This window comes from Salinicola sp. CPA57 (assembly GCF_003206035.1).
GTDB lineage: Bacteria > Pseudomonadota > Gammaproteobacteria > Pseudomonadales > Halomonadaceae > Salinicola > Salinicola socius.
In genome coordinates this window covers 1-115,343 of the sequence record NZ_PZJR01000017.1, presented here as the reverse complement: position 1 = coordinate 115,343, position 115,343 = coordinate 1, and the positions used below count along the sequence as shown (strand labels likewise).

At 62.0% G+C, this 115,343-nt stretch carries 100 protein-coding genes, 1 pseudogene and 1 CRISPR repeat array (1 of these 102 running past the window's edge); of the genes and pseudogenes, 52 read left to right on the top strand and 49 right to left on the bottom strand.

The window, feature by feature from the left end; all coding sequences use genetic code 11:
• From DOM36_RS18110 to glnA, 6 genes are all read right to left on the bottom strand, one after another.
• Positions 1–1,448, bottom strand: the 5' portion of a protein-coding gene (locus tag DOM36_RS18110) for an alpha-amylase family glycosyl hydrolase (protein WP_075569800.1). Its footprint begins 295 nt before the window's first position; 1,448 of the gene's 1,743 nt are visible here — the first part of the coding sequence; it begins with the start codon at positions 1,446–1,448; its stop codon lies off the left edge, out of view.
• A 165-nt stretch (positions 1,449–1,613) separates the two neighbouring features.
• Positions 1,614–3,023 (bottom strand): nitrogen regulation protein NR(I), encoded by a 1,410-nt coding sequence (gene glnG, locus DOM36_RS18105; protein WP_110643942.1) that lies wholly within the window; start codon positions 3,021–3,023, stop codon positions 1,614–1,616.
• Positions 3,020–3,247: a hypothetical protein gene (locus DOM36_RS18100; RefSeq protein ID WP_110643941.1), complete on the bottom strand. Its 228-nt coding sequence runs from the start codon at positions 3,245–3,247 to the stop codon at positions 3,020–3,022. The genes glnG and DOM36_RS18100 overlap by 4 nt, the downstream gene beginning before the upstream one ends.
• A 1-nt stretch (position 3,248) precedes the next feature.
• The gene (glnL, locus tag DOM36_RS18095) at positions 3,249–4,292 is read right to left on the bottom strand and encodes a nitrogen regulation protein NR(II) (RefSeq protein ID WP_110643940.1); all 1,044 of its coding nucleotides are present in this window, start codon (positions 4,290–4,292) and stop codon (positions 3,249–3,251) included.
• 177 nt (positions 4,293–4,469) lie between these two features.
• Positions 4,470–5,036 (bottom strand): DUF4124 domain-containing protein, encoded by a 567-nt coding sequence (locus DOM36_RS18090; protein ID WP_232823921.1) that lies wholly within the window; start codon positions 5,034–5,036, stop codon positions 4,470–4,472.
• 118 nt (positions 5,037–5,154) lie between these two features.
• Positions 5,155–6,561 (bottom strand): glutamate--ammonia ligase, encoded by a 1,407-nt coding sequence (gene glnA / locus DOM36_RS18085; protein ID WP_075569805.1) that lies wholly within the window; start codon positions 6,559–6,561, stop codon positions 5,155–5,157.
• Between the two features lie 557 nt (positions 6,562–7,118).
• Between glnA and DOM36_RS18080 the strand changes: the two genes are divergently transcribed.
• Complete coding sequence (locus tag DOM36_RS18080; RefSeq protein ID WP_110643939.1) at positions 7,119–8,108, top strand: polysaccharide deacetylase family protein; 990 nt, start codon at positions 7,119–7,121, stop codon at positions 8,106–8,108.
• A gap of 165 nt (positions 8,109–8,273) precedes the next feature.
• Positions 8,274–8,363, top strand: a pseudogene (locus DOM36_RS18075) (IS5/IS1182 family transposase); the annotation flags it as partial.
• Positions 8,364–8,639: 276 nt separating this feature from the next.
• On the opposite strand, the gene iolB reads toward DOM36_RS18075, so the two are convergent.
• On the bottom strand, positions 8,640–9,443 hold the full coding sequence (iolB, locus tag DOM36_RS18070) for a 5-deoxy-glucuronate isomerase (protein ID WP_110643938.1): 804 nt from the start codon (positions 9,441–9,443) through the stop codon (positions 8,640–8,642).
• Between the two features lie 67 nt (positions 9,444–9,510).
• Entirely contained in the window at positions 9,511–10,506 is a 996-nt protein-coding gene (gene iolG, locus DOM36_RS18065; RefSeq protein WP_110643937.1) for an inositol 2-dehydrogenase, read from the bottom strand.
• Positions 10,507–11,011: 505 nt separating this feature from the next.
• On the opposite strand from iolG, the gene DOM36_RS18060 reads away from it, so the two are divergent.
• The 3 genes from DOM36_RS18060 to DOM36_RS18050 all read left to right on the top strand — a co-directional run bounded on the left by DOM36_RS18060 (position 11,012) and on the right by DOM36_RS18050 (position 14,096).
• Positions 11,012–12,139, top strand: a complete 1,128-nt coding sequence (locus DOM36_RS18060) for an ABC transporter permease (RefSeq protein WP_110643936.1) — start codon at positions 11,012–11,014, stop codon at positions 12,137–12,139.
• A complete protein-coding gene (locus DOM36_RS18055; RefSeq protein WP_110643935.1) occupies positions 12,139–13,023 on the top strand; it encodes an ATP-binding cassette domain-containing protein in 885 nt (294 codons plus the stop codon). The genes DOM36_RS18060 and DOM36_RS18055 overlap by 1 nt, the downstream gene beginning before the upstream one ends.
• A gap of 104 nt (positions 13,024–13,127) precedes the next feature.
• A complete protein-coding gene (locus tag DOM36_RS18050; RefSeq protein WP_110643934.1) occupies positions 13,128–14,096 on the top strand; it encodes a sugar ABC transporter substrate-binding protein in 969 nt (322 codons plus the stop codon).
• A 215-nt stretch (positions 14,097–14,311) separates the two neighbouring features.
• On the opposite strand, the gene DOM36_RS18045 is transcribed toward DOM36_RS18050, so the two are convergent.
• Positions 14,312–15,157, bottom strand: a complete 846-nt coding sequence (locus DOM36_RS18045; RefSeq protein WP_110643933.1) for a MurR/RpiR family transcriptional regulator — start codon at positions 15,155–15,157, stop codon at positions 14,312–14,314.
• Between the two features lie 365 nt (positions 15,158–15,522).
• On the opposite strand from DOM36_RS18045, the gene iolC reads away from it, so the two are divergent.
• From iolC to DOM36_RS18025, 4 genes are all read left to right on the top strand, one after another.
• Complete coding sequence (gene iolC, locus DOM36_RS18040; protein ID WP_110643932.1) at positions 15,523–17,463, top strand: 5-dehydro-2-deoxygluconokinase; 1,941 nt, start codon at positions 15,523–15,525, stop codon at positions 17,461–17,463.
• Positions 17,460–19,310 carry a 3D-(3,5/4)-trihydroxycyclohexane-1,2-dione acylhydrolase (decyclizing) gene (gene iolD / locus DOM36_RS18035; protein WP_110643931.1) on the top strand — a complete coding sequence of 617 codons (1,851 nt, stop codon included), beginning with the start codon at positions 17,460–17,462 and terminating at the stop codon, positions 19,308–19,310. Before iolC ends, iolD begins: the two co-directional genes overlap by 4 nt.
• A gap of 67 nt (positions 19,311–19,377) precedes the next feature.
• A complete protein-coding gene (gene iolE / locus DOM36_RS18030; RefSeq protein ID WP_110643930.1) occupies positions 19,378–20,277 on the top strand; it encodes a myo-inosose-2 dehydratase in 900 nt (299 codons plus the stop codon).
• A gap of 72 nt (positions 20,278–20,349) precedes the next feature.
• Positions 20,350–21,852 carry a CoA-acylating methylmalonate-semialdehyde dehydrogenase gene (locus DOM36_RS18025; protein ID WP_110643929.1) on the top strand — a complete coding sequence of 501 codons (1,503 nt, stop codon included), beginning with the start codon at positions 20,350–20,352 and terminating at the stop codon, positions 21,850–21,852.
• A 239-nt stretch (positions 21,853–22,091) separates the two neighbouring features.
• On the opposite strand, the gene DOM36_RS18020 is transcribed toward DOM36_RS18025, so the two are convergent.
• From DOM36_RS18020 to DOM36_RS18005, 4 genes are all read right to left on the bottom strand, one after another.
• The gene (locus tag DOM36_RS18020) at positions 22,092–23,105 is read right to left on the bottom strand and encodes a Gfo/Idh/MocA family oxidoreductase (RefSeq protein ID WP_110643928.1); all 1,014 of its coding nucleotides are present in this window, start codon (positions 23,103–23,105) and stop codon (positions 22,092–22,094) included.
• 117 nt (positions 23,106–23,222) lie between these two features.
• A complete protein-coding gene (locus DOM36_RS18015; RefSeq protein WP_232823920.1) occupies positions 23,223–24,947 on the bottom strand; it encodes a hypothetical protein in 1,725 nt (574 codons plus the stop codon).
• A gap of 554 nt (positions 24,948–25,501) precedes the next feature.
• Positions 25,502–26,464, bottom strand: a complete 963-nt coding sequence (locus DOM36_RS18010; protein WP_110643927.1) for a sugar phosphate isomerase/epimerase family protein — start codon at positions 26,462–26,464, stop codon at positions 25,502–25,504.
• Positions 26,465–26,832: 368 nt separating this feature from the next.
• Entirely contained in the window at positions 26,833–27,459 is a 627-nt protein-coding gene (locus tag DOM36_RS18005) for a nucleotidyltransferase family protein (RefSeq protein WP_232823919.1), read from the bottom strand.
• A 278-nt stretch (positions 27,460–27,737) separates the two neighbouring features.
• Here DOM36_RS18005 and typA point away from each other — a divergent pair, with 278 nt between their 5' ends.
• The 7 genes from typA to DOM36_RS17970 all read left to right on the top strand — a co-directional run bounded on the left by typA (position 27,738) and on the right by DOM36_RS17970 (position 35,414).
• Complete coding sequence (gene typA, locus DOM36_RS18000; RefSeq protein ID WP_075569808.1) at positions 27,738–29,591, top strand: translational GTPase TypA; 1,854 nt, start codon at positions 27,738–27,740, stop codon at positions 29,589–29,591.
• A 198-nt stretch (positions 29,592–29,789) separates the two neighbouring features.
• Complete coding sequence (locus tag DOM36_RS17995) at positions 29,790–30,560, top strand: ABC transporter ATP-binding protein (RefSeq protein ID WP_075569809.1); 771 nt, start codon at positions 29,790–29,792, stop codon at positions 30,558–30,560.
• A 98-nt stretch (positions 30,561–30,658) separates the two neighbouring features.
• On the top strand, positions 30,659–31,363 hold the full coding sequence (locus DOM36_RS17990; RefSeq protein ID WP_110643925.1) for an ABC transporter ATP-binding protein: 705 nt from the start codon (positions 30,659–30,661) through the stop codon (positions 31,361–31,363).
• Between the two features lie 85 nt (positions 31,364–31,448).
• Positions 31,449–32,447, top strand: coding sequence for a branched-chain amino acid ABC transporter permease (locus DOM36_RS17985; protein WP_075569811.1), 999 nt, complete (start codon positions 31,449–31,451; stop codon positions 32,445–32,447).
• Positions 32,447–33,790: a branched-chain amino acid ABC transporter permease gene (locus DOM36_RS17980; RefSeq protein ID WP_075569812.1), complete on the top strand. Its 1,344-nt coding sequence runs from the start codon at positions 32,447–32,449 to the stop codon at positions 33,788–33,790. Before DOM36_RS17985 ends, DOM36_RS17980 begins: the two co-directional genes overlap by 1 nt.
• A 118-nt stretch (positions 33,791–33,908) precedes the next feature.
• Complete coding sequence (locus DOM36_RS17975) at positions 33,909–34,493, top strand: hypothetical protein (protein WP_232823918.1); 585 nt, start codon at positions 33,909–33,911, stop codon at positions 34,491–34,493.
• Positions 34,494–34,754: 261 nt separating this feature from the next.
• Positions 34,755–35,414 (top strand): hypothetical protein, encoded by a 660-nt coding sequence (locus tag DOM36_RS17970; protein WP_110643923.1) that lies wholly within the window; start codon positions 34,755–34,757, stop codon positions 35,412–35,414.
• Positions 35,415–35,492: 78 nt separating this feature from the next.
• Here DOM36_RS17970 and DOM36_RS17965 read toward each other — a convergent pair whose 3' ends face one another.
• Entirely contained in the window at positions 35,493–36,701 is a 1,209-nt protein-coding gene (locus DOM36_RS17965) for an ABC transporter substrate-binding protein (protein ID WP_110643922.1), read from the bottom strand.
• Positions 36,702–37,011: 310 nt separating this feature from the next.
• On the opposite strand from DOM36_RS17965, the gene DOM36_RS17960 reads away from it, so the two are divergent.
• The 3 genes from DOM36_RS17960 to DOM36_RS17950 all read left to right on the top strand — a co-directional run bounded on the left by DOM36_RS17960 (position 37,012) and on the right by DOM36_RS17950 (position 39,867).
• Entirely contained in the window at positions 37,012–37,314 is a 303-nt protein-coding gene (locus DOM36_RS17960; RefSeq protein WP_075569814.1) for a hypothetical protein, read from the top strand.
• 126 nt (positions 37,315–37,440) lie between these two features.
• A complete protein-coding gene (otsB, locus tag DOM36_RS17955) occupies positions 37,441–38,223 on the top strand; it encodes a trehalose-phosphatase (RefSeq protein WP_157958677.1) in 783 nt (260 codons plus the stop codon).
• A gap of 261 nt (positions 38,224–38,484) precedes the next feature.
• Positions 38,485–39,867, top strand: coding sequence for a trehalose-6-phosphate synthase (locus tag DOM36_RS17950; protein ID WP_110643920.1), 1,383 nt, complete (start codon positions 38,485–38,487; stop codon positions 39,865–39,867).
• A gap of 210 nt (positions 39,868–40,077) precedes the next feature.
• Here the strand turns inward: DOM36_RS17950 and DOM36_RS17945 are convergent, their stop codons facing one another.
• Positions 40,078–40,452: a hypothetical protein gene (locus DOM36_RS17945; RefSeq protein WP_075569817.1), complete on the bottom strand. Its 375-nt coding sequence runs from the start codon at positions 40,450–40,452 to the stop codon at positions 40,078–40,080.
• Positions 40,453–40,694: 242 nt separating this feature from the next.
• On the opposite strand from DOM36_RS17945, the gene DOM36_RS17940 reads away from it, so the two are divergent.
• From DOM36_RS17940 to DOM36_RS17900, 9 genes are all read left to right on the top strand, one after another.
• Positions 40,695–41,402 carry an SIMPL domain-containing protein gene (locus DOM36_RS17940; RefSeq protein WP_110643959.1) on the top strand — a complete coding sequence of 236 codons (708 nt, stop codon included), beginning with the start codon at positions 40,695–40,697 and terminating at the stop codon, positions 41,400–41,402.
• 27 nt (positions 41,403–41,429) lie between these two features.
• Positions 41,430–41,824: a CRISPR direct-repeat array (repeat unit 29 nt; unit sequence CGGTTGATCCCCGCGCCTGCGGGGAACGG).
• Between the two features lie 460 nt (positions 41,825–42,284).
• Entirely contained in the window at positions 42,285–42,983 is a 699-nt protein-coding gene (locus tag DOM36_RS17935) for a metal ABC transporter ATP-binding protein (protein ID WP_110643919.1), read from the top strand.
• Complete coding sequence (locus tag DOM36_RS17930; RefSeq protein ID WP_075569819.1) at positions 42,980–43,864, top strand: metal ABC transporter permease; 885 nt, start codon at positions 42,980–42,982, stop codon at positions 43,862–43,864. Before DOM36_RS17935 ends, DOM36_RS17930 begins: the two co-directional genes overlap by 4 nt.
• Before the next feature lie 64 nt (positions 43,865–43,928).
• The gene (locus DOM36_RS17925) at positions 43,929–44,945 is read left to right on the top strand and encodes a zinc ABC transporter substrate-binding protein (RefSeq protein ID WP_232823917.1); all 1,017 of its coding nucleotides are present in this window, start codon (positions 43,929–43,931) and stop codon (positions 44,943–44,945) included.
• A 120-nt stretch (positions 44,946–45,065) separates the two neighbouring features.
• Positions 45,066–46,325 (top strand): winged helix-turn-helix domain-containing protein, encoded by a 1,260-nt coding sequence (locus DOM36_RS17920; RefSeq protein WP_110643918.1) that lies wholly within the window; start codon positions 45,066–45,068, stop codon positions 46,323–46,325.
• Between the two features lie 154 nt (positions 46,326–46,479).
• The gene (locus DOM36_RS17915; protein WP_110643917.1) at positions 46,480–47,163 is read left to right on the top strand and encodes an OmpW family outer membrane protein; all 684 of its coding nucleotides are present in this window, start codon (positions 46,480–46,482) and stop codon (positions 47,161–47,163) included.
• 230 nt (positions 47,164–47,393) lie between these two features.
• Entirely contained in the window at positions 47,394–49,493 is a 2,100-nt protein-coding gene (locus DOM36_RS17910; protein ID WP_110643916.1) for an FUSC family protein, read from the top strand.
• Positions 49,483–49,698 (top strand): DUF1656 domain-containing protein, encoded by a 216-nt coding sequence (locus DOM36_RS17905; RefSeq protein WP_075569823.1) that lies wholly within the window; start codon positions 49,483–49,485, stop codon positions 49,696–49,698. Before DOM36_RS17910 ends, DOM36_RS17905 begins: the two co-directional genes overlap by 11 nt.
• 13 nt (positions 49,699–49,711) lie before the next feature.
• Complete coding sequence (locus DOM36_RS17900; protein ID WP_075569824.1) at positions 49,712–50,656, top strand: efflux RND transporter periplasmic adaptor subunit; 945 nt, start codon at positions 49,712–49,714, stop codon at positions 50,654–50,656.
• 118 nt (positions 50,657–50,774) lie between these two features.
• Here DOM36_RS17900 and DOM36_RS17895 read toward each other — a convergent pair whose 3' ends face one another.
• Together DOM36_RS17895 and DOM36_RS17890 are read right to left on the bottom strand one after the other, a co-directional pair.
• Positions 50,775–51,977, bottom strand: coding sequence for a pyridoxal phosphate-dependent aminotransferase (locus DOM36_RS17895; RefSeq protein ID WP_110643915.1), 1,203 nt, complete (start codon positions 51,975–51,977; stop codon positions 50,775–50,777).
• Positions 51,974–52,765, bottom strand: coding sequence for a 5-oxoprolinase subunit PxpA (locus DOM36_RS17890; protein WP_232823916.1), 792 nt, complete (start codon positions 52,763–52,765; stop codon positions 51,974–51,976). Before DOM36_RS17890 ends, DOM36_RS17895 begins: the two co-directional genes overlap by 4 nt.
• Before the next feature lie 196 nt (positions 52,766–52,961).
• Between DOM36_RS17890 and DOM36_RS17885 the strand changes: the two genes are divergently transcribed.
• Together DOM36_RS17885 and DOM36_RS17880 are read left to right on the top strand one after the other, a co-directional pair.
• Entirely contained in the window at positions 52,962–53,945 is a 984-nt protein-coding gene (locus DOM36_RS17885; protein WP_110643913.1) for a hydroxyacid dehydrogenase, read from the top strand.
• 49 nt (positions 53,946–53,994) lie between these two features.
• Positions 53,995–55,263, top strand: coding sequence for a Zn-dependent hydrolase (locus DOM36_RS17880; protein WP_110643912.1), 1,269 nt, complete (start codon positions 53,995–53,997; stop codon positions 55,261–55,263).
• Between the two features lie 43 nt (positions 55,264–55,306).
• Here the strand turns inward: DOM36_RS17880 and DOM36_RS17875 are convergent, their stop codons facing one another.
• From DOM36_RS17875 to DOM36_RS17845, 7 genes are all read right to left on the bottom strand, one after another.
• On the bottom strand, positions 55,307–55,984 hold the full coding sequence (locus DOM36_RS17875; protein ID WP_110643911.1) for a GntR family transcriptional regulator: 678 nt from the start codon (positions 55,982–55,984) through the stop codon (positions 55,307–55,309).
• A gap of 57 nt (positions 55,985–56,041) precedes the next feature.
• Complete coding sequence (locus tag DOM36_RS17870; protein ID WP_110643910.1) at positions 56,042–57,025, bottom strand: biotin-dependent carboxyltransferase family protein; 984 nt, start codon at positions 57,023–57,025, stop codon at positions 56,042–56,044.
• The gene (gene pxpB / locus DOM36_RS17865) at positions 57,022–57,756 is read right to left on the bottom strand and encodes a 5-oxoprolinase subunit PxpB (protein ID WP_198651327.1); all 735 of its coding nucleotides are present in this window, start codon (positions 57,754–57,756) and stop codon (positions 57,022–57,024) included. Before pxpB ends, DOM36_RS17870 begins: the two co-directional genes overlap by 4 nt.
• A gap of 38 nt (positions 57,757–57,794) precedes the next feature.
• Positions 57,795–59,099, bottom strand: a complete 1,305-nt coding sequence (locus DOM36_RS17860) for a TRAP transporter large permease subunit (protein ID WP_110643908.1) — start codon at positions 59,097–59,099, stop codon at positions 57,795–57,797.
• Positions 59,096–59,635 (bottom strand): TRAP transporter small permease, encoded by a 540-nt coding sequence (locus tag DOM36_RS17855; protein ID WP_110643907.1) that lies wholly within the window; start codon positions 59,633–59,635, stop codon positions 59,096–59,098. The genes DOM36_RS17860 and DOM36_RS17855 overlap by 4 nt, the downstream gene beginning before the upstream one ends.
• A 78-nt stretch (positions 59,636–59,713) precedes the next feature.
• A complete protein-coding gene (locus DOM36_RS17850) occupies positions 59,714–60,715 on the bottom strand; it encodes a TRAP transporter substrate-binding protein (RefSeq protein WP_110643906.1) in 1,002 nt (333 codons plus the stop codon).
• 338 nt (positions 60,716–61,053) lie between these two features.
• Positions 61,054–62,199: a M42 family metallopeptidase gene (locus DOM36_RS17845; RefSeq protein WP_075569825.1), complete on the bottom strand. Its 1,146-nt coding sequence runs from the start codon at positions 62,197–62,199 to the stop codon at positions 61,054–61,056.
• Positions 62,200–62,318: 119 nt separating this feature from the next.
• Between DOM36_RS17845 and DOM36_RS17840 the strand changes: the two genes are divergently transcribed.
• A complete protein-coding gene (locus DOM36_RS17840; RefSeq protein ID WP_110643905.1) occupies positions 62,319–63,224 on the top strand; it encodes a polysaccharide deacetylase family protein in 906 nt (301 codons plus the stop codon).
• 15 nt (positions 63,225–63,239) lie between these two features.
• Here the strand turns inward: DOM36_RS17840 and DOM36_RS17835 are convergent, their stop codons facing one another.
• A complete protein-coding gene (locus DOM36_RS17835) occupies positions 63,240–64,601 on the bottom strand; it encodes a Na+/H+ antiporter family protein (RefSeq protein WP_075569827.1) in 1,362 nt (453 codons plus the stop codon).
• 188 nt (positions 64,602–64,789) lie between these two features.
• Entirely contained in the window at positions 64,790–66,442 is a 1,653-nt protein-coding gene (locus tag DOM36_RS17830; protein WP_075569828.1) for a glucan biosynthesis protein D, read from the bottom strand.
• A 249-nt stretch (positions 66,443–66,691) separates the two neighbouring features.
• Between DOM36_RS17830 and DOM36_RS17825 the strand changes: the two genes are divergently transcribed.
• Positions 66,692–67,948, top strand: a complete 1,257-nt coding sequence (locus DOM36_RS17825) for an alpha-hydroxy acid oxidase (protein ID WP_198651326.1) — start codon at positions 66,692–66,694, stop codon at positions 67,946–67,948.
• Here DOM36_RS17825 and gloA read toward each other — a convergent pair.
• Entirely contained in the window at positions 67,945–68,478 is a 534-nt protein-coding gene (gloA, locus tag DOM36_RS17820) for a lactoylglutathione lyase (protein WP_110643904.1), read from the bottom strand. The two genes, DOM36_RS17825 and gloA, sit on opposite strands and share 4 nt — an antisense overlap.
• A gap of 336 nt (positions 68,479–68,814) precedes the next feature.
• Between gloA and DOM36_RS17815 the strand changes: the two genes are divergently transcribed.
• Positions 68,815–69,267 (top strand): C40 family peptidase, encoded by a 453-nt coding sequence (locus DOM36_RS17815; protein WP_075569831.1) that lies wholly within the window; start codon positions 68,815–68,817, stop codon positions 69,265–69,267.
• Positions 69,268–69,530: 263 nt separating this feature from the next.
• A complete protein-coding gene (locus tag DOM36_RS17810; RefSeq protein ID WP_075569832.1) occupies positions 69,531–70,166 on the top strand; it encodes a peroxiredoxin in 636 nt (211 codons plus the stop codon).
• 161 nt (positions 70,167–70,327) lie between these two features.
• Here DOM36_RS17810 and hutG read toward each other — a convergent pair whose 3' ends face one another.
• The 5 genes from hutG to hutU form a co-directional block, all read right to left on the bottom strand.
• The gene (gene hutG / locus DOM36_RS17805) at positions 70,328–71,164 is read right to left on the bottom strand and encodes an N-formylglutamate deformylase (RefSeq protein WP_110643903.1); all 837 of its coding nucleotides are present in this window, start codon (positions 71,162–71,164) and stop codon (positions 70,328–70,330) included.
• Positions 71,161–72,366 carry an imidazolonepropionase gene (hutI, locus tag DOM36_RS17800; RefSeq protein ID WP_075569834.1) on the bottom strand — a complete coding sequence of 402 codons (1,206 nt, stop codon included), beginning with the start codon at positions 72,364–72,366 and terminating at the stop codon, positions 71,161–71,163. Before hutI ends, hutG begins: the two co-directional genes overlap by 4 nt.
• A gap of 34 nt (positions 72,367–72,400) precedes the next feature.
• On the bottom strand, positions 72,401–73,960 hold the full coding sequence (gene hutH / locus DOM36_RS17795; protein ID WP_198651325.1) for a histidine ammonia-lyase: 1,560 nt from the start codon (positions 73,958–73,960) through the stop codon (positions 72,401–72,403).
• Between the two features lie 4 nt (positions 73,961–73,964).
• A complete protein-coding gene (locus DOM36_RS17790; protein WP_198651324.1) occupies positions 73,965–75,566 on the bottom strand; it encodes a BCCT family transporter in 1,602 nt (533 codons plus the stop codon).
• 111 nt (positions 75,567–75,677) lie between these two features.
• On the bottom strand, positions 75,678–77,345 hold the full coding sequence (hutU, locus tag DOM36_RS17785) for a urocanate hydratase (RefSeq protein ID WP_110643900.1): 1,668 nt from the start codon (positions 77,343–77,345) through the stop codon (positions 75,678–75,680).
• 258 nt (positions 77,346–77,603) lie between these two features.
• On the opposite strand from hutU, the gene DOM36_RS17780 reads away from it, so the two are divergent.
• Both DOM36_RS17780 and DOM36_RS17775 read left to right on the top strand, forming a co-directional pair.
• Positions 77,604–78,974: a formimidoylglutamate deiminase gene (locus DOM36_RS17780; protein WP_110643899.1), complete on the top strand. Its 1,371-nt coding sequence runs from the start codon at positions 77,604–77,606 to the stop codon at positions 78,972–78,974.
• Positions 78,975–79,020: 46 nt separating this feature from the next.
• A complete protein-coding gene (locus DOM36_RS17775) occupies positions 79,021–80,349 on the top strand; it encodes a YjiH family protein (protein WP_110643898.1) in 1,329 nt (442 codons plus the stop codon).
• A 63-nt stretch (positions 80,350–80,412) separates the two neighbouring features.
• Here the strand turns inward: DOM36_RS17775 and hutC are convergent, their stop codons facing one another.
• Together hutC and DOM36_RS17765 are read right to left on the bottom strand one after the other, a co-directional pair.
• A complete protein-coding gene (gene hutC, locus DOM36_RS17770; protein WP_110643897.1) occupies positions 80,413–81,129 on the bottom strand; it encodes a histidine utilization repressor in 717 nt (238 codons plus the stop codon).
• Between the two features lie 51 nt (positions 81,130–81,180).
• Positions 81,181–81,933 carry a HutD family protein gene (locus tag DOM36_RS17765; protein WP_110643896.1) on the bottom strand — a complete coding sequence of 251 codons (753 nt, stop codon included), beginning with the start codon at positions 81,931–81,933 and terminating at the stop codon, positions 81,181–81,183.
• Between the two features lie 122 nt (positions 81,934–82,055).
• On the opposite strand from DOM36_RS17765, the gene DOM36_RS17760 reads away from it, so the two are divergent.
• Positions 82,056–82,916, top strand: a complete 861-nt coding sequence (locus tag DOM36_RS17760) for a glycine betaine ABC transporter substrate-binding protein (protein ID WP_110643895.1) — start codon at positions 82,056–82,058, stop codon at positions 82,914–82,916.
• Between the two features lie 68 nt (positions 82,917–82,984).
• Here DOM36_RS17760 and DOM36_RS17755 read toward each other — a convergent pair whose 3' ends face one another.
• From DOM36_RS17755 to DOM36_RS17720, 8 genes are all read right to left on the bottom strand, one after another.
• Positions 82,985–83,191 (bottom strand): hypothetical protein, encoded by a 207-nt coding sequence (locus DOM36_RS17755; RefSeq protein WP_110643894.1) that lies wholly within the window; start codon positions 83,189–83,191, stop codon positions 82,985–82,987.
• A 173-nt stretch (positions 83,192–83,364) separates the two neighbouring features.
• The gene (locus tag DOM36_RS17750) at positions 83,365–84,396 is read right to left on the bottom strand and encodes a histone deacetylase family protein (protein WP_110643893.1); all 1,032 of its coding nucleotides are present in this window, start codon (positions 84,394–84,396) and stop codon (positions 83,365–83,367) included.
• Positions 84,397–84,413: 17 nt separating this feature from the next.
• On the bottom strand, positions 84,414–85,403 hold the full coding sequence (locus tag DOM36_RS17745) for a glyoxylate/hydroxypyruvate reductase A (protein ID WP_232823915.1): 990 nt from the start codon (positions 85,401–85,403) through the stop codon (positions 84,414–84,416).
• Positions 85,404–85,433: 30 nt separating this feature from the next.
• On the bottom strand, positions 85,434–87,086 hold the full coding sequence (locus tag DOM36_RS17740; protein ID WP_110643892.1) for an ABC transporter ATP-binding protein: 1,653 nt from the start codon (positions 87,084–87,086) through the stop codon (positions 85,434–85,436).
• Between the two features lie 10 nt (positions 87,087–87,096).
• On the bottom strand, positions 87,097–87,930 hold the full coding sequence (locus DOM36_RS17735; protein ID WP_110643891.1) for an ABC transporter permease: 834 nt from the start codon (positions 87,928–87,930) through the stop codon (positions 87,097–87,099).
• 9 nt (positions 87,931–87,939) lie between these two features.
• The gene (locus DOM36_RS17730; RefSeq protein WP_075569847.1) at positions 87,940–88,920 is read right to left on the bottom strand and encodes an ABC transporter permease; all 981 of its coding nucleotides are present in this window, start codon (positions 88,918–88,920) and stop codon (positions 87,940–87,942) included.
• Positions 88,921–88,986: 66 nt separating this feature from the next.
• A complete protein-coding gene (locus DOM36_RS17725) occupies positions 88,987–90,558 on the bottom strand; it encodes an ABC transporter substrate-binding protein (RefSeq protein WP_110643890.1) in 1,572 nt (523 codons plus the stop codon).
• A 159-nt stretch (positions 90,559–90,717) separates the two neighbouring features.
• Complete coding sequence (locus DOM36_RS17720) at positions 90,718–91,476, bottom strand: class II aldolase/adducin family protein (protein ID WP_198651330.1); 759 nt, start codon at positions 91,474–91,476, stop codon at positions 90,718–90,720.
• A 172-nt stretch (positions 91,477–91,648) separates the two neighbouring features.
• On the opposite strand from DOM36_RS17720, the gene DOM36_RS17715 reads away from it, so the two are divergent.
• From DOM36_RS17715 to DOM36_RS17675, 9 genes are all read left to right on the top strand, one after another.
• Positions 91,649–92,332, top strand: coding sequence for a GntR family transcriptional regulator (locus tag DOM36_RS17715; protein ID WP_075569850.1), 684 nt, complete (start codon positions 91,649–91,651; stop codon positions 92,330–92,332).
• 138 nt (positions 92,333–92,470) lie between these two features.
• Positions 92,471–93,496 (top strand): histone deacetylase family protein, encoded by a 1,026-nt coding sequence (locus DOM36_RS17710; protein WP_110643888.1) that lies wholly within the window; start codon positions 92,471–92,473, stop codon positions 93,494–93,496.
• Positions 93,496–94,584, top strand: coding sequence for a phosphotransferase (locus tag DOM36_RS17705; RefSeq protein WP_157958676.1), 1,089 nt, complete (start codon positions 93,496–93,498; stop codon positions 94,582–94,584). Before DOM36_RS17710 ends, DOM36_RS17705 begins: the two co-directional genes overlap by 1 nt.
• Positions 94,585–94,586: 2 nt before the next feature.
• Complete coding sequence (locus tag DOM36_RS17700; protein WP_198651323.1) at positions 94,587–95,885, top strand: aminotransferase class III-fold pyridoxal phosphate-dependent enzyme; 1,299 nt, start codon at positions 94,587–94,589, stop codon at positions 95,883–95,885.
• A 288-nt stretch (positions 95,886–96,173) separates the two neighbouring features.
• Complete coding sequence (locus tag DOM36_RS17695) at positions 96,174–96,782, top strand: HAD family hydrolase (RefSeq protein WP_110643955.1); 609 nt, start codon at positions 96,174–96,176, stop codon at positions 96,780–96,782.
• A 543-nt stretch (positions 96,783–97,325) separates the two neighbouring features.
• A complete protein-coding gene (locus DOM36_RS17690) occupies positions 97,326–98,267 on the top strand; it encodes a metal ABC transporter substrate-binding protein (protein ID WP_110643885.1) in 942 nt (313 codons plus the stop codon).
• Positions 98,264–99,196: a manganese/iron ABC transporter ATP-binding protein gene (locus DOM36_RS17685; RefSeq protein ID WP_110643884.1), complete on the top strand. Its 933-nt coding sequence runs from the start codon at positions 98,264–98,266 to the stop codon at positions 99,194–99,196. Before DOM36_RS17690 ends, DOM36_RS17685 begins: the two co-directional genes overlap by 4 nt.
• Positions 99,196–100,152, top strand: a complete 957-nt coding sequence (locus tag DOM36_RS17680) for a metal ABC transporter permease (RefSeq protein ID WP_110643883.1) — start codon at positions 99,196–99,198, stop codon at positions 100,150–100,152. The genes DOM36_RS17685 and DOM36_RS17680 overlap by 1 nt, the downstream gene beginning before the upstream one ends.
• Positions 100,149–100,991 (top strand): metal ABC transporter permease, encoded by an 843-nt coding sequence (locus tag DOM36_RS17675; RefSeq protein ID WP_075569856.1) that lies wholly within the window; start codon positions 100,149–100,151, stop codon positions 100,989–100,991. The genes DOM36_RS17680 and DOM36_RS17675 overlap by 4 nt, the downstream gene beginning before the upstream one ends.
• A gap of 47 nt (positions 100,992–101,038) precedes the next feature.
• Here the strand turns inward: DOM36_RS17675 and DOM36_RS17670 are convergent, their stop codons facing one another.
• The 4 genes from DOM36_RS17670 to DOM36_RS17655 form a co-directional block, all read right to left on the bottom strand.
• Positions 101,039–102,430, bottom strand: a complete 1,392-nt coding sequence (locus DOM36_RS17670) for a sodium:solute symporter family protein (RefSeq protein ID WP_110643882.1) — start codon at positions 102,428–102,430, stop codon at positions 101,039–101,041.
• A gap of 74 nt (positions 102,431–102,504) precedes the next feature.
• On the bottom strand, positions 102,505–103,773 hold the full coding sequence (locus DOM36_RS17665; RefSeq protein WP_110643881.1) for an amidohydrolase family protein: 1,269 nt from the start codon (positions 103,771–103,773) through the stop codon (positions 102,505–102,507).
• Between the two features lie 154 nt (positions 103,774–103,927).
• Positions 103,928–104,860 carry a LysR substrate-binding domain-containing protein gene (locus DOM36_RS17660; RefSeq protein WP_110643880.1) on the bottom strand — a complete coding sequence of 311 codons (933 nt, stop codon included), beginning with the start codon at positions 104,858–104,860 and terminating at the stop codon, positions 103,928–103,930.
• A gap of 59 nt (positions 104,861–104,919) precedes the next feature.
• A complete protein-coding gene (locus DOM36_RS17655; protein WP_110643879.1) occupies positions 104,920–105,819 on the bottom strand; it encodes a LysR family transcriptional regulator in 900 nt (299 codons plus the stop codon).
• 109 nt (positions 105,820–105,928) lie between these two features.
• On the opposite strand from DOM36_RS17655, the gene DOM36_RS17650 reads away from it, so the two are divergent.
• Positions 105,929–106,798: an aldo/keto reductase family oxidoreductase gene (locus tag DOM36_RS17650; RefSeq protein ID WP_110643878.1), complete on the top strand. Its 870-nt coding sequence runs from the start codon at positions 105,929–105,931 to the stop codon at positions 106,796–106,798.
• Positions 106,799–106,850: 52 nt separating this feature from the next.
• Here the strand turns inward: DOM36_RS17650 and DOM36_RS17645 are convergent, their stop codons facing one another.
• Positions 106,851–107,783, bottom strand: coding sequence for a LysR family transcriptional regulator (locus DOM36_RS17645; protein ID WP_110643877.1), 933 nt, complete (start codon positions 107,781–107,783; stop codon positions 106,851–106,853).
• 130 nt (positions 107,784–107,913) lie between these two features.
• Here DOM36_RS17645 and DOM36_RS17640 point away from each other — a divergent pair, with 130 nt between their 5' ends.
• The 5 genes from DOM36_RS17640 to DOM36_RS17620 all read left to right on the top strand — a co-directional run bounded on the left by DOM36_RS17640 (position 107,914) and on the right by DOM36_RS17620 (position 112,797).
• Positions 107,914–109,083, top strand: a complete 1,170-nt coding sequence (locus DOM36_RS17640) for a mandelate racemase/muconate lactonizing enzyme family protein (RefSeq protein WP_110643876.1) — start codon at positions 107,914–107,916, stop codon at positions 109,081–109,083.
• Positions 109,084–109,148: 65 nt separating this feature from the next.
• A complete protein-coding gene (folE2, locus tag DOM36_RS17635; RefSeq protein WP_110643875.1) occupies positions 109,149–110,123 on the top strand; it encodes a GTP cyclohydrolase FolE2 in 975 nt (324 codons plus the stop codon).
• Between the two features lie 79 nt (positions 110,124–110,202).
• Entirely contained in the window at positions 110,203–110,898 is a 696-nt protein-coding gene (locus DOM36_RS17630) for an SDR family NAD(P)-dependent oxidoreductase (protein WP_110643874.1), read from the top strand.
• A gap of 165 nt (positions 110,899–111,063) precedes the next feature.
• On the top strand, positions 111,064–112,197 hold the full coding sequence (locus DOM36_RS17625) for a TauD/TfdA family dioxygenase (protein WP_075569876.1): 1,134 nt from the start codon (positions 111,064–111,066) through the stop codon (positions 112,195–112,197).
• Entirely contained in the window at positions 112,198–112,797 is a 600-nt protein-coding gene (locus tag DOM36_RS17620) for an HD domain-containing protein (protein WP_075569866.1), read from the top strand.
• A 46-nt stretch (positions 112,798–112,843) separates the two neighbouring features.
• On the opposite strand, the gene DOM36_RS17615 is transcribed toward DOM36_RS17620, so the two are convergent.
• Both DOM36_RS17615 and DOM36_RS17610 read right to left on the bottom strand, forming a co-directional pair.
• Positions 112,844–113,752, bottom strand: a complete 909-nt coding sequence (locus DOM36_RS17615) for a LysR family transcriptional regulator (protein ID WP_157958675.1) — start codon at positions 113,750–113,752, stop codon at positions 112,844–112,846.
• A 150-nt stretch (positions 113,753–113,902) separates the two neighbouring features.
• Positions 113,903–115,006 (bottom strand): NADH:flavin oxidoreductase/NADH oxidase, encoded by a 1,104-nt coding sequence (locus DOM36_RS17610; protein ID WP_110643871.1) that lies wholly within the window; start codon positions 115,004–115,006, stop codon positions 113,903–113,905.
• Between the last annotated feature and the right edge of the window lie 337 nt (positions 115,007–115,343).

The window sequence follows — 115,343 nt, the reverse complement described above, 5'->3', positions numbered from 1 at the left end:
CAGCCCAGCAGCTCGTCGTCGAAATCGCTCAGGATCAGGGTACCGTCGACCATGGCCGACTGCGATTTGCGCCAATGCAGAAACTCCCGCGTGACCCGCAGGGTGCTATCGGCGTCGGCAAGCTGCCGCTCGACCGAGAGCTGGCGATGGTGCCCATCTACCGGCAGCCACGGCTCCATCGAGGTAAAACCACCCAGCTCGCCGCTCGTCCAGGGCATCGGCGTGCGGCAGCCGTCGCGTCCCTTGTACTCCGGCCATAGCGCCAGACCGTAAGGATCGACCAGCCGCTCGTAGGGCACGTCGGCTTCCGGCAACCCCAGCTCCTCGCCCTGATAGAGGCAGATACTGCCGTAGAGCGAACAGAGCATGACCGTCGCGACCTTGGCCACCAGCGGCCCGTGCTGCTCCAGATTCTCATGCTCGGTCCAGCGCGACACGACGCGCTGGACGTCATGGTTGGAGAGCGCCCAGCATGGCCAGGCGTCTCCGGCGTAATACTGGAAATGTTCGATGATGTCGCGCAATCGCTGAGCACTGAACTCGGCATCGAACAGATCGAAGGTATAGGCCATATGCAGACGGTCGTCGCCGATGGTGTACTCGACCATCCGCTCCAGCGGCCGATCGTCGGAGATCTCCCCCACCGTCATGGTGCCGGGATACTCGTCCATCAGTGCACGCAGCTCGTTCAGGAACCCGATGTTTTCCGGCTGACTGATATCGAACTGGTGGCGTTGCATCGAATAAGGGTTCGATGCCGGTACACTCGGCGTCTTGAGCTCGCCGCTCCCGAGCGCCGGATTGTTCTGCAGCGCCAGGCTGTGAAAATAGAAGTTCGAGGTGTCCAGGCGGAATCCGTCGACGCCGAGATCGAGCCAGAAGCGGGCGTTGTCGAGCTGCTCCTTGCGCACCGCCGGGTTGTGAAAGTTGAGGTCCGGCTGACACGACAGGAAGTTGTGCAGATAGTACTGGCGCCGCCGGCTATCGAAAGTCCAGGCGCTGCCGCTGAAGAACGACAGCCAGTTGTTGGGTGGCGTGCCGTCGGCCTTGGGATCGGCCCAGACGTACCAGTCGGATTTCTGATTCTCTCGCGAGCTGCGACTCTGGATGAACCAGTGGTGCTGATCCGAGGTATGACTCAGCACCAGATCGATGATCACTTTCAGGCCCAGGCCATGGGCACGCTCGAGCAGCATCTGGAAGTCGTGGAAGGAGCCGAACATCGGATCGACACCTCGATAGTCGGTCACGTCATAGCCGAAATCCTTCATCGGCGACGGAAAGAACGGCGAGATCCAGATGGCGTCGACGCCCAGTTCGGCGACGTAGTCCAGCTTGGCGGTGATGCCGGGAAGATCGCCGACCCCGTCGCCGCGCGCGTCCATGAAACTTCTGGGATAGATCTGGTAGATGACGCTGCCACGCCACCATTGGGTCGAGTCGAGCATGGAGCTCCCCATGTTGGTGAAATTGGATCTCGGCGTTACCGCCAGCCTCAGCAGTGACACGAACCAAGGCAACGCCCGGCGACCCACCGGGCAGTGGCCGCCATTCGAGATTCATGATTCGAGCGACGCCGGCCTGAACGTTTCCGATCCCCCCGATGTCGAGCGCTATTCGTCGGCCAGCGCCGGCAGCAGTACCTTGACCTTGCGCGTCAGGGTGTTGCGTCCCCACCCCAGCAATTCGGCAGCCTCGCCCTTGCGCCCGCCGGTATGTTTCAAGGCAGTCTCGATCAGGATGCGCTCGAAATCCGGCACGGCTTCTTCGAGCAGATGCGTGTGACCCGAGGCCAAGGCCCGGTCCGCCCACTCCCGGAACGCATTGCGCCAGTCGCCGCTGGGCGCTTCGCTGCCCTCTAGGTCACGCAGTTCCGGCGGCAGATCATCGACCAGCACTTCACGCCCGGAGGCCATCACCGTGAGCCAACGACAGGTATTTTCCAGCTGACGAACATTGCCGGGCCAGGGTAACCGGGTCAGATGCGTCTCGGCATCCTTGGTCAGAACCTTGGATTCGGCCGAGAGTTCCTTGGCGGCCTCGGCCAGAAAATGCTGGGCCAGACGGGGAATGTCCTCCCGGCGCTCCGACAGTCGGGGCAGATGAACGCGAATCACGTTGAGCCGGTGGAACAGATCCTCTCGAAAACGGCCGTCCATCACCAATTTTTCCAGGTTCTGGTGGGTCGCGGCAATGATCCTGACATCGACCTTCACCGGCACGTGGCCGCCTACCCGGTAGAATTCGCCGTCCGCCAGCACGCGAAGTAGACGGGTCTGGGTGTCGGCGGGCATGTCACCGATCTCATCGAGGAACAGCGTGCCACCATCGGCCTGCTCGAAGCGCCCGCGACGCTGGGCTGCGGCGCCGGTGAACGCGCCCTTCTCATGGCCGAAAAGTTCCGACTCCATCAGATCCTTGGGGATCGCCGCCATGTTGAGCGCAATGAACGGATGTCCACTGCGCGGGCTGTGCTGATGCAGCGCCTGAGCGACGCGCTCCTTGCCGGTACCCGATTCGCCGTTGATCAGTACGGTAATGTGCGATTGCGATAGCCGACCGATGGCCCGGAACACCTCCTGCATCGCCGGCGCCTCGCCAATGATCTCGGCGGACAGTCCCTCCGGCATCGCCGCTGGCGAGCGCCGTTCGCGGGCATGAGCCACGCCCCGCCGGACCAGCGCCAGCGCATCGTCGACGTCGAACGGCTTGGGCAGATATTCGAACGCCCCGCCCTGATAGGACGCCACGGCACTGTCCAGATCCGAGTGCGCCGTCATCACGATGACCGGCAGGTCGGGATGCATCTCGCGAACCTTGGCCATCAGGTCGAGCCCGTCGAGCCCCGGCATCCGAATGTCGGTCAGCAGTACGTCCGGTGGGTGTCGCTCGATCGACTCGAGCGCGGCATCGGCCCGCTCGAACGACTGCACCTCGAGATCCGGCTGCGCCAGGGCCCTTTCCAGAACCCAGCGGATCGCACGGTCGTCGTCGACGATCGCGATACGGGCGATTTCAGTCATGGCAGTTCTCCAGCAGAACGGTGAATCGCGCTCTCGGCGACTTCGATACTTTCGATGACTTCGATATTTTCGATATTTTCGATATTTTCGATATTTTCGATGACTTCGATGACTTCGATACTTTCGATGACTTCGGTACTTCGAAACTCCCGACAACATGGGTCGGCAGCCCGCGTGTCCGAGGTGGCAACGGCATCCGGGTGCGAAGTGGAAACGCAGTCCAACTCACTGCGGCGCCTCGAAAGGAATCAGCAACCGGAACTCCGTCGCGCCCGGGTGCGATTCGCATTCGATCAAGCCCTGGTGCTGATGCAGAATCGACTGCGCGATCGACAGACCCAGGCCGCTGCCCTCGGCACGCCCGGACACCATCGGGAAGAACAGAGTCTCGCGAATGTGCTCGGGGATTCCGGGGCCGTTGTCGACGATCGCGACTTCGCAAACCAGTCGGTGGCGCTCGGCGCCCAACGTGAACTGACGACGAACCCGAGTTCGCAACAGCAGACGCGGTTCGAGCGTGCCGGACTCCTCCATGGCCTGAACCGCATTGCGCGCGATATTCAGAACGGCCTGGATCAACTGCGGCTCGTCACCGATCAGGTCCGGCATGCTGGGGTCATAGTTGCGCTCGAAACTCAGCTGATGGTGCTCCGCCTCGAGCAGCACCCGCACCCGCTCCAGCACTTTGTGCACGTTGAGCGGCTCGTGGTGCACCAGCGTATTGGGGCCCAGCATGCGGTCGACCAGATCTCGCAGCCGATCCGCTTCCTCGACGATGATCCGGGTGAACTCGGTGAGTTGCGGATCGGGAAGATCCCGCTCCAGCAGCTGCGCGGCGCCCCGAATGCCACCCAGCGGGTTCTTGACCTCGTGGGCGAGACCGCGCATCAGCACCTTGACCGTCTCCTGACGCGCCATCAGGGCCTCTTCCCGCGAGATTCGCAGCAGCCGGTCCCGCGGTTCGATCTCGAGCAGCAGTTCGCGACTGGTGATCGGTGTCGCAGTGAAATCCACCGTGATCACGTCACCCGCGGTCAGCACCAATGCCGCTTCGCGCTGGGTATAAGGATGAAATTCCTGCATCGCCTTGTGTAGCACCTGGCGAACGCTGCCATCCTCGCCGTTCAGGCACTCGAGCCATTGCCCGACGACCCGGGGGCGGCTCGCGGCCAGCAGCGCCTCGGCGGCAGGGTTGAGCCAGCGCACGTGAAGACTCTCGTCGAGTAACAGGACAGCCGTCGTCATGTGCTCCAGCAAACGTTGATACATGCGTTGTTCCATCGTGGTGATCCGGTATGTGCTTATACAGTGCAAAAACCGCGCCACTCCCAGATTCGAGCCGCTGCCGTAGGAGTGCTCGATGAGAGCCTGATCTTTCGTTCATCGAACCAGAACTTCATTCACCAAAATAGTGCACGCGCTTGGAAGAACGCCCACCGATCGGGATTACCGTTTGCGGTTGGGGTTATTGGGATTGGCCGGCAGGTTGACGCTGGCCCGTTGCACGTAGAGCGTTACCGTCGGCGTCGACAGGCGTACTCGGCCCTGGGCATCGAGCAGCTCGGCCTGAAGCTGATGTTCGCCGCGGTCGAGCTGGCTCAGCGCGAAGACGCTGGTGTGCATCGGTGACTGGCTGATCTTGCCATCGACCCGGAGTTGAACACGATCGTCTCGCTGCAGCGCGGGCTCGATCGCCAGCTTCACCTGGACGTTACCGGCCTGGCCGGTCGGCAGCGTCTGGCCGTTGGCCGGGCTGGTGATCGCGAAGCGGTCGTACTCGATGGCCGGCGTCGGTGCCGCCGCTGGCTTGGGAGGGTGCGTGCCGGATTCGATCTCGACGGGATCGACCACCGTGATCGGTTTGAGGTCGATCCGTTGGCCCGCTTTCGGCTCGTCGCTGTAGGCCACGTTGCCATCGGCATCGACATGCCGATAGACCGAGGCCGCCATGACCGGCATGGCGAACGACAGCGCCGTACCCCAGATCATCCACCCCACCACCCGTGTTTGCATCGTCGCCACTCCTCGCCATTCATCCATCGTCATCGGCCCGGTGACGAAAAAGCCCCACCGAAGTGGGGCTCTGTCAGGCCGCAGGTCAGGGCTTGAACCTTGGACGCTGTGTCGACGCTTAGACGCTGTAGTACAGATCGAACTCGACCGGATGCGTCGCGAGGCGCAGACGCTCGACGTCCTCGTTCTTCAGCGCGATGTAGGCATCGATCATGTCGTCGGTGAACACGCCACCTTCGGTCAGGAAGGCACGATCGGCGTCGAGCGCTTCCAGGGCCTGATCGAGGCTGGTCGCCACGGTCGGGACCTTCTTGCCTTCTTCCGGCGGCAGATCGTACAAATTCTTGTCCATGGCATCGCCAGGATGAATCTTGTTCTTGATCCCGTCGATACCGGCCATCAGCATCGCAGAGAACGCCAGGTACGGGTTGGCAGTCGGGTCGGGGAAACGGGTCTCGACGCGCTTGCCCTTGGGGTTGGAGGTGTACGGAATACGAATGGACGCAGAGCGGTTACGCGCACTGTAGGCCAGCATGACCGGCGCTTCGAAGCCCGGCACCAGACGCTTGTAGGAGTTGGTCGAAGCGTTGGTGAAGGCGTTCAGCGCACGCGCATGCTTGATGATACCGCCAATGTAATACAGTGCCATTTCGGACAGGCCGGCGTACTCGTCGCCCGCGAACTGGTTGGTGCCGTCCTTCCAGAAAGACTGGTGAACGTGCATCCCGGAACCGTTGTCGCCGACCAGTGGCTTGGGCATGAAGGTTGCCGTCTTGCCGTAGGCATGCGCGACGTTGTGGATGACGTACTTCATCTCCTGAACTTCGTCGGCCTTCTTCACCAGCGTGTTGAACTTGACGCCGATTTCGTTCTGACCGGCGTTGGCCACTTCGTGGTGATGCACTTCGACGCTCTGGCCGATCGCCTGCAGCGTGTTGCACATCGCGCTGCGAATGTCGTGGAAGCTGTCGACCGGCGGCACCGGGAAGTAGCCCCCCTTGACGCGCGGACGGTGTGCCAGGTTGCCACCCTCGACCTGACGATCGGTGGACCAGGCGCCCTCTTCGGAGGAGATCTTGTACATGGAGCCTTCGATATCGGTCTTCCAATGCACTTCGTCGAAGATGAAGAACTCGGGTTCCGGACCGAAGAACGCGGTGTCGCCCAGACCGGTGCTGTTCAGATAGGCTTCGGCGCGCTTGGCGATGGAGCGCGGATCACGCTCGTAACCCTGCATGGTCGCCGGCTCGATGATATCGCAGCGCAGAATCAGGGTGGAGTCTTCGGTGAACGGGTCGAGGAATGCGGTTCCGTCTTCCGGGCGCAGAATCATGTCGGACTCGTTGATGCCCTTCCAGCCTTCGATGGAAGAGCCGTCGAACATCTGGCCGTCTTCGAAGAATTCCGTATCGATGGCGCTGGCAGGAATGGTGACGTGCTGCTCCTTGCCCTTGGTATCGGTAAAGCGCAGATCCACCCACTTGACGTCGTGTTCTTCGATGAGGGCGAGGGTTTTCTCAGACATGTCTTCCTCCACTGTGAGCCATGGCTCGATTCGTTGGCGAATATCCAACACCGTTTTTTGGCATGCGTGTTTTGTAGCACGAAGTCGGCGCTCTTGCCCACGCGCACACCGTTTTTACATGGACATGCAGAGAATGTGCCAAAATGAGGCATAGCCACGATCAGATTCATTAACCACATGATGTGACGGAGATTTTTAAACCTTGCCGCGGAATCGAAACTGCTGCACGAGGGGAAATTCGCTGGCCAAGGATGCTTGAAAATTCTCATAGGCATCAATTTGGTGCACTAGACTGATCGTGTGCACCAAAACAACACTTTGCGAGCATTGCCGGAAACTTTGCCGAACATCGTCGGGCAACGGATACTGTTTCAATGCACTCCAACTCGGTGCAGGCTCTGCTTGCAAACGCTTTCAAGGGACCCTTTTACAGGACCCTTTCACGGGACTCGTTCACAGGACTCTTTCAACGGATAGCGACGGATACGCTCGTAACGAATACTATCGACGGACGCCTTGCTTGGTGGCGCTCAATGACTTCAGTAATGGAATGACTCATGCCCAGGCTGGATCGCACACAGGATGTGGTACAGCGCCTACGCGGTCACTGGCGTCTCAGCCTGAGTGAACCGCTGTGGGGGCGAAGCGCGATACTCGCGCTGCGCCGAGTGCTGGATGACGAAGCCGAAGCCCGCCTGCCTCATCGGGCAGACTGGTGCCTGGGCCCGGACAGTTTTCGGCAGCTGCTGGAAAGTCTCAGCGAAAGCGCGCAGATCGTCAGCCTCGAAAGCGTGCTTCAACTGCACCACGATCAACTGCCGAGAGTCGCGCTCACGTTCGACGGCGGCTGGCGCGATACCCTCAGGCAGGTCTCGCCGATACTGGAACGGCTGGCCCTGCCGGCCAATGTCTTTCTCCCCTGTCCGGTCACCCAGCAGGCCTGGAGCACTTGGCACGAAGCGCTGAGCGAATCCCTGTGGCGCGAAGAAACGGCCGACACTGCCCATCGGCGGCTCGCCGAGGCTGGCCTGCCGGCGCCTCCGATCGTCACCGGCCAGCGAGACGAACGCTACAGCCAAGCCATCAGGAACTACATCGATGAGCTCGATCAGTCGGAGTCGGCCGCCACGCTATGCGCTGTTGCGGCTGGCCTGGGTACCGAAACGACGTTCACCGACGAAGCGCTGGATGCGTTCAGCATCCGTCGTCTCGAGCAGGGCGGGCTGTTTCGCTTCGGCAGCCTGATGCCGCCCCGATCGGTACCTCGTGATGCCCGAGCACTGGCTCGACTACGCGAAAGTCGTCACCAGCTTTCGGTTCTATGCCGCCACCCGTTGCCGATCGCCGCCGCTGTCGACGAGTTCCCGGACGACGCCTTGATGCAGCTGGCGGCAAGTGCGGATATCGAGCGCGTGTTGACCCGCCGCGCGGGCTGGCTGGAGCCACCGGTCGATACCGTGCTCCTGCCACGTTTCGTGATTACGCAGCCGATTGCCAACAGTCCCGGCCGGCTGTTCGATTGGCTATTGGGCAACCTGCACCCTTAGGCTCTGTCTGAAAAGCCAGGGTTGCTACGCTGTCCCTGTCACTGAACAGGAGAGAGTCATGGCAGGCCGTTACGAGCTTTCAGACCCGCGTTGACAGATGTTCGAGGATATTCTCCACCATAGACCATGGGGCGTCCGCGACGAGGAAAGCGTCGGTGGAATATTCGTTATGACAAGCTGGCCCGCAGCTTCAGGACCATGGTGACATTGGCCTGCATCGAGCGGTGTATGAGAGCCAACTTTTCAGACAGAAGCCAGGGAGATTTTCCATGGCCACATATAGAGGCAGGCATGCTTTTGCAGATGCGAAGGATTCACCGACCAACCTCTTTATAATCGGTATCGGGTCAAGACCAAAACTTTTTGGGACGAAGACAAGTTGAAAAAGGGTCTCTTCTGCATCAAGAAATGCTGGAGAAACCCACTTCGCATAGGGAAGGTGTCAATATTCTGTGGCCCTTGCTGGCATTCGGGTTCTGTAAATGCATGGCTTTTTCGGCAAGCTGGCCAGGAATCACTTCTGTGTCGGTTCTATTTTTCAAGCATCCACTCGTGATCCGGGTCGTTATGGAACTTCCAGATCCTTTTGGGGCCCGCCATCACATTGAGATAATAGAGCTGATAACCGTGGGGTGCGCCGACCGGGTGATAGCCCCGCGGTACCATCACGCAATCACCGTTTTCCACCAGCATCGTCTCATCAAGGGAGCGATCATCCGTATACACTCGATGCACGGCGAATCCCTGGGGGGGGTTGATGCGATGATAGTAGGTTTCCTCCAACTGCGACTCCCGCGGTAAATCATCGACATCATGCTTGTGCGGTGGGTAACTCGACCAGTTGCCGGCGGGAGTATAAACCTCCACGACCAGCAGACTGTCAGCCGGCTCGGTCTCGGGGAGGATATCGTGAACGTGGCGCACGTTGTTATCCTTTCCCCGGGTAGTGCGCTTGATCTGATCCGGCGTGATCAGACGGGCAGCATGACCGCCGGCCCCCGGCGCACTGCACACTGCAATTTCCAGCTCGGTGATGGCCTCGACGCGATAGTCCGCACCGTCGGGCAGATAGAGCGCATAAGGCGGTATCTGCTCGAAGATGTCCATGCGCTGGCCGATGTTTTCCCAGCGCTGCGCGCCGCTGTACACGCTGGCTCGGCCGCTGAGCACAACCAGGCAATGCTCACGCGATCCGGTATGATCCTCAAGGCATTGACCGCTTGTCAGTCGATGCACTCGAAACCCGATGTGTTCCCAACCGGCCGACTCGGGTGTGACCTCAAGAATGCGGCCCTGCGGGTCGGGCGCCCCGGGGCGTATTCGAAGCAATGTCATAATGACCTCCCATGCTGGCTCGGAACCCACCGATGCGATGGGTCCGCAGTTATGAATGTCGCGGGGTCTAGTCGATGTCGCTCATCGAGATTCGACGCCCTTCTCGCAATGACCGCTCGGCGGCCTCTGCCAGTCGCAGCGCCTGCAATCCATCGTCTGCGCCTGCCATCGGCGCAGTGCCGTCACGCCAGCTGGTATAAAAGTTGTCCAGCTCATGCTGATAGGCCCGAGCGTAGCGTTCCAGGAAAAACAGCTGGGGCTTCTCCTCGACCTGCCCCGCCTCGCCGGTAAACCGTACCCGGGTATCGGTTTCGTTCTGTGCCTGGAGCATGCCGAGACTGCCAAACGCCTCGATGCGCTGGTCGTAGCCGTAGACGGCCCGACGCGAGTTGGTGATCTGACAAAGTCGGCCGCTGGCCGTGGTCAGGGTGATGACCGCCGTATCGATATCTCCTGCCTCCCCGATGGCCGGGTCGACCAGACAGCTACCTTCTGCATGGACGAAGTGGATCGGCTCATCGAGCAACCATCGCGCCATGTCAAAGTCATGAATGGTCATGTCGCGAAACAGGCCACCCGAGGCTGCTACATACTCTGCCGGCGGGGGTGATGGGTCACGACTGGTGATGGCCAGCGTTTCAAGCTGACCGATGCGACCGTCGACAATGCCCTGCTTGAGTGCGGCAAATTGAGGATCATGGCGACGATTGAATCCCAGGGCGCACACTACCGGATGGGAAGCCAGCACCGTCAGCGCCTCGCGCGTTCTTGGCAGATCAAGCGCGATCGGCTTTTCACACAGCACTGCCTTGCCCGCACGCGCTGCGCGTTCAAGATAGTCGGCGTGGGTCGGGGTACTCGAGGCGATCAGGATGGCGTCGATCGAGTCGTCATCAAATATCGATTCGGCCGACAGCGCCTTGCTGCCATGGAGCTCTGCCAGTGCCTGCGCGGACGGCAGATGAAAATCGCTCACGCCGGCCAGGGTAATGTCGGGATGTCCGGCAATCGTGGCGGCATGCACCTTCCCGATTCGCCCTGCACCGATCAATGCCAGTCTCATATCACCTCCGAGATCTTCTGTTTCGGTCAGCACGTGCGCCCTTGTCACCCGCTTCATCTGCGGGCGTCGCACCATGTTGGCCGGATATGCATTGGGCACACCGGAACCCGTGACAATGTCTGCTAGATACCCAGGCGGCCATCAAAGGTCGGTTGAGCCCGATGTCGGAAGCCTAACAAAATGAAATAAAAATTCCATTTATACCAAAGTATAGAATAAATAATTTGCAAGGTTGCACCAGCCGGAATATAAATTTCGACCAGACCCAATGAATGTCGTTTCTGACAATCGCCACGCTGGCTTGGTAACAACCACATCATCGCGAGAGGCCAATTCCCATGATGTCACCGTCCTGCACGCTGGCTTTGATTCACCTGCCCTGTCGTGTCGTCCCGTTCGAATGGCATGTCACCCTTTTCTGCCCCGCTGGGGCCATCTGCGCGGATGCCCGTTAACAACGAATGAACGACTGGCGCTTGCGACACAATGTCCGAGGAGGTTTCACATGAGTGATACGAAAGCCAGATCCATTTCTCCAACTGATCAACCAGTCGATGAGCGTGTTCAGAGCGTTGGTCATTTAAAGAAGTTTCTCGGCCGCCCCGAGTTCGGTGCCGTTGCCGGCGCCATTTTGGTCATGGTGTTTTTTGCCTTTGCCGCTGGCGGTACAGGCATGTTCAGCGCGATAGGCGTTATCAATTTTCTTGAGGTTGCCGCTCAGCTGGGCATCATTGCTGTCGCTGCAGCACTGCTGATGATCGGAGGGGAGTTTGATCTATCGATCGGCTCGATGATCGGGTTCGTCGGTATGCTGATCGCCATCCCTGCCGTCGAATACGGCTGGCCTTTGTGGTCGGCACTGCTGTTTGGTTTCAGTCTGGCGCTGCTGGTCGGAGCACTTAATGGCTGGCTGGTCATGCGTACCGGATTGCCCTCCTTCATTGTCACCCTGGGATTTTTGTTCATTCTGCGCGGTCTGGCGATCGGCCTGCCGAGAATGTTTACCGACCGCACCCAGATCGGTGGCATACACGACACCATGCAAAACGACTGGTTGGCGCCTCTTTTCTCCGGTGAAGTCGGCACTGGGCTGTTCAGATGGCTGGCCGATATCGGAGTCATCGGCACCAACTTCGCCGGCAATCCGATCGTCAATGGCATCCCTGTCTCGATTGTCTGGTGGCTGGGATTGACGGTACTGGCCACCTGGATATTGCTGGGAACCCGCTTTGGCAACTGGATTTTTGCCTGCGGCGGCGACCCCAATGCCGCCCGTAACGTCGGCGTACCGGTCAAGCGGGTCAAAATCATTTTGTTCATGTTCACCGCGTTGTGCGCGGCCATCTATGCCTGTCTTCAGGTCATGGACACCGGCTCTGCCGACAGCATGCGCGGCATGCTCAAGGAGCTTCAAGCCATCATTGCCGTCGTTATCGGTGGCGCTCTGCTGACCGGCGGATACGGCTCGGCCATCGGTGCCAGCTTCGGCGCGCTGATCTTCGGCACCGTGCAGATGGGCATCTTCTATACCGGCGCCAATACCGACTGGTTCCAGGTGTTTCTTGGCGCGATGCTGCTGATCGCGGTCCTGTTCAACAACTACGTGCGCAAAAAGGCGCTGGAGGCCAGGTGATGACTTCGCAAACGCCAATGATCGAAATGCGCCATGTCGGCAAACGCTTCGGTAGTGTCGTCGCCCTTCGCGATATCTCGATGAAGGTCTGCAGCGGTGAAGTCATGTGCCTTCTGGGCGACAACGGTGCCGGCAAATCGACTCTGATCAAGACATTGTCCGGCGTCTACAAGACTACCGAGGGGGAGATGCTGGTCAATGGAAAGCCGGTTCGCTTTCGCAATCCTGCCGCAGCCCTTGATGCCGGGATCGCTACGGTGTTTCAGGACCTGGCCATGATTCCATTGATGTCGATCACGCGGAATTTTTTCATGGGTCGTGAACCGATAAAGGGAGTCTGGCCGTTCAAACGGGTCGACTGGAAATGGGCGGATCAGGTGGCCATGCAGGAGATGGCCAGAATCGGTATTGATGTCCGTGACCCGAGCCAGCCGGTGGGCACATTGTCAGGAGGAGAGCGTCAGTGTGTGGCAATCGCCAGAGCGGTGTATTTCGGTGCAAAGGTGCTGATTCTTGATGAGCCAACATCGGCACTGGGGGTCAAGCAGGCCTCGGTCGTACTGCGCTATGTCGCCAGGGCGCGGGCTGAAGGTCTGGCCGTCATTTTCATCACGCACAACGTGCATCATGCCTATCCGGTCGGCGATGTCTTTACGCTGCTCAAGCGAGGTACGAGTCTGGGCACCTTTCGTAAATCGGAGGTTACCCGTGAACAGGTGCTCGACATGATGGCCGGCGGTGCCGAAATGGCAAGCCTTGATGCCGAACTTGCCGAGTTTCAGCGAAGCGATCAGGACCATGGACGGATGGACGAGGCTGCCGGTTCGACAACGCCTCACCGGCAATCGCCTTCGGCACAGGCGCACACAGTCATCGATCGCTGATCCCGAAGTTGATCAAAGCGTTCGTTGAACCGTCAGGCATCTTCCAAACGGTGCCCGGAAGCAACCATCAGCTCTACAGCAATAACAAACCGTGAGGCCTCATCATGAAAAAAATGCTCAAGACCCTTTGTCCGGGATTTCTCGCCAGCGCCGTCATGCTCGGTGCCATGACCTTCGGTGCAGGCACCGCCAGCGCAGAGGATCAGCAAAAACCGGTGAACATCATTGCCATCACCCACATTGTCGCGGCCGACCCATTTGGGGCCGTTTTGAAAAATGGCTTCGAGGATGCTGCCGAGGCCATGAACGTCAATATTCGCTATCAGTCGCCCGATCAGTACGACACCGCCCAGATGCAGCGCATGATCGAGCAGGCCGTGGCCGCTCGCCCCGATGGCATCGCCCTGACCATTCCTGACGCCAGCGCCTTTGCCAGGCCCATCAAGCAGGCAATCAATTCAGGCATTCCGGTGATTGCCATCAACTCCGGAGAAGAAGCCGCGCACGAGCTGGGCGCGCTGGCCTATATCGGCCAGAGTGAATATCGCTCGGGCAAGCTGGCCGGCGAGCGAATGAAGGAAGCCGGTATCAAACGTCCGGTCTGTCTGAACTTCGCACCGGGTCAGTCCCAGCTTGATGATCGCTGCCGCGGCTTCAACGATGGCTTTGGTGACAACAGTGTCCAGCTCTCCACTACTCAGGACCCTACCGAAATAACCAACGCCGTGTTCGCCTATCTGAACAGCCACCCTGATACCGATGGCATCATGAGCCTGGGAACACTTTCCACTGATCCGCTGCTCAACATGTTGAAGGAGCAAAATGCTCTGGACCAGATCAAACTGGCGACCTTCGATCTATCGGCTTCCACGCTGACGGCGGTCAAGGAGGGCGATATTCTCTTTGCCATCGATCAGCAGCAGTACCTGCAGGGCTACCTACCGGTGGTCACGCTGGCGCTTTATAAACGCTATGGCCTTCTGCCAACCACAGACATCCAGACCGGCCCCAATTTCATTACTCAGCAGAATGCCGAACAGGTCATCGAACTGACCCGAAAGGGATACCGTTAATTGCCATCAGGTGGTCAGGTCACGTGGCCGGCCATGCACATTGGCCGGCCACGCAATTGTCCGATTTCAGCGCCGGACCGAAGCAGATGCCTGTCACCGGTCCGAGCAGGTCAGCATATCAACACGGTATCGATAAGCCTTGGTTGGCCGTGGACTGGGCAGCGGGTATTTCGAAAAGAGCGGGAAAACGTCCGGGGTCCTGTTGGCGCGCCCTATCAAATGTCGCTAGAGGTTTCGCGAGATTTTTCCTGACGCACGCCCAGCGCAATGGCCAGCGTCTGCGCCAGGCATAAAGAACCGGTAAGGCCTCGAAAGCTTTTCACTTCCGCTTCATGAACGACCAGGCAAACGTCTGCCTGACGTGCCAGCGGACTCAGGTTGGAGTCCGTGATGACCACCAGTGGAATACCGCGCGCTTCGGCCTCAAGTGCGGCGTCGCGGCTCTCCTGAGCATAGGGTGAGAAACTTACCACTATCAGGGCATCGTCCGCCCCTACCGCTTTCATCTGCTCGTCGTACATCCCGCCCAGACCATTCATCAGAAAGGCCCGCTTGTCGATGTGATGCAGGGCATAGCTGATGTAGCTGGCTACCACAAAGCTTCGCCTTGCCCCCAGCACATGAACGATCTGTGCCTTTTCAAGAATGTTCAGGGCCTCTTCGAGATCATGCGGGTCAATACGACTGGGCAATGCCTCGAGCACATCGCGATTGGCCTCGGCAAACTCCCATAAAAGCTGGGTACTGTCTGGCGTCTCGCCAGTTGCCGTACGGACGGCACGAATCCGCTCGGCATAGTTGGGCAACTCCTCGACCAGCCGGGTGCGAAACAGCTTCTGCATCTCCGAAAAGCCCTTGAATCCGAAGCTGTTGGCAAAGCGAATGAGCGTTGAAGGCGTCACACCGGCATTGTCGGCAAGCCTGGCCACGGTCGCAAAGGCCACCTCCTGAGGGTGATCAAGCAAAAAGCGTGCGGTCTGTTGCAGGCGTCGGCTCAGGGAAACGTACTCTTCGGTAATGCGTTTTTCGAATTCAGCAAAGTCCTGCGGTGTCTGGGTCATGGTCAGCCTTGTTGTTCGATATCGCGGTTTCGCAATGCCTGGCTATCTGCAAAGCCCCTGCCTGGGAAACGGATATTCCTTCCAGAGGAAATACGGAACGATTGCTATTGATTCTAGCAATCATGCTCTGCGCGCTCTAGCGAGCCGTTGAGGGAAAGCCGGAAATCCCTGCATGACGCGTTAATGCTAGGGCAGGATGGCGTTAAAAGAACCTTAATTCCAACTATCGTACTATTGGAATTTTTATTCCGAAATCACTATGATCGAATCATCAGCACCTATCCCGGGTCGCCGAAGACATCTGGGTATCAACAGGACAAGCCGCGACATGGATGTTCGAGATACTGTCTTAATAGGAAAACGCCATGAATAATACCCATTCACTGGATCTGATCTGTCTGGGAAGAGTCGCCGTCGACCTTTATGCCCAGCAGATCGGCAGCCGCCTCGAAGACGTGACAAGCTTTGCCAGGTATCTGGGCGGCAGCTCTGGCAACATGGCCTACGGCACCGCCCGGCTGGGCCTGCGTTCCGCCATGCTGTCGCGCGTGGGCAACGAGCAGTTTGGGAACTTCGTGCGTGAGGAGCTTGCCGGCACCGGTGTCGACGTCAGTGGCCTTCAGACCGACCGGGAACGCCATACGGGCCTGGCCATTCTGGCCATCAAGAACCGCGACAGCTTTCCCCTGCTGTTCTATCGCCGCGACTGCGCCGACATGGCCATCGACGTCGATGCCATCGACCCCGAATTTATCGCCCGGGCCAATGCGCTGGTCATTACGGGCACACATCTCTCCACCGAGACCACCCAGCGGGCCTGTCGCAAGGCGCTGGATGCCGCCCGCCATCACGGCGTCAAGCGGGCACTGGACATCGACTACCGCCCGGTACTCTGGGGACTGACCGAACCGGGCGATGGTGAAACCCGTTTCGTGGCCGATGAAGACGTTACTCGCCACCTGCAGCAGTGGCTCGGTGAGTTTGACCTGATCGTGGGGACCGAAGAAGAGTTCCACATTGCCGGCGGATACACGGACACCCTCACCGCCCTGCGCGCCGTACGCGACAGAACCAGTGCCACGCTGGTCTGCAAGCTGGGAGCGCTGGGCTGTGTGATATTTGAAGGCGACATTCCCGCTCGAATCGAAGATGGCATTCTGGTCGAAGGCGTACAGGTCGAGGTGCTCAATCTGCTGGGCGCCGGCGACGCTTTCATGAGCGGGCTGCTGCGCGGCTGGCTCAGAGGTGAGGACTGGCGCACCAGCGCCACCTATGCCAACGCCTGTGGCGCACTCGTCGTATCACGTCACGGGTGCGCGCCAGCCATGCCGACCGAAGAAGAACTGTTTGATTATCTGGGCCGGCGTGAAACGCTCAAGCGCCCCGATCGCGATAAACAGCTCAATCATCTGCACCGGGCGACCACCCGCAGACCAAAGGTCTGGCCACAGGTCTGCGGCCTGGCCTTCGATCATCGCCGCCAGCTGACGGACATGTCCAACGAGGTCGGCGCCGACCCCGCTCGCCTCCCGAGACTCAAGCAACTGCTGGTTCGTGCCGCCGAACAGGGCGCGCAGCAGGCCGGACTTGACCACCCTGCCATCCTGGTCGATGACGTCTTCGGGCAGGACGCCCTCAACGACGCCACCGGCCGTCAGTGGTGGATCGGTCGGCCGGTCGAGCTTCCCGGCTCGCGTCCGCTGCGCTTTCAGCATGGTGACGATCTGGGTTCTTACCTGCGTCACTGGCCCCGCGAACACATCATCAAGTGCCTGGTGTTCTATCACCCCGATGACGACATGGCCCTGCGACTGGATCAGGAAGCGCACCTGCAACAGCTCTATCAAACCGCCTGTCGCATGGAGCTTGAACTGCTCATCGAAATCATTCCGCCAGCCCGCGACGGAGACGATGATCAGGTGCTCGCCCGCTCCTTGAGGCGCCTTTACAACCTGGGGATTCGTCCCGACTGGTGGAAACTTCCGTCCATGAACGATGCTGCCTGGCAGGCCGTCAGCAACGTGATTGATACCCAGGACAAGCACTGCCGCGGCGTCGTGCTGCTGGGCCTGGACGCCCCGATGGCCGACATGAAAAAAGGCTTCGCCGCCGCGGCCCGTCACGATCAGTGCAAGGGCTTTACCGTCGGTCGCACGCTGTTTGCCGCATCCAGCCGCGACTGGCTGGCCGGCGAGATCGATGACCATGAGCTGATAGACCGGGTTGCCGGCAACTACGCCGAACTGATCGAGGAGTGGCAGCGTCTGCGCGAAAACCAGTTCATTGCAGAGGAAGCATCGTCATGAAAACCGTTCGTCTGACCATGGCACAGGCCGTCATCCGCTATCTAACGGCACAAAAGGTCGAAATCGACGGTGAGCTCACCTCTTTGTTCGCCGGCTGCTGGGCCATCTTCGGTCATGGCAATGTGGCAGGTCTGGGGGAGGCGCTCTATCAGTTCCGCGACCAGCTGCCGACCTGGCGGGCTCACAATGAACAGGCCATGGGCCATGCCGCCATAGCCTATACCAGAACGCTGGATCGCCGCCGGATGATGGCCTGTACGGCCTCTGCCGGGCCAGGTTCCACCAACATGGTGACCGCTGCTGCCGTAGCGCACGTCAATCGCCTGCCGGTCCTGTTCCTGCCGGGCGATACCTTTGCCACCCGCCTGCCGGACCCGGTGCTCCAGCAACTCGAAAGCTTTCAGGATTCAACGCTTACCAGCAATGACTGCTTCCGTCCGGTCAGTCGTTTCTTTGACCGCATTACCCGTCCGGAACAGCTGCTTGCGGCACTGCCACAGGCCATGCGCGTGCTGACCGATCCGGTGGAGTGCGGTCCGGTCACGCTGGCCATGCCTCAGGATGTGCAGACCATGGCCTTTGACTACCCGGAGCATTTCTTTGACGAAAAGATCCACTATCCGCGACGTCAGGCGGCCGACCGGGATGAACTGGCCCGGGCCGTCAGTCTGATCAGAACGGCCCGTCGACCGCTGGTCGTGGCCGGTGGTGGCGTGCATTACGCCCAGGCACGTGAGGCGCTGGAAACCCTGGTCTCCCGCTTTCAACTACCGGTTGGTGAAACCCAGGCCGGCAAGGGGGCACTTCCCTGGGATCATGCCCGAAACATGGGCGCCATTGGCGTTACGGGCGCCACCTCGACCAATACGCTGGCCGCCGAGGCGGATCTGATCATCGCCGTGGGAACGCGCCTTGGCGATTTCACCTCCGGCTCGCGCGCCCTGATCAACCCCGAAGCACAGCTTCTTTGCCTGAATGTGGCGCCGTTTGATGCCATCAAGCACCGCGGTCAGCCACTGGTGGGGGATGCCCTGCTGACGCTTTCAGAACTTGAAGGCGCATTGAGCGGCTGGCAACCCGATGGCGCCTGGATTGACCGCGCCGAAGAGCTGCGTCGCCAGTGGCATCACAGCGTCGAGGTGGCAACGACCGATCGCGGCACTTCTCTGCCGACCGATGCCGAAGTCATCGGTGCGGTCAACCGAGCCGCCGGTGAGCGCGACATCGTGGTCAGCGCCGCAGGCGGGCTGCCCGGCGAGCTGCACAAGCTGTGGCGCACCCGCCACGCACGCGGCTATCACGTCGAGTACGGCTATTCCTGCATGGGCTACGAGCTGGCCGGCGGTCTGGGGACGAAGATGGCCAGTCCCGACGCCGAAGTCTTCGTCATGGTGGGGGATGGCTCCTATCTGATGCTCAACTCGGAGATCGCCACCTCGGTCATGCTGGGCCAGAAGATCATCGCGGTCGTTCTCGACAACCGCGGTTTTGGCTGCATTCATCGCCTCCAGCAGGCATGCGGGGGGCCGGGCTTCAATAACAGACTCGATGACTGCCTGAGCGCCGAGGGTGGCGCGCCAGACATCGATTTTGCCGCCCACGCCGCCGCACTCGGCGCGCGCTCGGAGAAGGCAGGCAACATTGCCGAGCTTGACGCTGCACTGACGCGCGCCAGAGCCTCGGACACCAGCTATATCATCACCATCGACACCGACGGACTGGTCGATAGCGGAGAAGGGGGCGCCTGGTGGGATGTTGCGGTGGCTGAAGTGTCGACGCGTCCCGCGGTGGAAGAGGCGCGTCAACGCTATGACGAGCAGAAGTCCCGTCAGTGGCAAAACCTCTGATTCTCGATCGGGCCGGAAACGCCAGCCAATACCGCTTCCGGGGCAAGGATATTTCAGGAGCATCTACATGACGGTACGTCTTGGCATCAACCCATTGACCTGGACCAATGATGATCTTCCCAGTCTGGGTAGCGATACGCCCCTCGAAACCTGTCTGGCCGAAGGCCGGGAAGCCGGTTTTGCCGGTTTTGAGCTGGGCCAGAAGTTCCCCCGCACACCGCAGGCGCTCAATCAGGTGCTCAACGATCACGACCTGGCGCTTGTCTCGGGTTGGTACTCCTCCCGGCTGCTGGAGCGCAGCGTCGAGGAAGAGCTGGCGGCCGTCGAATCTCACCTGCAGCTTTTGAAGCAGTGCGGTGCACGGGTCATGGTGTTCTGTGAGGTCAGCCGCTGCGTCCACGGTGACCAGATGCGCCCGGTCTCGCAGCGCCCGCATCTTCAAAAAGCGGACTGGCCACGCCTGATCGATGGCCTGAACCAGGTAGGCGCTCACCTGCGCGAGCACGGTATCCAACTGGTCTATCACCATCACCTGGGCACCGTGATCGAGAGCCAGGCCGATATCGAGCAGTTAATGGACAACACCAGTGACGCCGTGGGTCTGCTGCTGGATTTCGGCCATCTGGTGGTGGCCAGAGGTGATCCGCTGGCCATCGTCCGGCGCTATGGTCCGCGCATCCATCATATCCACTGCAAGGATGTGCGCCTTGACGTGCTCAAGGAGATTCGCAATCGCGACAAGAGTTTTCTTGATGGCGTACTCGATGGGCTGTTCGCCGTTACCGGCGATGGCGACATCGACTTTGCCCCCGCGCTGAGCCACATGAAAGATCAGGGCTATGAAGGCTGGCTGGTCGTGGAGGCCGAACAGGATCCCTGTATCGCACACCCCATGACCCATGCCCGGCGCGGCTATCAGGGCCTCAAGGCCGTGGCCGAACAGGCAGGGTTTCAGATCACCGAATAGCTCACTGCGTGGCCGCCGACTCACTGCCGAGTGCATCGGTCGCCATTCACTCCACGATAGACAGGTAAGCACATGAACACGATCTCGCATTACATCAAGGGTACTTTGACAGAAGGCCGCAGCGACCGCTTTGCCGCCGTCTACAATCCGGCCACGGGGGAGCAGTCCGCTCGGGTGGCCCTTGCCAGTGCCGATGAGACCCGCAAAGCGATCGGCATCGCCGAGGAAGCCTTCACACACTGGTCGAAGGTCACTCCGCTGCGCCGCGCGCGTATCCTGTTTCGCTTCAAGGCGTTGATCGAGGAGCATGCCGATGAGCTGGCACGCCTGATCGCCAGCGAACATGGCAAGGTGCTCTCCGATGCCAAGGGCGAGCTGACGCGCGGCCTGGAAGTGGTCGAATTCGCCTGTGGTATTCCGCATCTGCAAAAGGGCGAGCATTCGATGAACGTTGGCACCGGCGTCGACAGCTACTCGCTGATGCAGCCGGTGGGGGTCTGCGCCGGTATTTCGCCGTTCAATTTCCCGGCCATGGTGCCGATGTGGATGTTCCCGATCGCGCTGGCCTGCGGCAACACCTTCATCATGAAGCCTTCCGAAAAGGACCCCTCAACCCCGCTGCGTCTGGCCGAGCTCCTGACCGAGGCCGGCCTGCCGGAAGGCGTCTTCAACGTCGTCAACGGGGACAAGGAGTCCGTGGATGTGCTGCTCACTGACGAGCGCGTCCAGGCCGTCAGTTTCGTCGGCTCCACCCCGGTTGCCGAGTACATCTACGCGACCGCCTCAAAGCATGGCAAGCGCGTTCAGGCGCTGGGCGGCGCCAAGAACCACATGGTGATCATGCCGGATGCCGACCTGGATCAGGCCGTCGATGCCCTGATGGGTGCCGCCTATGGCAGCGCCGGCGAGCGCTGCATGGCCATTTCGGTCGCCGTCCCGGTGGGTGAAGAGACCGCCGATCGCCTGCGCGACAAGCTGGTCGAGAAGCTTGAAACCCTGCGCGTCGGCCCGGGGCTGGTCGACGGTCAGGAAAACGACATGGGCCCGCTGATTACTCGTGAACATCTGGCAAAGGTGCGCGACTACATTGCCGTGGGCGCCGAGGAAGGGGCCGAGCTGGTCGTGGACGGCCGTGAAGCAGCCCTGGAAGGCACCGGTCAGGGGTATTTCATCGGTGGCACCCTCTTTGACCACGTCAAACCCGGCATGCGCATCCATGCCGAGGAGATATTCGGACCGGTGCTGGCCATCAGCCGCGCCGAAAGCTTCGATGACGCCGTGGCCATGATCAACGCCCATGAATTCGGCAACGGCACGGCCATCTTCACCCGGGATGGTGACGCTGCGCGCCAGTTCTGCGAGCAGATTCAGGTGGGCATGGTCGGCGTCAACGTGCCGATTCCGGTGCCGATGGCCTTTCACAGCTTTGGCGGTTGGAAGCGCTCGCTGTTTGGCCCGCTGCACATGCATGGCAACGACGGCGTTCGTTTCTATACCCGCATGAAGACCATCACCCAGCGCTGGCCCGACGGTATCCGTGAAGAGACCAATAGCTTCACCATGCCGACCCATTGAGCCTCACCTGCCGGCGGCCTGGATCACGGTGCTGCCGGTTTGCTGCTGTTGTGCTGTTTCAACGCCGAGGATCACCAGATGGATGATCCTCGGCTTTTTGTTGCCTTGTACCTACTTGCACCGCACTTGCGTTTTTCTGCTGGTGCTGACAGCAAAAGGCCAGCGATCACGGGATGAACTGACCCCACAACGTTGGACGGTTCACTTAGCCGGCCTTTTGATCAACAAAACTTCAAACGTCAGGAACGATAAAACGCAGGACGCTCGGGAAGTTCGATTGGCTCGATGCGGCCGGAGTGTTTGGCCTTGACACAGGCATCACTGGTCACGGCGACCACATACCCATCCCAGGCGCTGGGACCATGCATTTCGCCTGCCGCCGTGGCATCGATCCATTCCTGAAATTCAACGTCAAAGGCGGTCAGGAAACGGTCCTTCCAGTTGGTCAAAACCTCACGGGACAGTCTGGCCTCATGTCGCACCGGGACACTGGCAGGTTCCGGCAGACTGGCAGTGCCCATCTCACAGACCACCTGACACTGAATGTCGTAGCCATAGCGGCAGTTGACGAAACTTTCGATCGAGATATGAACCCCATTTCGCGTTCTCAGCAGGATCACGTGAGGATCCTGAAGCTCGGCCTCGCTCAGCCGCGTCCTGCGCGGTGTGATGACCTGAGCGCTGACATAGTCGTCGTTATCCAGCAGCCAGCGCAGTACGTCAAACTCGTGAACACAGGAATCGGTCAGTGCCATGTCACCGCTGAAACCGGGTGCCTCCGGATTGCGGTGGGCACAGTTGAGAATCAGTGCTTCACCAAGATCACCGCTGTCCAGCACCTGCTTGAGCTGGCGGTAGGCGAAATCGAAGCGGCGCATGAAACCTACCTGAACCAGCTTGCGACCGGCCGCCATTTCGGCGTCCACGATCTGTCGGCAACCCTGCGCCGTAACGGCCAGCGGCTTTTCGCAAAATACCGGCTTTCCGGCGGCAATGGCCGCCAGCACGAACGCCTCATGGGTTGGTCCCCACGAACTGACAATGACTGCATCAACCTCGGATGAGGCGATAAGCGCGTTGCCATCGTCATGGATCCTTGCTTCCAGCCCCAGCGTTTCAACCACGGCCTGTGCCTGTTGGCGATCGACATCGTTGACGGCAACGACCCTTGCCCCCTTGAGACGCTCGCTGATGCGACGAATGTGTTCGCGCCCGATGGCGCCGGTACCGATCACACCAATGCGTACCACCATGTCCGTACTCCTTGTCAGTCAACGAAAGGGTCTGTCTGATCGGTCGTGCAGGCCCCGGGCAGCCCGCCTGTCACAGGCAAGGGTCTGCACCGGAGCATCATGAACGACCCGTCTATGTCATGCTGATCGACCACGCCGGGTACGCATCCATAAAAGGGCAGCCACAAAGTAGATCAGCGTGGGCAGCACGATCAGCGAATGAAAGGTATCCAGATGGGCCGTGGTATCGCGTGTACTCCAAGCCCATCCCGCGGCGACCAGAATTGCTACAAGACAGCCGAGCGCCAGCAGGTACCAGGGATTGCGAAGATGTTTTCGGGGAGCCGAGTTCACCGGTGAAGCCTGATCCATGGGCGCGCCGTAGGCGCTGGAATAAAAATCGATGTTCTTCTCGCGGGCCACGCCGTAAAAGCGGCAAAGGGCCGGGTAGGCCAGCAGTGCAGCAAACCAGGTCGGCAGGAAAAGCGTAAACAGGTGCAACAGGCCGGAACCCCCCAGAAGAACAGCGATGCCAATACCGATCACCCAGGCGCCAAGAGCCGGGAGATTGTTTCTCTGACCGACCTGTTCACGCCAGAACGGGCGCATGCCAAGGCGCGGCAGCAAAAAGTGCTCGGCCGCGATGATGGCCCCGATCGGCGCGATCAGGATGCTGAAATAGGACAGCACATTCAGCCATTGGGTGAACACGAACGGGAAACAGGCCACCAGCGCGGTCAGAATACCGGTAATCAGCGTGACACGACTCCAGGAGTAACGCGGGAACACCGATTGCAGCGCCAGGCCCGCGCGATAGAGACTGGGAATCGAGGTCGTCCAGCCGGCTATCACGACGGCAGCCAGCCCCATGTATCCCAGAATGCGAAAGGCGACTTCTCCCGAATCAAGATCCACGACCTGAGTTTGGGCCAGAAGTGCCGCCGTGGCGCCCATCAAACCCGCGCAGACCCAAGCCATGTAATGACCGATAAACATGCCTGCAGCGGAGAAATAGCCATACGTCGACTTGCGCGCAAACCGCAGGATACTCATGTCGCTCATGCCCAGATGCATCGGCAGATTGCACCCCCACGCCCATGCGGCCACCACCCACATCGAGATGCCGGGATCTCCCTCCGGTGTCGAGCCGGTCCACACGAAGGTGTCGATCACGCCTGACAGGCTCGTGACCCCGTCGAGTGCACCGATCTGCATCAGGGTGGCTATGGAGATGATGCCACTGACAAGAAACATGATTGCCATCCACGGCGAGCAGACGGTGGAAAAATTGGCAATCAGCTTGAAGCCCTTGAGGGTCATCCAGACCGTAATGGCTCCCACAAACAGTACCAGCGCGACAAAGCTCATGCTCTGCGGATACCAGGTGGTCTGCGGTTCAATGTTGGTGACAACGCGAAATGCCGATGCCGAGACGGTCATCATCGCGCCTGCCGTGACGGCGAAGATAATGCCATTGATGAGGTTATAGCAGCGGGAAAGCCGCTTGCCGGCCAGACGTTCAAGATACCAGTAGAGCGTCATGCGTGAGCGCGTGGCGACCGGACTGCAGACCCATGCCCAGGACAACACGGCCAGCAGGTTACCGAGCAGCAGTCCCCACAGCAGATCGCCGGCGTTGACGCCAAGGGCGACCAGAGAAGCGCCAATGACAAACTCGGTACCGGCCACATGCTCACCGGCGTAAGCGCCAAGGAAATACTTCCCGCTCAGCTGACGGGTCGTTGGCACCCGTTCGCGGGCAAATTCGCGACTGTCTTCATCACTGTCGCTGCGGCTGGCATGTTGTGACTGGAAATCCTGTGTGGTCAGGGTAGCGGACCGGGAATTCGGGGCTGAAGCCATTGCACAGCGTCTCCCATGATAAATCGCGTCGGCTAAATGGCGAACACGGAAAGAAAAGTTGAATCGATGTCATCATCCTGCACTATGGAATTTATATTCCATACAAATACAATACAATTCATTTGTTCCATACTTTGGTATCACTCGGTCTCTGGAAGAACACAAAATGAACGGCCACGGGAGCTGCAGAGCGTCAGAAAAGGGCGAATCGAAGTACCATCGAAGGGCGCTGACATGCTGCCAGCATGTAAAAAGGATACTGNNCAGTATCCTTTTTACGTTCGTGTCCTTGTCGACTGATGTTGCTGATCAGGCGCCCTGTCGGGTATCCATCAGAGGCTCTGATCGTCAGAAATGGGCAAAAACGCTGTCGTCCCTGCCTTCAGGCATGGGGGTGGTCGCTCAAAGCCAGCACATGCGGCAACTTCCACAATCTCTGGAAAATGCCTTACATTCCCGATATACACACGACTGATATCGCCGACACCGACAATGCCTACCTTGAGCGCGCCATCATGGCTCTACTTCCCGACATTGGTTTTGCCATGCCGATCTCAACTCGGCAACTCATAATCGGGGGTTTCCGTTGGCATACATTGTCTCAGCAGTTCGACGGAGCGGATCACGCCTTCCTGTCGTGACAGGTTGATATCCTCGTGTTCGATGCTCAGCACACCGTCCTGATACCCACCAGCCTGCAGCCAGTAGCAGAACTCGCGCCACCAGCTCTCGCCGTGACCGTAGCCCAGTGTCACATAGGACCAGCTGCGATCCTGAAACTGCTCCATGGGAAGATGATCCAGACAAGTATTCATGGCCAGATTGCCAGTATGCAGATAGGTATCCTTGGCATGAACATGATAAATATGGCTTGCGTGGAGCTTCACCACTTCCAGCGGGTCTCCACCCATCCAGAACTGGTGGCTGGGATCGAAATTCAGACCAACGGTATCGCCAACGGCGTCGTGCAGGCGCAGAAAGGTTGGCATGTTGTATACCAGCTGATTGCCATGGGGCTCGATGCAGATCTGTTGGACGCCGTGTTCGTTGGCATATTTTACAAGCTCTTGCCAATACGGAATGGCCACTTGATTCCATTGATAATCGAGCGTGCGCTGCGTTTCGGGCGGCCATGAATTCGTGATCCAGTTTGGGGTACTATCACCTGCCGCACCGGCCGGTAGGCCCGACATCAGATTCACCTTCGACAGGCCAAAATGCTCTGCCAGCCGGATGGCCTGGCGCACTACTTCGTCCTGACGTTTGCCATCAGTGGGATGAAGCTGATTGCCGTTGGCATTGAACGCCGAGATACGTAATCCGTGATCGTCGAGTCGAGCCTGGAGCTCACGACGCTGTTGCTGACTGTCCAGCAGCGCACTGGCATCGATATGAGGCGAATTCGACCAGTTGCCGATTGCGAATTCCACTTCTTCAATGCCCTGCCGAGCACACAGGCCAAACAGCTCATCCACGGAGAGATTGGCGAGGCTGTCGGTGACAATACCTATCTTCATGAGGACCTCCGGCATAACCGATAAAATAGGGCCATTTCCCATTGAAAACAGGACAGGGCCGAAAAGTAAGTGAGCGTTAATCCATTTCGATTAGTTCATTTATCCGTCTGGGGCCTCACGCGGTACAGGCCCGATGTTGCCGACTGGCAGTGCTGTTTCCGTCAATCTTGCTGTAAAAGATAAACATGGACATGATTTTCTCGTGACCCATCGTGTCCGGCGCCGACGCTGTTGATTCGCCAACGCAGGCACCAACAGAATATATATTTTATAAACGCCTCTTCACAACCCATTCGTTCTATACTTTGGTATCACGGAATATTCATTCCATATTGATGTGGCAATTTCTTGCCAGGCTTGTTGATCGCCTAGTAGCAGCCGTTTCGCGCTTTCCCGAAACCCTGGATCTCGAGCTGCGGCCACTGTCGTCGCCAGCCCTTGGCAACCACGCGCCGCCGGAATACCTCGGGGTCGCCATGGCGCGGGTTGTGGGTGACGCGTCCGGCCAGCAGCGACGACAAACCCAATGGCGCGATCAGGTGAAGACAGTCGTCATCATCCAGCGTCACCCCCACCGCCGTTTCACACTCGACCCACACACTCAACGCTTCTTCTATGGAGACATAGGGAAGATGACCATGGCGCTCATGCATTCGGGCCTGATTCTTGACCGACCAGGGCAGAGAAGAGGCATCCCTGAGCCGGCTCGCGCGCTCGCGATCGATAGACTCGCTGCTGCCGGCAGGGTCGAAGTAGACGAGATCGATATCGTTCAGCGGCGACGCCACCGAATAGCCGTGCAGCCGATCCCACACCAGGTTGCGCACGAATCCGGCGGCCAGCCACCACTCGGGCAGACGCAACGCGCGCGCCTGGCGTAGTGCGCTCATCCGCCAGGCGTCGGCTCGCACCCACTCGCGCACTCTCTCGAGGTCGTCCATCGGCCCTTCAATGCCCTCCTTCCGTTTTTCGCCATTCTCTATCTGCGTTCTCAAGTATCGGCTCCGTCACGGCATCTCCTGTGCGATGCGGCCGCACTGCGCCGATAGCCCATGCACCGACAGCGTTTTGACCTGCGGCCGATGGGCTCTCGTCACCCCCCAATGGATCTTGCCCCCTGCCCGTAGACTAAAGTAGCCAGTGTCGCGCGCTAGGCTGTACAATGCGCGCCCGACCCTCCTACTCAGTGCCCAGGGGACTCGTCGATCCAGCGCTAGAGCGTGGATCATCGACTTAGACATGGGCGCACACATTTTACGATGGAAACCGCCCCATGAGTGACAACGCCTCTAACGCTCGGATCGAGAGCATTAGGAACATTGCCATTATCGCCCACGTCGACCATGGCAAGACGACACTGGTCGACAAGCTCCTGAGCCAGTCCGGCACGCTGGATCGCAAGGCCGAAGGCCAAGACCGGATCATGGATTCCAATGATCAGGAGAAAGAACGCGGCATCACGATCCTGGCCAAGAACACCGCGATCCGCTGGGATGACGGCAAAGGCCGCAACTACCACATCAATATCGTCGATACCCCGGGACACGCCGACTTCGGTGGCGAAGTCGAACGCGTCATGTCCATGGTGGATTCCGTATTGCTGCTGGTCGATGCCGTAGACGGCCCGATGCCGCAGACGCGCTTCGTGACCCAGAAGGCCTTCGCCCAGGGTCTCAAGCCGATCGTCGTGGTCAACAAGGTCGACCGCCCCGGCGCGCGTCCGGATTGGGTCGTCGACCAGATCTTCGATCTGTTCGACAACCTCGGCGCCACCGACGAGCAGCTCGACTTTCCGATCATCTACTGCTCCGCGCTCAACGGCATCGCCGGCATGGAGCCGGATTCGATGGCCGAAGACATGACGCCGATGTTCCAGTCGATCGTCGACATCGTCGAGCCGCCCAAGGTCGAACTCGACGGCCCGTTCCAGATGCAGATTTCGGCGCTGGACTACAACAGCTACGTCGGCGTCATCGGTCTCGGCCGCATCAAGCGCGGCAGCGTCAAGCCGAGCCAGCAGATCAGCATCATCACCAAGGAAGGCGCGACCCGTAAGGGCAAGATCGGCCAGGTGATGACGCATATGGGTCTGGAGCGCGTGCAGACCAACGAGGCCACTGCCGGCGACATCGTCTGCATCACCGGTATCGACAACCTGGCGATCTCCGACACGCTGTGCGACGTCAACGTCGTCGAAGCGTTGCCGCCGCTCTCCGTCGACGAACCGACCGTCTCGATGACCTTCCAGGTCAACGATTCCCCGTTCGCGGGCAGGGACGGCAAGTACGTCACCAGCCGCAACATCAAGGATCGTCTCGACCAGGAGCTGATCCACAACGTGGCGCTGCGCGTCGAGCAGGCGGATACGCCGGAGAAGTTCAAGGTCTCCGGACGTGGCGAGCTGCACCTCTCGGTGCTGATCGAGACCATGCGTCGTGAAGGCTTCGAGCTGGCCGTGGGCCGCCCCGAGGTCATCATCCGCGAGATCGATGGCGTCAAGCAGGAGCCATACGAAGAAGTCATCATCGACTGCGAAGAGCAGCATCAGGGCTCGGTGATGGAAGAGCTCGGCTACCGCAAGGGCGAGATGACCAACATGAACCCGGATGGCAAGGGTCGTGTGCGTCTGGACTTCATCATCCCCGCGCGCGGTCTGATCGGCTTCCGTGGTCAGTTCCTGACGCTGACTTCCGGCACCGGCATCCTGACCAGCCGCTTCGATCATTATGGCCCGCTGAAGCCGGACGCCTCCATCGAGCGTCGCAACGGGGTGCTGGTCTCCATGGTCGGCGGCAAGGCACTGGCCTATGCGCTTTACGCATTGCAGGAGCGCGGCAAGCTGATCATCGATCACGCCACCGAAGTCTACGAAGGCATGCTGATCGGCATCAACAACCGTGCCAACGACATGGTGGTCAACCCGACCAAGGGCAAGAAGCTCGATAACATGCGCTCCACGGGTAACGATGAAAACATCGTGCTGACGCCACCGATCAAGTTCACGCTCGAACAGGCGATCGAATTCCTGGATTCCGATGAACTGGTGGAAGTGACGCCCGGATTCATCCGCCTGCGCAAGAAGCACCTGACCGAAAACGAGCGCAAGCGAGCCGGCAAGAAAGGCTGATCACGCGCCGCTGCAAGATCCACGACACCCGCCTCCCGGCGGGTGTCGTCGTTTGGGACTCTCAAACGTTGATTAAGAAAAACTACTCATGGCGTACCACCGCTGTACAATCGGCAACATCATCAGTACATGACGCCCAAGCGCCGCCCACCGGCGTGCACGCTTCGACAATAGCAATAACGCGCTGAGGGAAACCCGATGATGCCGATCATCGATGTCCGCAACATTCGCAAGTCGTTCGGGGGCCTGACGGTCATCGACGACTGCTCCATTCAGGTCGCCAAGGGTTCGATCACCGGCATGATCGGTCCCAACGGTGCCGGTAAATCCACGCTGTTCAATATCATCGCCGGTAGCCTCGCGCCCGACAGCGGCGAGGTCCTGCTCAACGGCCAGGCGATCACTCACCTGTCCGCCAACCAGCGCTTCCACAAGGGGCTGCTGCGGACGTTTCAGATCGCCCACGAATTCAGCCACCTGACTTCACTCGAGAACCTGATGATGGTCCCGCCGCGTCAGGAAGGCGAAAACCTGTTCAGCACCTGGTTGAAACCCGGAGAAGTGCGCCGCCAGGAGACCGAAGTTCGCCGGCGAGCGCTCGAAGTGCTCGATTTCGTCGGGCTCTCTCATGTCCGCAACGAGCTGGCCGGCAATCTTTCCGGCGGCCAGAAGAAGCTGCTCGAGCTCGGTCGCACCATGATGACCGACGCCGAAGTCGTGCTGCTCGACGAGATCGCCGCTGGCGTCAATCGCACGCTGCTCGGCGACCTGATGGGCAATATCGAGCGACTCAACCGCGAGCTGGGCTATACCTTCCTGGTCATCGAGCACGACATGGACATGATCGCGCGGCTGTGCGACCCGGTCATCGTGCTGGCTCAGGGGCAGGTGATGATGGAAGGCGCGATCACCGATATCCAGAACAACCCGGAAGTGATCGAAGCCTACTTTGGCGCTGAACCCGCGTGAGGTTACCGGACCGTTCCGGGCTTCAGAACGGCGAAACGACTCCGAAGCGCTATCAGCAGCGACAATCACTCGCCAAGCAATAACAAACGAGCACATCAATGCCACTACTCGAAGCAGTTGACGTTCATGGCGGCTACGGCGGCATGAACATCCTGAACGGCGTCAACATGACGATCGAGGCCGATGAAATCGGCGTCATCGTCGGGCCCAACGGCGCCGGTAAATCGACCATGCTCAAGGCCGTCTTCGGACTGTTGACGATCACGCAGGGTGAGATCCGCCTGCGGGGCGAAGCTATCACCAATCTCTCTCCGCACAAGCTGGTCGAGATGGGAATGGGCTTCGTCCCGCAGGAGAAGAACATCTTCCCCAGCCTCTCGGTCGAGGAAAACCTGGAGATGGGCGCGTTTCTCAAGCCCGCCACCGCCTCGCGCCTGAAGGCACAGATCTACGAATTCTTTCCTCCCCTGCTCGAAAAACGCCGCCAGCCGGCCGGCGAGCTCTCCGGTGGCCAGCGCCAGATGGTGGCCATGGGCCGGGCGCTGATGAACGAACCCAGCGTGCTGCTGCTCGACGAGCCAACCGCCGGGCTGTCGCCGCGCTACATGAACGAGATATTCGATCGGGTGAAGACCATCAATGCCGCCGGCGTCGGGGTGCTGATGGTCGAACAGAACGCCAAGCAGGCACTGCGCATCGCGCACAAGGGCTTCGTGCTCGCGGCCGGACAGAATCGCTTCAGCGACACCGGCGAGGCGCTGCTCAACGATCCCCAGGTGGCCAAGAGTTTTCTCGGAGGCTGACGCCGCCACGGTGGCCCTATTCAAAAGCGCCCGTGTTCGAGAGAGCCCGTATTCGAGAGAGCCCGTATTCCAGAGAGATTTTGTCGTGAATGAGCTGATCTATTTCTTCAACTACGTGGTGGTCGCCGGCAGCGTGACCGGCTGCATCTACGCCATCGGCGCCGTCGGGGTGACGCTGATCTACAGCATCCTGCGCTTCGCCCACTTTGCCCATGCCGACATGATGACACTCGGCACCCTGGCCGTGCTGTTGCTGACGCTGGCCTTTCCCCATGCCGGCGATCCCCTGGGGTTACCCACCGCGATCGTGATGCTGCCGGTGGCGATGGCGTTGACTTCGCTGGTGGCCGTGGGCATCGATCGCGCCTTCTATCAGCCGCTGCGCAGCCATGGCGTGAAACCGATCGTGATGGTGATCGCCTCGCTAGGCGTCACGCTGATGCTGCAGGGGCTGATCCGGCTGTTCGCCGGCACCGGGTCGCAGAATCTCTACGTCGATGCGCGCAAGGAGATATTCCGTATCGACGTCCCCGGCGTGACCCGGCCGATCATTCTCACCGAACCGCAGATCATTCTGTTCGTGATCACCATCGTCGCCGTGGTCGGGCTGCATCTGTTCCTGACTCGGGCGCGGCTGGGCAAGGCGATGCGGGCGATGTCGGACAACCCCGATCTAGCTCGCGCCTCCGGTATCAATACCAGGCTGATCATCACCCTGACCTGGATCATCGCCGGCTCGCTCGCCACCATTGCCGGTACGCTGCTGTCGCTGGATGTCGCCTTCAAGCCGGATCTCAGCTTCTTCCTGCTGCTGCCGATCTTCGCTGCCGCCATCGTCGGCGGGGTCGGCCATCCGTATGGCGCCATCGCCGGCGGCTTTCTGGTCGGCTTCGCCGAGACGCTGGCGGTGTTCAACTGGTCGGTACTGCTCAGGCCGGTGCGGGACAGCCTGCCGACCTGGCTGGAGCTGCCGAACAATCTGGCGCTGGTGGGTACCGAGTATAAAATCGTCGTGCCCTTCTTCATTCTGGTCGCGGTGCTGATCTGGCGCCCGACCGGCATCTTCAAAGGGAAGGTGATCTGATGACGGCCTCTTCATCACAACGACCTGCACCTCAGCAACCGGCACCCCAAGGTGCAACGCCGCCGGAAGCGCCCGCGCCACGCACGCTCCCCGTTCGCGAGCTCGCACTGTTCGGCGGCCTGGCCCTCGTGGTTCTCGCCGTGTTCGCGACCATGGGTCCGGCCTACTCCACGCGCATGCTGGTGGAAGCCTCCTGCTATGCCATTCTGGCCCTCGGCCTGACCATCCAGTGGGGCTACGCCGGCCAGTTCAATGCCGGGATCATGGGCTTCGTGGCGCTGGGCGGGTTCTCGGCCACCTTTTTCAGCATTCCGGTCAATCCCGCGTTCTGGGCCAGCGATCTCCCCGGCCGGCTGGGCTGGGTGCTGCTGGCGATGGTCGTGGTCACGGCCATCGTTTTCGGCATCAGCCGGCTGGATCGCATCGGGCTGCCCAAGCTGCTGCGCACGATTCTGGCCATCGCCGCGGGGCTGATCGGTTATCTGGTCGTGATCAGTTGGCTGCGCAGCGTCACCGGCGATATCGAATCCCAGGTGGAGTTCATCGGCGGCCTGGGCTTGCCGGTCTGGCTCGGCTGGATCGTCGGTGGCGTGCTGGCCGGTGGTGTCGGTTACGTCATCGGCCATATCTGTCTGGGGCTGCGCAGCGACTATCTGGTCATCGCCACGCTGGGTATCGCCGAGATCATCAAGGCGTTCCTCAAGAATTCGGACTGGCTCACCCGCGGCACCGCGACCATTTCGCCGCTGCCGTGGCCGGTACCGGATCCTGGCGAGGTCGGCTTCCTGACCGCTCGCGCGCTCTACCTGTCGGTCACCGTGGTGATGATCGCGGTGATCTTCTTCCTGCTGCATCGCGCCTATCACGCCCCCTGGGGCCGCATGATTCGAGCCATCCGCGACAACGAAGTCTCCGCCGCGGCCATGGGCAAGTCGATCAACCGCCGGCGCCAGGAGATCTTCGTCTTCGGCTGTATCCTGATGGGGGTCGGCGGTGCGGTGCTGACCAGCTTCAACGGGCTGTTCGATCCGCAGGGTTACCTGCCGCTGAACCACACTTTCCTGGTGCTGGTGATGGTGATTCTCGGCGGCCCGGGCAACAACCTGGGCACGCTGTTCGGCGCCGTGCTGGTCTACGTGATCTGGATCATGTCGGGCCCGTTGGCGCTGGCACTGATGCACGCCGTGACGGCGTTGGGCGACAGCTGGTTCGACTGGCAGCCGGGCAATCTCGACAGTCGCGCGCTACAGGCGAGAGTCTTCGTGATCGGCCTGCTGATCCTGCTGGTACTGCGCTTCGCCCCGCGCGGGTTGATACCGGAAAAGGTCGCGCATCACGATTGAAGCCCTCGCCGTTCTGGGCCATTTCCAGAGCGGCGGCGTCCGCCCTTCGCCACCAATAGAGACACGAGTGACACGCAGCATGGGACTACTTTGGCTATTATCGTTCGCCGCCGCTTTCGTGGGTCTGATCCTCGGATCACTCCTAGTCAGCTTCATCATTTGGCGAATCGCTCGGGGCAGGCTTCGCCGACGTGGCATCAAGGCCGGCTCGAAACGATTCCACAACACCTTCTTGACGACCTACCTGTTCGGTTTTGCCCTTTTCGCAGCAGGCCTTTTCGCACTGGTGCTCTACTTTCCCGATAAGGCCAAAATGGCGGCGGCGATGAAGACCGTCAACGGCTTCTCCGCTTCTCGCATCACGGTGGAACTGAACACAGAGGATCGAAGCAAACGCGAGTATTTCGTCGATGCTTTCACGCCCTTCATGAAGACGCATCAACGGCGCATTGCCTACCGCGAGCACAGTCTGCGCTCACACACCCGATACACGCTGGAATCCCAGATCTCGAGCCGGTACCGCATCGATGGCCGCAAGATCGTGTTCATTACCGCCCGCCCGCTTTCGACGGCGCTCACGCAGCGACTGATAGCGTGGGCGAGAGCCGAGGTCGAAAGGGACCCAAGCATCGAACGAATCAGCTTCGAGCAGATCCACTTCGTGCCCAGGACGGCGTCGGGAGACTGGATCGAAGTACCCTAGGCTCGATGCGATAATGCCTAACGAGTTTGGATCGCTCCGGTAACCACCCCCGGCCCCTCATGAAGCGACTCGCTCTCGACAGCCAGACGCTGCTAACACAGGGCTTCGAGGCCTGGCTGCGCATCCTGACGGTGTTAGACTCTCCGCCGGGCGGGCAGGTTCTCGAAGCAATCGCGCATGATGACTGCCTCTTGTGCGCCGGACGTAAAACCGCCGAAGAATCCGGCGCCCCGCCTCTATCAACGCTGACTGACACACGTCATGTTTCTTTATGTATTGCAAAACCTGATGGACAGCCTGCCGCTTTTCAGCATGTTCGCAGTGTTGGGCCTCATCCTGAGCGGCTTCTTTTATACGCTACGCCGCCACTCGTACACCGGCGGCCCCCACGGTCGCGCCGTCAAGGTGATGACGGTGGCGCTTTACGCCTCTCCCTTTCTTGGCGTGGCCACAGTGATCGGCGTGCAGCTATGGTTGCCCAACAATGCCGAAACCCAGGCATTGGCCGGACGTATTACTGGCTACCCCGCCTCACGGATCACCGTGACACTGACTGATGATCCCGAGGCCGCACATCGGGTGCTCGCAGCCTTCAAGCCCCTGATGCGCGCTCACGCACGCCACTACCGCTACCACGGCATTACCAGTAGGGGCCAAGAGAGATATACCCAGCGTGCCGCAAATGCCAGCCTATACCGGATTGAAGGTAACCGTCTGATTATCATTACAGCGTTACCGGTGCGTGATGAGTTGCTGGAAGCCCTGAGACAACTGACGCGTCGATCCCCCTCCACTGTCGACCCGAGCAGTGCCATTGCATACACGCCATTTGTTGACCACATCAAGGCGGTGCAGCTCGAAGACTTCCAACCGTGGCGTGCGGGTGAAGGCTGGATACCGGTGCCGCCGAGTCATATATGACGGCTTAAATTAATTGACTGAAAGAAAACCCGAATCCGCGGATGCGAATTCGGGCTTGAACACGGATGTCCTACGGCGCTATTCGCTTGCGCCAACCGCCCCCTTGGTCACAAACTTGCCATCCTCGACGGCCATTTCGACCACGATACCCGGCACGTCGCCGTTGTCATCGAACTCCTGGTTGCCGGAAGCGCCTTCGTAGTTGATCTCCTTGCCCTCCTTGATCAGCTTCTTGGCCTTCTCCCACTCGCCCGGCAGGATCGTCTCGCCGGGCGCGGTGGCAACGTCACGCAACGCCTTGGACAAGCCTTCGCGATCCGCGCTGCCGTTCTTCTCGATGGCAAGCGCCAGCAGGAAGGCGGCATCGTAGGACTGCGCCGCAAACACCGCGCTCGGATCGATATCGGCTTTCTTGGCCAGCTCGTTGAAGACGTCACCACCCGGCGCATCCGGAGAGCCCGGGCGCGTCGCGATCATGCCCTCGAGCACGTCGGCACCGACAGCGTCGACCAACGAGTTGCCAACCATGCCATCGCCACCGGCGTACTGGGTGAAAGCGCCGCTTTCATAAGCCTGACGCAGAATCGTCTGGCCGGAAGTATCAGCATAGGCGAGCACGACCAGTGTCTGTGAACCGCCGGAAGAGAGCTTGCCGACTTCCGAACGATAGTCCGCCCGGTTGTCTTCATGGGCCAGATTGGCGGAGATCGAACCGCCTTCCGCTTCGAAGGTCTTGGTGAAAGCCTCGTCGAGACCCTGACCGTAGTCATTGTTGACGTAGGTCACGGCGACATCCTCGATCCCCTTGGAGAGCAGCAACTTGGCCAGCTGCTCGCCCTGGAAGGCATCGGACGGCACGGTGCGGAAGACCAGATCGTTATCGTCCAGATCGGTCACCGCCGGCGCCGTGGAGGCCGGCGAGACCATCACCACGTTACCGGGGATCGCGGCGTTGTTGGCTGCAGCGATGGTAGCGCCGGTACACAGCGCGCCCACGATCGCGGTCACCTTCTCGCTATTCACCAGACGGTCGGCGGCGTTGGAGGCGGCCGAGGCATCCGAGCAGGTCGTGTCGCCGGAGGGCATGACCATCTCTTCGCCGTCCAGCAGGCCGCCCTGGTCATTGACTTCCTGCACGGCGAGCTTGGCGCCATCGAAAATCGGCGGTGTCAGGCTTTCGATACCGCCAGTGAAGCCCCCGAGAAATCCCACTTTGACATCCGCCTGCGCGACACCGGCGCACGCCGTGGTCGCCGCAATGGCGAGTGCAAGTACTGTCTTCTTCATCGCTGTTGTCGCTCTTTGTAGGGTTGCGAAAGACTTTTATCAGGTCGTGAAAGACTTTTATTAAGTCGTGAAAGACTTTTATTAAGTCGTGAAAGACTTTTATCAGGTCGTGAAAGACGATGTTAACTCTGCTGGCACGCCGCCCAAAACACAAGCTTTCGTAACCGTACGTGTCTCCACCTTTTGGCGTGCCCGTCCCGCTCATAGTAATGCATGGCGTCGGGGGCGCCCCGCCACCTTCGTGCAACGACAGACAGCGCGATTAACGGCTACGCTGAACACGCACGCTTACCAATGTTAAGGAATCACTATGCACAAGCATGTTGAATGGGACACCCCGGGCGGCGCGAGTGTCGACGCTCACTATGCCAAGGACGAACAGCATCGCGTCACGCCGCAACCGGGGATGATGCTGACCGCTCGCTACCACGGCTCCACCGTGCGAGTGAAGGTAGAAGCCTACAAGGACGGCGTGACCATCGGTGAAGTCGCCGCGCTCGTTGGCGACGACGGCGACCGTCACGATACTCATGGCGATCTCAGCGTCGGCGACATGGTCCGCCTTCCCGACGACAAGCGTGCGTTTCAGGCAGCCGCCGACGACGACGATTGAGACACGGGACTTAACGCTTCCAGCCGTCTACGACCTGGAAGTCCGTCTCGGACAATGCCAGGGCAACGCCGGCACGCAGCCGGTGTTGCCAGTCGACCCTTCATCCAGATGAGCGTGTGCAGGCCAATGCCCAAATCTCCAACACCTTCTTACTCCTCGCCGCCGTCTTCGCAGCTTCCCGTGCCGCGCCGCGACTGGGCGCTGTTTCTCGACTTCGACGGCACCCTGGTGTCGCTCGAAGCCCATCCCGACGATGTCCACGTATCGCCGCGTCTGAAGGCGCTGCTCGGCGAACTCGACAAGACTTTCGGCGGCGCGGTGGCCGTGGTCAGCGGGCGGCCGCTGGACCAGCTCGAACGCCTGCTCGCACCGGTTTCCCTGCCGATGGCAGGCATTCACGGGCTCGAATGGCGCGAGGCCGACGGTACGCGCCACACGGCGATCGACCAGCCCGCCCCACTGGCATCGTGCCGCGACGCCCTGGCGGACTTCGTCGCGGCCCATCCCGGGCTTCATTACGAGGACAAGGGCGTCACGCTGACCCTGCACTACCGCGGCGCCCCGGAACTCGCTGAAACGTGTCGCAAGTTCTTCGAGGCCCAGCATCAAGCGCTTGGCGACACGTTCGAGCTGATCCTCGGCAAGTGCGTGCTCGAGCTGCGTCCCGGCGGATACCACAAGGGGACTGCCGTTGCCCGCCTGCTCGACGAAACACCAGCCTTCCAGACCCGTACGCCGGTTTTTATCGGCGACGACGTTACCGACGAGGATGCCTTTCGCGTCGTCAACGCCCGCGATGGCCATTCCGTGCGCGTCGGCAGCCAGGGTGAGACTGCCGCGACCTGCTATCTTGAATCAGTACAGGAGGTACTGACATGGCTGGAGAGCCTGACAACGCAAGGTTCCTGAGCGGCGTGTCACGACGCGTCGCCACCCCGCGCATCCGGTCACACCGGCAGTTGCGAGATCGGCGCACCGATCGATGACCCGGCTCACCGCCAGAGGCGGCTCCGCCCCGATCTCGACACCACCGATCTCGACACCACCGATCTCGACATCACCGATTTCGAAACGACCGATCACGAACTGCGGACCCACTTCCCGCAGCCTGCCGCATGGTCGAGTGATCCACTCGGCGTCACACCTCAGTCTTGGCTGGGAGGAGATCGTATGACCCGCCTCGTCGTCATTTCCAACCGTGTATCCATCCCGGAACCCGGCAAATCCGAAGCCGGTGGCCTCGCCGTGGCGATCACCGGCGCCCTCGACGAATATGGCGGGCTGTGGTTCGGCTGGGACGGCGAGGTCAGCGAAACGGCCGTCAGCGAGCTCACCACCGTGCAGCGCGAAAACATCACCTACGCCACGCTGCCGCTGCCCAAAGAAGACTATGAAAACTACTACCTGGGCTTCTCCAACGAAGTTCTCTGGCCGGTCTTTCACTTCAACCTGGGCGCCATGGACTTCCAGCTGGAGTACGCCAAGGCCTATCAGCGCGTCAACGAGCGCTTCGCCGGCGCCCTGAGCACCCTGCTCGAAGGCGGCGAGCTGATCTGGGTACACGATTATCACCTGCTGCCGCTGGGCAAGGCGCTGCGCAAGGAGGGCGTCAAGGACCCGATGGGGTTCTACCTCCACATCCCCTTCCCCAGCTACGATCTGCTGCGCGCGATGCCCGGCTACCGGGGACTGCTCGATGACCTGCTGCACTACGACCTGCTCGGCTTCCAGACCGACAACGATCTGCACGCGTTCCGCCAGGCAGTGATCGAAACCTTCGGCGCCGAAATTGCCGGCGACACCATCGAGTGCAACGGCCGACAGGTCCGTACCGGCGTCTATCCGGTAGGCATCGACGTCGACGAGCTCATCGCCGAAGCCGAGCACTCCCGAGACAACGAACAGGCGCGTCAGCTCGAGGAGGACCTCGGAGAGCGCGATCTGATCATCGGCGCCGACCGGCTCGATTACTCCAAGGGCCTGGTGCAGCGCTTCAATGCCATCGAGGCGCTGCTCACGCAATTCGAGCATCGCCGCCAGAAGACGATTTTCATGCAGATCGCCAGCCCCTCGCGCAGCGCGATCCCCGAGTACGACGATCTGCGCCGTCAGCTCGAGGAGATGGCCGGGCACATCAATGGCACCTATGCCGATCTCGACTGGATGCCGGTGCACTATCTCAACCAGACCTTCCCCCGCGAAGCGCTGATCGGCCTGTTCCGTTCTGCCCGGGTCGGCCTGGTGACCCCGCTGCGCGACGGCATGAATCTGGTCTGCAAGGAGTTCGTTGCCGCCCAGGACCCTGAAGATCCCGGCGTGCTGGTACTCAGCGAGCTGGCCGGCGCCGCCAGCGAATTGAGCGGCGCACTGCAGGTCAACCCGTATGACGTGGACGCCATCGCCGCCGCCATCGAACAGGCGCTGAACATGCCGCTCGATGAGCGCCAGGAACGCTACCGACAGATGATTGGCGTGCTCAGGCGCAACAGCCTGCTCGAATGGCGTCGGCGCTTCATGGAACATCTGAGCCAGCAGAATTCAGACGCCGACTGACCGCAGCCAGCGGCAGGGCCAAAGCCTGCCTGCATGCCGAAAACCGGGCACAAAAAGCCCCGGTCCAGGGGATGGACCGGGGAAGTTGGAGGTACGGGGGAACCTTGGATTACCAGAAGTGCCGTGCCGACTCGAGCGTCATTCCGCTCGAGTGTCAATTTCTGTCAGGGCGCCCGATGACTCGGGCGCGAACTGCAACAGCGGTCTCGATCAGTCGAGGCTCGCAAAAGTCACTTCGACGTTGCCATGGCCGGTATCGCCGGCGCCATTCACGTTCTGCAGTGCCCGGGCAGCGGCAACGCTATGGCCTTGGCCTGCGAGTTCGCCGTTGCCGCCAATGAGATGCGTCCCGTGACGAGTGGACTCTTCGACACTCGCCAGCGCACGACCGGCTTCAACGCTGTAGCCGCTGGTGAAGGTGTTCACACGGTACTCGGTCGGCAGCGCCTGATAGCCGGACGTCGTCTGTGTATTCAACGCTTCATGCTGCTGAGCGAATGCCCGTTGCTCCATGACACTGTTGGCCTGAGCGGCAGCAGGTAGTGCAACAGCCAGTGCGATAGCGGCGAGAATGCGAGTTTTCATGGTGAACCTCCAATCATCTTCGTTTCAGTGGCCGGCCCCTTGGCCTGACCGATGAATGGATTATGGGAGTCATCTTATTAGCTGGCTAATCAGTTGACCCGAAGTCGAGTATCAGCGAGATTGATGGAACGATTTATCGGATTGCCGGGCGACGGCGAACTATCCCACGGCGCTGATAAACGGCTACGATGACCGTCTACGACGACAATGCCAGCAGACGGGTACCGAAACAGGGGGAAGCAATGCTACCGACACGGAGCGCGGTGATTCTGGGAGGCCTGCTGGCAATCGGCATGATCTGGGGTGGCAGCTATATCGAAGATGCCGCCGAAACCTGGCGCGATGCCGGCCGCAGCGTCACGGTCAAAGGCCTTTCGGAGCGCGAGGTGCCGGCGGACATGGCGCTATGGCCATTGCACTACACCGTCACCGCCAACGAGCTGGAAACGCTGCAGCAGGAACTGACGAGTCAGGAGAGCCGCATTCGCGAGTTTCTCACGCAGCGAGGCTTCGAAACCGACAACATCACCGTGACCTCGCCCCAGGTCACCGACCGATTCGCCAACCTCTACGGTGCCGACCGGCCCGACGAGCGTTATCAGGCCGAAGCCACAGTGCTGCTGCGAACCCAGGCAGTCGATGACGTCAAGAAAGCAATGCCCCAGACCGGAGAACTGGTGCGTGCCGGCGTCGTGCTGTCACCCAACTACGATTACCGCACCGAATTCCTGTTCACCGGTCTCAATGAGCTCAAGCCGGAGATGGTCGCCGAAGCCACCAAGGATGCCCGTGGTGTCGCCCAGCAATTCGCCAGAGACTCCGGCAGCCGCGTCGGCGCGATCCGCAGTGCCAGTCAAGGCTACTTCTCCATCGAGGATCTCGACAGCTACACCCCCGATATCAAGCGAGTTCGCGTGGTGACGACGATCGATTACGCGCTGGAGGAGTGACTTTACGACCGTATTAGCATCTATACGAATTGAATTCCCGCGCCTGCGGGGAACGGCCATTGACATGCTCCCCAAGATGACAGACGGCCGGTTGATCCCCGCGCCTGCGGGGAACGGCTTAGGTCATAACATCACCAAGAGCATTGCTGCGGTTGATCCCCGCGCCTGCGGGGAACGGGTGCACCTGAAAACGAACAAGCACAGGGAAGACGGTTGATCCCCGCGCCTGCGGGGAACGGTCGCCCAGCAATGTTTTAAAGCTATCAAGCAACGGTTGATCCCCGCGCCTGCGGGGAACGGGTTTCAGTCATCAGTCGTCGCTGGTCCGTGGCCGGTTGATCCCCGCGCCTGCGGGGAACGGTGAACAATATTAGAAGCAACAGACCAAGCGAACGGTTGATCCCCGCGCCTGCGGGGAACGGTCTAATTTTAGGTATTTGTTTTTAAAGAGCAAAATAGAGTCGCAAATTTTTACCGGTAAATTTCTGCTATTTTCGTTGATGCCAAATCCGCAAAAAAATTTAATTATCAGATGGTTACAAATTAGCCAAGTTTTTCCATCAACAGCAAGAGATTGAGCTGCTGATTCTCTAGACTTCTTCCAAGAAGATCCGCCAATGGACGAGGTAGCTGATGGGTATCGGAAAACTGCTTGGCAGCCATTTTGTTATGATATAACCTTTCCGCCTGTTTTCTTCAGGTAGATCTGTTCATGTCACATCGTCACCGGCATAGCCCCGATGGGCCGTGCCACTTTTCCTTGATGTCGCTTGGCGCCGGTCGGCGCGTGTTGCTCGCGCTCATTCCCCTGGCGGTGCTGTGGCTCATCGCCGGTTGGGCGGGCGGGGTGTTGGGTTGATGGCTCCGTTGCAGACACGATCCATGGCAGAGCCCGACACGCTACTGACGCTGGAGTCCCTGTCGCTGGCGCAGGGCAACCGGATGGTGCTGGAGAATATCGACGGTCATTTCGAGGCCGGCACGATTACCGCCTTGGTGGGCGCCAACGGCGCCGGCAAGAGCACGCTGGTCCAGGGCATCATGGGCGAGCTTCGCCCGGTCAGCGGTCGCGTTCGCTGCGAGGTTCCCAATGCACGGCGCGCGTGGCTGCCGCAGCAGCTGGCGCTGGATCTGACATTCCCCATGAGCGTCGAGGAGCTGGTGATGAGCGGCTGCTGGCCGACCCATGGCAGCTTCAAGCGTTACGGCGCAGCGGAGTATCGGCGGGGCCAGGCAGTAATGCAGCGCCTGGGGCTGCAGGCGTTCGAACACCGCCCGCTGGGCGAGCTTTCCGGGGGCCAGCGCCAGCGTGCCCTGCTCGGCCGTACGCTGATGCAGGAAGCTCAACTTCTGTTGCTCGATGAGCCATTTGCCAATGTCGATGCCGCGACCGTCGAGGTGTTGATCGACGTGCTGCGCACCATGGCGGCCGAGGGCGCGGCGATCATCATCGTGCTGCACGATCACGATCAGATGACGCGACTGGCCGATCGCATTCTGCGCCTGGATCGCGGGCACGGCACCTGGTCGACGTCCTCTCGGGCCGGCGACGCCTCTTCATCGGCGGAGACGCTGACATGATCGATTGGCTATTCTCTCCGCTGCTGGATTTCGGCTTCATGCGTCGCGCGCTGGTGGCCGGGCTGGCGTTGTCGCTGGTGGCGCCGCCGCTGGGCGTGTTTCTGACGTTGCGCGGCATGAGTCTGGTCGGCGATGCCATGGCCCACGCCGTGCTGCCCGGCGTTGCGGTGGGCTTTCTGCTGGCGGGTTTTTCGCTGCCGGCGATGAGCTTCGGCGGCCTGCTCGCCGGGCTGCTGGTGGCGGGGCTGGCGGGCAGCGTGTCGCGCCTGACTGGCCACCGGGAAGACTCGGCCATCGCCAGCTTCTATCTGATTTCGCTCGCCGCCGGGGTGATGTTGATCTCGATGCGCGGGAGCAGTGTCGACCTGACCCACGTGCTGTTTGGCTCGATTCTGGCCGTCAACGGCACTGCGCTATGGCTGATCGTGAGCGTGTCGAGTCTGACCCTGATCGTGCTCGCCGCGATCTTCCGCATCCTGGTGGTCGAGTGCCTGGACCCGCTGTTCCTGCGCGGCCAGGGCATTCGCGGCGGCGCCGTGCACGGGCTGTTTCTTGGCCTGATGGTGCTCAACCTCACCGCCGGTTTTCAGACGCTGGGCACGCTGATGGCGGTTGGCCTGATGATGCTGCCGGCAACGGCGGCAAGGTTCTGGTCGAAGCGGCTCGAGGGATTGATGGGGCTGGCGATCGCCATCGGCATGGCCTCGAGCGTCGGCGGGCTGCTGCTCTCCTACCACGCCGGCTTGCCCTCCGGGCCCTGCATCATTCTGCTGGCCGGCGTGATCTACCTGCTTTCCGCGCTGTTCGGGCGTTATCACAGCGTCTTTGCCCGCTGGCGCCGCCGGGTGCAGCCAATGCTGCCGCCGGACGCCCACGGCTGAATCGACACTCATCACTCGCCAATCACTATTCAGCACCCCGTTCCACTCTTCACGAGGATTCACGATGTCCCGCCAATCGATCTCTTCCGCGCTGTTCAAGAGCCTGCTCGCCGGCAGCCTGAGCATTGCTGCCCTGACGCCGATCTACGCGCATGCGGATCCGCTCAAGGTCGTCACCAGTTTCAGCATCCTCGACGATATGGTCGAAACCATCGGCGGCGATCATGTCGATGTCCAGTCACTGGTCGGTCCGGATGGCGACGTGCATGCCTTTTCACCCAAGCCTGACGATGCCCAGTCTCTCGCCGACGCGGACCTGATCGTGGTCAACGGCCTGCAGCTCGAAGGCTGGATCGACCGGCTGATCGACGCCAGCGAATATGAGGGTGACATCGTCGTCGCCAGCGACGGCATCAAGACGCGGCCTTTCGAGGGTCATGAGGAAGAGGAAAACGGCGACCATGACCATGACCATGACCATGACCATGACCATGACCATGACGATCATGATCACGCCGCTGGCGGCGAGGAAGGCCATCATCATCACGGCGATGTCGATCCGCACGCCTGGCAGGATCTCGAGAACGGCGAACAGTACGCCCGCAACATCCGCGAAGCGCTGGTCAAGCTCGACCCCGATAATGCCGACGACTACCAGACCAACGCCAAGCAGTACATCGAGAAGATGGAGGCGCTGGACGCCGAGGCCAAGCAGCGCATGTCGCAGATTCCCGAGGCCAACCGGCTGATCATCACCAGCCATGATGCCTTCGGTTACTTCGCCGATGCCTACGGCCTCCAGCTGCTCTCGCCGGTGGGTATCAACACGCTGGCCGAGCCCAGCGCCAGCGACATGGGCAATCTGATCCAGCAGATCGAGTCCAGCCACGCCAAGGCGCTGTTCCTGGAAAACATGAGCAACCCGGCGCTGATCCATCAGCTGCATGAAGAGACCGGCGTCGCCATCGGCGGCACCCTCTACGCCGACGCCCTGACGCCGGACGGCGAGGGCAGCACCTATCTCGGCATGTTCCAGCACAACGTCGACACCCTGCTCGACGCGCTGGAAGCCGACGACTGAATCTGTCCAGCCAGCGCCGCGTCGGCGCTGGTCAGTCCCGGCGCTGGTCAATTGCCTCCGCTTGAACGACACTTTCCCGGCAACCTCCCTTGCCGTTTTCGCCGAGAAAGTGTCCCTCGCATGTCGTCAGTGATTCCCCCGTTCCAACGCCGTCTCACGCTCGCCCAGGCACGTCGCCTTGCCCTGAAAGCGCAGGGATTCACGTCTCGGTCTCCCGATGCCTTCAACCGGGGCCATCTCAAGCGTCTGCTGGATCGCCTCGGCGTACTTCAGATCGATTCCGTCAACGCGCTGGCTCGCTCCCACTATCTGCCGCTCTTCTCGCGCCTCGGCCCTTACCCGACCGCGCTGCTCGACGAACTGGCATGGAGTCGCAACCGGCACCGGGCCCTGTTCGAATACTGGGGCCATGAAGCCTCCTTGCTGCCGATCTCGCTCTATCCCGCGATGCGCTGGCGCATGCGCCGCGCACGGGATGGCGTCGGCATCTACAAGCATCTGGCACGATTCGGCCAGGAACGCCGGGACGTGATCGATCGCGTCCTGGCCAGCGTGCACGATCACGGTCCGCTCGGCGCCGGCGCGCTGAATACACGGGAAGGCCCGGCCGGACCGTGGTGGGACTGGAGCGACGAAAAGCACGCGCTGGAGTGGCTGTTCGCCGCCGGCGAAGTCACCGTGGCCCGCCGCCGAGGCTTCGAGCGGCTTTACGATCTGCCCGAGAGAGTGCTGCCCGCCACGATACTGAATCAGGCCGAGCCCGATCTACTCGAGGCCCATCGTCAGCTGCTGCGCCAATCCGCCAGCGCGCTCGGGGTGGCGACGGAGAAGGATCTGCGCGACTACTACCGGCTGACACCGCAGGATACGCGTGCCGCGCTGCAGACATTGATCGAGGACGGCACCTTGACACCGGTATCGGTGGAAAGCTGGCGCCAACCGGCTTATGTCGTCGGCGAGCCACGAATTCCCCGCCAGATCGAGGCCTCCGCCCTGCTCTCGCCGTTCGATTCGCTGATCTGGTATCGCGAACGGACCGAGCGCCTGTTCGATTTCCGCTATCGTCTTGAGTTCTACGTGCCGCCGGCCAAGCGAGTCTACGGCTACTACGTCATGCCCTTTCTTCATGGCGACCGCCTCGTGGCGCGTCTCGATCTGCGCGCTCGCCGGGCGGAGGGCGAGTTGACGGTGCTGGCAGTTTACCCGGAGCCGGACATCACGCTGGATGCGCCGGCATTAAAGGCACTCACGGAGCAGCTCGAAGCGTTGACCCGATGGTTGGGGCTTCCGCGCATCCATCTGGCCTGCGAACGTCCGCTGGCTCAGAGGCTCGCCGCGCTGTGGCCGGTGGACCTCAAGCGGCGACGCCATCTGCCGTGATGATAAAACCTCTCTTCCTCTCTCTTTGATTAAGAATACTTTTGCGACAAATAACCACATTAAAAATGTGGTTATTCCGGCGTAGGCTAATCCCGATGTCACGGCCTGAGTCGGTCGTGGCAACCCACCAGGGATCGATCAGGGAACGCCATTCATGAACACGACGCTTCTACGCCGAGTCAGACCACGACATTCAAGACTGCGCCATTCCAGACTACGCCACGTCGGCATCGCCGGGCTGGCGATCGCGACCTCGCTCAGCGCCGGTAACGTCTTCGCTTACGGCGCCGGCGACTGGTTCACCCACTTTGGCATCGCCAAGGTTTCACCCAAGAGCGATAACGGCAACTTCGATGCCATCGGCGTCGACAGGATCGATGTCGACGACGAGAGCGGCTTCGCTTTCACGCTCGGTTATCGCTTCCTGGACAACTGGGGCGTCGAACTGCTCGCTGCCCAACGCTTCAAACACGACGTCAGCCTGGACGGGACGGAAATGGCATCCACCAAGCATCTGCCACCGACACTGACGCTGCAGTACTATCCGCTCGGCGGCACCCAGTCACGGGTTCAGCCTTACGTGGGCGCAGGCCTGAACTATACCCACTTCTCCGACGAGAAGGTCGATGGCGGCAGTCTGGACATGGACGACTCCTGGGGCGCCGCTGCCCAGTTGGGTGTCGATCTGCTGATCGGCGATCATTGGTCGCTGAATGCGGCCGCCTGGTATCTGGATATCGATTCAGACACCACTGCGACGATAGGCGGCAAAGATTACGACACTACCGTGCATATCGACCCCGTCGTGGTCATGGGCGGTATCGGTTACCGCTTCTGAAGCAACCAGTATCCAGATTCGTCAGTTGAAGCCATGGCCACCGATCGGTGGCCTTTTGCGTTATCTACCTTTCACCGTGTCAAATCCTCTGACGCTTTCAGACGTAGCTATAGACATACGTCCAGGACAATGAGATCATTCGCAGCCTAACTTTTACTGCGCTTTGATATCATCACCGCGCTCCCATTCAGTGACTCGTGGATGTCCGCATTCACGAGTCTTGGTCGTTTATGACTCGAATTCCTGCCGATCACTGGTTACTGGCGTTGAGAACCGTGCTGGCCGTCTGGCTGGCGCTGTTCCTGTCGATGCGTCTCGATCTCTACCAGCCCGCCTGGGCCGTTCTGGCAGTCATGATCGTGACGCTGCAACCGGTCATGTTCACCGGCGGCACGCCGCCGATCGGCATCATCATCGGGCGCAGCGTGGCGCGACTGTTCGGCACGCTGTTTGGCGCGATCGTCGGTCTGGTGCTGATCGCGCTGTTCGGTCAGCAGCCGATGCTCTACCTGCTGTTTGCCGGGGCGTGGCTGGCGTTTTGCATTTACTGGGTCATGCTCGAGCCGGATGAGCATATCGGCTACGTGATGATGCTGAGCGGCTACACCGCAACATTGGTGTCGCTCACGGCGATCGGTACCGGCATCGAAAACATCTGGTCGGTGGCTCAGGGGCGGTTCAGCGAAACGGCGCTGGGCATCGGCTGTGGCCTGCTGATGCACGTGGTCATCGCCCCGCGCTTCGGCAGCCGTGCGCTACCGGGCGCGCTGTCTCGGTTCCTCTCCCAGGCCGCCACCGAAACGCTGGCCACACTCGCTGAAAGCCGTCCTCGCGAAAGCCGCGACGCGCAGTTGAAAGGGCTGTTCCAGCATTACCAGCAGTTCGAGAAACTGCGCGGGCTCACCCGCCTGGAAACCCGCCGCCTGAGCCATTTCATCCCGGCGCTGGACCGTTTTGCCAGCGACGGCCTGGCGCTGATCACTGCCGTGCGAGAGCTGGAAACGGCGCTGGACTATTTAAGGGAATGCGACGGCCCGCACGAATGCGACCGCGGCGAATACTGGCTGGCCGAATTGAGACAGCAGGCGCTGCCACTGCTGCAGGCCATCGAGTCCGAACCGGATGGCAAGCCGACCGAACGCCTGTTGCTGGCCGATTTCGACTGGGCCGATGATGCCGTCGCGCCGCGCACCCGCGCCCGGGCGGAGCTGGTTAGGCAGCGCCTGGGCGAAGTGCTTGGGCTACTGCAGCACGGTCGTCGGCTGCGCAATGCGCTCGACGACCCGACCTCGTCGAAGGTCAAGACGTTGCCTCGCGAGCGCCGCTCACGCACCACCCACAACGAGCACTTCGTGGCGCGTTTCAACGCCTTTCGCGTGTTCATCGCCTTCGAGCTGCTGGGTCAGGTCTGGATCCATAGCGGCTGGCATTCGGGCTATCTCGCCATGATGCTGCTGGGCGTCTTCACCATGCTGTTCGCCAAGGCGCCGAACCCGGCAGCCGTGGTGAGCCAATTCCTGTGGGGGTCGATCGCCGCGGTCATCCTGGGTGGTGTCCTGCTCTTTCTGGTGCTGCCGGTGATCAACGGCTTCCCGCTGCTGGCCATTGCCATCGGCATCCCTGTCGCCATCGGCACCTTGATGACGCCTCATCCGCGCTGGTCGCTGATGGGCATGGCGGGCGCCATCACCATGATGACGCTGCTCAATCTGCATTCGACCTATACGTTTTCCCCCTCGAGCTACATCAATGGCGGGCTGGCTTCGATCATCGGCACCGTTGCCGCCATGATCACCTATTCGCTGTTCCGCCAGCGCTCGCCCAACGAGCGCATCGAGACACTGATGGCGGCCTACTGGGGCGGCCTGAGCCGGCTGCTGCGGGAGAAGTCGCTCCCCAATCGCGCACGCCTGGAGAGCCGTCTTTACGACCGGCTGGGTCGGCTGGTCGCGCTGGGCGGCAGTGACAGTGTCGTTCGCGAAGCCATCGACTTGAACGCCCTGGCGCTCTGCGTGTGGCGAATTCGGCGTCTGCGCGGTGCGCTCGGCCCCCACCGGTCGGAAATCGAAGCCTGGCTCGACGAGATCGGCATCCGCGTGGCGGCGCGCCATCGCCATGACCCGGCCGTCTGGCGTCAGCTCGCCGATGAGGCGATCGCCTGGGTCGAGCGTCTCTATCGCGAAACTCACCTGCCGATCGCCAGCATCGGGGAAATTGCCATGCTGGGCCATTTGATGCGCGAGGCCCCGGGCGTCGAGCTCGAAGCCCACACCAAGCATGACATCGATGCGACCACGACACCGACCGGAGACCCCCGACATGCTCACTGAATGGTCATTCCTGGGGTTTCTGATACCGCCGTTGACGGTGCCGGTGCTGGTGGCGCTGGGGCTCTACTTGATCTTGCGCCGCCTATTCGTGCGCCTGGGGCTCTATCACTGGTTCTGGCAACCGGTGCTTGCGGATATCGCGATCTACGCTTTGCTGCTGTGGTCGGTACTGGCCTTGACGGGCTCGCTGCCGATCGCCGAATGAGGAAAATACCTTGATGAATTGGCCTACCGGACTTCGCAAGACGCTCCGCCTGCTGCTGACCGTGATTCTGGTCATTGCGGCGATCGTCGCCGTCGCCCAGCTCTGGGATCACTACATGCATGACCCGTGGACCCGCGACGGTCGCGTGCGTGCCGATGTGGTGAATCTTGGCACCGATGTCGCCGGACTCGTCGACAGTCTCGACGTGCACGATAACCAGCGGGTGGAGAAAGGCGACGTGCTGTTCACCATCGACCAGCAGCGCTATCAGTTGGCGCTGGATGAAGCCCACGCCAATCTCAACCAGCTGGAACAGCAACGCGACGAAGCGCAGGCGGCCAACAGCCGTCGCCAGCGCCTGAAGAATTACGTCTCCCAGGAGGACAAGGACAACGCCCGCTTCTCGCTGGCCACCGCCCAGGCCGGAGTCGAGCAGGCAAAGGTCGAGGTCAACCAGGCCAAGCTGGATCTGGAGCGCGCCACCGTCCGTGCACCGGTCGACGGCTACGTCACCAACCTGCTGCTGCGCCCCGGACAATACGTGAGCGTGGGGACCGACGCGATGACGCTGGTCGATGCAGAAAGCTTCTACGTGCTGGGCTATTTCGAGGAGACCAAGCTCGACAGCATCGATATCGGCGCACCGGTTCGCGTTCAGTTGCTCTCCGGCGGCGAGGCCATCTGGGGGCATGTCGACAGCTTCGCCCGAGGCATCAGCGACAGCAGCCTGAGCAGCCAGGCCAACGGCCTTGCCTCGGTCAACGCCTCGTTCGACTGGGTTCGCCTTTCCCAGCGGATTCCCGTGCGCATCGCGCTGGACGACATTCCCGAAGGCACCAAGCTCTCCGCCGGCCTGACCGCCACCGTCTATCTCGACAGCGACCGCCACAACCGCGAAGACGCACCCGACTGGTGGAAGCCGATTCGCCAGTGGTGGGAAGGTTTGATCAGTATCTAGAAGGAGCCAAAGAGCCAGCAGGATCCCTGACGATCGACGAGCGGAGCGGCAGAAGATTCTGCCGCCCGCTTTCGTGAGTACCGAGCCCCCTACCTCTGGAGATCGCTGTCGTCCGTGCTTATTGCAGCGCCAGACACGCCTCGTCGATCCGGCGACACGCTTCCAGCAGGCGCTCGGTGTCGGAGGCGAACGAGATACGGAAATGCCCCGGCAGGCCGAAGGCACTGCCCGGCACCACCGCGACCCGTGCGGCGGTGAGCAGATACCGCGCCAGTGCCTTATCGTCTTCGATCGTCTCGCCGGTCGGCGTCCGGCGACCCAGCAGTCCTTCGCAGTTGGGGAACAGATAGAACGCCCCTTCCGGCATCCGGCACGTCAACCCGCGGGTGGCGTTGAGCGCGTCGAAACAGAGGTCGCGACGCTCGGCAAAGATCACGTTGCGGGCGCGAATATCGTCGAGTGGCTGACCCAATGCGACGACCGCCGCCGCCTGGGAGACGGACGCCGGGTTAGACGTGGTCTGAGACTGCATCACCGCCATGGCCTTGATCAGATCCGCCGGCCCGGCGCCGAAGCCGATCCGCCAGCCGGTCATCGCATGGCCCTTGGAAACGCCGTTGATGGTCAACGTGCGCGACTTCAGGCGCGGTTCAACCTCGGCCAAGGTGCAGAACTCGAAATCGTCGTAGACGAGATATTCGTAGATGTCGTCGGTCAGCACGACGATATCGGGATGATCCAGCAGCATCGCCGCCAGCGCGACGAGTTCGTCACGGGTATAACCGGCACCGGTGGGGTTTCCGGGGGAATTGAGGATCAGCACACGCGTTCTCGGCGTGATCGCGTCCTCGAGCTTCGCGGGCGTCAGCTTGAAGCCACTCTCCGCCGGACATCGAACCGCCACTGGCGTACCGCCGGCCAGACGCACCATGTCGGGATACGAGACCCAGTGTGGTGCGGCGAAGATAACCTCGTCGCCCGGATCGACCAGCGCCATCAATGCATTGAAGATCACCTGCTTGCCGCCTGCGCCGACACTGATTTCGTCGGTTTGATACGCGAGCCCGTTATCGCGGCGGAACTTCTCGACGATCGCCTGCTTGAGCGCCGGGGTACCGTCAACGTCGGTGTAGCGAGTCGCGCCGGCGTCGAGCGCCGCCTTGGCAGCTTCGCGAATGGCGGCGGGGGTCTCGAAATCCGGCTCGCCCTGGGAAAGCGAGACCACATCGATGCCCTCTGCGCGCATCTTCGCGGCAAGACCGCTGATTTCGATGGACGCCGAGGGCTGAACGACGGACAAACGCTGGGCCAATCTGGTCATTGTTGAATTCCTGACGATGCACGCGACGCAACAATGTCGGCCATCGGTCGAATCTCGATACAGGCAGTCTCGAGCCGACGCCGAAGTACTGCCGCCATCTCGACGGCACCGGGCGTGTCGCCATGCACGCAGACACTGTCGATGGCGAGCGCGATGCGCTTACCGGAAACCGTGGTGACGGCTTGCTCTTCGATCATGCGCAGTACGCGATCGGCCGCCACTTCGGGATCGTGAATCACCGCACCAGGCAACTTGCGCGAGAGCAGGTTGCCATTGTCGGCATAGGCGCGGTCGGCGAAGACTTCATTACCCACCCTGAGCCCTAGTTCCTGGGCGGCGAGCGAGGTCTGCATGCCCGGCATGGCAAGATGAATCAGGCCAGGATCGACCGCGGCGATCGCCCGCGAGACGGCAAGTGACATCTCCCGATCCTCGGCCGCCATGTTGCCGAGCGCCCCATGTGTCTTGACGTGGCGAATGGGGTGGCCCACGACCTCAGCCATGGTGCGGATGGCGCCGATCTGGTAGATCAGCTGCTTTTCCAGGTCCGCCAGGCTTTCGCCCTCGATGCGGCGACGTCCGAACCCGACCAGATCCATGAAACTCGGATGCGCGCCGACCTGCACGCCTCGTTCCCGGGCCTGACTCAATGTTTCGTGCATCACCATCGGGTCGCCGGCATGAAAGCCGCAGGCGATATTGGCGGTGGTCACGATATCGAGCATCGCGAGATCGTCGCCCATACGCCAGGCGGCGAAGCTCTCGCCCATGTCACAGTTCAAATCCACGCAGGTACTCATCTCGCTCTCCGGATATTGTTATTGAAAGGGCATCACACGAGTTCTTCTCGCAGATATCGAGTGGCTTCATCTCGTGGTATACCAATAGTATGCACTACGTTCATACTAGGATAAACGTCATCGTGGAATCGGGATTCACGCTGTTGCGTTTCGATTCGTCCAATAGCAATTCGAGGAGTTTCGCTTGACCGCCTTTACTTGCGTCATCGCCCAGCCCATCCATCGAGATGGTATCGAGCTACTGCACGAAGCGGGTATTTCCGTGATCGATGCACCCGCCGCTGATCCAGCGACGCTGAGCGCGATCCTGGGTGACGCCGATGCGCTGATCGTGCGTGGCGCCGAGGTCAACCGCGCGATGCTAGACCAGGCGCCGAGACTCGGCGTTATCGGCGTGCATGGTGTCGGGGTCAACGCGATCGACATCGCCGCCGCCACCGATCACGGCGTGATCGTCGCCAACACGCCCGGAAGCAATGCCCAGGCCGTCGCCGAGCAAGCCATCGCGCTGATGTTCGCCGTTGCCAGACGTGTCCCGCTGGCCGATCGAACCGTGCGCGAAGGCGATTTCTTCGCGTTCAAGTACAGCGTACCGATGATCGAGCTGGCCGGACTGACGTTCGGCGTGGTCGGTTTCGGCAATATCGGCCGACGTGCCGCGCGAATGGCCAAGGGTCTGGGCATGCGCGTGATCACCTACTCTCCTAACGCGCCGGACGCTGCGCTCGCCGACGTCGATGCCGAGCGAGTGGACTCGCTGGAAGCGCTACTGACTCGCGCGGATGTCGTCTCGGTGCACGTCGGCCTCAACGAAAGAACCCGTAACCTGATCGGGCGCGAGGCGCTGGCTCGGATGAAACCCTCGGCGCTATTGATCAATACCGGACGCGGTGGCACGGTCGACGAGATCGCCCTGGCCGAAGCTCTGGCCGAAGGTCGGCTGGCCGGGGCCGGGTTGGATGTCTTTGCCCTGGAGCCGATGCCTTACGATCATCCGCTGCTGGCGCTCGACAGTGTGGTGGTCTCGCCTCACAACGGCGGTTCCACCGCCGCCAGCATGTCGCGCACGGCGCGTGCCGTGGCTAGGCATATCATCGATGTCAGCCGTGGACAGACCCCGGCTCAGGTGCTCAACCCCGCGGCATGGACCGCCCAGGTGAACTCATGAGCCGAGACGATCTTCCGAACCACGGCGCTCCCAACGGCCGAAGCGTCCCATGAAACAGACACCGATCGCTGCAGACGTTGCCAATATGGCACTGGCCGAACGGCTGTTTGCCGATCTGGCCGCGCCCTATGCCGACGAGGTTGGAATCACGCGCGATGCGTACGGGCCCGGCGAACAGCGCGCTCATGAACGGTTCATCGAAGCCGCGAAGTCGTTGGGGCTCGAACTTCACCAGGATGCCGCCGGCAATCACTTCGCACGCCTCCCCGGTAGCGATCCGACGCTACCTGCGTGGCTGATCGGCTCGCATCTCGACTCCGTGCCTCAAGGCGGCAACTATGATGGCGCCGCCGGTGTGATCGCCGGGCTGACGGTCGTCTCCAGACTCCAAGCGACCGGCATCACGCCCCGGCGAGACATGATCGTCGCGGCCTTTCGCGCCGAGGAGAGCACCTGGTTTCCGGCCTCCTACATCGGTAGCCGCGCCGCTCTGGGTCGTCTCGATGCAACGACGCTGTCGTTACCGCGGGCGGATACCGGCCGCTCGCTGGCCGAACACCTGCGCGACTGCGGTGGCGACCCCGAGGCCGTGGCGGCGGGCGATGCCTGGCTCGATCTCGACAGGCTTCATGCCATGCTCGAGTTGCATATCGAACAGGGACCGACGCTCGAACACGCCGGAATCCCCATCGGTATCGTCACCGGCATTGCGGGTAGTTTCCGCTATCGCCAGGCGCGCTGTCTCGGCGAGTGGGGACACTCCGGCGCCGTTGCCAGGGCGCATCGCCATGACGCACTGATGGCATTCTGCGCGCTGGCGACAGCACTGGAACACGAGTGGAGCGCACTGGAAGCCGAGGGCTTCTCAGCGACCGTCACCGTGGGCCAAATCGCGACGCCACCGGCTCAGCATGCGTTCAGCAAGATTCCCGGCGAGATCGGCTTCTGTCTCGATGTCCGCAGCGAGTGCCCGCAAACCCTCGAACGCCTGGAGCATAGGCTGTTCGCCAGCGCCAGGCATCTTGAAGCCGAGCGCGGCGTGCGCTTCGACTTCGGTGTCCGAACTGGCAGCACCCCGGCGCCCATGAGCCCAGCCTTGACCGAACGGTGCCAGATCCTGGCCGAGGCGATCGATCTGGCGCACATGACGCTGCCGAGCGGCGCCGGCCACGACGCCGCCACCTTCGCCAATGCCGGCGTGCCTGCGCAGATGCTGTTCGTTCGTAACCAGAACGGCAGCCACAACCCGAACGAAGCGATGCGACTGGAGGATTTCGCCGAGGGCGTACGCCTGCTCGTGGCGTTGGTTCAGGAGTGATGTCGGGGTCGGCGCCACTATTCGGTTCAGATATGCACTCGGTTCAGATATGCGCCAGACGACTGATGATGCTCTGCCGCACATTATCGATGTGCGTCTCCATCGCCTTCCTGGCGCCCTGACCATCTCGCTCGTGCAGCCGCTCGAGAATGGCGAGGTGTTCGCGACAACCGGGCTCGAAGCGCTCGGGTACCTGCGCCAGATCGAATACCCGCGTCTTCAGGCGCAGGTCGGCGACCATCCGGGCGAGCAACTGATTGTCACTGGCCAGTGCAATGCCGTTGTGCAGCGCGTCGTCGACACGATGCAACTGCTCCGAGGTACGCGCCTCGGCCGGCGTTTCCAGCAGCGCCGTCACTTGCTGTGTGAGCACCTCGATGGCCTCGGCTCCAAGGCGTTGTGCGGCGTGCCAGGCCGATTCGCCTTCGAGCAGCGCACGCACGCGCAATATCTCCATGTACTCATGAATCGACGGCGCCTTGACCGCCAGCTGGCCTCGCGCCACGCGGATCGCAAAGCCCTCGTGCTCCAGCCGGCTCAGCGCTTCTCGCACCGGTGTACGAGAAATGTTCAGCGCCTCCGCCAGACTGCGCTCCTGGAGTAGCGTGCCGGCAGGCAGACGCCCTAGCTGGATCATCTCGAACAGCTGCTGATACGCTTGCCCCGCCAGACTCTGTATGCGCGTTCCCTGCAGTATGCGGTCGATATCCAGCGTTTGCATTGCCGCGATTCCCTGCCAGTGAATGGTTAACGTCGTTGAGGTTCGAGTATACGTAACTCAGATTGCAAGTCGCGCCAGGTAGGCCCGAAATGCCTCCTGCCGTCCGCGCCACAAGTGTTCGGCATGAGCGGGATCGATCGCTTCGAACCGTAGCCGATCTCCCGGTTTCATCTGGCCGAGCCGCGCCAGATCCGCCCGAATCACCGTGGCAATCTTGGGATAACCGCCGGTAGTGCCACGATCGTTCATGGCAATGATCGGTTGGCCGTCGCCGGGAATCTGAATACTGCCGGTCATCAGTGCATCGGAGACGATATTATGACCGCGAGCGCTGGCGAGCGCGGGGCCCGTCAGGCGATAGCCCATACGATCAGCGAGTGCAGAGATCGTCCACTCGGCCGAGAAGAAGCGGGCGATCTTGGCACGGCTGAAGAAGTCTGACTGGGGGCCGAGCCCGACGCGAATCGGCCGCTTTTCACGTTGCGGAAGATGCGGCTCCCCCACCCGCCCCGCACACTCCTGACCGCGGGCAGCGTTACGTAGCGGCAGCCGATCACCGGCCCTCAGAGCGCGGCCATCGAAGCCGCCGACACCGGCCCGCGCCAACGTCGATACGCTACCGAGAAACGGCGTCGCGGCAAAGCCACCGCCCACCGCCAGATAGGCCCGGGCGCCAGAGAGCACGCGATGGATCTGCAACTCGTCACCCTCGCGCAGTGCTAGCGCGCGAAACGTCTCCACAGGGCGATCGTTGACCGTGATTTTCGCATCCCCGGTGATCGCGACCACGCAGTCGCCACCCACGAGCCGCAATCGCGGCCCCATCAAGGTAATTTCCAGCGAACCGGATGCCTGGGGAGCGTCCTCCGAAACGTTGCCTACCAGCGCGTTGGCCAGCCCCAGGCTCATGGTATCGAGTGCTCCCGACGGGGGTACGCCCAGGTGCCCCTGACCATGGCGCCCGCCGTCCTGCAATGTGGTCATCATCCCGGGTGACGCGACCCGGAACGCCACGTCAGCCTTATCGCGATCGTCACTCATGGGCTCGGCCTGCCGTCATCGATCCACTCCCACTCGGGCAGCCAGTCGCGGTCGTTCCGAAGTGCCGTGAAGCGCTCACTATCGATGGGTTCGAAGCGGATACTGTCCCCCGCTTCCATGAGTACCGGGGTCTGCCGCTCTGGAGCGAAGGTACGAACCGGCGTGCGGCCTAGAAGATGCCAGCCGCTTGGCGCTTCGACGGAAGAGACGGCTGTCTGCTGTCCGCCGACGCTGACACTGCCGGCGGGCGTTTGCGTGCGGGGCGAGTCGCGGCGCGGTGTGTGGAGGCAGGCATTCAGGCCACCCAGATAAGCGAAGCCGGGCATGAAGCCAATCATGAAGATGCGGTAATCCGGCGTCGTGTGCAGCGCGATGAGTGCCTCGCGGTCGAGACCGTGACGCCGCGCGAAATCGTCGAAGTCGATGCCGAACTCGCCACCATAGGTCACCGGAATCCGCCAGCGTCGGCAGCGCCGATGGCTCACGCGCAACGCGCCGACGAGTTGTTCGAGCCGCGATATCAGCTCGCGCTGGGTGACCATCACGCTGTCGTACTCGATCGCCAGAGAGCGGTAAGTCGGCACGATGCCGGTGATCCCGTCGATCCCGGCGACACGCACGGCGCGCGCCGCCGCATCGACCCAGCGGTTGATCTCGATGTCGATGGTTTCGCCACAGTCGATCAACACGCCCTGATCGGCCAGCGGAACGATTTGATAGGTTGGCGTCACGATTTCAGCTCGTTGTTAGCGCAATCGAAGATCTGTTCTCAACCGCGTGTCTGTAGATGATCCGGCAACCACGTCACGATCTCCGGCACCAAGGCCAGCAGCAGCGTGAACGCGACCATGATCAGGAAGAATGGCAGCACGGCTCGTGCAATCTGGCCAATCTTCATCCCCGTGATACCGTTGATCACGAACAGGTTGAAGCCGACCGGCGGTGTAATCTGCGCCATCTCCACCACCAGTACCAGAAACACGCCAAACCAGATCGGATCGAATCCCGCCTGAATGATCAGCGGCAGCGTGATCGGCAGCGTCATGACGATGATCGACATGCCTTCGAGCAGCATGCCCAGCATCACGTAGAAGACCAGCAGCATCGCCACCAGCGCCAGTGGGGACAGCCCCAGCGAGCCGATCGCATCGGCGATGGTGCGCGGCACGTTGAGAAAACCCATGGCCACCGACAGAAACATGGCACCGACGATGATCAGACCGATCATCGAGGTGATCTGGGCCGCGCCCATCAGCGCGCTCCACAGACTTTTCCAATTCAGGCAGCGCTGCAGCACGCAGACGATCAGCGCGCCCAATACCCCGACGGCGCCCGCCTCGGTCGGTGTTGCCATACCGATGAGCATGCTGCCGATGACAAACGCGATCAGCAGCGCCACCGGACCCAGCTGGGCCAGAGCCCGCAAGTAGTCCTGCCATTTGAGACCGCGCTGCCGCGGCGGCAACTGGCCTGGGCGAGACAGCGCGTAGACTCCCAGATAACTCATGAACGCCAAGGCCAGCAGCAAACCCGGCACGATCCCCGCGATGAACATCTTGAGGATCGACACCTGCGCCAGCACGCCGTAAATGATCATGATGGTACTGGGCGGGATCAGAAAGCCGAGCGTCCCCGCTCCCGCCAATGACCCGGCCGCGATACGCGCATCGTAGCCACGCCGCATCAGCTCGTTCGAGGTAATGCGGCCGACCGTCGCCGTGGTTGCCGCGGAGGAGCCGGAGATCGCCGCGAACAGCGTGCAGCCCAGCACGTTGGTGTGTAAAAGCCGGCCGGGAATACGATCGACCCAAGGAGCCAGCCCATCGAACAGCAGTTGCGTGAGGCGACTTCGAAACAGCAGTTCTCCCATCAGGATGAACAGCGGCAGCGCCACCAGCTCTGCACTGGTGGCGGTGTTCCAGACCGTCTGCGCGAGCAGTTTCTCCACCGGCATGAAGCCACGAAACGTCTCCAGTGAAACGATCCCGACGCCCGCCAGCCCGAGCCCGACCCAGACACCACTGGCCAGCAGCGCCACCAGCAGCGTGAACGCTGTCAACATGATCGCGGTCATGACTCACCTTCCATCGGCATCGCCGAATCCTCGGGGGTGTGCTCCAGCAATCCGGGGGCAGCGATCAGCACCAGCGCCCGCACGATCAGTGTCAGCGTGAAGACGACCAGACCCAACGCCATCAGCGCGCGCGGATAGATCAACGGAATCTGCTGCGGCGTGCTGGAAACCGTGCCGCTGTGCCAGGTCTGCAGACAGAAGCCGACGAACGCCGCGGTGAAAAAGCCGACGATGACCACGCCGATGAGCGTCGCCAGCAGATCCAGCCAGCGCATGCCGCCGTTCGGCAAGTGCTCGCGCAGCAGAGTGATTCGAATGTGCTTGTCGGTACGCAGCGTCCAGCTGCTCGCCATGAAGATGATCAGACCGAGTAGATAGCCGCTGACTTCCCAGGTGAACCCAAGACTTTTACCCAACAGGTTCCGGGAGACGATTTCCGCCAGCATCAGAATGAACAGCAGCGCCATGGCCAGCGCGGAAAACGCCGCAGCCGCCCAGGTGAGGCGGTCGCTCAGGCGCAACAAACGAGAGATCATGGGACGAAACCCCCAGAGAGAACGGACGTCCCCGGCGGGCGGCAATACCGCCCCCCGCCGGTCATGACGAAAGTGGCATTATTTCGCGTCGCGCGCCTCGAGATAGCGGGTCATCAGCTCGTCGGCCTTGGGGCCGGCCGATTCGCGAAATTGTTGCCACTGAGGCTGCGCGGCCTCGGTGAGCTGCCGGGAGAGTTCATCGCTGGGGGCAGACATGTGAATGCCGTGATCGGCGAGAATCTGGGCGTTGCGCTTGTCCTCGTCCTGAGAAATCTGCTGGAACTCGGGTTCCATTTCTTGCGCCAGCGACTCTATCGTTTGCTGCTGCTCGTCCGTCAGCGAGTTCCAGACATCGAGATTGAGGGAGACAACGTCAGGCGCTAGTTGCCAATCGAGCTTGTTGAAGTAGTCGGTGAACTCCCAGAAGCTGCCATCGACCCCGGAAGGCGTCGACGTGGTCACGCCATCGATCGCACCAGAGGCCAGTGCGGGAACCACCTCGCCCCATGGCATCTGTATTGGAGACGCGCCCAGCGCCTCGAAGAACTCGGTGCCGTTCTTGTCGACCGTCCTCAGCTTGACGCCCTGGAGATCTTCCACGGTCGCTACCGGCGCCTGCGTGAAGACGCCCTGCCCCGGCCAGGGCACGGTGTAGAGAAACTTCTGGTTGTACTCGGCGGCGATGGCTTCGTAGTAGGGCCAGGCAGTGTCTCGCAACAGCGCCGCGTCGTCGGCATTACGGGTGAGATACGGTACCGATTCGATGCCCAGCAGTGGCGCTTCACCGACCTGTTGCGTCAGCAGCATGTCGGCACCCTGGACGATGCCATCGCGCACGGCCGAAAGCAGCTCCGGGCCTTTCAGGCCGAGATCGCCGCCGGAGTGGATGTCCAGCTCGACTTCACCATCGGTCGCTTGCTTCACCGCCTCGGCAAACTGGTTAAGCGTCTTGACCTGAAAATTTCCTTCCGGCCAGGGCGTGACGATCATCAGCTGGGTTGCGGCTTGAGCGCCAAGTGCATTGGCACCGAGAATGGCTACCGTGCAGAGCGCGGCGAGATGAGAACGGGTCGGTTTCATGCTCGACTCCTGAGTTGTTGTTGTGGGCGACTGCTCAGGGCAGTTTCCTGGATCGAAGCGACTGGTTGTATTGTGGCGTCGCGCTGGCATATCTTTGGCATACCAAACCAGACAAGTCAATTCATCGATTGCAATTAGGCTTTGGTCTACGACGGTATCGTGCTTCGGTTTGACCCGGCCCCGCCGGCGACAGAAGCACCATGTTCGGGACTCAGGTCAGGCCGGACCCCAGCCGATCGCTGCCTGGAAGCGGTTGGCACAACGACGTGCGCACTTTCGTGCATGTTGCGCGAAAAGCCAGCCCGAGCCCTTTAGGGCCCGGGCCGGCATCACGCCACTCAATCGAAGTAGCTGAAGGTCTCGCCAGGCTTGATGTCGAGCAGGGTGTGATAGATCAGCTCGATCACGTTTTCGACATCCTGCTTGTGGACCATCTCGACGGTGGTGTGCATGTAGCGCAGCGGCAGCGAGATCAGTGCCGAAGCGACACCGGAATTGCTGTAGGCGAAGGCATCGGTATCGGTGCCGGTGGCCCGCGAACGCGGCAGGCGCTGAAACGGGATCTTCTGCTCGGTGGCGACCTTGATCAGCCGCTCGCGCAGCTTGTTCTGGATCGCCGGGGCGTAGCAGATCACCGGGCCGTCGCCGATCTTGTTGGCACCCTCGCGCTTGGGCTCGATCATCGGCGTCGAGGTGTCGTGGCTGACATCGGTGACGATGGCGACATTGGGATCGAGTCGCTCGGCGATCATCTCCGCCCCGCGCAGGCCCACTTCTTCCTGCACCGCGTTGACGATGTAGAGGCCGAAATCGAGCTTCTGCTTGCGTGCCTTCAGCAGCCGCGCCACTTCCGCGATCATGAATCCGCCGATGCGGTTGTCGATCGCCCGGCAGACCAGCTTGTCGCCGTTGAGCACGAAGAATTCGTCCGGATAGGTGATCACGCAGCCGACGTGGACACCCAGCGCCTCGACTTCATCCTTGGTGCTGCAGCCGACGTCGATGAAGATGTTGTCGAGTTCCGGCGGCTTCTCCTTCGGCCCCTGGCGGCGGGTATGGATCGCCGGCCAGCCGAACACGCCATGCACGATGCCATTATCGGTATGGATGTTGACGCGCTTGGACGGCGCGATCTGGTGATCGCTGCCGCCGTTGCGGATGACGTAGATCAGACCGTTGTCGGTGATGTAGTTGACGTACCAGGAGATCTCGTCGGCGTGGCCTTCGATCACCACCTTGTACTCGGCACCCGGGTTGATCACGCCGACGGCGGTGCCGTAGGTGTCGGTGATGAACTCATCCACGTAGGGGCGCAGATACTCCATCCACAGTTTCTGACCCTCCCACTCGTAGCCGGTGGGCGAGGCGTTGTTAAGGTAACGCTCCAGAAACGTCATCGCATCCGGACTCAGCGGCGCCGTGTCCCGTTTCGTCGTCCTGGTGACTTTCGCGGCCTTGGGATTCTTGTCGCTGCTCTTGCTCATGCATCTTTCCTAACGAGTCATGAAGGTGTCTCTAGCTTAGCAGCCTATGAAGCGTGATTGCCTCATCGGTGCTCGTTCGTGTCTACGCTAGAGGTCTCACGCGACTTGGAGAGACAAGGATGACGCTTTCACCGCTACACCACCATCACCGCTTCGGCTACCGCCCGATCACCGACCGCGACGGCTGGCGCTGGCCGGGCGAGACCGACCTCGCTGTCTATATCGGCTTCAATCTGGAGCATTACGCGTTCGGCGAGGGGCGCGGTGTCGGCATTGCACCGCCCGCGCCGGCCGGCGAGCCCGACGTACTCAATTACGCCTGGCGCGAGTATGGCAACCGGGTCGGCGCGTGGCGCTGCCTCGAACTCTTCGAATCGCTGAACCTGCCGGTGGGGGTGATCGCCAATACGGCGATTCTCGATCACTGTCCGGCGCTGCTGGACGCCTTTGCGGGACGGGGCGACGAGATCATCGCCCACGGCTACACCAATGCGGAGCGGCAGGGCCAGCTCGGCATCGACGAAGAGCGCGAGCTGATCCGCCGTTGCCGAACGCGCCTGGCCGAGCGCTACGGCCAAGCGCCCGAGGGATGGCTATCGCCATGGATTTCGGAGAGCGAATCGACGCCCGATCTGCTGCGCGAAGCCGGATTTGGCTACTCCCTCAACTGGGCCCACGACGATCGTCCGATCGCCATGCAGACGACTCACGGCGACCTGTGGTCGATCCCCTATCCGCAGGAGCTCAACGACATTCCCACCATTTCCACCCATCGGGTCGGCATGGCCGAATTCGCGTCCATGATCCACGACCAGTTCCACGAGCTTCGCGAGCAGTCACGTCATCAGCCGCTGGTGATGGGCATCGCGCTACACCCCTGGCTGGTGGGGCAACCGTTTCGGCTGCGCCAGTTGCGCGAGGTGCTCGCCGAGCTGGCCGACTACCGCGAGGCCGAGCGGGTTTGGTGGACGACCCCCGGGGCGATCGCGCGACACGTCTCGGCTCGGTCGCGCCTCGACCGGTAACCGTCTCCTGCCCGACTAGAGCGTCATTGCCGCGATCCAGCCGAAGATCAGCAGCGGCACGTTGTAATGCAGAAAGGTCGGCACCACGCTGTCCCAGATATGGTCGTGCTGGCCGTCGGCGTTGAGCCCGGCAGTCGGACCCAGGGTGGAATCCGAGGCCGGCGAGCCGGCATCGCCCAATGCCGCCGCCGTGCCGACCAGCGCGGTGGTCGCCAGTGGCGAAAAGCCGAAGCTCAGGGCCAGCGGCACATAGAGCGACGCGATGATGGGAATCGTCGAGAACGACGAGCCGATGCCCATGGTGATGAACAGGCCGACGAGCAGCATGATCAGTGCCGCCAGGCCCTTGTGATCGCCGATCATCGCCGCGGAGCTCGACACCAGGCTATCCACCGAGCCGGTCGCTTGCATCACCCCGGCGAACCCGGCCGCCGCGATCATGATGAAGCCGACCTGCGCCATCATCCGCATGCCTTCGGTAAAGACGTCATCCTGCTCTCGCCACCGAAACACGCCGCTGACCGACAGCAGCGCGAAGCCGAACAGCCCGCCCAGCACCATCGAATCCGTCAGCAGCTGAACGACCACCGTGCCGATCAGGGAGGCGGCCAGCACGACCTTCTGCCAGCCACGCAGGCGCCCATCGGCGTCGGCGGCCGGCGCGGACTCGTCATCCTCCCGTTGCCCCACCAGCGCCCGATCTTCATAGCGTCGTTGGCGGCGGTAGCTGAAAAAGACGGCAACGACGAGACCCAGCGCCATGCCGCCGATCGGCATCGCCATGGCCAGCGGCACCTGAGCCGCTTCGATCCGAAGTCCGAACTCCGCGCCGCTGGCGTTGAGATTGCCGAGCAGAATATCGTTGAGAAAGATCGCCCCGAACCCCACCGGCAGCAGCATGTAGGGGGCGGTGATGCCGAAGGTGATCACGCAGGCCACGGCGCGACGATCGAGCTTGAGCCGGTTCATCAGCGTCAGCAGCGGCGGCACCAGGATCGGAATGAAGGCGATGTGCACCGGGATCAGGTTCTGGGAACTGATCGCCGCCAGCAGCAGACAGCCCAACAGCGCCAGCACCACGCGACGCTGGCGCTTGCCGGCGCCTTCGAGATGAAATCGCTGAACGGCGCGTCGAGCCAGCGCCTGGGTGATGCCCGAGCGTGACAGCGCCACCGCGAAAGCCCCCAGCACCGCGTAGGAGATCGCCACCGTGGCGCCGTTGCCCAGTCCGCCGTTGAAAGCGTCGAGAATCCCGTCCAGCGGCATTCCCGCATAGAGCCCGCCCGCGAGCGCTGCGACGATCAATGCAAACACCACCGAAACCCGCGCCAGACTCAACGTGACCATGATCAGAATGGCCAGCACCACAGCATTCATGTATCGCCTCTTTTCAAACCGTGAACCCTGTCTGCCGAGCCTTGCCGCCAGACGAAGCCGACGATGATATCGACCCAGTCGATGAACGCCAGAGAAATTCGGAAAAAGCGGATTGCCGCAAACGAAACGGGGCGGCCAACTGGCCGCCCCGTTCGTGATCCGATTGGGCATCGTCTACCAATCAGCACCTAGACTGCTGCAGGGTGCTTGGGATACTCCCGTTCTTCCGGCGGTGTCGGGAAGTACTGGAACAGCCAGGTTTCGCTCACCGTCTTGTTGTCGGCGACGAGATTCAGACGCATGTTGATCGGATCGGTGGAATCGCTGACCGGGTACCAGTCGAACTGGATACGGAAACCCTGGATCTCCTCGATCCACAGAATATCGAGCTGCTTGACCTCGCCTTCGGGTACGTCGAGCTGGGTCTTGATATCGATGTCGTTGTCGTAGAAGTGCTTGAGCTCACCGCCGATGAAATCCACCGCAATGCGTTTGGCCCAGACCTTCGGATAGTGCTCGCCCGGCGCCCACCCTTCGGGGAAACCGCCGATGCCGGTGAACGTCTTGCGCACACGAGCCAGATCGGGCTTGACCGGCGGTTGCGCGCTCCAGTAGAGCTTGTAGCCGTAATTGAGTTCCTGGCCCGGCTCGATCGCCTGCTCGGGTTTCCAGAACGCCACCACGTTATCCATGGTCTCCCCGGTCGTGGGGATTTCGAGCATCTGGATCTCGCCCTTGCCCCATTGCCCTTTCGGTTCGACCCACAGGCTGGGGCGCTTGTGGTAGTTGCCGACGATATCTTCGTAGTGGCTGAAGTCGTGATCCGTCTGCAGCAGCCCGAAGCCCTTGGGATTGTCGTCACCGAAGGTGTTGAACTGGACCCGCGGCGGATTGTTGAGCGGGCGACACACCCACTCGCCATTGCCGAGCCACATCGACAGCCGGTCGGAGTCGTGGATCTGCGGGTGGAAGGTCAGGCACATGTCGCGCTGCTGCGTGCCGCAGCTGAACATGCTGGTCATCGGCGTGATGCCGAGCTGGGCGATCGACTCGCGCGGATAAAGATACTTGTCGATGTCCATCACCACGCGCTCGTCTTCGCAATGGATCACGAAGCGATAGGCGCCCGCCAGACTCGGGGAATCCAGCAGCGCATAGGCAGTGAACGTGGTCTCACCGGGCTTCGGCGTCTCGAACCAGAAGCGGGTGAACGCCGGGAACTCCTCGGTCTTGCCGTCGCTGTACGTATTTACCGTCACGCCGCGGGCGGAGAGCCCGTACTGATAGGTGTCATCGACAGCCCGGAAATAGCTCGCCCCCAGGAAGGAGACAATGTCACGCTTGGTCAGCGACGGCTCCTTGAACACCCGGAAGCCGGCAAAACCGAGATCGCCCTGCCCTTCGAGCTGGGAGACGTCGACATCGGCCTTTGAGTAGTCGAACAGATCCGGGCGGAAGTGGATTTCCTTGGCTTTCTGGGTATCGGGATCGATCGAGTACATCCGCACCGGCTGGTTGAACGCCATGCCGACATGGAAAAACTGGATATCGAGCGGCCCATTCATGCTGTTCCACAACGAATGGTCGGGATCGTAGCCGATGGCGTTGTATTGCTGCGGCGTCAGATTGGCCAGCGTCGGCGGCAGTTTTTCGACAGTGCTCTGGTAGGCCTTGGCCGCCAGATCCCGGGCAAAGCCCTGCAACCCATCGAAACTGAAGGACGACGCTTCACCATCGGCGATATCGCTGGCGGCACGCGCCGCCGCGAACAGCGGTGCCGAGGGAAGGCCATACCAGGCAGCCAACGCAATCGCGCTTTTCAGCACACTTCTACGATCCATGAACACCCATCCTTTGTGTGGCGGCAGTCGAGAAGGAAGCATACCCGATCATCACGAATCAGGCTGCACCCGGAGAATCCTGAATCAGACGTTTTCTCAAAGGATGGGTTCCCCAAGCGTTATCGGACCGTCAGCAAAGCGCGAGACGCCTCTCACCCCACCCTTGGTGGCATCGTCGACCGGCGAGACGCGTGCTAACGTCGATCGCAGTGGAACGCTTTGATCCCCCAGCCGACATCGAGAGGTCTCGTGAAACGTCGCTACTCCTCGCACTATTCCTGGCGCCGCGCCCACAGTATCGATGAACTCGCCTGGATGGCGCGCCAGCGTCTTCCCGCCTTCGCCTGGGAGTATGTCCACGGCGGCTCGGAAGACGAGATCACCCTCGGCGACAACCGCCGTGCCTTCGCAGCCTGGGGCTGGCAGCCGCGCACCCTGATCGATGTCGAAACCCGAAACAGCCGCACCCGGCTGCTGGATGGCCCCGCCGAACTGCCCCTGGCGATCGCACCTACCGGCTACAACGGCATGCTGTGGCGGGACGGCGATATCGCGCTGGCGAAGGCTGCGGCCAGTCGCGGCATCCCGTTCACCCTGAGCACGGTCTCCTGCGCCAGTCTGGAGCAGATCGCCGCTGCGGTGCCAGCGGTGAGGCTCTGGTTTCAGCTCTACGTGCTGGACGACGAAGCGGTTCGCAATGACATGCTCGAGCGGGCGAAACACGCCGGCGCCGAAGTACTGATGGTCACCACGGACACCGTGGTGCTGGGACGTCGGGAGTGGGATTCGCGAAGCTATCTCAACCCGCGGCGTCTGGCGTGGCCCTACCTGCTGGACGCCGGTCTGCATCCGCAGTGGGCCTATCGTGCGCTCTGGCCTCAGGGATTGCCGACGCTGGGCAACCTGATGAAATATCTGCCCAGGGAACAGCAGAGCGCCGGCAGCGCCGCCGGCTATATCAATCAGCGCATGACGCGTCGGCTGACCTGGGAAGTGCTGGCCGATATCCGCAAGCGCTGGCCCGGCAAGCTGCTGATCAAGGGAATTCTCAACGCCGAGGATGCGCGCGAGGCGAAACGCATCGGCGCCGACGGCGTGGTCGTCACCAACCATGGTGGACGCCAGCTCGACGGCGCCCCGGCGACCCTGGACGCCCTGCCCGAAGTGGTCGACGCGGTGGGCGATTCGATGCACGTGCTGCTGGATAGCGGCGTTCGACGCGGCAGCGACATCGCCAAGGCGGTCGCGCTGGGCGCCGAGGGCGTGCTGTGCGGACGCGCCACGCTCTACGGCCTGGCGCTCGGCGGCGAAGCGGGCGCGGCCCACGCCATCGATCTGCTCAAGGATCAGCTGCACAACGTGATGGCCCAGCTCGGCCGGCCAACGCTTGGGCAGCTCGATGCCAGCTGTCTGCGCCGCTCACCCTATGCGTCGACCCAAGGCGACTCACCCCAACGCCCGAGCGACGCCTTGCCGGGTGGAGAGACGCCGGGGGATATGCCCTAGCTTCCCAGCCCTTTCGACAGCGAGGGCTGGACGACTTCGATCCAGTAACCGTCGGGATCCTTGACGAAGATCACGTTTTTCATCTTGCCCTGATCCGAACGCTTCTTGAATTCGACGGCGTTGGCGCCGAACCACTGCTCTGCCGCTGCCAGATCCGGCACCGAAAAGCAGATATGTCCGAAACCCTGGGGCTCGGCGTTGCCGTCGTGATATTGCAGTGCCGGATCGTCTTCGCTGCCCCAGTTATGGGTCAGTTCCAGCACGCCCTTCTGGGCAAAGGTGTAGGCGGTACGCTCGCCGTCGTCCTCGGGGATGGCGCTTTCGTCGTCGACCCGCGCCAGGAAATAGAGCGTGAACTGCATCTCGGGGAAATCGAGCTTGCGCAGCAGGCGCATGCCGAACACGCGGGTATAGAACGCGAGCGACACCTCTGGGTCCTTGGCCCGCAACATGGTGTGATTGAACACGAATCCTCGGGTTTCCGTCGGCGCGGCCTGCACGCCGGCAACCTGATCTTCGGCGATAGTCATGGAAGACTCCTTGGGTTGACGATGAAAAGACGGACTGAAGAGAGGGATGATGACGGCGTCGTGAGTGAAGGCATCGATGGGAAGGATGAGGGCACCGGCCGGCCGTCACAAGCGTCGGCGTCGATGCCTGCCATGTCGGCGTCGGATCCGGCCAACGACTTTGCGCGACCCGGACTCTGCTCTACACTCGGTTGAAACCGGCAAACAGGGCCCACGGGCATGGCGACAGGCACGATCCCCCACCTCACGACGCAATGCGCTGTCACAGCACGCCCCCTGCGAACCCGCGCTTGCCGGCCGCCGGCTCTGTCTCGCCTAAGCCTGTTATTCACCGGGATGCTGTTACTGCTGCTCGCTGGCTGCAGCACGCAGAAGGCGATCGTCACCCGCGACGATGGCCCGGCCATCGATGGCAACAACCTCTCCATCGATCGCATCCTGGTGATGTCCGCCGCCAAGGATGCGCTCGGCACGCCCTACCGATGGGGCGGCACGACGCCCAGCGGCTATGACTGCTCGGGACTGGTACAGATGGCCTACGGCAAGATCGGCATCTCGCTGCCACGCACCTCCAACGAGCAGTTCCACGCCCTGGACGAGATCGATGTGGCCCGTCCCGGCGACCTGCTGTTCTTCGGCTCCGGTAGCCACGCCACTCACGTTGGTATCTACATGGGCGATCGTCGGATGATCCATGCCCCCGGCAACGGTCGCACCGTCAGCGTGTCGTCGCTGGACGTCCGTTACTGGCGCAAGCATTATCTGGGCGCCGCAGCACCCGCGAATTGATCCGAACCTGGTGACCGCCGCTGGATCAGCACCGCCATCGCAAGCCGATCCAGATAGCCTTGCAGGAACGCAAAGCGGTCTTACCCTTGAGATATCGGGCCATGGCTACCACGTTGTAGAAACGTCACGGACACATCGCACGAGCGCAGTCGGCATGTCGTTATTGCCATCGATTGTTTCACAGCGCCGCTCGCGTTCGTCATGATACGTGTCTGACTCAAGGCTTCGAACAGAAGTCGCCACTGGCAAACGGAGAATGCGTCATGGCTTTGCAACTCGGCGATACCGCCCCCGATTTCACCCAGGAAAGCACCGACGGTCCGATTCACTTTCACGACTGGGCCGGTGACAACTGGGTCATTCTGTTTTCCCACCCGGCCGACTTCACCCCGGTCTGCACCACCGAACTGGGTGAAGTCTCGCGTCTGAAGCCGGAGTTCGAGCGGCGTAACACCAAGGCGATCGGTCTCTCGGTCGATCCGCTGGAAGACCACACTCGCTGGGTCGGCGACATCGAGGAGACCCAGGGTTGCGGGCTCAACTTCCCGCTTCTGGCCGACGCCGACCGCTCGGTGAGCGAGGCCTACGGCATGATTCATCCCAATGCCAGCGGCACCAACACCGTGCGTTCGGTATTCATCATCGACCCGGCCAAGAAGGTGCGCCTGACGATCACCTATCCGCCCAGCACCGGCCGCAACTTCGCCGAGATTCTGCGCGTGCTGGACAGCCTGCAACTGACCGATAGCCACAAGGTGGCGACGCCAGTGAACTGGCAGGACGGCGACGACGTCATCATCGTGCCGTCGATCGACAACGAGAAGGCCAAGGAACTCTTCCCCAATGGCTGGGACGAGAAGAAGCCCTACCTTCGCGTCACCAAGCAGCCAAACAAGTGATCGCGATGGGATGGCGTCGATAACGTCATTCCATAACGATGCCTTGCAGAAACGACAACGCCCGCGCTCTTTCGAGTGCGGGCGTTTTTGTGACTGGCAGCAGAGTCGGCGAAGAACCGAAGACCAAGGGCGGTGCCGTCGACAAGATGTGGGCGATTGGATCAGCCGATGGTCTCGGGCTCGCGGCGTGGACGCCATACCAGTAGTTCTTCGACCAACGCTATCAAAAGCGCCTGTACCTGCTTGGCCTCTCGTTCCCGATAGGGAAACGTCGTCGAAGCGTCGACCAGCGCCCCCTCCCGAGGCTCTTCCATGTAAGTCACTTGGGAAAGTTCAAGCTGGACGGCGTGCACATCCTTGTTCGGAGTTCCGTAATGTCGGGTAATGAAGCCACCCTTGAAGCGTCCGTTGACGACCCACGAGTAGGATGACTGCGCGGCGCAGACGCTCTCCAGTCGATCGCTCAAGGTTGCATCGCAACTCCCGCCATCGTTGGTCCCCAGGTTGATGTCGGGAAGCTGGCCGTCGAAAAGTCTCGCTACCTGTGAGCGAATCGAATGGGCGTCGAACAGCACCGCGTAGCCGAAACGCCGGCGAAGCCGCGCCAGCTCCTCACTCAAGGCAAGATGATAAGGCCGCCAGACGTTGTCGAGCGCCCAGTCGCGTGCGTCTTTTGAAGGCGCATGCCCTGCCCGATAGAGCGGCTCGCCGTCGAAATCGACCTCAGGAAACAGACCAGTGGTCGCCCCCGCATAGAGCGGTTTGTCGTCTGCCGAGCGGTTCAGATCGACGACATAGCGGGAGTATTTAGCTTGTAGCCGACCGACGCCCTGCGCGTCGAGAAAGTCATAAAGCCGCGGGATATGCCAGTCGGTGTCGATCAACGACAGCCCACGGTGGCTGAGCCCGACCTCGACTTGTGGCGTCAAATGCGTTCCGGCGTGGGGCATCGATACCAAGACTGGCGTATCCCCCTGGGTCAAATGGAAACTGCTCATGCGGTGATCCTCTCTCCGTGGCGGAAGCGGACGCCTGGCAGTTGCCCCCCCAACCAATAAGCGAGTTCGGCCGGCCCGGTGACGTCCCACGCCACGGCGTCAGCCACTTTGCCAACCTCGAGCGAACCGTGGGTTGCGTCAATACCGAGTGCCTTGGCGGCATGCAACGTCACGCCAGCCAGCGCCTCCTCGGGCGTCAAGCGGAACAGCGTACAACCCAGATTCATCATGAGTCGCAGCGACAGCACCGGCGACGTGCCGGGGTTGAGATCGCTGGCCAGCGCCATCGCGACCCCGTGCTCACGAAACGCGTCGATCGGGGGCAATTGCGTCTCGCGCAGCGTCAGAAACGCCCCGGGCAGCAATACGGCAGTAGTGCCGCTGGCGGCCATGGCACGCGCATCTTCGGCATTGGCATATTCGACGTGATCAGCCGATAACGCACCGAATTCGGCTGCCAGCCTGCAGCCACCCAGACGCGACAGCTGCTCGGCATGCAGCTTCACCGGTAAGCCGAGATGGCGGGCCGTATCGAATACCCGCCGCATCTGGGCCGGAGAAAACGCAATGCCTTCGCAGAAGCCGTCGACAGCGTCGATCAGCCCCTCCGTTGCCAGTGTCGGCAGGATCGTCTCGCACACCAGCTCGATGTAGTCATCGCTACGCTCGGCGTACTCCGGCGGCAGGGCGTGGGCGGCGAGGCAGGTCGTCTTTACCGTGACGGGCAAGCGCCGTTCCAGCTCGCGCGCCACCTGCAGCATGCGCCGTTCGCTGTCGAGATCGAGACCGTAGCCGGACTTGATCTCGAGCGTGGTAACCCCCTCCGCCAGCAGCACGCGCGCTCGCGCTTCGGCGCGTGCGTAAAGCGTCTCGAAATCGGACTCCCGGGTCGCTCTGACACTGCTGACGATACCGCCGCCCTGGCGTGCGATCGTCTCGTAGTCGGCACCCTCCAGGCGCTGTTCGAACTCACCACTGCGATCGCCGCCGAAGACCAGATGTGTGTGGCAGTCGATCAACCCCGGGGTCAGCCAGCGTCCTCCGAGGTCGTGGCTTGCGTCGAAGTGCTGCTTGGGCAGGTCGATTTCACGACCGATCCAGTCGATACGCCCATCGACGACGATAAGCGCCGCGTCCTCGATGAGGGAGTAGCGTCCGCCAACCATGGTGATGGCGTGACAGTGGGACCAGAGCTGATTCATGGGCGATGGCATCCCTTCGGTCGTGGGCAAAAGATTACGTCAGTGTCAGGGCGCGGGCTTCCGGTGACCCGCCAAGCGTCGAGGCGATCACCGGAGGAATCGACGCGCGACGGATAGCCGCGTAGATCCTCTCGATATCCATCGAGAGCGGATGCTCTTCTTCGTAGATCCCAACGATTCCGCGCAGCCAGCCCCACGCGGCACTGGTGCCGGTCGCAAAGCGCTCGCTGGGCAATAGATCGAACGCCTGGGCCGCGCACAGCCACTCGATGGCGATGATTCGAAAGGCATTGTCGATCGCGGCATCCAGCTTCAACGCGGCGCTGTCGCCGAGGCTGAGATGATCCTCTTGCAGAGCGGAAGTGAGGTAGTTGTCGATCACCGCGGGCTGGGCGAGTCGCTTGTTGTCGGCGGCGAGCGAAGCTGCCGTGTACTGCGCGATCATCATGCCGGATTTCATCCCGCTCTCTGACGAGAGAAATGGCGGCAGGCCACTGTGAAGACTGCTCACTTCGGGCGTCACGAGCCGGTAGATACGTCGCTCGGACATTGCGCTCCATTCCGCCACCGCCATCGCTAACTGATCGCAGGCCAGGGCGATGGACTCGCCATGAGGGTTGGCCTGGGAAACGACCCGGTATCCGTCGGCGTTTTTCAGCAGCAGTGGATTATCCGTGGCGCTGTTCAACTCGCGATCGATCTGCTGTGCAGCGTGCGCCAGCTGGTCGCGGCAGGCCCCATGCACCTGCGGAATCGCACGCAGACTCAAGGCGTCCTGCAGATGCCCGCCTCGGCGAGTCGCGAGCCATTGGCTGTCGTGCAAGAGCTCACGCAGCGTACGCCCGCATATCTGCATGCCCAGCTGCGGCTTGAGTGCCAACACGTCAGCATCGAATGCCTCGAGTTGGCCACCCAGCGCATCGAAACTCATCGCCGCGCCGATATCAGCCCAGGCGCTCAAGCGATTGGCGCCATCCAGCGCCAGGCAGGCCAAGCCCGTCATGGCCGGTGTGCCATTGACCAGGCTCAGGCCATCTTTAGCGCCCAATGTCACCGGCGGTTTTTCAATGCTCGACAGCACCGCTTCAGCGCTCAGCGTCTCGCCACGGTAACGCACCTGTCCTATACCGATCATGGCGAGACCGATGTGGGCCATGTGCGTGAGATAACCGACCGAGCCCTGCCCCGGCACCACGGGCGTTACGTGGTGGTTCAGAAAATCGATTAGCCGCTCGACGATTTGCGGGCTGATCCCGGAATGACCGTGGCTGTAGTTGACCACGGCCGTCGCCATGATCGCGCGAACCTGATCGTCGCGTAAGGGCGCGCCCACACAGCAGGCATGGCTCATCAAGGTGTGATAGGAGAGCCGCTGAAGCTGATCCGGCTGGAGCCGCACATGGCAGAGCGCCCCGAGCCCGGTATTGATGCCGTAGTAACGGGTTTCCCCGCGAGCGAACTCCTCGACGGCCTGGCGAACGTCGCGAACTCGCTTCCAGCGTTCCTCCGAGAGCCGAAGCTCGGCACCATGACAGGCCACGTCCACAATGGCGCGCCAGGACACCGCTTCGTTGCCAAGCGTGATCGCGGTCATCGTGTCACTCCTTGTCAACGCGCTGGAGCGCGGCAGCGTCATCCCATCGCAGGGCCTCATCGATGGCGGCCTGGCGGCCGGAGATCAGCTCCTTGACGCCCGAAGCCAGAACGAGGACGAACAGGAACACCACGAAGAATCCGCCGGCCGCCGCCAGATACTTGATGCCATCGACACCCTGTTCCCCGCCCCCAAAGGCCACCATGACGTAAGCGATGACGCTGATCGACACACCCCACAGAATTTTCTGAAAGGTGGGTGATTCATCGTCGGCGGTCATGCCTCGAGTGCAAATCGTCGCGATCGTCGCCGACATCGAATCCGCCGCCGTGGCAAATGACAGGATCAGCGCGAGGATCGTTGCCGGTACCAACAACCAGGCCAGCGGTAGTTGGTGTAGAAAGCCCCACAGGCCCGCCACGGCCCCGTCTTGCGTGATGATCGCAGCCAGATCGAGCGTGCCATCCAACTGCCACTTGATCGCGCTGCCACCCCAGACCGTGAACCAGACGATGCCAAAAATGGCTGGCAGCACCCAGTTGATCATCAGGAACTCTCGCAACGTGCGTCCGTAGGAGATGCGCGCCAGAAATAGCCCCATCAGCGGCGCGTAGGCGATCCAGATCGACCAGTCGTACATTGTCCACCAGGTCACCAGCGCTTCCCCACCCAGTTCCTTGGTGTCGAAAGACCAACTGAAGAAGTTGTCGAACCAGTAACCGATGCTGGTCATCGACAGGTTCAACATGTAGACCACCGGCCCGACGATCAGCAGCAGCGCCAGCATGCCGTAGTAGAGATAGGCATTGAGCGAGGAGAGATAGCGAATACCGCGCTTGAGTCCTGACACCGAAGAGGCGATGAAGATCACCGTAATGATGGCCACCAGCACCAACCAGGCGGTTGGTCCGACACTGACGCCATACTCTTCCTGAACCCCGGAGCCAATCAGGGCAACGCCGGCACCCAACGAAGACGCCAGACCGAGTGCAATCGCCAGCACTGACACGATATCGATAATGGCGGTGATTGCCGGGCGACGGTGATGATCGCCAATAATCGGCGAAATCGCCGCGGATATCGAAAATCGTTGGCGGCGATTGTAGTGCATGTACGCAATCATCATGCCGACCACGGCATACATGGCGTAGGGAATGAAGCTCCAGTTATGGAAACTGCGCGCCAGCGCGAACACGGCGGACTCGCCACTGCCCGGCGCGAAGGCCTGATTATCGATTTCGCCATAGACATTACCCATATAGATGATGGGTTCATTGACGGCGTAGGTCACCACGCCCGTCGCAATGCCGCCAGTCAGCGCCATGGCGAAGGTCGACATCAACGAAAACTTTGGCTTGGCTTCCGGCCCGCCAAGTCGAATATTCCCGACCTTCGAGAAAAATACGAAACCAACCACAGCCAGAGCCGCCATGGCGACCAGTTGGTAGAGCCAGGCAAAGTCGGACAGCGTGAAATAGAAGATCTTCTGCGTGACGTCGATCAGCAGTTCGTTGTCGACCAGACCGATGATCGCGGCGACGGCAACGATCAAGAACGTCGGGATGAACACGCTGAGCTTGATACTTCTTGGAGCGGGTTTTGACATTTTTATACCCTGACACGAAAGGCTGAAGGTCCGCGTGAAACCGCCACCACGCGACCAATGTCGTCAATGAAACCGGGGAGAGCCTCCCCGGTGATTTCCGGAGTCGATGGCCTACTTGATCATCGGCAGATCGAGACCTTGCGCCTTGGCGCAATCGATGGCGACGTCATAACCCGCATCGGCGTGGCGCATGACGCCGGTGGCGGGGTCGTTGTGCAAGACACGGGCAATGCGACGCGCGGCATCGTCGCTACCGTCGCAGACGATCACCATGCCCGAGTGCTGAGAGAAGCCCATGCCGACACCGCCGCCGTGATGAAGAGAGACCCAGGTCGCCCCGCTGGCAGTATTGAGCAGCGCGTTGAGCAGTGGCCAATCGGAGACGGCGTCAGAGCCATCCTTCATGCTTTCGGTTTCCCGATTGGGACTGGCCACCGAACCGGAGTCGAGATGATCGCGTCCAATGACCACGGGCGCGGAGAGTTCGCCACTACGCACCATTTCGTTGAACGCCAATCCCAGCTTCGCGCGCAGGCCCAGACCCACCCAGCAGATACGTGCAGGTAGTCCCTGGAAACTAATGCGCTCGCGGGCCATGTCGAGCCACCGGTGCAGATGCTCGTCATCGGGGATCAGTTCCTTGACCTTGGCATCGGTCTTGTAGATGTCTTCCGGGTCACCAGACAGCGCCACCCAACGAAACGGGCCGATGCCGCGGCAAAACAGCGGGCGAATATACGCCGGCACGAAACCCGGGAAGTCGAAAGCATTGGAGACACCTTCATCCTGGGCCATCTGTCGGATGTTGTTGCCGTAATCGAAAGTCGGCACGCCCTGCTCGGCGAACGCCAGCATGGCGCGCACGTGCTCCGCCATCGACGCCTTGGCGGCTGCGATGACCACCTGCGGCTCGGTCTTGCTGCGCGCTCGATAGTCCTCCCAACGCCAGCCGGCCGGCAGATAACCGTTGAGCGGATCGTGGGCACTGGTCTGGTCCGTGACCATATCTGGCCGCACGCCACGGCGAACCAGTTCAGGCAAAATCTCGGCGGCGTTGCCGTGCAAGGCGATGGAAACCGCCTTGCCTTCGGCGGTGTAGCGCTCTATCCGGGCCAAGGCATCGTCCAGATCTTCCGCCTGTTCGTCGACATAGCGCGTGCGCAGCCGAAAGTCGATGCTCGACTGCTGGCACTCGATATTGAGCGAACAGGCACCGGCCAGCGTCGCTGCCAGTGGCTGCGCCCCGCCCATGCCGCCAAGCCCTGCCGTCAGGACCCAGCGCCCGGAGAGCTTGCCGTCGTAGTGCTGACGTCCGGCCTCGACGAATGTCTCGTAGGTGCCTTGCACGATTCCCTGAGAGCCGATGTAGATCCATGATCCGGCGGTCATCTGACCGTACATCATCAACCCCTTGGCATCGAGCTCGTTGAAGTGCTCCCAATCGGCCCAGTGTGGGACCAGGTTGGAGTTGGCGATGAGAACGCGTGGCGCATCGAGGTGAGTCTTGAAGACGCCGACCGGTTTGCCCGACTGAACCAGGAGCGTCTCGTCCACTTCCAGTGTTTTCAGCGTCGAAACGATCTTGTCATAGCACTCCCAGTCCCGCGCGGCACGACCGATACCGCCGTAGACGACCAGCTCTTTCGGGTTTTCGGCCACATCCGGATCGAGATTGTTCATCAGCATGCGCATCGGCGCTTCGGTCAGCCAGCTTTTGGCAGTCACTGTCGAACCGCGTGGGGCACGGATGTCGACGTCGCGGAAACGGAAATCAGTCATGGGAACTCCAAGCAATCGATACGCAACGAGAATGAATGGCCGCGGTTGCGGATGACCCTATTGAATATGTATATACATTACGCTGTCAAATACTAGCGTCGCTATGGCGAACCTTCAGCTCGAACACGCCAAAAATCCCAAAAATAGTGCAACAACCGGCTATACGCACCTTTATAGCGCATAAAAACCCCCACTTGAACTGTCACCACCGCCGCGATATATGTATATACAAAATCCAAATCCAAGGATAACTCGTCGATGTCCAGAACCTACTTCGCCCCTGCCGCGCTTCTGCCTGACGGGTGGCACCATCATGTCCGAATCCGTGTCGATGATCAGGGGATGATCGAGAGTATCGGGAGCGATGCCACGGCCGACGATGCCGAGTGCCTGAAAGGGCCCGTGCTTCCAGGTATGCCCAATCTTCACTCCCATGCCTTCCAACGTGCCATGGCCGGCCTGGCGGAGGTGGGATCGGCCAGGCCAGACAGCTTCTGGAGCTGGCGGGACAACATGTACGCGCTGGTCGACCGGCTCACGCCAGACCAGGTGGCGGTGATCGCCCGTGCGCTTTACGTCGAGATGCTCAAGGGCGGCTACACCCAAGTCAGTGAATTTCATTACCTGCATCATGCCCCCTCCGGCCAGCCCTATGCGGGTTCCCAGGCCATGTCCGAGGCACTGCTGGAGGCGTCGGCCAGCAGCGGTATCGGCATGACATTGCTGCCGGTCATGTATGCCCACAGCGACTTCGGCGGCAAGCCGCCAACCCAAGGCCAGCGGCGCTTCGTTCATACCGTCGATGCCTACCTGCGCCTGCTGGATGAGCTGGACACGCGGTGCCAGGCCGATTCGCGTCACACTCTCGGCATGGCGCTGCACTCGTTGCGCGCGGTAACCCCTGAAGAGATCGCTGAAGTACTCGCCGCCAACCCGACTGGGCCCCGTCACATTCACGTGGCAGAACAGCAGAAGGAGGTCCAGGCCAGTCTTGCCTGGTCCGGTCAGCGTCCCGTGCAGTGGCTGTTGGACAACGTCGATATCGACGAGCGCTGGTGCTTGATTCATGCCACGCATCTCGACGACAGCGAGGTCCGCGGATTGGCCGACAGCGGCGCCGTCGCCGGACTTTGCCCCACCACCGAGGCCAATCTTGGCGATGGATTCTTTCGCGGCGAGATGTATGCCGCTCGGAGTGGCCGCTGGGGCATCGGCTCGGATAGTCATGTATCCCTGAACGTCGTCGAGGAGTTGCGTCTGCTGGAATATGGGCAACGTCTGACAACGCAGCGTCGCAACGTGCTGCAGAGTGAGCATCAGCGCAGCGTCGGCGACTGGCTATATACCCAGGCAGTCGCCGGTGGCGCTCAGGCATCGGGACAACCGATTGGCGCGCTAGCGCCCGGCAAACGCGCCGACTGGATCGTGCTGGACGGAAACGACCCTTACCTCGCCACCACCAGCGACGGCAACCGGATGGGGCGTTGGCTCTTTGGTGGGTCCCAAGCGCAGATACGAGACGTGATGGTGGCCGGTATCTGGCAGATCGAGAACGGCCATCATGCCCGAGACGATGATAACCAGCGGGATCTTCGCGACGTATTGCAGGCGCTTCAACGCCGCGACTGACGCCTTCATCGATGACAACAATCAAGAATGCCCTCAGGAATACGCCATGCCATCATCAGCCCCAGATCCCTTACGCTCACCCAGCCCAACGCCGAAGCAGCTTTTCAAGCTCTTCATTCCCAGCGCGCTCGGCATTCTAGTGTTTTTCGTTCCCATATCGATGGATGGCAAACGTACGATCCTGCTGGATCATCTCGTAACCGGCCTTCGTGCGTTGATGGGAAGTGGCGTGACGTTCTACGCGCTGGCAGTCATCCTGGCCGGCGCCATCTACCCGCTATGGACCCAGCGTTGGCGTACCAGTCACACCGAGACCGTGCTGACGATGTTCAAGATCATCGGTGCGATCGTGGCGATCATTGCCGTCACTGGCTGGGGGCCAGCGGCGCTGTTCGCGCCGGACATGCTGCCGTTCCTGTTCGACAAACTCGTCATTTCGGTCGGGCTCATCGTGCCGATGGGTGCGATTTTCCTGGCATTGTTGATCAACTACGGGCTGATGGAAGGTGTCGGTGTACTGTGCCAACCGTTGATGCGGCCCATCTGGCGCACGCCAGGGCGCTCGGCGATCGATGCCGTGGCTTCTTTCGTCGGCAGCTATTCGATAGGACTGCTCATTACCAACCGGGTCTATCTGGCAGGCCGCTACTCCGCGCGGGAAGCCGCGATCATCGCCACCGGCTTCTCGACGGTATCGGCAACGTTCATGATTATCGTGGCCAAGACGCTGAACCTGATGTCGATGTGGAATCTCTATTTCTGGCTGACGCTGCTGATCACTTTTATCGTCACCGCCATCAGCGTGCGCCTGCCGCCGCTGGCCATGATGGATGACCAAAAAGAGGATGCGGAAACCGATGTCCCTCAAGGACAACGACTGCAACAAGCCTGGCGCGAGAGCTTGGGCGCCGCTGAACGCGCACCGAGACTTGGCGATAGCGTCATGACCAACCTGCGGGAAGGTATGTTGATGACCATGAGCATCCTGCCTTCCATCCTATCGGTAGGCCTGCTGGGTCTGCTGCTGGCCAAGTACACACCGGTCTTCGAATGGGTGGGGATGATTTTCTATCCCTTGATCGCACTCTTCGGTATCGATGAAGCGCACCAACTATCCCAGGCAGTGGCCTCTGGGCTGGCGGAGATGTTTCTACCCGCACTGCTGATGACCGATGCCTCGCTGCCGGCTCGCTTCACCGCGGGTGTCGTTTCGGTCTCCTCGGTCCTTTTCTTCTCGGCCTCAATACCCTGCATTCTGTCGACGCGCATACCGCTGTCGGTAGGCCGAATCGTGATGATCTGGTTGATACGAACACTGTTGAGCCTTGCCCTGGCCATTCCCGCAGGGTTGATGGTCGCCGCCATCGTCGACTGACAGGCGTCGCGGGCGGAGCTCGGCGCACCGATCGTCGTGCGGGCCGACCGACTCCGCGCCAGGTCACCGCCCCGGGGTGTGGGCCATCGACCGCAGCTTGTAACGATCCCCGGGGTGCAATAGATGCGCATAACTGATGAGACGGTCTTTCGACCACGTACGACGACGAACGCTCAGGCAGGGAGCATTCGCATCCACATCGAGATAATGCGAGGTCATTGGATCCGACAGCACAGCTTCGACGATATGCTCCATGTCACTGATCGGACAGGCTGCGACCAGGATCTCGTTGGGCGTCTGGTGATGAAAGTCAGCATTCAGATACTCGGGCACCCAGCGGGGATTGACGTAGCGGATTTCCAGCTGGATCGGCATGCCGTCCTCGAGATGGACCAGCCGGGAATGAAATAGCGAGCTCCCCACTTTCACCCCCATACGCATGGCGATTTCGTCGTCTGCCACCACGCTTTCCAGCACAATCAACCGGCTGGAATAGGTATGGCCGCGGTCTCGAACTTCGTCAGCGATATTGTTGATCTCGACCAACGGCGACTCTGAGCGGCGGTCGGCGACGAAAGTCCCGATGCCCGATTGACGCCACAGGTAGCCTTCCTGAACCAGATCGCGAATCGCCTTGTTGGCCGTCATCCGGCTGACACCAAACGTAGCTGCCAGCATTTCCTCTGGTGGAATCTGATGATCTACCGGGAAATCGCCGCTCTGAATGCGCTCCAGTAAATACTGCTTGATGATCTGATAGCGTGGGGGCTGCCGATTCACGCCTGCTCCTTGTGGTAGGCAAGAGCCTGTAATGAGGGTCATCACTGACAGCTACATTCGCTGGAGAGAACTGACAGGATCAAGGTCTGTGGAATGTCTCTTGAGCTGGACCCCAAAACCGACGAGGCCATGGGCGCTCTCGTCGATCGGTCGAAGGTTTCCCGGCAACGCATGCCCGCACTCGGTCAGCGGGTATCGCAGCGCATCGCCGGGTCCGACAACGACAGGATTGGGCGTCGACGGATCCAGCATCAAACGCCCACGTGACAGGATATACCAACACTCCTCCCAAGGCGCCTCCCCGCTTTCGTGCAGCGGCCATGCCCAAGGCTCGCAAAGCATCAAATGCCCATCCCATCGCTTTGCGTCGAACATGAGATTCAAGGCTCGACTCGGCCCATCAGGTAACTCGCACACGACGGGCTCGTCTCCCTCAAAAATCAGCACGTCACCGGTTGCGAGCGTGACCTGACGGTCAGGAAACGACAGCACGACCGGTCTCTCTCCAAGCACGCCGAAGTGACGCTGGCGTCCTTCAAAACAGGAAAATGCACCCGGATGCTCCAGATCGGCGATCGACATTCGCCAGTTTGGAGACAGACCCTCCCTGTCACGAGCGACCTCTCGCGTGACGCCACCGCCGTTTTTCCACGGCAAGGCTGTCATGTCATGTGATGGGTAAACAACCCGCTCTTTCTGATAGTCATTCATGCCGAAGATCGCATCGCCTTTTTGCTGTGCCCATCCGCCATCCGCGAAATCGCCTCTCTCGCGACCCACGTTCCAGATGGATCGGATGGGCAACTATCTTCATGAGTAGCATCTCTCGCCCGCATAATGTATATACATTATGCGGGCGAGACTCAACCGACAAGAATAACGTTGAACCAACGCCTACAATGCCAACAACCTCACAAGGATATCGAATGTCTCCCATCAGATTACTGCTGGCTGGTGCCAGCCTCGCCATGATCGGCATAGCTCCCGCAGGCGCGGCGGGCAAGCCAGTCACCATCGGCACCAACAATTGGGCCGAAAACATCGCAATTTCGCATATGTGGCAACAGCTGCTTGGCGAAAAGGGTTACGACGTCACACTCAACGAAGTCTCGAAGCCGATACTGTTCGGCGGCCTGGCCGAAGGCGACATCGATATCTCGCTTGAAGTGTGGCTGCCGAGCGACAATTCGTTCGTCGAACCCTACAGCGATCGCATCGATCTCCACGACACTTGGTACGACGATGCTCTCGACGCGCTAGTCGTGCCATCCTACGTCGACGATATCAATTCCGTTGCCGATCTCGAGCGTCATGCCGAGGATTTCGAGTATCAGGGCGAGCCGACGATCTTCGGCATCGAGCCAGGCTCGACGATTGCCGATGAGGCCGACACTGCCATCGAACAATACGCGTTGCCGTTTCGCCAACTCAGTAGTAGTGAGTCCGCCATGATGGCGCAGCTCAAGGAAGCGTATCGCGAGAAGCAACCTATCGTCGTGACGCTGTGGCAGCCGCATTGGGCGTTTGCCGAGTACGACCTCAAGGTGCTTGAAGACCCCAAGAAGACCTTCAGTGCCGGCGAGCAGATCAAGTGGGTATCGCACCATGGTTTCGGCGATGACAACCCCGAGCTCAAGGCGATGCTGGATGCCTGGCACATGACACCGGAACAGCTGTCCCAGTTGATGCTGGAAATCGAGAACACGGGAGACCCTGACAAGGGCGCGGCCCAGTGGATTGCCGATAACCGCGAGTTGGTCGATGGATGGCTCGAGGCAAAGCCATAACTACCGCGACCGGCAGGAGTGATTCCCCCGGCCATGAGCCGGGGGTCAGATCAAAGCCTCGCTGCCCGTCAGCAGCGCGTGCAGTGCTTCAACGTTTCCGCGTCATCGCGTTCGAGACGCGGCGTTCGTGGTGGCAGTTGCGACGAACGCCGTGAAGGATGCAGCAGCGGATTCGAGCGCAACAGCGTCATCAGCATGGCGCGGACCACGTGCGCGAGCACGTAGACAACGACGGCCATAATGATCAACGCCTTGATGCGCCCTGAAATCTTCACGCTGCTTCTCCTCGAGTGGTGGTGCCGGTGGGATGGCATACAGGATATAACCACACGATTGTGACGAGAAATTGAAGGCGTCGATAAGCGGTATGCGAGTCATCGATGTGGGTGGTGTTCGAAGGATTTCCGAATGCAGAACCTCTAGGCAACTATCCTGAGACGCCGATCTGTCACCGGCCCGACAACCCTTCGAAGAAGCTCACCGCATTCGCTTCGAGCCCTTCCAGGTAATAGCCGCCCTCCTGCACCACCAGCGTGGGCAGGTTCAAGCCCGCCACCGCGCGACCGAGCCTGCCGAATCCCGGCGTGGAGACCGACACCTTGGCCTGCGGGTCCTTCTCGTGGATATCGAAGCCCAGTGCCAATACCAGCGCATCCGGTTCGAACAGACGAATCGCCTGGCAGGCCTCTTCGAGACGCTCGAAGAACATCGCTTCCGGTGAGCCGTGGGGCATCGGCAGGTTGAGGTTGTAACCCAGCCCCGCACCGCGCCCGCGTTCGTTCTCGAAGCCGGTGACCGCCGGGTAGAAGTTGGTGGTGTCACCATGGATCGAGATGTACATGACGTCGTCGCGCTCGTAGAAGATCTCCTGCACGCCCTGGCCGTGGTGCATGTCGGTGTCGAGCACGACGACGCGCGGATAGCGTGAGGTGAGATACTGCGCGGCAATGGCGGCATTGTTGAGAAAGCAGAAGCCACCGGCGGAATCGATGCCCGAGTGATGGCCTGGCGGGCGCGACAGCGTATAGGCGAAGCGGTCACCTGCGAGCAGGGCGTCGGCGCCGGCCACCGCGCTCTGGGCCGCCCAGTAAGCCGCCTGCCAGGTATGCTCGCCCACCGGGGCGCTGCCATCCGCCAAATAGCGCGCGGCCTCGGCGAGAATCCCGCGCAGCGCATTGGGCGAGCGAACGAAGATACTGGAGATCACCTCTTCGCCCCAATCTTCGCCTCCGTTCTCGCTGACATCGTGCCAGCGTCGATGGGCACTCTCGAGAAAGCGCAGGTAGGGCAGCGAATGCACGGCACGCAGCGGCGCGACGCCACGATCCGGAGGCGTCTGAATCTCGAAGCCGAGTCGCCTGGCCGCCGTCAGCAGATGCCCGGCACGATCGCGGACTTCCTGGGGTTGGCGCATCCTGCCGCGGGAAAAATAGGTCTGCGGTTGATGCAGCAGCTGATCGTCGTGAAAGAAGGTCTTCATGGATTGTCCTTGTTCGATCAATACCCTGCCTCTCGATCCACCACGCTCGTGGGCAACAGATCGTCGTCCAGGCGCTGCATCGCCTCAGAGACCTCTTGAGCCACCTGGTTCGGCGTCGAATCGCAGGCGTCGTGGGGCGTGATCACGATCTTTTCGTGATGCCAGAACGGGTGATCCTGCGGCAGCGGTTCGACGGCGAAGACGTCCAGCGAAGCACCGCCGAGCCGGCCCCTCTGCAGTGCCGCGAGCAGGTCGGCCTCGATGAGATGCTCGCCGCGACCGACATGGATCAGCGCCGCGCTTTCGGGCATCCGGGCAAACAGCTCGGCGTTCAGAATGCCGCGGGTTTCAGCGGTCAATGGCAGCAGGTTGATCAGGATGTCGCTGCGCGCCGCGAGCCGTTCGAGACCGTCGGTGCTGCTGAATCCTTCGGCGCCAGCCGGCAGATTGCGCCCGCTGCGCGAATAGATTGCCACATCGTAATCCAGCGCCATCAGCGCCCGTGCCACCGCGCTACCCATCTTGCCCGCCCCCAGCAAGCCGATGCGGACATCGCTGGCATCGCGCATAGGCAACCGCTGCCAGTGTCGCTGACGCTGATTGGCCAGATAGTCGCCGAAGCGGCGGTGGTGCCACAGCACATGCCAGGTCACGAAACCCGCCATCATCTGCGCCTGGGACTCGCCGGCAATGCGCATCAGCGGCACGTCTCCAGGCAGGCTCTCACTCGCCAGGATGCCGTTGACGCCGGCCGCGATAGACGATACCAGCCGCAGGTTGGGGTAAGGCCGAAAATCGTCGGCGCCCGGATCCCACGCCAGTGCCAGCGTCACCGCTTCAGGGTCGACGACGTCCTGCGGCAGCGCCAGACGGATATGCGGCGCCACCTGCGCGAAGGCCGCGATATAAGGCGTCATGACCTCGGGCGTGCCCAGCAGCACCCCCTGCATGGTTGGTGCGCGGTGCTGTTGTCCAGGCGCACGTCCGTCCTGTTCGGTTTCCATCATCGTCGTGTCTTCCACTGGTCTTTGATCGGTTCAAACCGCACCGGCAGTCGCCGGCTCAGGCGCCTCGCGGCGACCCGGTATCGCCTCCAACAGCTCTCGGGTGTAGGGGTGTTGCGGCGAGAGAAATATCTCCAAGGCGCTACCGTGCTCGACGATACGCCCCTTCTGCATCACGATCAGGCGATCGCAGATCTGGGCCGCCACCCGCAGGTCGTGGGTGATGAACAGTAGCGAGAGATCGAGCTCTCGCTTCAGGTTGTCGAGCAGCTTCAGCACTTGCGCCTGGATCGACACATCCAGCGCCGAGACGGCCTCGTCGGCGACGATCAGTTCTGGGTTCAGCGCCAGTGCCCGGGCGATGCCGATGCGCTGACGCTGCCCGCCGGAGAACTCGTGGGGATAGCGCTCGGCGGCGCCGCCATCGAGCCCCACCGTGGCCAACAGCGCCTGTGCCTGTGCCAGCGCCTCGGCCTTGGGCACGCCGTTGGCGATCGGTCCCTGGGCAATCGCCATGCCGACGCGGATGCGCGGGTTGAGCGAGGCGTACGGGTCTTGAAAGACCATCTGGATTCGACGTCGATGCTCGCGCAGCTCGCGGCCTTCCAACGCGCTGAGTTCCACCCCGTTGAGACGAATTTCGCCGCTGTCCGGCGTGTTCAGACCGACGATGCAGCGTCCCAGCGTCGATTTTCCGGAGCCCGATTCGCCGACGATGCCCAGCGTTTCGCCCTTGCCGAGCGAGAAGTCGATGCCGTCGAGCGCGACGACTTCCCGCTTGGGCTGGAACCAGCCACCGCTGGATCGATAAACCTTGTCGAGACCACTGACCGACAGCAGCGGCGTCGAATCCCTGGCGTCACGCTGCGGCGGAATCGCATCTCCCGGAATGGCTTCGATCAAGGCCCGGGTGTATTCATGCTGCGGATTCTCGAGCACCTCGCGGGCGATCCCCATCTCGACGATCTTGCCTTCCCGCATGACGCAGACGCGATCGGCGATCTCCGCCACCACCCCGAAATCATGGGTGATGAACATCACCGCCATGCCGCGACGCGCCTGCAGATCCTTCACCAGATGCAGGATCTGCGCCTGGGTAGTGACATCCAGCGCCGTGGTCGGTTCGTCGGCAATCAGCAGCTCCGGCTCGAGAGCCAGTGCCATGGCGATCATCACCCGCTGACGCTGACCGCCGGAAAGCTCGAACGGATAGGCACGCAACGCCGATGTCGGGTCGGGCAGGCGAACCTCCTCGAGCAGCGCCAGCGCCCTTTCCTTGCGCGCTTTCGGAGTCAACAGGCCGTGCGCCTCGAACACTTCGGCGATCTGCTCGCCGACTCGCATCAGCGGATTGAGCGCCGTCATCGGCTCCTGGAAGATCATGCCGATGCGTCGCCCGCGCAGGGCGCGATGGCTGATCTCGTCCATCGCCAGCACGTTCTGGCCGTCGAACAACGCCCGCCCCTTGGAGACGTGGACACCGGTCGGCAGCAGCCCCATGACCGCATTGGCCGTCATCGACTTGCCGGAGCCGGATTCGCCGACCACGCACAGAATCTCGCCGGCGCTCAGGTCATAGCTGACGTTATCGACGGCGTAGAGCCGGTCGGCGCCGTCCGGCAGCGCCAGCGACAGACGCTCGATGCGCAACAGGGGCGCGCCAGACTCGCGTATGGATTCACTCATGTTCGACCTCCTAGCGTGCTCTGGCGAGCTGCGGATTGAGCGCATCGTCCAGCCCTTCGCCGACCAGATTGAGCGCCAGCACCGTGAGCAGGATTGCCACCCCCGGAATGACCGACAGCCACCAGGCCTGACGCATGACCGTGCGCGCCGCACCGATCATGTAGCCCCAGGACATGGTGTCCGGATCGCCGAGACCGAGAAACGACAGCGAGGATTCCAGCAGAATCGCCGTTGCCACCATCAGCGAGGCCAGCACGATCACCGGCGACAGCGTATTGGGCAGGATCTGCTTGATGATGATGTCGCGATGGGTCTGGCCGACCAGTCTGGCCGCCTCGACGTACTCGCGATGCTTGATCGACAGGAACTCGCCGCGTACCAGGCGCGCCACCGGCGGCCAACTGACGATGGCAATCGCCAGCACGATCGAGAACGTGCTCGGCTCCATGATCGCCACCAGCACGATCGCCAGCGCAAAGTTGGGGATGGTCTGGAAAAACTCGGTGAAGCGCATCAAGGCATCATCGACCCTGCCGCCGAAATAACCGGCCAGCGCGCCGAGCGGCACGCCGATCGCCAGTGCCACGACGGTGGAAATCAACCCGATCAGCAGCGACACCCAGGCGCCGTGAGCGAGCCCGGCGGCAACGTCACGCCCCATCACATCGGTGCCCAGCCAGAAGCCGGATACCTCGCCGGGGGCCAGAAAAGGCCGCTGCACCATGCGCCACGGCGAATCCGGATACAGAAACGGCGCCAGCAGGGCCAGCAACACCACCAGACCGAGAATCACCAGCCCGACCAGGGCGCCGCGGTTCTGCGCAAAGCGTTTGAAGAAACTCATGCGGCCTCCTTATGCGGCACTATGCTTGATGCGCGGATCGGCGAGCCGATAGATCACGTCAGTCAGCATGTTGAACAGGATCACCAGCAGCGCACAGAAGAAGAAGATGCCCAGCAGCAGGTTGTAGTCTCGCTGCATCAGCGCCTCGTACATCAGCCGGCCGATGCCGGGCCAGGCGAACACGGTCTCGGTGAGTACCGCGCCGCCGACCATCTGCCCGGCCTGCAGGCCGGCCAGGGTGATGATCGGCAATAGCGCGTTGCGCAGGATATGACGCCGCTGGATCACCCCCGGCGCCAACCCCTTGGCACGCGCCGTCTTGACGAAGTCCTGCTGCGAGACGCTGAGCATCGAGGTGCGCGTCATCCGGGTATAGACCGCCATGAAGAACAACCCCAGCGTCAGCGCCGGCAGAATCAGATGCACCGCGACATCGCCGACGTGAGTCAGGCCGGTATAGCCGGCGCCCACCGTCGAGTAGCCGTAGGCGGGCAGCCAGTCGAGCGTCACCGAAAAGACCAGCACCGCCATCATCGCTACCCAGTAGAGCGGCGTGGCGTAGAACAGCAGCGACAGCCCCATGATGATTGAACCCGATGGCCGCTTGGCGCGCATGGCCGCCAGTGTGCCGGCGAGGATGCCGAATGCCAGCGAGATCACGAACGCCGCCCCGGTCAGCAATAATGTCGCCGGCAATCGATCCAGGATCAGGTCGAGCACCGGCATCTGCTGGCGATAGGAGTAGCCGAAATCAAGCTGCAGCACGCCACTCATGTAGCGCCACAGCTGAACCGGCAGCGACTGGTCGAGACCGAAGCGCTCGCGCAGATCCTCGAGGAACTGCTGATCGGTGGCGCCCGCCTCGCCGGCCATGACTGCCGCGGGATCGCCGGGCGCGGCGTGAATCAGGAAGAAATTGAACACCAGGATCGCCAGCAGCACGATGACCGCCTTGACGACGCGACCCAGGATCAGAGACACATAGGGCATTGGCTCGTCCTCGCCGAGCGCCGGCAACCCAAAGTCGCCGGCGCTTGCTACCGAAGTTGGGGTCGTTTACTGCTCGATCCAGGCGTTCTTGAATCCATCGTTGAGCCCGATACCGGTAGTGATCAGGTCATGCACGCTGCAGCGATAGAGGGTCGGCTGCGCCAGTTCCATGATCCATGCCAGCGGCACGTCATCGTGGAGGATTTGCTGAACCTGGTCGTACATCGCCTGGCGTTGGTCGGGGTCGTTTTCCACCGCGGCGTCCGCAAACAGCTTATCGACCTGCGGATTCTCGTAGCCCTCGACGTTGTTCCACGGCGAGCCCTTGGCGATATTGCTGGAGAGGTAGGTCCGCGCGATGCCCAGCGACGGGTCGCCATACTGGAACAGGTAGGTGAAGGCGATGTCGTAGTCCCAGTCGCTGATCTTCTGGTTCCAGCCCGCCACGTCCGAGGATTCGGTTTCGATGTTGATGCCCACGTCCTCGAGGTTCTGGCGCACAGCTTCCGCCCAGCGGGTCCAGGTCTCACCGTAGGGCAGCGGCAACAACCTCACCGGCTCGCCGTCGTAGCCCATCTCGTCGAGCAGCGCTTCGGCCTTGTCCGGGTCGTAGGGGTAGGGTTCGAGATCGTCGTCGTGGGATGCCAGCGTCGAGCTGAACGGGCCGTTGGGCACCTTGCCCAGCCCATTCCAGAGCACGTTCTTGGCGAAGTCGCGATCGATGGCGTACATCACCGCCTGACGGAAACGCTTGTCGGCGGTCGGGCCTTCGCGATTGTTGAGCCATAGCATGGCGAACGGATTGAAGTACTCGTTGCCCGCCTCCGTCATGCAGCTGTTATCCATCTCGGACAGACGCGGAATGTCGAAATTCTCCACCGACCCCGCCGGCATGACGTTGAGCGTGCCGTTTTCATACGCCGCCGCCCGTGACGCCGCATCCGGGATCACGTGCCAGTAGATCTTGTCGAGGTAAGGCTTGCCGGCCTCGTAGTAGTCCGGGTTCTTGTCCAGCTCGATCACCGAGCCACGATCCCACTTGGCGAACTCGAACGGACCGGTGCCGATCGGATGATTGTTGGCCGGATTGTTGTAGAAATCGGTGCCTTCATAGATGTGCCTGGGCACCATCGGCAAGGTGCCGACCTCAAACGCCTGGATGAAGGCCGGGAACGGCTGCTTGAGCGTGAAGACCACCGTCTTCTCGTCCGGCGCCTCGATACTGTCGACGTGATCGAGAATCGCCCGGGTTCGCGGGTTGGTCTCACGCAGGAACACATCAGCCGAGAACACCACGTCGGCAGCGGAGAACGCTTCGCCGTCGTGCCACTTCACATCGGGATGCAGATGGAAGGTGTAAGTCAGGCCGTCGTCGCTGATGTCCCAGGACGTCGCCAGCTGAGGCATCGGCTTGAGGTCGGCGTCGTAACGCAGCAACCCCTCGAAGATATTGCCGGCCACCCGTTGGGTCGGTGCGTTCTGGACCAGCGGCAGCATCAATCCCGGCGGTTCGGGCTGGATGGCGACGTTGGCGACACCGCCGGATTGCGGCGTTTCCTGGGCGACGGCGGGCGCCGCGAGGGCAAGTGATAATGCGGCCGCCGTCAGACGGCCGGTCACGGACGATAGCAGGGTCATGGCAGATCTCATCGTTATTGGATTTGTCGAATCTTCGAACCACTGGCAGAACGATGTTCGCGTGATGTGTCCAGCGTCACCGCTCCGCGTCTTGTTTTCGGCTTGTCTTCAGCCCCGTTGACCGGCGACGGACGAGTGAAGGTCCGGCCAGGCGACACTTCAGCCCTCGAAATCGGGCTGAATGCGTTTTAACAGGCGCAGGTAGGCCTCCCACTCCGGGTCGTGATCGGTCACGCCGTGATCCGAATCCCATTTTTCGTATTGCTGGGCGGTGTGCTCGGCCAGCGCCTCGTCCACGCGGCGAATCGTCATGCCGCTGCCCATCAGCGCGAGCTGCGCGCGACAGCTGCGCTCGAGGTTATGCATGCGCTTGAACGCCTCGCCGACCGTGCGGCCGCATACCAGCATGCCATGGTTGCGCAGCACCATGACCGGCTTGTCACCCAGATCCGCGACCAGTCGCTCGCGTTCGGCCAGATCCAGCGCGATCCCTTCATAATCGTGATAGGCGGTGCGGCCGTGGAACTCCATCGACCACTGGTTCAAGGGCAACAAACCCTCTTCCAGACACGAGACGGCGACACCGGCCACAGAGTGGGTATGCAGCACACAATGAACGTCCGGGCGCGCCTCGTGGATCGCACTGTGGATCGTGAAGCCGGCCTTGTTGATGCCGGCACGCTCCGGATCATCGATCACGTTGCCTTCGAGATCGACGGTCACCAGGTTGGCCGCGGTCACTTCCTCGAAGCGATAGCCGTAAGGGTTGATCAGGAAGTTCTCCTTGCCCGCCTCGGCACGCGCAGAGATATGCGTATAGATACTGTCATCCAGGCCGAAATGCGCGATCAGCCGATAGGCTGCCGCCAGGTCGCGACGTGCGGCCAGTTTCGAGGCCTGGTGAGCGTCAGTCGCCATATCCATCATCGATCTCCTGTGGGGGCATGCGGCAATGCCGTTAGCGTCGGCGACCGCGGATTCAGTCATTAACCTATCAGGCAATTTTCAAACTGTCGACACTCGACAGTCGACTCGCTAAGATCGCCACAGAGTCTGTGGACGATGCCAACCGCCAGCCAAACGAGATGACATGACGACGACCACACAGGGATTCGCCACCATTCAGCAGCGCGATCTGGTCAATCAGATTGCCGACATGCTGACAGAAGCGCTGCTCAAGGGAGAGTTCTCACCCGGGGTGCATCTGTCCGAAGCGCAACTGGCACGCGACTTCGGTGTCAGCCGCGCCCCGGTGCGGGAAGCGGCACGCCTGCTCGAAAGTCGTGGCATGCTGGTCTCCCAACCCCGGCGCGGATTCTTCGTTCGCACCTTCAACGCCGACGAGCTGGATGACGTCTACGACCTTCGCCTGTGCCTCGAACGCCACGCCGTTCGCCTGCTCGCCGGCAAGTTGACCGCCGAAATGGAAGCCGCGCTCAGCCATCAGCTCGAAACGATGCGCCAGGTGGCCCGCGACGGCACCGCCGTTCAGCAGATCGAGGAGGATGTCGCGTTCCACCGCATGCTGTGCGAGTTCAGCGGTAACCAGCGCCTGGTGCGCGTATTCGACGAGCTTTGCCACGAGATGCGCTTCTGCATTCTGCTGATCGGTCAGCTCTACGATGACGCCATGCGCGTCGCCGATACCCACGAGCCGATTCTGGAAGCGCTGCGCACCCGCTCACCCGATGCCGGCGAGGCGGCGCTGGATTACCACATCGGCGTCGCCCAGCAGCGGGTAGTGGAGATGTTTCGGGAACGCACCCAGGGCTGACCGTGACCTCGGCGCCCCTGGGCACGGCTGATGTTTCTGGCCGCGCAGCACTGGCCTGCACGCCGATATAGCAGCCTGTCTGGCCAGTGGCGAAGACCTGCCGCCGATATCGAAGACCTTCCAACAAGGGAGACCACTATGCATGTATTCGTCTGTGACGCTCACCGCGATCACGACCCGCAGTTCTTCGTCGTGCGCGGTCAGGTCCGCCGCAGCAACGAGCAGCCGGAACGGGCCGATCGCCTGCAGCGCTCTGCGGTCAGCGCGGGCCATACTCTCGTCACTGCGGAGGCGGAGGTCGACCACGACAGGCTGGCAACCGTGCACACCTCGCGCTATCTCGATTTCCTCGAACACGTCCACACCCGCTGGCTGGCCCTGGAAGACCGCAACCCGGAGGAGGTGGTCGCCAACGTCCACCCCTTTCCCGGCGAGCCCTGCACCTACCCGGATCATCTGGTCGGGCGGGTCGGCTTCCACCTGGGCGATATGGCCGCCTCGATCGGGCCCGGCACCTGGCGTGCGGCGAGAGGTGCCGCGCAGTGCGCCCTGGGCGCGGCTCGCCACGTCCAGTCAGGCCATCGCCTCGCCTATGCGCTGTGTCGCCCGCCGGGGCACCACGCCTACGCAGAACGTGCCAACGGTTTCTGCTATCTCAACAACGCCGCCATCGCAGCCAGCGAACTGCGCCGCCATCATGCGCGGGTGGCGATACTCGATATCGACGTTCACCACGGTAACGGCACCCAGGGCATCTTCTACGACCGCGACGATGTGCTGACGGTCTCTCTGCATGCAGACCCCCACTTCATGACGCCCTTTTTCACCGGTCACGCGCATGAAACCGGGCGCGATGTCGGCGAGGGCTACAACCTCAACCTGCCGCTGCCCCAGGGGCTCGAGACCGATGGCTATCTGCGCCAACTGACCCGCGCCTGCGAGCGCATCGCCGAATTCGCCCCCGGCGCGCTCGTCGTCTCGCTCGGCCTCGACATCTACGAACACGACCCCTACCAGGGCGTCGCTGTGACCACGCAGGGCTTTGCGCGGATCACCCGACAGATCTCCCAGCTCGGCCTGCCCACCGTCATCGTGCAGGAAGGTGGCTACCTCTCCGATGCCCTCGGCGACAACCTGGTCAGCGCACTGTCGGGGTTCGAATGATGACGAGTCACACAGACGACACCACGGACGTCCTCGCGGCCACGGCCCTGACGGTGTCGCCAGAGACCGCCCAACGGGTGCTGGCCGAGCGCTTCGGCCTCGCTGCCACCCTTGAGCCGCTCAGCGGCGAGCGCGACTGCAATTTTCGCGCGGCGACGACCGACGGCCAGCGCTACCTGCTCAAGTTCACCCATCCGGCGGAGCGCCAGGCGGTGAGCGATTTTCAGGTCCGCGCGCTGATGCACCTGGCCGAACACGACCCGGCCCTGCCGGTCCCGCGGGTGCTGCGTGACCGCGATGGCGATCCGGCGCCACCGCTGCGCCTCGATGACGGCCGCGTCAGTCACGTGCGTCTGTCGACCTTCCTGCCCGGCACGCCGCTGGCCGACCGCGTGGCCTCCCGGTGCTTCCAGTCCAGGCTTGGCGGCTGGCTGGCGCGGATCGACGTCGCCCTGGCCGACTTCGACCACCCGGTTCGCGAGCTGTCGATGCCATGGGACCTGCAGCGCGCCGACGACCTGCTGCCTCAGACCGATAGCCTCGATGACGCCTCGCGCCAGCGCATCCGCAACCTGCTCCAGCGCTTCGCCGAGCAGCTGCGTCCGCGCCTGGTGGCGCTGCCGCGTCAGCCGATCCATAACGACCTCAACGGTCACAACGTGCTGTTCACCCCGACCGCAGACGACGCCCTGCCCGAGCACCCCGCCGCGATCATCGATTTCGGCGACATGCTGTTCGCCCCACGGGTGGTCGATCTCGCCGTGGCCGCGGCCTACCAGATAAAGGATGTCTCCGATCCGCTGGCGGGAGCCCTGGCGCTGGTCGCCGGCTATCATGCCCATTCAGCGCTCGACGATGCGGAGTGCGCACTGCTGCGCGGCTTGATCGAGACCCGGCTGGCGATGGCGATTACCGTCTCCACCCATCGCGCCAGACGCTACCCGCAAAACGCCGACTACCTGCTGCGCAATACGGCGGCCTCCCGCCGGGCCCTGAAGCACTGTCTGAATCTGTCCGCGGCGACCTTTCAGCACCGCCTGGACGAAGCCCTCGATTCAACCTTCAATTCACCGGGTACGGGAGCATGAACATGCACGAGCCCAGCGTGAAAGATGACGATGCCGTCGAAGCGTTCCTGCTGGCGCGGCGCCAGCGACTGCTCGGCGCCTCCTATCGCCTGTTCTATCGGCGGCCGTTCCATCCCGTGCGCGGTGAGGGCGTGTGGCTCTTCGACCGCCACGGCACGGCGCACCTGGACGCCTACAACAACGTCGCCTGTGTCGGCCACTGCCACCCAAAGGTCGTGGAAGCCATCGCCACCCAGGCGGCCACGCTCAATACCCATACCCGCTACCTGCACGAGACGATCCTCGACTGCGCCGAACGGCTGATCGACTCGCTGCCGGCGCCCCTCGAACAGCTGGTCTTCACCTGTTCAGGCAGTGAAGCCAACGATCTCGCCCTGCGCATGGCCCGCGCCTTCACCGGCGGCGAGGGACTGATCGTCACCGAGCTGGCCTATCACGGCGTGACCCAGGCGATCGCCGAGGCGTCGCCCTCTCTCGGCAGCAAGGTCAAACTAGGCACGCGCGTGCGCACCGTGCCGGCGCCCGTGAATCGCGGTGACGGCGCAGCGGCGATGGGCGCACGCTTCGCCGACGGCGTGCAGGCCGCGATCGACGATCTCGCCGCCCACGGCATCCGTCCCGCCGCGCTGCTGCTGGACAGTATCTTCTCCAGCGACGGCATCGTGACCGATCCGGTCGGGTTTCTCGCCCCGGCGGTAGAGACGATCCGGCGCGCCGGCGGGCTCTATATCGCCGACGAAGTGCAGGCCGGGCTCGGCCGCACCGGCGTCCTGTGGGGCTTCCCCCGCCATGGTGTCAGGGCCGATCTGGTCACGCTCGGCAAACCGCTGGGCAACGGTCACCCGGTAGCAGGGGTTGTCGGCCGGCGCGATGTAATGGACCACTTCGGGGAGACGGCACGCTATTTCAATACCTTCGGCGGCAATCCCGTGGCCTGCGCCGCCGCGCTGGCGGTCCAGCGCGTCATTGCCGACGAGAATCTGGTGGCACAGGCCGCCGCGGTGGGCGCAAACCTGCATGCCGGCCTGGGTCAGATCGCGGCCACCACGGACCGCCTCGGCGCGGTGCGCGGTGCAGGGCTGCTGGCCGGTGTCGAAGTGCTCGATGCCGACGGCGCGCCGGACGCCGCCCTCGCGCAGGCGCTGGTCGACGGCCTGCGCGAGCGCCAGGTACTGATCAGCGCCACCGGGCCACAGGCCAATGTGCTGAAGATCCGCCCGCCGCTGGTCTTCACCCGCATGCACGTCGACCGTCTGTGCGAGGTGCTCGAGGAGACCCTGAGCGACGCCCTCGACGAATAGCGCGGCAGCGATAGACCCTAACAATGATAAAGCCCCAAAAAACGAAGCCACGGTCAACAGCCGGCATCCTCAGCCAAACGACGGTGCTCAAGGCGAGTGGCGATGAGTTCGAGCGCGGCTGGCGCCACTGCGGCCGGCACGCATACGTTACACAGCGTTGGTTTCAAGTACTCGAAATCGGCGAACTGCTCACGCCTTAACACCTTGCGCACGTACACCGGGAGTGGCGCAACGGACATTCGGCTACGCCCGTGGCAAGATGGCCTTTTGAGACGCGACACGCTCAATATGACCTCTCCCACCTTGACTCAAATACGCCACTGGGTCTTCGACATGGACGGCACGTTGACCGTTGGCGTGCATGACTTCCCCGCCATTCGCCGTCATCTCGAAATCCCCGAGGGCGCCGACATTCTCCACCACCTGGAAACGCTGCCCGCGGCCGAACGTGATGCCAGGCACGCCTGGCTGTTAGAGCATGAGCGCGAGCTGGCGATGCGTTCGACTGCTGCCACCGGCGCCATCGAACTCATTCAGACGCTAGGCGAGCGCGGCTGCCGGCTCGGCATTCTGACCCGCAATGCCAAGGCGCTGGCTCACATCACGCTGGAAGCGATCGGGCTCGCCGACTGCTTCGCCCCCGACGATGTGCTCGGACGCGACGAGGCACCGCCCAAACCCCATCCCGGTGGCCTCGATCACTTCATCCGACGCTGGAATGTCACGCCGGCGGCTCTGGTCATGGTGGGCGACAGCCATATCGACATGGCCTGCGGGCGAGCAGCCGGCGCGCAAACCGTGCTGGTCAACGCGCCGCAGGCCCGGGAGACGAGAGACGCCGATTGGCATCTCGCGGATTGTCGGGCGCTGGCCAAGAGACTCGTCAACGGCAGCTGATCATTTCTATCGCTCCCATCATCCCCATCACTCCCGAAGCGTCGCATCAGCGCGCTCGGTGACCAGGCGCTGCCCTCCCTTTCCCTGATCGATAGCGGCCAGATAGGCGTCAGATACCGGGGATGCCGATTGGGCCTGGCGCATCGGGGATCGGCGAACATCCGCCCAGCACCAGGGTAGCGCCCAGCATAATCGTCACCAAAAACAACACTTTAGCTGCAGGCATATCGCCGGCCTCCTGAGTTCATGTGCCACGAGTCTAGACGATAGACGGACGCGCTCCATCGCTCCGCTCGATTTTCGTATTTGCAAGAGGCGAAAGGACTTCACGACAAGCCTTAACCGATGCTACAAATAACAACCTTGGGAATAGAGTTAAACCGTGGTTAATTAGACAGGGTCGCTAATCGTTTGCCGTCGAAGCATGGGCTCTGCGATCCCATGAATCAGCGCGCTGACAGAGAGCTGCCCCAGACACTCATGTGGGTGAGCACAATCGCTGGGTGTCTGAGAACCCAAAGCTCGAGAATCAGGAGATGGACCATGAAGCGAGGTTTACAACGTTCGGTACTGCTCGGTGTCGCGAGCGTGACCCTCGGCATCTTGCTCGCTCTCCCCGCCAGCGCTCAGGACACCGGCCAAAACGTGAGCCAGAACAAGTTCAAGGCAGTGACCACCTTTACGGTCATTGCGGACATGGCGCAGCACGTGGCCGGAGACGCCGCAACGGTGGAGCCGATTACCCGGCCGGGCGCCGAGATCCACAACTATGCGCCGACCCCGCGCGACATCCTGCGTGCCCAGGATGCGGACATGATCCTGTGGAACGGGCTCGATCTGGAACGCTGGTTCGAGCGCTTCTTCCACAATCTGAAGGACGTGCCCAGTGTGGTGGTATCGAAAGGCATCGAGCCGATCAGCATCGCCGAGGGTCCGTATGACGGCAAGCCCAACCCGCATGCCTGGATGTCGCCGACAAGCGCCTTGATCTACGTCGACAACATCCGCGACGCGTTCATCGAGCACGACCCCGCCAACACCGAGACCTACCGCAACAACGCCGAGCGCTACAAGCATGAGATCGAGACCGCCGTTGCGCCCATCCGCGAGTCGCTGGCGCAGATTCCCGAGGAAAATCGCTGGCTGGTGACGAGCGAAGGCGCGTTCTCCTATCTGGCGCGGGATTTCGGCCTGCGCGAGCGCTACCTGTGGCCGATCAATGCCGATCAGCAGGGCACGCCACAGCAGGTTCGCCAGGTCATCGATGTCATTCGCGCCAACGACATTCCGGCGATCTTCAGCGAGAGCACCGTCTCCGACAAACCGGCGCAGCAGGTGGCCCGCGAGACAGGCATCCACTACGGCGGCGTGCTCTACGTCGACTCGCTCAGCGAATCCGACGGCCCGGTACCGACCTATATCGATCTGCTGCGCGTCACTTCGGAGACGATCGTCAAAGGCCTGACCCAGGGGGCGTCATCATGACAACCATCGAGGCTAACACGACATCGACCAACCCCGAGGCGCCATCGGCCGACGTCGAGACAGCTGGTGCCGGCATCCACGTGACCGATGCTGCCGTGATCTATCGCAACGGTCATACCGCCCTGCGCGACACCAGCTTCGAGATCCCCACCGGTACGATCACCGCGCTGGTGGGCGTGAACGGTTCCGGCAAGTCGACACTGTTCAAGGCGATCATGGGGTTCGTGCGTCTGGCTCGAGGCGACATTCGGGTGCTTGGCCTGCCGGCCAAAACGGCGCTCAAGCGCAATCTGATCGCCTACGTGCCACAGTCGGAAGAGGTCGACTGGAACTTCCCGGTGCTGGTCGAGGACGTGGTGATGATGGGGCGCTACGGCCACATGGGGATGCTGCGAATTCCCAAGCGGGCCGACCACGACGCGGTCGAAACCGCGCTGGAACGCGTCAGCATGAGCGAATTCCGCCAGCGTCAGATCGGCGAACTCTCCGGCGGCCAGAAAAAGCGCGTGTTCCTGGCCCGTGCGCTGGCCCAGGATAGCCGGGTGATCCTCCTCGACGAGCCGTTCACCGGGGTCGACGTCCAGACCGAAGATCAGATCATACGGCTGCTGCGCGAACTGCGCGCCGAGGGGCGGGTGATGCTGGTCTCGACCCACAATCTCGGGTCGGTGCCGGAATTCTGCGACCGCACGATAATGATCAAGGGCACGGTGCTCGCCCATGGGCCCACCGACGAGATATTCACCCAGCCCAACCTGGAGCGCGCCTTCGGCGGGGTGCTGCGCCATTTCGTGCTCGATCAATCCCAGCAGCCCGGCGTGCCACCCCATGCCGTGGGCGTGTTCACCGACGACGAGCGCCCGCTGGTGCTGCAGAACGGTATTGCCGCGCGGCGCCACCGCAGTACCGGAAAGGGAGGCTCCCGCTGATGGACCTCCTCATGCCGTTCGGCTATCTAGTCGAGCCCTTCGGTTATGGCTACATGCGCAACGCGATGTGGGTGTCGGCACTGGTCGGCGGCGTCTGCGCGTTTCTCTCCTGCTACCTGATGCTCAAGGGCTGGTCGCTGATCGGCGATGCGCTGTCGCATTCGATCGTGCCCGGCGTCGCCGGCGCCTACATGCTGGGACTGCCGTTTTCGCTCGGTGCTTTCTTTGCCGGCGGACTCGCCTCGGCGGCAATGCTGTTTCTCAACCAGCGCAGCAAGCTGAAAGAAGACGTGATCATCGGTCTGATCTTCAGCTCGTTCTTCGGACTGGGGCTGTTCATGGTGTCGCTGTCGCCGACCTCGGTGAACATCCAGACCATCGTGCTCGGCAACATCCTGGCGATCACGCCCACCGATACGCTGCAGCTGGTGACGATCGGCGTGGTCTCGCTGGTCATCCTGCTGGCCAAGTGGAAGGATCTGATGGTGACGTTCTTCGACGAGAGCCACGCCCGCTCGATCGGGCTCAACCCCACCGCGCTCAAGATCCTGTTCTTCACCCTGCTGGCCGCCTCGACCGTCGCGGCGTTGCAGACGGTGGGCGCGTTTCTGGTGATCTGCATGGTCATCACGCCGGGAGCCACGGCCTACCTGCTGAGCGACCGCTTCCCGCGGCTGCTGATCATCGCGGTGACGATCGGCACGCTGACCAGCGTCTTCGGCGCCTACGCCAGCTATTTTCTCGATGGCGCCACCGGCGGCATCATCGTGGTGCTGCAGACATCGATTTTCCTGATGGCGTTCCTGTTCGCGCCCAAGCACGGCATGCTGGCGGCAAGACGCCGTGCCGCGGCGTCCCTGGCTCGTGAGCCTGCGCCTGCGCCTGCGCCTGCGCCACGAGAGCCGATGCCGTCGACGCGATCTTCGGCAACCGACTCCACGGAGCCCCACCGATGAACTGGCTCGATACCCTGTTGATGCCGTTCCAGTTCGGCTTCATGGTCAACGCCATGGTCATCGCCGTGCTGGTCACCGTGCCGATGGCCCTGCTCTCCTGCTTTCTGGTGCTCAAGGGCTGGTCGCTGATGGGGGATGCCATCTCCCACGCCGTCTTTCCGGGCGTGGTGATTGCCTATCTGATCGGTATTCCCTACGCCATCGGCGCCTTCGTCGCCGGCATGTTCTGCGCCGTGGCCACCGGCTTTCTCGAGGAAAACAGCCGGATCAAGCAGGATACGGTGATGGGAATCGTCTATTCCGGCATGTTCGGCATCGGCCTGGTGCTCTACGTCAAGATCCAGTCGACGGTCCATCTCGATCACATCCTGTTCGGCGATATTCTGGGGGTCGCCTGGCGCGACATTTTGGAATCGGCGCTGATCGCCTTGATCACCGTCGGCGTCATCGGTCTCAAGTGGAAGGACTTCCTGCTCCACGCCTTCGACCCGACCCAGGCCCGGGCGGTCGGTCTGCGAACCCGGATGCTGCACTACGGCCTGCTCTGCCTGATCTCGCTGACCATCGTCGGCGCCTTGAAAGCCGCCGGGATCATTCTCGCCATTGCCCTGCTGATCGCCCCCGGCGCCATCGCCTTCCTGCTGACCCGACGCTTCAGCACCATGCTGCTGCTGTCGGCAGTGATGTCCGCCGTCATCGCCTTTCTCGGCGTCTATCTCTCGTTCTTCCTCGACAGCGCGCCGGCCCCGACCATCGTGCTGCTGTTCTCGATCGTCTTCGGGATCGCGTTCCTCGTTTCGACACGACGTGTGGCAAGCCGAGAAACGAAAGCGGGGTAAGGCATTTTGGCCTTACCCCGTCTCCGATGCGAACGGCGACACCTTCCTCAGACGGAGGGCGACTCGACGGCCACCCGCGGCCGGCTCGCCAGGCTCACCCCGATCAGCGTCACCGCCGCCAGCGGCATCGCCACCAGCACGCTGTTCCAGCCCATCGGCTTGCCCAGCGCGATCTCCCACACCAGCGTCACCACGCCGCCGACGATCATTGCCGACAGCGCCCCGGCCGGCGTGGCGCGCGGCCATAGCAGCGCCGCCAGGAACACCGGCGTGATCGCGGCGCCGTACATGCCGTAGGAGTACATCTGCATCGCCAGCACGCTGGGGAAGAAGGCGCCCAGCACCCAGGCCAGAATACCCAACCCGACGACGGTCAGCCGGTTGACCAGCAGCGCCTTTCGCGCCGGGATATCGAGCTTCAATAGGCCACCGAGGATGTCCTGGGTCAGACTGGCCGAGGCGGAGAGCAGATAGCTGTTCCCCGTCGTCAGCAGCAGCGCCACGAGCGACGCCAGCAACAGGCCGCCGACCACCGTGGGCAACCCTTCCCGGGCCAGCGTCATCATCGCCGTGGATGGCGTGATATCCGGGAACATCACGCGTGTGGCGCAGACCAGCAGTACGATCAGCGAGGTACACGCGATCGACGCGATGACCAGGCCCATGGCGGCTTTCTTGGCCGTGGCCGGGTCACGCGCGGCGGCAAAGCGCTGGAACAGATTCTGGTCGCCCAGAATCAGCAGGAACAGCGGCAGGAAGTAGCCCAGCGCCTGCCACGGCGACAGCCCGCCCAACAGGGTGTGGTGCGTGGCCGGCAGCGCGTCCATCATCTCACCGAGACCGCCCAGCCGGGTCAGCACTATCGGCGCCGCGATCAGCATGCTGCCGAAGATGATCACCGCACTCAGGTAGTCGGTGTACGCCACCGAGACCAGGCCGCCCATGGTCGCCAGGCCAATCATGATCGCCGCCGCGATCAGCACGCCCTGCCACACCGGCAGGCCGAACGCCAGGTTGAGCGCCTGCCCCGCCCCGGTGAACTGATACGAAACGATGCCGACGTAGGCCAGCAGGATGATCAGCGAGGCAATCGAGCGCGCCGTGGGGCCGAAACGTTCCTCGATCAATCCGGGAATCGTGGTTGCCCGCGAGCGGCGCATCTTCTGCGCCAGCAGGAAGTAGACCACCAGCGCGGCGATCGGCGTCCCGGCGAAGAAGAAGATTGCCGCCCCCGGCCCGTGCTGGAACACGAAGCTGGCACCGCCGACGATCGAGCCCGACCCTACGAAAGTGGCCAGCAGCGTCGCGGTCAGTACCAGCGTGGAGAGCGAACGCCCGGCCACGATGAAGTCGGTGTCGTCGTGGACCTTGCGTCGCGAGAAATAAAGCCCGATGACGACCATCAATACGATATACGCGATGACGAAGAATGCCTGCATGATCGCAGTCTCCTGTTTTGATTGTTATGGGTTGTGATCTTTGTGGGGTGTGGTTGATTCCGGATCGGGCTGGATCAGTGGCCAAGGCGATCCTTGATCGCGCGGCCGCCCTGCATGATCAGCGACAGATGCTTGCCCTGGCCGGTCAGCAGGCTCATGTCTTCCAGCGGATTGCCGTCGATCACGATCAGGTCCGCCCACGCCCCCGGCGCGATGCAGCCGATCTCGCCTTCCATGCGCAGCAGCTTGGCCGCGGTGGAAGTGGCACTGCGAATCACCTCGTGCGGCGGCAGCACCTGAGAGCGGATCACGAACTCTTCCGACTGGTGCGGATGCATCTCGCCGAGCAGATCGGTGCCGTAGGCCATGGGCAGCCCCGCTTCGTGCATGGTGATCAGGCTCTCGAGCCCGGCCAGGCGGACGTCGTCGATCTTGGCGACCGACTCGGGCTTGAGCCCGTAGTCGGCGCCTTCGATCTTGAGGCGTTCGTAGGTGACCAGCGTAGGGCAGGCCATGGCACCGCGTTCGGCGGCCAGCCTGGCCGTGTCCGCCTCGATCAGATTGCAGTGTTCGAGGGAACGCACCCCGGCCTCGACGGCGCGGCGAATCGCTTCATCGGTGTAAAGATGGGCGCTGACGTAGGTCTGGGCGTTGCTGGCCTCTTCGACGATGGTCCTGAGTTCGTCCACCGAGAAGCTCAAAAACTCGATCGGATCGCTGGGCGATGAGACACCACCGTTGGCCATCACCTTGATGAACTGCGCACCGGACTTGATCTCCTGACGCACGGCACGGCGCACCGATTCGACGCCATCACAGATACGCCCCATCGAACCGAGACGCCGGGTCTGGTACTGGTCGTCGCGCTCGTCATAGAAGCCGCGATAGTCGTTGTGCCCGCCGGTCTGAGAGAGTGCCTTGCCGCAGATCACCAAGCGTGGCCCGACGAAGTGGCCTTCCGCCACCGCCTGCTGGATGCCGCGATCGGCGCCGCCGACATCGCGGACCGTGGTGAAGCCGCGCATCAGCATGCCCTTCAGGATCGGGGTTGCGCGGGCAGCGATCAAGGAATCCGGCAGCAGCGCATTGGCCCCGAGATCGGCGGTGGTCGCAATGACGTGAACGTGACAGTCGATCAGGCCCGGCATCAGCGTGCGCCCTTCGAGATCGATCACGCGGGCATCACCAGGCGCCTCGATCGGCGTGTCGGAGACCTGGACGATACGGCCGTTCTCGACGAGAACGTGTACTCCGGCACGCGGCTCGGGGGACGAACCATCGACCAGATTGGCGTTACGGAACAGAACGGCTGGCGACGGGAGTGCGGAGGAAAGTTCGGTCATGGATTGGGCTCTCGGGAGGCATTATTGTGCTTGGGAGGTACTGTCGTGATAGTCATCCAAATACGACTTGAGCCTAACCAGCGCTTCGAGCCCCTGAAAAGCGTTAAAAATGCATGCCAGCATGCGGCCAGCGCATCGATCCTGCGTCGGGCGATCAACCTTCCTGCGGCGCCATCTCCAGCAGCCAGCGCTTGAAACAGCGCGTGGCGACATTCTCCCGACGTTCGTCCGGCGTGATCAGAAAATAACCGCCCCCGTGACTCGCCCAGTGATCAGTCGCGCGGACCAGCCGCCCCCTGTCGATCTGACTGTCGATGACGTGTTGCCAACCCAGCACGATGCCTTCGCCAAGTACCGCCATTTCGACCAGTGGCGGGTAGTGATTGATGGCGATGGCGTTGTTCAGGCTCACCGTCGGCAAATGGTGATAGCGAAACCAGTCACGCCAGGAAATCCACAGACTCTGGGCATCCTCGAGCACCAGCAGCGTCTCCTCACTCAACTGCTCCGGCGTCAACCCCGAGTCCGGCCCCACGCCATGACGCTCCCGGCAGGCGTCGAGATAACCGGGCGCACAGACCGGAAAGACTTTCTCCGGGATCAGATAAGTGGTCTCAAATCCCGGCAGAGATGCCTGCTTCAAGTAGTAAAGCCCGATATCGAACTCGAAGGACGACAGCGACGTCACTCCATCGCGCACGATCAGACGCAGCTTGATATTGGGATATTGACGCCGAAACCGACCCAACCGGGGTGCCATCCAGAACTGCGCCACGCCGGCGGTGCAAGCCACCGTCAGCTCGCTCTCGCCGGTACTTTTCATCACCTCGGCGGTGGCATTGACGCAGTCGTCCAGGATCGAGCGCACCTGCAGCGCATAGGTTTCCCCCGCGCGCGTCAGCGCCAGCTGGCGCTGCTCGCGGATGAAAAGCTTGCGTCCCAGGAACTGCTCCAGGTGAACGATCTGCCGACTCACCGCGCTCTGGGAAACGTTCAGCTCGACGGCGGCCCGGGTAAAGCTCATGTGCCGCACAGCCGCCTCGAAGGCGATCAGGGCGTTGAGCGGCGGCAGCGGTGACATGCGCATGAAAAGCTCCACGGAGACAACGGAGAGGAGCAGGATACGTCATCGCGCCGTCGAGAACGCTAGCCGCGATCGCGAATGAAATCGATGAAGGCGCGCAGCGGCGCGGGCACCAGCCGGCGATCCGAATAGTAGAGATAAGGCCCGGTGAAACCTTGCCACCAGGGTTCGAGCACCGGTACCAGCCCGCCACTGGCGAGATACGGTTCCAGCCACTGCTCGAAGAGCATGATCAGGCCGACGCCTTGCAGCGCCGCTTCGACACCGAGGTCCACGCCACCACCGATGCTGACCGTCAACGGCCCGGCGGGCTCGATGCGAATCGACTCCTCCCCGCGCTCGAACTCCCACGGCGGCAGATTGCCGTTGGTGAAGCGGCCACGAATGCAGGCGTGCTGCAGCAGGTCGCGGGGATGTTCGGGCGTGCCACAGCGCGCCAGATAGTCGGGCGAGGCGGCCAGCGCGAAACGTTGCTCTCGTGGGCCGATGGGCACGGCGATCATGTCCTGCTCGAGCAGTTCATCGTAGCGAATGCCGGCATCGAAGCCTGCCGCCAGCGTATCCGTCGCCGCGCTGTCGGCGGTGATCTCCACGCGGATCTCCGGATAGGCCTTGAGGAAGTCGGGCAGGATCGATGGCAGAATCAACCGCGCCGCGCTGACCGGCACGTTGAGACGCAACGTGCCGGCCGGGCGATCCCGGAACCCGTTGACCGCGTCCAGCGCGCTTTCCACTTCCTCGATCGCCGGTGCCAGCCGCGAGACCAGCGCGGCGCCGGCCTCGGTCAGCGTCACCGCCCGGGTGGTGCGATGGAACAGTCGAATAGCGAGGGCGGTCTCGGCGCGGCGCACCGCATCGCTCAAGCGCGACGGGCTGGTGGCGGTGAGCCGTGCCGCTTCCCGAAACCCCTTGGCCTTGGCAACGGCCAGCACCGCTTGGAGATCACCGAGATCGGCGCTCATTGTGCATTTCTCCGTACGACCTGTATCGATTGGCTGGAATAGTCGCACAGCACCGAGAGGTCTACGATAAAACCGTCCGACATCCGCTATTCGACACAGGAGTGAATGCATGCCCCTCATCGACAAAGCCGGTACTTATACCCTCGGCGATCGTCAGGTCAAACGACTGGGCTATGGAGCGATGCAGCTCGCCGGCCCCGGCGTATTCGGTCCGCCCAAGGATCCGGCGCGCGCCGTGCAGGTGCTGAAGGACGCGATTGCTGCCGGCATCGATCATATCGACACCTCGGATTTCTACGGCCCCCACATCACCAATCAGTTGATCCGGCAGGCGCTGCATCCTTATCCGAGCGATCTCTGCCTCGTCACCAAGGTCAGCGCCCGGCGCGATGAAACCGGTGGCTGGTTGCCCGCCCTATCGCCTGCCGAACTCACACAGGCGGTGGAAGACAATCTGCGCAACCTGGGCCTGGAGCAGATGGAGGTAGTGAACCTGCGCAGCATGCTGGACGTACACGGGCCGGCCGAAGGCTCGCTGGAGGCGCCGCTGACGACCCTCGCCGAACTCCGCGAGCGCGGCCTGATCAAGCACATCGGGCTGAGCAACGTCACTGCCAGGCAGGTCGCCGATGGACAGAAGATCGTGCCCATCGTCTGCGTGCAGAACCAGTACAACCTGGCCAATCGGGCCGATGATTTGCTGATCGATCAGCTCGCCGCGGACGGTATTCCCTACGTGCCGTTCTTCCCGCTGGGCGGATTCACGCCCCTGCAGTCGGACACGCTCTCCGACGTGGCGAAGACGCTCGAGGCCACGCCGATGCAGGTGGCGCTGGCCTGGCTGCTCAAGCGCTCGCCCAACATTCTGCTGATCCCCGGCACCTCATCGCCCGGGCATCTGCAGCAGAATATCCAGGCGGCCGCGCTGGAGATCCCCGCGGCGCAGATGGCGTTGCTGGATCGTATCGGCGGTCAGTAGAGTGATCGACGCGGGCGCGCTCGGAAGCGTCGCGGCGGTCTCATGTCGTGTCCTAATCCCGTGTCGTCAAACGCTCCCAGAACGCTTCGGCGAAAGCCGGCAGTGTCGCCTTGGCGCGGGTCACGTGAATCTCGACGGGGATGTCCCAGGCCGGTCCAAGCGCCCGGACCAGTTGCTCCTCGCGCCATTCCGAATCCGCCAGGATGAGCGGCAGCCAGGCCATGCCCTTGTTCTCCAGCGCCATCGACATCAATACCGCCGCCAGGTGGCTCGAGAACAGCGGCGCTCGTGGGGCGAATTCAGCATTGCTGCGCAGCCGGTGGGAAACGATGCGCCCCAATCCCGACGCATCGGTGTAGGCCAGATACGGAACGGCGGGATCGTCCGCCGGCAGGAATTCGGGATCGAGGCCCGCCGCTGCGTCCTTGCCCTCGCCGAGTTTTCTGCTCAATTCCGCACCGATCAGCGGTACCAGGGTGTCCTTGGCGATCCTTCGACTCTCGAACCGGCCCGGATCGAGCCGCGTGGGCACCGCCGGGTGACGGTGACTGAGCAGGAAATGCACCCGCCCCTGCGTCAGCCTCTGCTCGCATTCCGCCATGCTCTCGGTATGGAGCTGCAGCGCCTCGATCGGCGCCCCCTTCTCGACCTGACGGATCCAGCGCGGAAAGAACGTGAACGACAGCGAATGTGTCGCCGCGAACTGCAGCGTTCGGGCGGCCTTGCCCGCCACCTCCCGAACCTCTTCACGCAACCGATGCAGACGGGTGGCGGACTCGAGAGCGCCGCCCTGCATCGCCCGCCCCGCCTCGGTCAGCGACGTCCCCTGTGGCGTACGCACGAACAGGGTGACGCCCATCCACGCCTCCAGCGCCCGTATCCGTCGGCTAAAGGCCGGCTGGGTGATATGGCGCGCCTCCGCGGCACGCACGAAGCTGCCGTGCTCCGCCAGCGCAATGAAATCTTCGAGCCAGACCAGTTCCATGGGTCGATTCCTGTGACCGGATGCCAATAGCAATGCCGTTTCGGCATAACTAACCTCGTTAATAGCATTGGTTGGCGAGCCGAGGCCAGGGCTATCGTGGCTTTCACCATCCCCTGTCGAGTATTCCGCCATGCGTATTGTGGACATCCGTGAACAGACCGCATCGATCGCCTCCCCCATCGCCAATGCCTATATCGATTTCTCCAAGATGACCTGTTCGGTCGTTGCGGTCGTCACCGACGTGATCCGCGACGGCAAGCCGGTCATCGGTTACGGCTTCAACTCCAACGGCCGCTACGGCCAGGGTGCGCTGATGCGCGATCGCTTTCTGGCGCGAGTGCTGGAGGCCGATCCCGAGACGCTGATCGATCACGATCGCGACAACCTGGACCCGTTCGCCATCTGGAAGACCTTGATGACCAACGAGAAGCCGGGCGGCCACGGCGAGCGCTCGGTGGCGGTCGGCACGATCGACATGGCGGTCTGGGACGCCGTGGCCAAGATCGAAGGCAAGCCGCTCTATCGGCTGCTGGCGGAGCGCTACCGTGATGGGCAGGCCGATGACAAGGTGTGGGTCTACGCCGCCGGCGGTTACTACTACCCCGGCAAGGACCACTCGAAGCTGCAGGAGGAGATGCGGGGCTATCTCGATCGCGGCTACAGCGTGGTCAAGATGAAGATCGGTGCCGCCCCGTTGGACGAGGACCTGCGCCGGATCGACGCGGTGCTGAAGGTCGTGGGAGACGGCAGCCGCCTGGCGGTCGACGCCAACGGGCGCTTCGACCAGGCGACGGCCATCGCCTACGCCGAGGCGCTCAAGCCTTACAACCTGTTCTGGTACGAAGAGGCCGGCGATCCGCTCGATTACGCCTTGCAGGCGGAACTGGCGAACCACTACGAGTTGCCCATGGCGACCGGCGAAAACCTGTTCTCGCATCAGGATGCCCGCAACCTGCTGCGCTACGCCGGCATGCGCCCGGATCGCGACTATCTGCAGTTCGACTGCGCGCTCTCCTACGGGCTGGTGGAGTATCTGCGTACGCTCGATGTCATGGCCGAGATGGGCTGGTCCAGCCGCCGCGTGGTACCCCACGGCGGCCACCAGATGTCGCTCAATATCGCCGCCGGCCTGCACCTGGGCGGCAACGAATCCTACCCGGACGTGTTCCAGCCATTCGGCGGTTTCGCCGACGGCATCCAGGTGGAAGATGGCTACGTTGCCCTGCCCGAGGTTCCGGGCGTCGGCTTCGAAGCGAAGTCGGCGCTCTACAAGGTCATGCGCGAACTCGGCGGCGAGTGAAGGTTGTGCGCATCGACGTCAAAAGATATGTTATAAAATAACATTAATGATATCAATGAGCACTCATGAACCTCACCGTACCGCCGCTACCGGATGTCGCCGCTGGGCGCGAACCGGAACCGTCCAGGGCATCGTCTTGCCGCGCCCTGCAACACGTCGGCATGCAGGGCATCGCCACCCGCCTGCAATGGGAGGATGGCACTCGGCTGCCCGCCACCGCCGACGTCAGTGTCGATCTCGCCGCCGGCCAGCGCGGCATTCACATGTCTCGGCTCTATCGGCTGCTGGACCGACTCGACGAGTCGCCGCTGACACCGGCCGGATTGACGACGCTGGGTAACGCCTTGCTGGATAGCCAGCAAGGCATCAGCCAGGTCCTGATGCTGGCGCTGCACTTCGAGCTGCCATTGCGACGCCCGGCCCTGCTCAGCGACGCGAGCGGATGGCGTCACTATCCGTGCAGGCTGGAATTGAAAGGCAGCCGAGAAGCGCTTGAGACCATACTGACGCTATCAATCGACTACGCCTCCACCTGCCCCTGCTCGACCGCGCTGGCGCGCCACGCCATGGCCCGGGACTGGCGCCATTGGGTGGAAGAACAGAGGCATGCCGACATCGATGCCGGGACCGTCGCCGACTGGATCGAGCACCAGGGCGCTTTCCCCACGCCGCACAGTCAGCGCAGCCGGGCCGCTCTCTCGCTCACGCTAAGTCCCCGGGCGGCATTCGCCGCTGCCGATCGTATCGATACTTTCGAGCGCTTGCTGCAGACACCGGTTCAGACACTGGTAAAACGGATCGACGAGCAGGCCTTTGCAGAGCGCAATGGCGCCAACCTGATGTTCTGCGAGGATGCCGCCCGACGTCTGGCCGAGGGCTGCGATGCCCAACCCGACGTCACGGGCTATCGCATCGAGATCGTCCATGCCGAAAGCCTGCATGCCCATGATGCGATTGCCGTGGTGGAACGCGATTTCGAGCCATGGCGCCCTGCAGCGGAGAGGGCCGGATCCCTCGCGAAATACGAACCGCCCCGCTAGGCTGATCGAGCCATCAGAGACTTCGTCAGCGGGTCGCCACCCGTTCCACCACCTTTCGTATCCACTCCAGGAGCCGGAAATGTCCAACGATGCCCCCGTGGTCATGATCAGCGGTGCCAACCGCGGCATCGGCGCCGCCATCGCCGAGACGCTTCACGCTGCTGGCTGGCGCGTCAGCCTCGGCTGCCGAAGCGAGCCCGTCGAACGCCCGGAGCGCAATGACTGGCTGGTCTGCCACTACGATGCGCTGGACTCACAAAGCGCCCGGAGCTGGGTCGAGGAGACCGTGCGCGTATTCGGCGGCATCGATGCGCTGGTCAACAACGCCGGCATTCTCAGCCGCGCCTCGGTGCTGGACGCGGAAGGCGACGAATTCGATCGGGTCATGGCGGTCAACGCCAAGGCGCCGATGCTGCTGACGCAGCAGGCCTGGCCGCACCTGGTCGAGGCCGACCAGGGCAAGGTGGTGTCGATCGTGTCGCTGTCGGGAAAGCGGGTGCGCTCGCCGGGGTCGGGGCTCTACGCCATGAGCAAGTTCGCGGCGCAGGCGTTCATTCACGGGCTGCGCCACTGCAGCGCTGAGACCCGCGTGCGCGCCACCGCGATCTGCCCGGGCTTCGTCGCCACCGACATGGCCGCTGGCGCCAATGTCGACGCCGAGGAGGTCACACAGCCCAATGACGTGGCACGTATCGTTCGCCTGCTGCTGGAACTGCCGCCGTCGGCCAGCGTTGCCGAAGTCCCGGTCAACTGGCGGATCGAGGATACGGTCTGAGCGCAGCCGCCCGGCCCCTGCCGCGATTCTTCGATTTCGGTCCGGGCGGCTCGACCATAAAATAAATGCATGTCGTCGATAAGAGAAAGCCTCTACCGGCAGGCGATGCCGCGTTTCATGCTGTGGGCACCCATCCCCTGGCTCAGCGAAACGAGGTTCGAAGACATGTCAGCACAGAACGGTTTCGACATCATCGATCACCCGCCGGCGCTCCGGCTGCGAGGCGACGGTGAAACCCACGAACTCAGCCCGCTCTGGCTGAGAGAGCGCACCCAGGCTCCCGATCAGCTGGAACCCATGACGCAACAGCGTCTGTTCGATTCCCATGCGATTGACGTCGACCTGGCCATTACCTCGCTGACGGCGAAGGGAGAGGACCAGGTGGAAGTTGTCTTCAGCGACGGACACCAGGAAGTCTTCGATCTCGACATGCTGCGGGAAGCGGCCCTGGACGAGAGCCCGTTCCCTGAAGCGACGCCGTGGGACTCGACGCTGGATCAAACGCTGGTGCGTCACGACTGGGAAGCGGTGATCGAAGACGATGCCGCTTTTCGCCGTTCGCTGGATGCCTACCTGCGCTACGGTTACCTCATCCTTCGCAACGTGCCGACCGACCCCGAGCGCATTCTCGAGGTGGGCGCCAAGTACGGCTACGTGAAGGAGACCAATTTCGGCCGCTACTTCGAGGTCTACTCGCGTCCCAGCGGCAACGATCTGGCCTATCGCAGCGTGGCGTTGGGGCCGCATACCGATAATCCCTACCGCAATCCGGTACCCGGGATCCAGCTGCTGCACTGCCTGGTCAATGAAACCAGCGGCGGGTTGTCCACGCTCGTCGACAGCCTGAGGGGGCTGGAACAGTTGAAGCGCGAGATGCCGGAGGGCTATGAACTGCTCAAGCAGACGCCGGTACGCTTTCGGTTCGTCGATGCCGGTACGGAACTCGTGACTCATCGCAGCATGATTCAGACCGATGCCGAAGGCCGGCCAACCGGCGTTCACTACAGCCCACGCCTGGATAAATTGCCGCTGCTGAACGATGCGAGTACACGTCTTTTCCATCTTGCCAGGCAGCGCCTGGGGGCGCTTTTCACGGACCCAAGCTACGAGATCCGCTTTGCGCTGGCTGCCGGGGAACTGATGCTGTTCGACAACAGCCGCGTGCTGCACGGCAGGACCAGCTACGACACCAATGAAGGCTTCCGCCATCTGCAGGGCTGTTACCTCGATATCGACGGGCCGCGCGAACGTTATGCCAGCGTGGCGAAACTGCGCCAGACCGAAGAGGAGATCGCCTGAATGCAACAAGTCTCGTTTCGTCAGATGAAGGACGGCACTCGCGAAGAGTACGTTTTTCTCGAGAAACTCGAAGCGCAATTCAATGAAGGACTGGTCGACCGACTGCTCGCCGCGCTACGCAATCTGGACAACACGCTGAGCGGATACCAGGTTTCTCGTCTGACACACTCGCTACAGTCCGCCGCGAGAGCGCAGGCCGACGGCGCCGACGACGATCTCATCGTTGGCGCCCTGCTCCATGATCTGGGCGATGAACTGGCGCCCTACAATCACTCGCAGCTCGCCGCGTCCATCATCCGTCCCTACGTGCGCGGTGAGGTGACCTGGATCATTCACCACCACGGCCTGTTCCAGCAGGTCTACTACGCCCATTTCTACGGCGAAGACCCGAACGAACGGGACCGCTTCATCGATCATCCCTGGTATCAGAGCTGCGTCGACTTCTGCGAGCGCTATGACCAGGCATCCTTCGATCCGGATTATCCGACGCCGCCGCTCGAACACTTCGAGCCGCTTCTACGCCGGGTGTTTGCAAGACGCCCCTTCGACCCTGACGTGATCGGCGAAGAGCAGCCCCTGGCTCTAATGACAGGCGCCTGATGACCGGCGCCTGACGGCGGCGGCCCCTTCGGTTTCGGCGCAGGATTCACTCCGTGGTGTTCTGAAGTGCGTTAATCAGCCAGGCCTTTACCGGCTGCGTCACGGCATTGGCGGAGTACTTGAGCTCCATCCAGTAGCCGTGATCCTCCCGCGTCACGGCCGGCCCGAGGACAACAAGCTGCCCTCGGGCGAGATGCTTCTCGACCACGAACTCCCATCCGAGCGCCACGCCGCTGCCCTCCAGCGCCGCATTCAGGACCAGCGGATAGTTGCGATAGGCAAAGAAGTCTTCATCCATCGGCATCTCGATCCCCACAGCCCGGGCCCACTGCGCCCAGTCGAGCCAGCGCGGGTCCCTGGCGTCCTGATGCAGAAGCGCCAATCGGGCAAGGTCGTCGATGGACTGAATCCGCTCGACACCGCAGCGCGCAGCGTAGGCGGGCGAGCAGACGGGAAAGACCTTCTCGCCGGCTACCCGTACCGCGTCGTCGTTGACCGGCCTGCGGCCGAACCGGATGGCGATATCCGCCGACTGCATCTCGGCATCGTCGTCGCGGTCGATCGGCAGAACGCTGAAGCGAAACTCGGGAAAGGCCGCTTTCAATGCCGGCATCCGGGGCAGCAGACACAGATGGGTGAAGCCGGCTCCGGCGGCGATGGAGACCGACGGTCGCACCTTCTGGCCCGCACGTCGGGCATGGCGACAGGCGTCATCGATGATTTGCAGGCCCTGCGCGACCGACTTGTAGAAGTCGTCACCCTGTCGGGTTGGCATCAGACGCCCGCCCCGCCGATCGAACAGCGATACGCCAAGCGAGTCTTCGAGCGCGCGGATACGCTGCGAGACGACCGGCTGCGAGAGCCCCATCTCCTCCGCGGCCGCCGTCATCGAACCGAGGCGGACCGTCGATTCGAAGACGCTCAGTGCCGGCAGCGAAGGCCACTTCTTCTTCATGTCCCGTCCATCCTCCTGCTCCAGCTCCAGCTCGCATTCGCCAGGCCCCGCCGGAACCGGCGCAAGGCGATGACCGCGCCCGATGGATAGCACGGCATCGCGATCCGGTACAGCGGTTGCTCCACCTTGGACTTCCTCCGCCGGAAGCCGTCAGACGTCGAACAGCCCTTTCAACGTGTGGGGCTGGCTACGCAGGTACTGCTTCGGAGCGTGGACGCTGGCACCCAGCTTGGCGGCGGCGTGCCACGGCCAGCGCGGATCAAAGAGCATGCCGCGTGCCAGCGCGACGGCATCCGCTTCACCGCTGAACACGATGCCTTCGGCCTGCTCCGGCTCGGTGATCAGACCGACGGCGATGACCGGCATGGCGACCTCCTGCTTGATGCGCCGCGCGAACGGCACCTGATAGCTGGGACCGACATCGAGCGCCTGGCGCGGATCTAGACCGCCACCGGAGCAATCGATGAAGCTGCAGCCGCGGGCGTCCAGCGCCTTGGCCAATTCCACGCTCTGCGCCAGATCCCAGCCGCCCTCGACCCAGTCACTGCCGGAGATACGAATACCCACCGGCTTCTGCTGCGGGAAGACCTCGCGGACGGCGTCGAAGATTTCCAGCACGATCCGCATACGGTTTTCGAGGCTGCCACCGTACTGGTCATCGCGCTGGTTGGAGAGCGGCGACAGAAATTCATGCAGCAGATAACCATGGGCCGCATGGAGCTCGATCAGATCGAAACCCAGCCGATCGGCACGCTTGGCCGAGGTCACGAAGCCGTCCTTGAGCGCTTCGATATCGTCGAGGCTCATCGCTTTCGGCGGACGCTGATCGTCCTGATACGCGACCTCGGAAGGCGCCACGGTCTGCCAGCCGCCCTGCTCGAGCGACAGCTGCGCGCCACCTTCCCACGGCGCCTGACAGGAGGCCTTGCGCCCGGCGTGCCCGAGCTGGATACCGACCGGCATCGGCGAGTGGCCACGCACGGACTCGAGCATGCGCGCCATCGCCTGCTCGTTATCGTCCGAATAGAGGCCCACGTCGCCTGGGGTGATGCGCCCTTCCGGGGCGACAGAGGAGGCTTCGACGATCAGCAGTCCGGCACCGGAGAGCGCCAGGTTGCCGAGATGGATCGTATGCCAGTCGGTCATGTTGCCGTGCACGTCGGCGGAATACTGGCACATCGGTGAAATGACGATGCGGTTGGCCAGTTCGAGCTCGGCGAGCTTGAGCGGCGCAAACAGCTTGGGAGATGCCATGGACAATGTTTCCTGAAATGAATGATGGCAAAAATGTAGCTGGCTAATTATTGCATTGCAATTGCAGAACATGACTCTCGAATGAATGGAGGAGCAAGCTCGCGCGGCAATGGGCAATTCAAGATGGCGACAAGAGAGCGATGACAGTGACGACGTCGTCAAAAAGTCTTAAGTCATCTATGGCGATTCTCCTACAAACATCCGGTAGATACCGCGTTATCCTACCGAATGGCGTCATGTAGGGTCATCGCTAGCCGATTGCCCGGCCACACGAAAACCTGAGTCCCGTCATCAGGAAGAGAACATGCTCAACGACCTTCTCGACACCTTCGATATC

Bases quoted from the DNA above. Each gene is read 5' to 3' on its own strand.
- DOM36_RS17690 (WP_110643885.1), top strand. From the start codon at position 97,326: ATGAAGCGAGGTTTACAACGTTCGGTACTGCTCGGTGTCGCGAGCGTG.
- DOM36_RS17775 (WP_110643898.1), top strand. From the start codon at position 79,021: ATGCCATCATCAGCCCCAGATCCCTTACGCTCACCCAGCCCAACGCCG.
- DOM36_RS18010 (WP_110643927.1), bottom strand. From the start codon at position 26,464: ATGAAGATAGGTATTGTCACCGACAGCCTCGCCAATCTCTCCGTGGAT.
- hutG (WP_110643903.1), bottom strand. From the start codon at position 71,164: ATGAGCAGTTTCCATTTGACCCAGGGGGATACGCCAGTCTTGGTATCG.
- DOM36_RS17845 (WP_075569825.1), bottom strand. From the start codon at position 62,199: ATGAGCAAGAGCAGCGACAAGAATCCCAAGGCCGCGAAAGTCACCAGG.
- DOM36_RS17850 (WP_110643906.1), bottom strand. From the start codon at position 60,715: ATGAAACCGACCCGTTCTCATCTCGCCGCGCTCTGCACGGTAGCCATT.
- DOM36_RS17680 (WP_110643883.1), top strand. From the start codon at position 99,196: ATGGACCTCCTCATGCCGTTCGGCTATCTAGTCGAGCCCTTCGGTTAT.
- DOM36_RS17730 (WP_075569847.1), bottom strand. From the start codon at position 88,920: ATGCCCTATGTGTCTCTGATCCTGGGTCGCGTCGTCAAGGCGGTCATC.
- DOM36_RS18090 (WP_232823921.1), bottom strand. From the start codon at position 5,036: ATGCAAACACGGGTGGTGGGGTGGATGATCTGGGGTACGGCGCTGTCG.
- DOM36_RS17695 (WP_110643955.1), top strand. From the start codon at position 96,174: ATGACCTCTCCCACCTTGACTCAAATACGCCACTGGGTCTTCGACATG.
- DOM36_RS17655 (WP_110643879.1), bottom strand. From the start codon at position 105,819: ATGAGCGCCGATCTCGGTGATCTCCAAGCGGTGCTGGCCGTTGCCAAG.
- glnA (WP_075569805.1), bottom strand. From the start codon at position 6,561: ATGTCTGAGAAAACCCTCGCCCTCATCGAAGAACACGACGTCAAGTGG.
- DOM36_RS17905 (WP_075569823.1), top strand. From the start codon at position 49,483: ATGCTCACTGAATGGTCATTCCTGGGGTTTCTGATACCGCCGTTGACG.
- DOM36_RS17740 (WP_110643892.1), bottom strand. From the start codon at position 87,086: ATGAGTGAATCCATACGCGAGTCTGGCGCGCCCCTGTTGCGCATCGAG.
- DOM36_RS17615 (WP_157958675.1), bottom strand. From the start codon at position 113,752: ATGAAGAAGAAGTGGCCTTCGCTGCCGGCACTGAGCGTCTTCGAATCG.
- DOM36_RS18050 (WP_110643934.1), top strand. From the start codon at position 13,128: ATGAAAAAAATGCTCAAGACCCTTTGTCCGGGATTTCTCGCCAGCGCC.
- DOM36_RS17630 (WP_110643874.1), top strand. From the start codon at position 110,203: ATGTCCAACGATGCCCCCGTGGTCATGATCAGCGGTGCCAACCGCGGC.
- typA (WP_075569808.1), top strand. From the start codon at position 27,738: ATGAGTGACAACGCCTCTAACGCTCGGATCGAGAGCATTAGGAACATT.
- DOM36_RS18015 (WP_232823920.1), bottom strand. From the start codon at position 24,947: ATGGCTTCAGCCCCGAATTCCCGGTCCGCTACCCTGACCACACAGGAT.
- DOM36_RS17830 (WP_075569828.1), bottom strand. From the start codon at position 66,442: ATGGATCGTAGAAGTGTGCTGAAAAGCGCGATTGCGTTGGCTGCCTGG.
- DOM36_RS17915 (WP_110643917.1), top strand. From the start codon at position 46,480: ATGAACACGACGCTTCTACGCCGAGTCAGACCACGACATTCAAGACTG.
- DOM36_RS17880 (WP_110643912.1), top strand. From the start codon at position 53,995: ATGAAACAGACACCGATCGCTGCAGACGTTGCCAATATGGCACTGGCC.
- hutI (WP_075569834.1), bottom strand. From the start codon at position 72,366: ATGAATCAGCTCTGGTCCCACTGTCACGCCATCACCATGGTTGGCGGA.
- DOM36_RS18080 (WP_110643939.1), top strand. From the start codon at position 7,119: ATGCCCAGGCTGGATCGCACACAGGATGTGGTACAGCGCCTACGCGGT.
- DOM36_RS17930 (WP_075569819.1), top strand. From the start codon at position 42,980: ATGATCGATTGGCTATTCTCTCCGCTGCTGGATTTCGGCTTCATGCGT.
- gloA (WP_110643904.1), bottom strand. From the start codon at position 68,478: ATGACTATCGCCGAAGATCAGGTTGCCGGCGTGCAGGCCGCGCCGACG.
- iolD (WP_110643931.1), top strand. From the start codon at position 17,460: ATGAAAACCGTTCGTCTGACCATGGCACAGGCCGTCATCCGCTATCTA.
- DOM36_RS18060 (WP_110643936.1), top strand. From the start codon at position 11,012: ATGAGTGATACGAAAGCCAGATCCATTTCTCCAACTGATCAACCAGTC.
- DOM36_RS17860 (WP_110643908.1), bottom strand. From the start codon at position 59,099: ATGACCGCGATCATGTTGACAGCGTTCACGCTGCTGGTGGCGCTGCTG.
- DOM36_RS17760 (WP_110643895.1), top strand. From the start codon at position 82,056: ATGTCTCCCATCAGATTACTGCTGGCTGGTGCCAGCCTCGCCATGATC.
- DOM36_RS17980 (WP_075569812.1), top strand. From the start codon at position 32,447: ATGACGGCCTCTTCATCACAACGACCTGCACCTCAGCAACCGGCACCC.
- DOM36_RS17625 (WP_075569876.1), top strand. From the start codon at position 111,064: ATGTCAGCACAGAACGGTTTCGACATCATCGATCACCCGCCGGCGCTC.
- DOM36_RS17675 (WP_075569856.1), top strand. From the start codon at position 100,149: ATGAACTGGCTCGATACCCTGTTGATGCCGTTCCAGTTCGGCTTCATG.
- DOM36_RS17895 (WP_110643915.1), bottom strand. From the start codon at position 51,977: ATGACCAGATTGGCCCAGCGTTTGTCCGTCGTTCAGCCCTCGGCGTCC.
- DOM36_RS17995 (WP_075569809.1), top strand. From the start codon at position 29,790: ATGATGCCGATCATCGATGTCCGCAACATTCGCAAGTCGTTCGGGGGC.
- DOM36_RS17640 (WP_110643876.1), top strand. From the start codon at position 107,914: ATGCGTATTGTGGACATCCGTGAACAGACCGCATCGATCGCCTCCCCC.
- DOM36_RS17875 (WP_110643911.1), bottom strand. From the start codon at position 55,984: ATGCAAACGCTGGATATCGACCGCATACTGCAGGGAACGCGCATACAG.
- DOM36_RS17685 (WP_110643884.1), top strand. From the start codon at position 98,264: ATGACAACCATCGAGGCTAACACGACATCGACCAACCCCGAGGCGCCA.
- DOM36_RS18045 (WP_110643933.1), bottom strand. From the start codon at position 15,157: ATGACCCAGACACCGCAGGACTTTGCTGAATTCGAAAAACGCATTACC.
- DOM36_RS17620 (WP_075569866.1), top strand. From the start codon at position 112,198: ATGCAACAAGTCTCGTTTCGTCAGATGAAGGACGGCACTCGCGAAGAG.
- glnL (WP_110643940.1), bottom strand. From the start codon at position 4,292: ATGTATCAACGTTTGCTGGAGCACATGACGACGGCTGTCCTGTTACTC.
- DOM36_RS17725 (WP_110643890.1), bottom strand. From the start codon at position 90,558: ATGACCCTGCTATCGTCCGTGACCGGCCGTCTGACGGCGGCCGCATTA.
- DOM36_RS17780 (WP_110643899.1), top strand. From the start codon at position 77,604: ATGTCCAGAACCTACTTCGCCCCTGCCGCGCTTCTGCCTGACGGGTGG.
- DOM36_RS17870 (WP_110643910.1), bottom strand. From the start codon at position 57,025: ATGAGTGACGATCGCGATAAGGCTGACGTGGCGTTCCGGGTCGCGTCA.
- DOM36_RS17990 (WP_110643925.1), top strand. From the start codon at position 30,659: ATGCCACTACTCGAAGCAGTTGACGTTCATGGCGGCTACGGCGGCATG.
- DOM36_RS18055 (WP_110643935.1), top strand. From the start codon at position 12,139: ATGACTTCGCAAACGCCAATGATCGAAATGCGCCATGTCGGCAAACGC.
- iolE (WP_110643930.1), top strand. From the start codon at position 19,378: ATGACGGTACGTCTTGGCATCAACCCATTGACCTGGACCAATGATGAT.
- folE2 (WP_110643875.1), top strand. From the start codon at position 109,149: ATGAACCTCACCGTACCGCCGCTACCGGATGTCGCCGCTGGGCGCGAA.
- DOM36_RS17700 (WP_198651323.1), top strand. From the start codon at position 94,587: ATGCACGAGCCCAGCGTGAAAGATGACGATGCCGTCGAAGCGTTCCTG.
- DOM36_RS18025 (WP_110643929.1), top strand. From the start codon at position 20,350: ATGAACACGATCTCGCATTACATCAAGGGTACTTTGACAGAAGGCCGC.
- DOM36_RS17920 (WP_110643918.1), top strand. From the start codon at position 45,066: ATGTCGTCAGTGATTCCCCCGTTCCAACGCCGTCTCACGCTCGCCCAG.
- DOM36_RS17815 (WP_075569831.1), top strand. From the start codon at position 68,815: ATGCTGTTACTGCTGCTCGCTGGCTGCAGCACGCAGAAGGCGATCGTC.
- DOM36_RS17835 (WP_075569827.1), bottom strand. From the start codon at position 64,601: ATGAATGCTGTGGTGCTGGCCATTCTGATCATGGTCACGTTGAGTCTG.
- iolB (WP_110643938.1), bottom strand. From the start codon at position 9,443: ATGACATTGCTTCGAATACGCCCCGGGGCGCCCGACCCGCAGGGCCGC.
- DOM36_RS17645 (WP_110643877.1), bottom strand. From the start codon at position 107,783: ATGGAACTGGTCTGGCTCGAAGATTTCATTGCGCTGGCGGAGCACGGC.
- DOM36_RS17710 (WP_110643888.1), top strand. From the start codon at position 92,471: ATGCATGTATTCGTCTGTGACGCTCACCGCGATCACGACCCGCAGTTC.
- DOM36_RS17970 (WP_110643923.1), top strand. From the start codon at position 34,755: ATGTTTCTTTATGTATTGCAAAACCTGATGGACAGCCTGCCGCTTTTC.
- DOM36_RS17735 (WP_110643891.1), bottom strand. From the start codon at position 87,930: ATGAGTTTCTTCAAACGCTTTGCGCAGAACCGCGGCGCCCTGGTCGGG.
- DOM36_RS17660 (WP_110643880.1), bottom strand. From the start codon at position 104,860: ATGCGCATGTCACCGCTGCCGCCGCTCAACGCCCTGATCGCCTTCGAG.
- DOM36_RS17705 (WP_157958676.1), top strand. From the start codon at position 93,496: ATGACGAGTCACACAGACGACACCACGGACGTCCTCGCGGCCACGGCC.
- DOM36_RS17790 (WP_198651324.1), bottom strand. From the start codon at position 75,566: ATGTCAAAACCCGCTCCAAGAAGTATCAAGCTCAGCGTGTTCATCCCG.
- DOM36_RS17935 (WP_110643919.1), top strand. From the start codon at position 42,285: ATGGCAGAGCCCGACACGCTACTGACGCTGGAGTCCCTGTCGCTGGCG.
- hutU (WP_110643900.1), bottom strand. From the start codon at position 77,345: ATGACTGATTTCCGTTTCCGCGACGTCGACATCCGTGCCCCACGCGGT.
- DOM36_RS17745 (WP_232823915.1), bottom strand. From the start codon at position 85,403: ATGATGGAAACCGAACAGGACGGACGTGCGCCTGGACAACAGCACCGC.
- DOM36_RS17715 (WP_075569850.1), top strand. From the start codon at position 91,649: ATGACGACGACCACACAGGGATTCGCCACCATTCAGCAGCGCGATCTG.
- iolG (WP_110643937.1), bottom strand. From the start codon at position 10,506: ATGAGACTGGCATTGATCGGTGCAGGGCGAATCGGGAAGGTGCATGCC.
- DOM36_RS17925 (WP_232823917.1), top strand. From the start codon at position 43,929: ATGTCCCGCCAATCGATCTCTTCCGCGCTGTTCAAGAGCCTGCTCGCC.
- DOM36_RS17855 (WP_110643907.1), bottom strand. From the start codon at position 59,635: ATGATCTCTCGTTTGTTGCGCCTGAGCGACCGCCTCACCTGGGCGGCT.
- DOM36_RS17965 (WP_110643922.1), bottom strand. From the start codon at position 36,701: ATGAAGAAGACAGTACTTGCACTCGCCATTGCGGCGACCACGGCGTGC.
- iolC (WP_110643932.1), top strand. From the start codon at position 15,523: ATGAATAATACCCATTCACTGGATCTGATCTGTCTGGGAAGAGTCGCC.
- DOM36_RS18020 (WP_110643928.1), bottom strand. From the start codon at position 23,105: ATGGTGGTACGCATTGGTGTGATCGGTACCGGCGCCATCGGGCGCGAA.
- DOM36_RS17610 (WP_110643871.1), bottom strand. From the start codon at position 115,006: ATGGCATCTCCCAAGCTGTTTGCGCCGCTCAAGCTCGCCGAGCTCGAA.
- DOM36_RS17810 (WP_075569832.1), top strand. From the start codon at position 69,531: ATGGCTTTGCAACTCGGCGATACCGCCCCCGATTTCACCCAGGAAAGC.
- hutH (WP_198651325.1), bottom strand. From the start codon at position 73,960: ATGACCGCGATCACGCTTGGCAACGAAGCGGTGTCCTGGCGCGCCATT.
- DOM36_RS17960 (WP_075569814.1), top strand. From the start codon at position 37,012: ATGCACAAGCATGTTGAATGGGACACCCCGGGCGGCGCGAGTGTCGAC.
- DOM36_RS17950 (WP_110643920.1), top strand. From the start codon at position 38,485: ATGACCCGCCTCGTCGTCATTTCCAACCGTGTATCCATCCCGGAACCC.
- DOM36_RS17670 (WP_110643882.1), bottom strand. From the start codon at position 102,430: ATGCAGGCATTCTTCGTCATCGCGTATATCGTATTGATGGTCGTCATC.
- DOM36_RS17945 (WP_075569817.1), bottom strand. From the start codon at position 40,452: ATGAAAACTCGCATTCTCGCCGCTATCGCACTGGCTGTTGCACTACCT.
- DOM36_RS17665 (WP_110643881.1), bottom strand. From the start codon at position 103,773: ATGACCGAACTTTCCTCCGCACTCCCGTCGCCAGCCGTTCTGTTCCGT.
- DOM36_RS17750 (WP_110643893.1), bottom strand. From the start codon at position 84,396: ATGAAGACCTTCTTTCACGACGATCAGCTGCTGCATCAACCGCAGACC.
- otsB (WP_157958677.1), top strand. From the start codon at position 37,441: ATGCCCAAATCTCCAACACCTTCTTACTCCTCGCCGCCGTCTTCGCAG.
- DOM36_RS17720 (WP_198651330.1), bottom strand. From the start codon at position 91,476: ATGGCGACTGACGCTCACCAGGCCTCGAAACTGGCCGCACGTCGCGAC.
- DOM36_RS17940 (WP_110643959.1), top strand. From the start codon at position 40,695: ATGCTACCGACACGGAGCGCGGTGATTCTGGGAGGCCTGCTGGCAATC.
- DOM36_RS17650 (WP_110643878.1), top strand. From the start codon at position 105,929: ATGCCCCTCATCGACAAAGCCGGTACTTATACCCTCGGCGATCGTCAG.
- DOM36_RS17840 (WP_110643905.1), top strand. From the start codon at position 62,319: ATGACGCTTTCACCGCTACACCACCATCACCGCTTCGGCTACCGCCCG.
- glnG (WP_110643942.1), bottom strand. From the start codon at position 3,023: ATGACTGAAATCGCCCGTATCGCGATCGTCGACGACGACCGTGCGATC.
- DOM36_RS17900 (WP_075569824.1), top strand. From the start codon at position 49,712: ATGAATTGGCCTACCGGACTTCGCAAGACGCTCCGCCTGCTGCTGACC.
- DOM36_RS17910 (WP_110643916.1), top strand. From the start codon at position 47,394: ATGACTCGAATTCCTGCCGATCACTGGTTACTGGCGTTGAGAACCGTG.